Source organism: Microcoleus sp. FACHB-672, from assembly GCF_014695725.1.
Taxonomy (GTDB): domain Bacteria; phylum Cyanobacteriota; class Cyanobacteriia; order Cyanobacteriales; family Oscillatoriaceae; genus FACHB-68.
The window spans coordinates 57,672-156,980 of the sequence record NZ_JACJOU010000025.1 but is presented as its reverse complement, the minus strand read 5'-3'; the positions used below and the strand labels follow the sequence as shown (position 1 = coordinate 156,980).

Below are 99,309 nucleotides of genomic sequence, written 5' to 3'. Positions count from 1 at the left end.
TCTGGAGTTGATGGTTTAATTAAACTAGCACTTCAATTAATGAATCTCGAACATCTCAAAAATTGGTTTACACATTGCTGCTACTGTACCTCATAGACTTCGAATTTGCTGTAATTGAATTGACAATTTATGCTTGATATAATTAATTTAAGCGTTTTAAATACGAAGTTTCATCACCGGCATCTAACGCTTCTGCAAGAATAGGGATTAGTTTTAATTTATCAGCGTCAAACAGTTATTGTAATTACTCCTCAAGATAGCGGACAGGATTTTGCCCATCAAACTTCACTTGGCAATTCACAATCCGTCCCTGCTGATACTTCAAAACAAGTCGGTTATCATCTGTTCTCCAACTTGCACTTCGATCAAAAATTCCCTCTATCATTTGTGTGCCCTCAAAATTGACAATTTGAATGTGGGTAATTCGTTGAATTTTATCTTCAGCAATTTTCCATGCCTGAGATTCCTCTTTAGCAAGCAGTTCGAGCAAGTTATCTCGTGTGCGAACTTGGACAATAAACTTTGACATTACTTTCAACTGATATAAATAATTTGACAAAGACTAAATCCTAATATATCCCACCCATAACGTAACTTAACGGCAGCCTCAATCCATTCCCGTGCAGTAATGTATTAAGCATCCTCCGGTTTCGCACGCTCGTATATTCTTTCGCAACCCCAAACCTTAATCACAAGCTCAGTGAACCCTTCGTAACGTTTAAAGCGATTCAGCGCCTCTGCCACGGCATCTTCTGTCTCACTACTTAGCGATCCTCCACCTAGGGCGCGTTCACCAGCCCAAGCTGAGAAAGTGAGGAACTTACCGTCCAACACTTCAAATACACTCTGTATTGCAGCCTGATATATATCTTGATACTGCTCATTGTAGTCGATGTGCCAATGGCTCTCGCCGTAAACGATGGTTATCTCCTCGCGATCTGACTGTATCTCCAAAGCATCACCCGTTGGCTCCTCTATAATTCCTTTAACCCAACCTTCCATCTCGACTACTTTTACCGACTGCACCCCTACCGAGTAGTAACGCTCGATAAATGCACACAAATCACGCACAAATTGGTTTAGTCGTGTTTGTTTGTCCATTGCTACCAAATAAATGCTTAACGGCAAAAGCCAGCGCCGGCAGTTAACCTCGGCAACCTCACCAGCAGGTTTCCACCAGCCGCTGTGCTAAAGTATTGGGCTGCTGCGGCTACCTCGGTGCTTTATGCCAACCATTTGCGATCGCCTCTGACTCTGTACAAAACCACCTTTCTCCCTTTGTTGGATCGATTCTTGTTGCTTCGTAATCTTCCATACCCGGAAGGTGATAAAGCTTGTCGCCGGTACTAATCGAGATATTACCTTTGATAACACATTCTTTGTTTATGACGGCTCTCATTGGAGAGGCAGAACCAGCAGGTGTTGTGGTAGTTCTAATTGGAGGGGCAGAACGAGTAGGACTAAGGGTCGTAAAAAGCGCAATGACAGCCAGAGCTCCAAGGCTAACAACACTTTTAAGTAAACCCTGTTTCCTTGGTGCAGGCTTGGTTTGCAAAGGTCGATCTGCAACACCTTGTTTCCTTGATGCCGGCTTGGTTTGCAAAGATTGATCTGCAACACCTTGAATTGAGGCTTTAGTAGCGCGTACCTTCCCGTCTGCTTCCGCAACTCGCTCGTAAAAAATCGTATCTCCGACTTTTGGCCGGCGATCTGCTCTCTTCAGCGCACTGATATGTAAGAAAACTTCTTTACCGCCATCTTCTGGCTTGATGAAGCCAAAACCTTTATCGTCTTTCCAGGTTGTCAATTGACCTTTATTGAGAACGGGTTCCATAAAATAGCCTCATATTGATGTTCATTTGTAGTTTTCCCAAATTGAGATGAGATGACAACAAATATACCAAGTGATTGGAAAATTGCTGGCGCAACGCTCTGCTAGCACGGCTACAAAAATCAAGTCTGCCGGCGCAGACTTTGATAACCTGTGACGGTGTTTTGAGTCTGTGTCCCTGTGAATTTTAGTTGCCTTTTTTAGGAACGTGAGATGCTCCCAAATAACTTTTATATTTCACAGCTCACCTTTTGTCGGTCAGATCCAACGCTGTATTAACCGGCACTTTGGGAACAATCCCTGGGTTTTCTTGCATGATTGTAATCAGAATCCGTAAAGCTGCATTTAGATGGAGTTGGGATCAGCCCCCATAAATCCTACTTTGACGCCAGCAGCTTTCATCGCTTTCATCGCTCTCTCATGCGAGAGAAGTAGTATCGCATAAGTTAAAGTTGGTACGAATAAGCCAATGCTAAGCAACACTATCCACACAACCGAAAGCTTGAGGATTCTTGCCAGATTATATAGCGCAAATAGCTGAAAAACAGCTATTGCCAGATACATAAGTAAATTTATGAATTGATAGTCCAAGGAAAACCGGATAAGGTCAGCAACCACAGCTCCTGGGAGAGACCATAAAAGCAACCTATGATATTTTGCGATTTCTTGAAGCTCTGAACGTGTAAAAGTTGGATTCATGAACTTCTGCTGCTCACAGATAATTCAACTCCCGACATCTTAACCTAAATTATGCCACCAATTATCTTATCTCCAAACCACGCTTTCATCAAGGAATCAAGGCTGTACAAAGAGAAATATGCCCGCGCAATGTCTTGATGGTTATGTATAAGAGATTACAAATTGGGAGATAAACACTGAGAAAGTGAAGAATAAAAAGCAAGTTTGTTACCTTTGAAGGCTTAAATTAAATAGTTAAATAACTCCTGTTGGGTTATGAGTGTGTGTCGGATATGATGATATGCTGATTGACGAGAGCTGCAAAGGAAAGCCCCACAGCAGTTTGCTCGCTTCACTCCCGCACGTTTACGAAACCGCCACCCCAATGCGTGAAATGTGTAATTGATGTCACCACAGCCCCACCTGAAAATTTAAACTAAAAGTAAGAGCCAAGGAAGAGCGAATGGGACTGAAAAGGCGGGAATTTTTGCAACGAGCCGGCAGCTTGCTGGCAGGGTTGGGAATGAGTGAAGCATTGCTGGGGCGGATGGGCGACCGCTACTATCAAGCCCTAGCACAGCCAAACGCGCGGAAGTTGGCGCTACTCGTTGGCATTAACCAGTATGGCAGTGGCAACACTCTCAATGGCTGTGTGACGGATGTGGATCTGCAACGAGAACTGCTCATTCACCGCTTTGGCTTTCAACCGGCAGATGTTTTGACAATCACCGACAGCCTCGCAACCCGCAATAATATTGAAAATGCCTTCGTCAGCCATCTGAAGGAACAAGCCGGTGCGGATGATGTGGTGGTTTTCCACTTCAGCGGTTACGGGCGTCGCATTCATGCCGGCGGTGAGTCTGAATCGGCTCAAGATTCAACCGCGAAACTCCAAAATTCTCTCGTGCCGGTGGATGGTATCCTTGGCTCCGATACCACCCTCGTTAATGATTTATTAGAAGAAACACTACTGCTGCTCATACGCTCACTACAGACAGAAAGTGTCTTGGCAGTGCTCGATACCAGCTACACCTATCCCGGCACCGGCTTACAGGGAAATCTGCGAATTCGCTCTCGCCCAACCCCGATGGCAGATGCAACCGACTCTGAGGAACTGAATTTTCAGCAACAGTTGCGGGAAGGAATTACTCAAAAACGCTCCTCTGGGTTGCCTGGAGTGATTCTGACAGCAGCCGCACCTGATCGGCAAGCGGCTGAAATGCAGTGGAATGGGTTTAGCGCCGGCTTATTTACTTACGCCCTTACCCAAAGTTTGTGGTGGGCAACACCGGCAACCACGCTAAACTTCAACCTGCAACGGGCTGCCTGTACCCTCAAGCAACTGGCAGGCAAAGATCAGCAGCCTCAGATTCTCCACGAAACGGGCAAAAAGAATACGTTACCCGTGCCGGTGTCCCCGGTTGGGGCTGATGGGGCGGTGATATCCGTGGGGGATGATGGTAAAACTGTTCAGGTGTGGTTGGCGGGGCTGCCGGCACGGGTGTTAGAGTCTTATGGTGTAAATTCTCTGCTGAGAATCGTTCCCCAGGAACCGGCAGCCGATGAAAATGCCTCGCTTCTTCAAATTCGCTCTCGCAGTGGTTTGACGGCACAAGCCCAACTTTTATCAGCGAATGGGTTGGCTGCAACGCCCCTAAAGGTGGGACAGTTTGTTCAAGAAGCCGTCCGGGTGTTGCCGCGAAATATCACCTTGACGGTGGCTTTAGAAGCCGGTTTAGACAGAATTGAGCGAGTGGATGCAACGAGCGCTTTTTCCACGATTTCTCATGTCTCGCCGGTGGTGGCGGGTGAACAGCCGGCTGATTGTTTATTTGGGCGCGTGCGAGAAACTTTACTCGCCCAAACCCCAACAGCCGCTTTACCCACTCTTGCTCAAGGCAGCTACGGCTTGTTTTCCCTAGCGCAAGATTTAATTCCCAATACAATCGGCGAAGGTGGGGAAGCCGTGAAGGCAGCGGTGCGCCGGTTAACGCCACAACTACAAACGCTTCTGGCAGCTAAGTTATGGCGCTTAACCGCAAATGAAGGATCTTCGCGTTTGGGCATTACAGCCACCCTCGAACAGGTGGAGGGCACTGAACAACGAGTGCAGCTTGAACGCAAAACCTTGCGGGAGCAAAGCAATAAAAGAACAGCTCGGGCAGCTCACCAGGACGCAGATTTAGGCGTTTTAAATTTATCTGCCGGCAGTCGCATCCAGTACCGGCTGCGAAATGACAGTGATCGCCCGGTTTATTACATTCTGCTGGGTTTAGATCACCGGGGACGAGCCTATGCCGGCGGCGTTTGCGAAGCCGTTGCCCTTTGTGCTGTCCAACCTGCTGGTACTACAGAAGTTGCTCAAACCGAAACCAGTGTGCAGCAAAATGCGATCGCCCCAGGAGAAAGCGTGACAATTCCCTCGGCTGCGTCTCAGTCTGTCTGGATTGTGCGCGGTACTCGGGGGGTGACGGAAGCGCAGGTGATTTGCTCGACTTCTCCCTTCACTCGGACAAGTGCGGCGTTGGCAGCAGCCATGCCTTCAAGGGGAGATGCTCAGCCTATTGGTGTGCTGTCAGATCCTTTGCCGGTGGCGCAAGCACTTTTGCAAGATTTACACCAAGCAAGTGCCGGCAGTGCTCAACTGGCTGGAATATCAAGCGATGCGTTTGCTTTTGATGTGAATGCTTGGGCGACGCTGAGCTTTATTTATCAGGTGGTTTGAGGTGGAGAAGGTTGTTATCTCTAAATAAGATGGGAAAGTTGTCGGCATTATGGAATATGAATTTTTGAGGCCGGCATGAAATAATTTAGAATTAGATTTATATCTTTTTTTGTCCAATTTAATCTTCAAAATTAAGAGCTTGAATTATGTCTTCTCAATGGAATAATTTTTTACAAAATCTCGGAGAGTGGCAAGGTTCATTTACTCAGCTTTCCCCTGCCGGTGAATTGCTGAATATGACGCCAAGTGTGCTTTTTTTAGAAGGGTTAGAGGATAACCAAAAAGTTCGCCTCAGATTGCGCCGGTTTGCTTCTAATTCTGGCGGTTTAGAGGAAACCAATGTTCAGGAGATGGTGCGGGAGTACAGTTCTCTAGGGCGAGATATCCTGTTTTTTGAGAATGGAGCATTTTCTCAAGGCAGCATCCAATTAGCACCCTATGCAGAATTTGGAGCAGAATTAGGTTTCATTGCTAATAACAACCGGCTGCGTTTGGTACAGCTATTTAACCAGGATGGCAAGCTGAATAAATTGACGTTGATCCGGGAAATGCGGGCGGATACAGAGGTTGTCGAACGCCCTCCCTTAACTTTAGATCAATTGTTGGGAGAATGGCAGGGGGAGGCGCAGACGCTTTATCCTGACTGGCGTTCGCCCGATACTTATTCCACAACACTGAAATTACAAAAAGACGGTGCTGATCGGGTGGTGCAACAATTGAGTTTTGGCACCGGCACAGATACTCAAACGATTACTTCTACGGGTCGAATTGAGGGGCAAATTATCCTTTTTGAAGAAAATTCTGTGCCGGTGCAAGTGCTTATGTTACCTGATGGCGCGTCTTCTACCTGCCCTCAATCTTTGCAGTTACGTCAATCGTTCTTTTTAGAAGCCGGTTGGTTAATTCAGCCGAATCTGCGTCAGCGTTTGATTCGCCGGTATAGTGATAAGGGTGAATGGGTGAGTTTGACTCTGGTTACTGAGCGCAAAATTAATTAAATTTGCCTAATTAAAAATTAAACCAAAGATAAACACAGGTGATTTATTTGTGTTGAATTATATGCAGTTATTAATGCAGATGGTTGCTAAGTGAGGAACACAAGATGGTTCAATCAATCCCACAACTTCTTGGCAGCGATGAATTCATTAAGCGATACGGTGACGATGAGCGCTATGAATTAATTGATGGCGAATTAATTAATATGGAACCAACAGGATTACATGAGCAAGTCGCTGCGATGATTGGACGAAAACTAAATGTGGAGATCGATCGCCAGAATGCTGCTTATTTTATTCCCTATCGATGTCTCATCAGGCTTTTAGGAACAGAGACAGCTTTTCGGCCTGATGTCATTGTGTTAGCTCAATCTCAGATGGTAAATGAACCTTTATGGAAACAGGAGCCGATCATTACATTAGGCGCTTCAATAAAGCTTGTGGTTGAAGTTGTCAGTACAAACTGGCAGAATGATTACGCCCGAAAGGTTGAGGACTATGCAATTTTAGGGGTTCCTGAATATTGGATTGTGGACTATCTGGGTGTTGGCGGCAGAGAGTACATTGGCAAACCTAAACAGCCAACGATTACAATTTGTACCTTGGTCGAGGATGAATATCAAAAGCAATTATTTCGGGGAGACGATTTTCTCGTGTCTTCAATTTTTCCAGAGTTACGACTAACGGCTAAGGAAATCTTTGCAGCAGTAAATTAGGAAACTTGCTCAGTTATTTTCTGAAAGTTTCTTATTCATTGAGGGTATTCTGCTTTTCTTTGCTTAGGAAACCCCCAGGTTTAAATTACTGCAAAGAACACTGGCGTCGCACAGCTTTTCTGAGCAGGGGTTCATACTCTTGTTCGCTAACAGTATAGGCTCCAAATCGTTCTAAATGGGGGTTCATCATTTGCGCGTCAAATAATAGGAACTGTTGCGTTTGCAGGTGTTCGACTAATTTAACCATTGCGACTTTTGAGCCTTCGGGAATTCTATAAAACATAGATTCACCAATAAAAGCGCCCCCGATAGCAATTCCTAAAATACCACCGGCTAGTTCATCTCCTTGCCAGGTTTCAAAACTATAAGCCCAGCCGGCTTGATACAATTGCCAGTAAATCTCTTGCAGTTCTGAGGAAATCCAGGTTGTTTCTCGGTTGGCACAACCGGCCATAACGCCCTGAAAATCGCGGTTAATGGCTGCTGTAAAGCGTTCTTGATTGAGAAAGCGTTGCAATGAACGGGGATAGCGAAAACGCCCATCTAGGGGAATTAACGCTCGTTGCCGGCTGGAATACCACCCCAAGCTACCCTCTTCCCCATCATTGGCCATTAGGAAGTAGCCTTGAGCGTACCCCTGGATAATCGCAGGAATATCAAATTTCATCAGAGAAGCTGGGCAATGGTTTAGACAGTTGCCCGACAATTTTATGTAGGATCGCCAACTGTGGCAAGTTGTTTACTTAGACAATGTCAACCTAAGATGGTTAGAAACATCTGCAACATTTAGAGCTAATGTCTGAGCCGATTTCACCGATCACGTTACCTCCCGTTCAAAATCCTCAGCAGGAAGGCGAATGGTTGCAAACTGCTTTGCATAAATGGCTAGACGAACAGTTTATCCCAGAGCCGATCAATCAAGAGATCGCCCAGAGAGCTGCCCAGATTTTCGTCCGACAGCGAATGGAAGGCGAGAATGATGTGGGTTCTCTCGTGATCGCTCTCGTTACCGAAATGCAAGCGTTTGATTTTTCTAAAAGCTTTTATGGAGAGTTTGCCGTTGCTAACGCGGTTAGCGACTTGCTACTAGACAGTTTGGGAATCAATCGATGCTGCGGACAGTAAGATTTTAGATTTTAGATTTTAGCGTTCTCATGCAAAATCTAAAATCCAAAATCCGATAACGACTACCAGCTGGACTTAACCACGCCCGGTAGCAATCCTGTGTGAGCCATTTCTCGAATAACGTGGCGAGACAAGCCAAAGTCACGATAGTAACCTCTGGAGCGACCTGTGAGCCAGCAACGATTGCGGAGCCGGGTAGGAGCGCTGTTACGCGGCAGCTGTTGCAGTTGCCGGTGAACTTCTATTTTGGCTGCCGGCGTAGTGGCATTGGCAAACTCTTCTTTTAACTCTTCTCGTCTATCAGCGTACTTATCCACTAGACGCTGGCGTTTCTTTTCCCGCTCAATCATGCTCTTCTTGGCCATGAACGATTCTCTTATCCCCAAATAAAGACACTATTTCCCATTGTATCTGATCAAGCTAGAGCCGGCCAAGAGCTATCGATGTACTTAACAGATTTGTATATTAAGTCAAACGCTTCAGGCACTCCCAACACCGGCATCAACAACACCGGCATCCACATCTGCCGGCATCAAAGGTTGGGGGAGATTGGCACAAGGGCACAGATCCGCAAGGGCGCAGGCTTCGCACAATGGTTTGCGGGCATTACAAATGGCGCGTCCGTGATAAATTAGCCGAATTGACCAATTTTCCCAATCTTCCTGGGGCAATAGACGAATTAAATCTCGCTCAACGCGCACGGCATCGGTGTGTTCAGTCAAGCCTAACCGGCGGCTGAGGCGGCTGACGTGGGTATCCACCGTAACGCCTTGATTGATGCCGTAGGCATGGGCTAAAACGACATTGGCGGTTTTTCTGGCAACTCCCGGCAACTCCAGCAGCAGTTCCATCCGCTTCGGCACTTGACCTTGAAATTTGTCTCCGATCATGCGACAAGCGCCCTTGATATTTTTGGCCTTGTTGCGATAGAAGCCGGTGGAACGTACTAAAGTTTCGAGTTCTTCTAAATCCGCGCCGGCAAGGGCGGGTGCATCAGGAAACCGGCTAAATAGTGCCGGTGTCACCTTATTCACCCGCTCATCTGTGCATTGTGCGGAGAGGATCGTTGCCACCAACAACTGCACCGGCGTCTCATAATTAAGTGTGCATTTAGCATCTGGATAAAGACGCTTTAAGCGAATCAAAATTTCGAGCGCCCGTTGCTGAGTGGCTGACCATTTACGTGTGATGCTCATGGATGGGGAAGTGGATATTACCAACTGATTGTTTATTGGAATAGCCTCTGAATCACCTCTAATTGAGTGGTATCGCGGATAATCAGAAAAATTCCTAAACCTAAGAGCAGCATTAATCCTGTCTGCATAACTCCATCTTGAATGTGGGTAGGCAGTGGTTTACCGCGAAACGCTTCAAGGAGTAGAAACGCTAATTGTCCGCCATCGAGTGCCGGCAAGGGCAAACTATTAATGACTGCCAGGTTAATGCTGATAATTGCCGCAAACAAAAACAAGTTAGCTGAGTCTGATTGGGCAACTTTAGCGCCTTGCTCGACAATTTTCACCGGCCCTGCGATTTGACCAACGGTGTCTCCAAAGTTGGTAATTAACTGGTAAAACCCTTGAACGGTTCCCACGAAAATCGCTTCAAACCGATTTGCGGCTAGGCTAAACACCTCGGCAATGCTTTTAGCAGGCCGGTACTTTGCAGTGCCACTGGGAGCCAACTGGACGCCAATGCGACCTGTTCCATCTGCGCTAGGGGCTGGTGTTACCCTCACAGAGAACGTTTCGGTGTCGCGCTGGATTTTTAATTTGAGGGGTTGATTCGGATGCGATTCTATCGCCTCTTTTAAGGCTGGGATTGCCTGCTCGGAGGCTCCCAATTCCTTGCCGTCTATTGCGAGAATGATATCGCCTGATTTAATGCCGGCAACGGCTGCGGCAGATTCCTGAGAAACAACTTGGGGCACTAAAACCCCTGGTTGATAGTTAATGCCATCCGGCACCCCAAAACCGCCGAACTGAACGAGCAACACCAGATAGGCAAAGATCAAATTGGCAATGACCCCCGCACTAATCACAATCGCTCGATCTAAAACAGGCCGGTTGCGTAACAGATTGGGGTCATTTTCAGGGATGTTGCTGCTTTCTGGGTCATCATCGGGGAAACCCACAAAGCCTCCCAAGGGGAAAGCCCGAAGCGCATACTCGGTTTCTGGCCCTTGGTATTTCCACAAAATCGGGCCAAAGCCGATAGAAAAGCGGTTGACGTGAATGTTTTGAAGCCGAGCTGCCATAAAGTGGCCTAGTTCGTGTACCACTATCAGGAGGGCTAGAACTGCGATTACTGCGAAGACTGGCATGAAGTAATAAAAGTGAAATTCCGGGCTTGACTTTTTTCTATTCTACGTTGTGGGGAAGCTTCAGCGCCGCACCAAGCTCTAGGATATGCCGATTTGAATACCCCTCAAATTGCTCTGCCTGGGTGCGTTGGGGTGCATTCCTTTGACTTGTCATCGCCAGCGTCTTTGCTAGCATTGTGGGGGTTTTGTCCGTCTTGCCGGCTCTTATCTAGTCTCCACACAGTTTTTATGAAAAAAATCCCTAGCTTTAACTTTAAACCTTGTCAATTATTTAAAAGACTGATTCAATTGCTTGTTTATGCTTATTCACTCTTTATTATTTCCTATTTTATTTTCAGATTTCTATTATGGGATGGTTCTTCAGTCATTGCCTTGATTGGCATTATGATTCCTTTGATTCTTTTGCCGACTTTTCTTTTGCCAATTTGGGCTTTGCTTGTAAAAAAACGCAGATTTTTTATTTTTTCTTCTATTGCTTGCATTTGGCTGCTTAGTTGGTTGTATGTCAATTATGCTTCTCCAGAATCAGTTAATGTTGCCGCCTTCCAAACACCTATTAAAGTTTTAACTTTTAACAACTATTGGAATAGAACAAGCTCCCAAGACATCATTACTTTAATTGAACAACAAAAACCTGATTTATTATTTTTGCAAGAAACAACCGAAAAGCATGAACAGAAAACGTTTCCTACCTTAAAACTTGCTTATCCCTATCATGCCAGTGCTCCAAGTATTAGCTTGTTCAGTAAATATCCGATACAATTCGCTGAACGTCTTCACCTAGCTGGACATAAACAATTTCAACAACGAGCAATTATTCGAGTCAATCAGCAAGATATCGTCATTTACAATATTCAACTCACCTCGCCTTGGATTCAAATTCGGAAAACTTTCTCATTATTCTATATGCCGGCTTATGTGCATTACGCTCGAACTGCAGAAACCAAAGATTTAGTGCAACGACTCCAGAAAGAAAGTTTGCCGATGATTGTTGCCGGCGATTTTAATATGACGGATCAATCTCAGGACTATCATTCAATCAAAAAAATTCTTAAGGATTCATTTTTAGCTTCAGGATTGGGGTTTGGCTTTACATGGCCACATGGTTGGGATATCCGTGTTCTTGTGAAAAAGTTTCAGTGGAAATTAAATTTACCCTTATTTAGAATTGATTATATTTGGTATTCCAAAGATTGGATTTCTCAGGATACCGAAGTTTTACACGCTGTCGGTTCTGATCACCTGCCGGTGGAGACTTCTCTATTCCTGAGAGGGAAGTGATTCCCCTACAACATTATTTGGGTGAAAAGGGGAGGGTGAAGCCTCAGCGGATTAATATTTGGGTGAGAATCGAGATTTTGTAAGCTGATACTTTGCCTCTAAAGTTTCAAACTCAACATATTTGGGTTAAATTGGTATTTAAAAATAATTTTTGCATAAAAAAGGAGGCAAAACCTCCTAAACTTTCCAAGCTGAACTTGGTAATGAAATAATATTAAAGGAATCTTACAGCACTTCACGATGTAGGTAAGGTTGCAAGACTTCGGGGATGCGAATTGTGCCGTCTGATTGCTGATAGTTTTCCAGAATTGCAGACATTGTACGCCCAATTGCTAAACCGGAACCGTTAAGCGTGTGGACAAATTGAGTGCCTTTCTTACCGGCTTCCTTAAAACGAATACCGGCACGTCTGGCTTGGAAGTCCCAGCAATTAGAACAACTTGAGATTTCACGGTATTTGCCGGCAGAAGGCAACCACACTTCTAAGTCATAGCATCTTGCTGCCGAGAAACCGATATCGCCACTGCATAACTCTAAAATGCGATAAGGTAACTTTAAGGCTTGCAAAATTGCTTCCGCATCGCGCACAAGATTTTGATGTTCTTCTTCTGAAGTATCAGGATGAACAAATTTCACCAGTTCAACTTTATTAAATTGATGCAATCTGATCAATCCCCGTGTATCCTTGCCATAGCTGCCGGCTTCCCGACGAAAACACGGTGTATAGGCACAGTGATAAATGGGTAACGATTCTGCTGTGAGAACTTCATCTCGATAGAGGTTCGTTATTGGCACTTCAGCAGTCGGTACTAACCATAAATCATCGTTAGCGCATTTAAAACTTTCATCCGCAAATTTCGGCAATTGTCCGGTGCCGGTAAGCGCGTCTGAATTAACCAAAACCGGCGGCATTACTTCAACATAGCCGGCTTGAATTTGCCTATCTAGCATAAAACTAATTAGCGCCCGTTCCAAAGCAGCGCCGGCACCAATCAGCGTCACAAACCGGCTTTGCGCGACTTTTACCGAACGCTCAAAGTTGAGAATTCCTAACTTTTCCCCAATTTCCCAATGAGGCAAAATATTTGTGTTTTGAGGGATATATTCATCACCCCAACGGCGCACTTCTACATTTTCTTCCTCACTCTTGCCTATCGGTGTTGAGTCGCTAGGTAAGTTGGGAAAAGATAGCAGTTGAGCGCTTATTTCTGCGATTAACTGTTTTGCCTGCGGTTCAAATTCTCCCACCTGGGTTTTAAGTTCGTTGCCTTCTTCTTTTAAGGCGACAATTTCAGGATCGTTGGGTTTGGCACCGGCTTTCATTTTTTGCCCAACCAATTTCCCAATTTCATTGCTACGGGCATTCAGCTGCGATAGTTTTGTTTCCAGTTCCCGCTGCTGTGCGTCTAGCTGCAAAATCGGCTGTAAATCGTAATTTCCGCCGCGCCGGTTGAGGCGATCCTGAACAGCTTGTGGATTTTCCCGAATTTGCTTTATATCAAGCACAAATTTTTCCCAACTCGTCTCGTTTCTCTAACATTCTGCCTGCAGGGCAACTGCAAATATCGTCCGGTTTTGGTGCCAGACGTCAGTTGTTGCCAGTACATTAAAATATGTTATCGCGCATTCGTCAGAGAGTCCCTAATTATAGCAGTAGCAATAAACTTGCCTCACCGGCATCCCCTTAATTAAGCCGAGAAACAGTTAAGGAATAATCTAGATGAGTCTCGCAAGCTTCTGTTGAGCCGGTTACAGGTGCCGCCCTTTCAGGATCAGCGGTACAAGCGAGGGGAATATGACCCTCTGCCGCTAATAACCCGGAAGTGGGATCTAAACCCACCCAACCGGCACCCGGCAAGTAAACTTCCGCCCAAGCGTGCAAAGCGGCACTATCGACTTTTGGCCCATCTGGAGGATTTCCCTCTGGCACTAACTGAATGAGATAGCCCGATACAAACCGCGCCGCAAGCCCACAATGACGCAAAACTTGTACTAACAACCAGCCGGTGTCTCGGCAGGAACCCATTTTTTTGCTCAGGGTTTCTTCACATGATTGGATACCGGGTTCTAACCGCAGAGAATAGGTAATTTCTTGTTGTAAATGCTGATTGAGTGAGACGATAAAATCGGTTATCGCTGTTTCTTGCCGGCTAATAGTTGCGATCCATTCTTGCAATAGTGGCCCGGATTCTGCAATTTCTAAAAATGGAATCAGTTCCTTTGCCAGTTGCCGGTCATAAGTAAAGGGATAAGTTTCCGCATCCGGTTCTACCAAAAAATTAAATGGGTTGATAGACTGAATTTCTGCAATTAGATCAACTTCTAGTTTAATTTCAGTGGTAGCTTGGGGAAATATTAGCCGCGCTAAAAAGTTTCCGTAAGGATCTTGCTGCCAATAAAGGCTGTGTTCTGGGGTATGAACTTTAAAAGAATAATTTTTCACCGGCATATAACAGCGAGGAGCCGGTCGCAGCCGCACGATATGCGGACCCAAAAACACAGGTCGCTCAAATCGATAGGTAGTTAAATGATTTAAAGCAACCTTAATAGACATAAAACAAAAAACGTTAGATTTCAGATTTTAGAGTTTAAATGTAGCCAAAATTATTACCTCAGTTATCAACTGATTCCTGAGAATCTGCCTATCTAAAATTAAACCAAGCCGTGTCCGCAGTTAGCGCAGAAGCGATCACTCGAACTGACGCCGGTGCCACATTGCGAACAAAAGCGCTTGCCGGTATCCCCTGCTGCCGATTTTCCCATACTCATTTGCATATCACCCATCCGCATCTCCATCGGTTTCATCGCCATCTCCATGTTTCCCATCTTCATGGGTTCCATTGGCTTCATCGGTTCCATCGGCTTCATCGATTCCACCGGCTGCTGTGTAGAAGCTTCTGCCGGCTGCATTGGCAACGCTTCCGCTTCCGTTAAAGCCGGTGCCGCACTCATCAAGCCCATACTGCTGCCTTGTATCTTGACAAATCGATCACCTTGTGCAGTCGTTAATTGCAAGACAAAGCCGGCGGAGGTGCGGAACAAAACAGGGGGTGAAGTCCAAGTGCCGGTGGTAAAGCTAGTGCGCTGACTTTGCTGCTGTCCAGATCCACTGCTCGTCAGAGAGATCGCCGTCTGCTCTCCCTGATTGTCGATGATAATCTGTTGGCCGGCGTCTAAGTTGCATTGATAAGCCATGATGGTGCCTGATGTCAAGTAAAACCCGCTGATTCCATCATTTTAAGTGAGTTTTCAGGAACTGGACTTGCGAATGGGAGGAGTGTAAGGGAAATTTGACTAGGAAGTTTCCGCGCCGGCAAATGATAGATAATTTGGAACTGGCAATGAGGCAATTAAAAGCAGCCGATTAGAGAACGATTTATATCAACAGGAATTTTGTTACCGATAAAAGAATGGAAACTTCAATGTCGGTTGGAAAAGCAGCTATTTATTTTCTGGCTTAATTGGAATTTCTATCAAAAACTCCGCTCCCTGACCGACTTGTGAAACACACTTCAATTGACCGCCATGCTTCTCAATAATTTGGTAGCTGATCGACATTCCCAAACCTGTACCGGAACCCACAGGTTTCGTGGTAAAAAATGGATCGAATAATCGAGCTTGTACTTCCTGTGTTAGGCCAATTCCACTGTCAGCAATGCGGATTGCAACAAATTGTTTGTCCTTCACGGCTAAGTTTTCAGAGTCAGCATTGAGGGATAAATTCTTAACCACCTCTGTGCAAATTCGGATGGTACTGGGATTGTTTTCGATTTCTTCAATTGATCGCTGTTTATTTAACTCGTCAATCGCATCAATCGCATTCGTGAGGATATTCATAAATACTTGATTCAACTGGCCGGCATAACATTCCACCAGTGGTAAATTGGCGTACTCTTTAATAACTTTGATACCCGGACGATCCGGCTTAGCTTTCAGGCGATTTTGCAAGATCATCAGCGTGTTATCAACACCTTCATGAATATCTACCTTTTTCATGTCTGCTTCATCCAGACGGGAGAAGTTTCTCAAGCTCAGTACAATATTGCGGATGCGCTCAGTTCCTACCTTCATTGAAGAAAGCAATTTAGGAAAGTCTTCAATTAAAAAATCGAGTTCAACCGCTTCAATTTCGGCTTGGATTGCCGGCACCGGCTCTGGATAGTATTGCTGGTAAAGCTCAATCAGATGCAGCAGTTCTTCAGCATACTGATTTGCGTGAGTAATGTTGCCGTGAATAAAGTTAACCGGGTTATTAATTTCATGTGCCACACCGGCAACCATCTGCCCCAAACTCGACATTTTTTCACTCTGAATCAGTTGAGTTTGAGTTGATTTCAGCTCCTTAAACGCTTGCTCTAACTGTTCAGCTCTGGCACAGCTTTGAGCATAAAGCTCGGCTTGATCGATCGCGATCTCCAATTGGGCAGTGACAGCCTGCAGCAGTTCCACTTCCCACTCCCGCCAAGAGCGCACCTCGCTTTCCTGAACACAGCTAAACACGCCAATATCACCGCTAAGCGTTTGAATCGGCAGGATAATCAGCGATCTTGCCCCCCAACCCTGGTAATAGTCACGCTCTAAAGGATCGAGGGAATTTAGAGTATCATCAATCCGAATGGCTTGGAGGTTCATTACCCGCTCGATAATCGGATCTCCTGGGTTGATCGGGTATGTCCCCAGAAAACTGGGCAAGTGGGGTAAATTTGCTTCTTTAGCAATCTCCCACATTTTCTCAGCAACACCGGCATCACCGGCAGCAAGCCGGCACCAAGTGAAACTACAGCGATCAAGCTGTAACAAGTTGCGAATTTCTTGTACCGCAGTTTCCAAAATCGTATCTAAATCCAAGGAATTACGGATTTGATTAGCCAGCCGGTTTAGCAAGTTTTGCCGCTGTGCTTGCTCTAGCAGGCGTTCTTGTACTTGCTTGTCCGCCGTAACATTACGACAAACAATCACACCGCCCATAAGCGAGCCGGTTTCATCCTTGAGCGCTCTGCCGTTGATTTTCACCCAAACGCCCTGCGGCTGACTTGAATGGCGCACAAACATTTCCGCATCGTCAACAGCGACCCCTTGGCTCGCCCTTACCAGGGGTAAATCTGCAGGAGGGTAGGGAGTCCGCATATCCGGTAAAAATAGCCCGTGCTGATCCGACCATTGATCGGGAGCAGCATTTTTGTCCCCTAAACCGAATATTTCTTCGGCAGCCGGGTTGATCAGCAACAACTGCCCAGTGTTATCGGCAACTATCACACCTTCGCCCATGCTATCAAGTACCAGTTGCAAGATGCCGGTTTTTTGTCTCAGTTCTGTCTCAGAACGCGCCAACTCTGCAGCTGTCTCTCGTAAGGCTGCTTCCGCTTGTTTGCCCTCGTGAATGTCAGAACAGGTGCCAACCCATTCGCGGATGCTACCGTCTTCTGCTAAGACGGGAACACCTCTGGCACAAAAGTAGCGATAGCTGCCATCCATCGCTCGGATGCGGTACTCGACTTCATAAAGACTGTTGTTGCGAACTGCATTTTGCCAAACCAGTGCCGATCTTTCCCGATCTTCCGGGTGAAGTGCATCCACCCAACCGAAGCCTTTGACTTCTTCTACAGTTTGACCTGTGTAAGCTCTCCAATTAGGGATATCAATCACTTGTCCTTCTGCATCTGTTGTCCAGACAATCTGCGAAGTTGCGAGGATCAAAGAGCGATAGCGCTCCTCACTCTGGCGTATTGCGGCCTCAGCCTGCTTACGATCAGTGATATCAGCCGAGATGCCACAGATTGCATAAAGGACACCGGCAGTGTCGCAAAGCGGAAACTTAATCGAAATGTATGTATGCAAACCATCGTCATGAAGCGCCTCTTCTTCCGACTGCAAAGCAGCTCCAGCTGCAAGAACCTGCCGATCATTCGCCCGAAATGCTTCCGCCAATTCAGCGGGGAAGATTTCGTAATCATTTTTGCCTTTAATCTGCTCGCGATCAAAGTGAAACAAAGTTTCATGCTGCCGGTTAACCAAAAGATATCTACCCTCTAAATCCTTGACATACATACACAATGGAGAGTTATCCAAAATCGCCTGTAGCCGCGCTTCGCTCTCTTTCAGCGCCTCTTCTGCTTGCTTGCGATCACTAATATCGCTAGAAGTAATTGCGATGCCGTCACCGAGGGGAATAACTTGATGGCGAAGCCATGAGGCAGCGACTCCTGGCGCTGAGATGGCAAACTCTTCTTCTAAAGCAATGCCGGTTTCCACTACACGCTTATACTTATCAAAAAAACCTTCAGTGCGATTGAAGGGAAACAACTCACATAGCTGAGCGCCAATCACTTCTTCCTTAGATCGCGAAATTAACTTCGCACCTTGGGAGTTGAGATCGACGAATTTAAAATCAATAATATTTCCCGCCTCGTCGCGTACACTCTTAAAGACGTAGAAAGCGTCAAAACTTCCCTCAGCAGCAACCCGAAACCGTGCTTCACTCTGCCGTAGAGCTGCTTCAATTTGCTGACGCTCAATCATTTCATTTTGCAATCGTTCAACCGCCTTTTTTAAAGCTGCGGTACGCTCTTCGACGCGGATTTCTAACTCTTCATTGGCTCTTTTGAGAGCGTCCTCTGCTTGTTGGCGTTCGGTGACATCTTGCATTGCCAAAACGGCACCCAATTTTTTGCCATTGCCATCAAAGATTGCTTGTCCGTTCGCAAGTAGGGTGCGGGCTTTTCCTTTTTTTGGGGAAATTACCATTTCTGTATTCCGAACCACCTCTCCTTGCAACGCTCGAAATAGGGGGATCTCTTCTTTTTGCATCGGTGTCTTCCCATCAGAGCGATACAAATCAAAGTGTTGCGCCCATTGTTCTGAAGGAATGGGTTGTTGGGGCAACCCGTGAAACTCTTTTGTGGCTCGATTAAACAGGGTCAAAATTCCATTGGCATCACAAGCAACAATACCGTCTGCCAGGTTATCTAGCAATGCGTTTAAAAACTCTCGTTCTTTAGTTAAAGCTTCTTCTACCTGTTTGCGTTCGCTAATGTCTCGCGAGATTCCTATGAGACCGATGATGTTTCCTTGAGGATCGCGGTATGCGGTTTTTGTTGATAAATAAGTTCTGGCGATATTATCACTTCCGATAACAACTTCTTCAAGGGTTTGAGTTTGACCGGCTCTCATGATGCGCCGATCTGTTTCCCTGATTTGACGCGCTATTTCTGCCGGCAATATCTCTGTGTCATCTTTACCGATAACCTCTTCCACAGAATCTTTGCCAAAAAGCTGCATAAAAGCGCGGTTTAGCATCAGATATCGGCCCTGAATATCCTTGACAAAGATAGGGTCTGATGTTCCATCCATTACGGCATATAAAAGGCTGTAACTTTTTTCTAACTCTTCTTTTGCTTGTTTTAAACCGGCTTCTGCCTGTTTGGCGGCGGTAATGTCGCGGATAATGCTAATAACTTCTGATTCTTTACTAACAACCATTCGCACTTCGTAATTGTGCAATTCGCCATCCAGTGTCATTCGATACTCAAAAACTTGAGGATCGCCGGTACGCAGGGTTTGCTGAATATAGTGCATCGTTTGCTCAGCCATCTCTGCCGGCAGCACTTCCCACGCACTTTTGCCGATAAATTCTTGAGCCGATACTAAAAGTTTAATGTCTTTCGCCGGCTTGTAGTCTAGAAAAATACCTTCTTTATTAATGGAAAACATTAAATCGGGAATAGCATTAAGCAGCACGCGATTTTTACTTTCGCTTTGCAAAAGCGCTGACTCAGCTTGTTTGCGCTCTGTGATATCTTCAAATGTGCCCAGGATGCCGACGACATTGCCTTCAGAATCATGGAGGGGAATTTTATTTGTGTCGAGCCATATTTCTTTGCCATCCGCTTGTCGGAAGCTTTCAATCCTATGATAGTCAGAGGTATCTGTCTCCATGACTCGGCGATCAGACTCGCGGTAAAATTCTGTCTCTTCTTGTTTCCAGGGTAAGTTGTAATCTGTCTTACCAATAATGTCCTCTGGTGTGTTGAAACCGGCAGCTTGGGCAAAGTTACGATTACAACCCAAATAAACTGAATTTTTATCTTTCCAAAATATAGATTGGGGGATAGTGTCCATAACAAGCTGCAACACTTCTTGGGATTTTTGCAACTGTTCATCAATGCGCCGGCGTTCAGTCATTTCTGCTTGTAATTGCCGGTTAGCGGCTTCTAGCTGAGCTGGGCTGGGCGCATCAAGAGCTAAGGGGATAAGCGGTACTAAAAGAAATGCAAAGGCATAGGATGACCATGTGGCGTTGAGAAACTTGATCGTTCCTGAAACCCAGTAAACAGGATGCCACAGGGTGAAGACATCCATTAAGTGAGTTGTCCCGCATCCACTAAACACAAAAAATGTGCCGGTTAGCAAAGCGATAGTTTTAGTGGGTAAATCTTGTCGATTTCTGGTGAAGTAAACAATTGCACCGGCAACGAAGAAGTAAGCAAGCGCTGTTAATAGATCCGAAACTAAATGAAGTGAAACTAGGTCTGGCTTCCAGAGGTAGCAATGTCCGTGTGGAATAAATGGACTTGAACTAAAAAACCTTTGCAAAACTTCCTGCATAGAAACTCTCTATTTTTATCTCTTGTTGCCGACAGCATTTCACCCTGCTTAGAATACCCAGAAACAGACTCCTGTTGATCTGATGCCACTATGAGCTTGAAACCCTGACGACTTTAAGAATCTGTATTTAGATAGATGAAAATTAAGATTAATCATTTTTCAAAAAGTATAGTATGCCTTAAGAAAGAAAATAATTAAGTTGCAATGTGTTACTTAATACAAATAGTTGAAATCTGTAGAAAGCTCCCCCAGAAGCGCTAAAGTCTCACCAAAAACTAAACCAGATCCTTCACTTTTGAGTTTGCTACGTCAAAGGCGATTTGCCCGTTAAGATTTTTGACAAAATATAAGATATTCCCTGATTGCCAACTGTTGATTTATTAATACACAAGCATATTTATCAGTGAAATTACTGCCACACTTACCATATTCTTCTTCTTTACAGTTACAGAGAAAGTACAGAACTTTAGGCTAAAAAAAGATATTTTAATAAATTTTTTTAACAAAAGTTGCCGCCTCTATCGCCCACTAGCCGTGCAATTTTCTTAACAATTCAAAAGTCTCGCACAGAGGCAAATAAGTTTTTATACTTATCCTGGGAAATCGCTGAGGGTTTTATCTCTTCGGCTTGTGTGTAATTGTGAATACCGGCCAACAATCACTCACCTAAACTGAGGAAGAGACGAAGGTGGCAGTATTATCGCTGTAATTCAACTCGCTCTCCAAAGCGCAGCAGGCTATCCAGCGTAGCTAAGTGATTTTTCCAGGTTTTGACTTGATAAGGATTTTCTGAGGAATACAAGCGCATCCAGCTATCAAATTCTGCTTGAAAACGACTGAGTGACTGTTGAGCTGTGGCTAAATGACCGGCAGATGCTTCAGTTGCCAGTTGGTTTAAACTACTTTCCAGCGCTTGCGTTTTGGCGGTGAAGTCACTTAACTGCGGTTCTGCTATTTTTAGCTGATTATTTGCCAGCAGAAAATCCCATTGCCTTTGCAATGTCTTGAACCGTCCAGCAGCGGTGGCAAAAGGCTGCCGATACGGAACGGCTGCTGTACAGTTTGCACCGGCACATCCTTGAGTACGGCTGAAAATGCCCTGCAAACGGTTAGTGATATTCTCTGCCGCAAACAAGGCATAGCCCGGTGCCGGCAAATCTCGCAATGCCTGAATTTGATCCACTGCCACCACCTCGGGCAAATTCAGCAGCCGAATCCCCGGTAAAATCAAAGTTGCCCCCAGTGCCGGTGCGCTGTTATTCACTCCAGCCGCTAAAGTCAGCCAAGGTGCAGCCAACTTTTGCAATCCGCCGGTATCCATTGCGTAAGTCATCGGCACCACCAAATCCACATTTCCCTGCTGCGCCCATTCTTCCCAATTCTGCTGGATTTTGTTGAGGCGTTCGTTGCGAGGTAAGGGAAAAACCGCCGCTGAAACCATCACATTCGGACGCCGGCTGCGAATAAGTTTCGATGCCTCGGCAACAAAAGAGTCTATTTGGCGGATGCGGAACCCCGTCCACTGCCGCCACAATTCCGTATCGCTTGGCGAAATATCCGCTGGATCAACCCCTGCAAGTTGTCGAAATTGTTGACGTGCTGCTTTGCCATAGCCGTAGCTGCTGCCAAGTGCTGGATCTTGAAAGGGATAGCGAATGTAGTCTAGCTGCACCCCATCCACTTCATACCGGCTAACCACTTCATCCAATAGCTTGAGCAAGTAGCGACGTACTTCTGGATTTGCAGGGTCTAAAAATGGCTTGGTTTGCCCTCCCGGAATCATCTTGCCGCGATGATCGTAACCGGCCCAGTCTGGATGGGCGCTAATCAGGGGTCCCGGATAATCCGCCGGCTGGTTGAGCAGTACATTGTGACGCTGGTTGCCGGCAGCGAACACCCATACCCATGCGTGCAGTTCCATGCCTCGCTCGTGGGCTAACTTCACCCCAGCCGCAAGGGGGTCCCACCGGCGCGTTTGTGGATTCTGTTCTGGAGCGACTTCAGAGGGATAAATGGGATAGCCGGCATTAACGGTTTCAAAGAAAATTGTATTGAACCCTGCGGCTGCCAGCCGGTCAAAAACTGCAGCCAGTCCTCGCTCAGAGCCGGCTCTCACGATAGTGCCCCGATCTAACCAGATAGCGCGAATTTCTGGTTGAGCCACAGGCTGATCGGTCGGGTAATTTTCCCACAGCAGCCGTCGCGCCGCGACCCACTGCCGGCGCGCTTCAGTGTAATTCTTTTGTGCTAACAGTTGAGGAAATGCTTGCAATACTTGCCTCGCCTCAACGATTGCTTTTTCCGCAGCCCCTTGATTTGTTGCACGACGAGTGGCAGATTTATTGCCGGCTTCTGTCGGAGTTTCTGTGGCGAGATTTGCTGGATTATTTGCTGCGCTGGCAGATAATAAAGCACTTTCAACCCGCCCTAAAAGTTCGGCGAGTTCCTGGCGCATGGCGTTACCTTGGGCGCTGGTGATGGTTTGGGAGTCCGGGTTGATTTCCGGTTGTGCCGGCGCGACTTGCTCTGCTGGATCGCTAGAGTTTTGTGAGGGATTTGGGGATTTAGGGATTGCCGGTTGAGAATTGTCTCGCTCAGTCGCTCCCCCTCGCCTTTGTGCACCCTCTCCTCCTCTTCTAGATTCAACGGCTCCCCCTTGCCTTTGCTCCCCCTCTCCTTCTCTTCTAGATTCAACTGCACCCCCTCTCCTCGCCACCGGCATATCGGTGAGCTGAATTTCTCCATAACGGCTAAGGGTTGCTTGCAACCAGGCTGTATCAATTTCGGCGGACGCTGCACCTTTGCTTCCCCACTGCCAGCCAAAGAATGTGGCTTGTTCACTGGTGACGACGGCTGGGGATGAGGTGTTGGGGCAGGGTTGTGTGCCGGTGCAACTCCAGGTAGCAGCGGTTTGGCTCGATAAGCCGGCGGGAATTAACACGCCTCCAGGAACAGGTGTAGCGGTTAGTTCTGGAGATACCCAGGTGTCGCAGGGTTTGGCACCAATCGGGGCGTTGCGCCAGTCGCCGGTGCAAATTCGCATCGCTTGAACCGCTGAAGGCTCGGGTAGGGGAAACGCCCAGGATGCACCTAAGAGTGAGCGTAAGGCTTGACGCACGTCTGCGGAGGAGCGACTGCCAACCGGCCCTGATGCGATAACTCGACCGCCTTGGCTCATCCAGTCATCAAGGGCGTTCACTTGTGCCGGTGTTAGCGTTTCGATGTTGGCTAAAAATATAACTGTAGTGCCGGCTAGATCCGAAGCCCGATTAATTTGCGCGATATCGATAGTGCGATAAGCAATTCCCGCCGCATCTAAACGCTGAGTGATGCCGGCCCACTCTTGTGCGTTATCCGGACTCCGCACAACTCCCAAAACAATTTCTGCTGCCCGAGTAGATGCAACCCTGAAAAAAGAAAGAGAAATGATCAGAAACGCTAAAAATATCTTTTTCATTCTTTAATTTTTCAGGTATAATCTCGCACTGCCATAGCTTGCCTTGAGTCGTAGGAGAAAGCTAACTCCCCACAAATCCAAGCCAAAGGCAATTATTACCCATATTTAGGCAAAAACGCTTGCTGAGCATTTAGCGAACATTTCCCCTTAGTGGGAGTTTAAAAAGCAAACGAGAGGAATTCCTGTCGTTGCAGCAGCAACAATCCATGCCACAGCCAAACCCACAACCTCTCCCAAGAATAAGCCGGTGGCTTGGTGCAACAACCCGCCAACCGTCCACCCGATAGCCAGCGCCACCGCCCAACATACAGAACTCGTGATAATCCACCGCCAACCCGCCGTGACTTGTTTACCAATCACTAACCACTGCGCCAACCCGATCAACAATCCCATCTGTTCACCATTGATCGCCCCGTAAACGATTCTCAGAGGAATTTGAGGCGTTCTCGGTGTAAACCAGCCGAGTGCACCCAAACCCGTCACACCCAGCAATCCCCAACTGAGAACACACACCAATACCCACCATCCAGCATTAGAGATGCGCGATCTCAGAAAAAACCATTGGGCTAGCCCGATCACCGCACCGCCAATTGCCCCTTCAAAAGCTCCAATATCCGGTTTCTCACCAATTTCAATAAATAGTAAACTTACCAAAAAACCCGCAAGTGTGAGCAAAACCCACTGCAACCAAACAAAGAACTCTGTTTTGACAAACTTTAAACTCACAAACATTTAACTGACAAATCAGTATATTTCACACCAACCGATAACCCATTTGCACCCATCCGCGTTTATCTGTGTATGCCGATGCTTAACGGCACGCTGCGCTATCATCTAGGCTTAAAACAATCTTATAAACCAGGCACCCACAACCTATTTACTTCTAACATCTGCATCAGAAAAAATTGCTTCAAACCCCTTTCTCCGCTGCCGTGGCGACTCTGGCGTGAGATAACTCCACAAACTCTCCCAGTAAAAGAAAGATACTCCATAAAATCCGCCCTCACGCACTAGCTCTACCTGCTTTTGAATCTGTTCCATAGCCACAGGATTTCTCCAAGTGCCGGTTGTAATTCCCACTCCAACAGGAATTTTACGACGGGCGATCTGAACCGCCGGCACTTTTAATTCTGCCTGAAAGCGAATCAGATCATTGCGATACACCTGCAATATTAAATCTTCCACCAAACCCTGCTCTACCCAAGTTTGCCAATCTTGGAGATAATTTCTATAAGCAAAAGAGTGCGAGTTAGAAGAAAGAGAGACGATCACATCGGGCTTGACAGCTTTGACCGCGTGAAATAACTCTTGCATGAAATGAGTAATTTTGTCGGCTCGCCAGCGCATCCACTCGACGTCTAGAAAGTCACTGGGGGGATTTTGACCCTGATGTTCTAGCCGGTAAAGCTCGACTGTCAAAGGATCATAACCTAGCTCCACCGGCATCCCAAAATGATCATCTAGCTGAATGCCATCAACATCATAATTGCTAACAACTTCCACAATCAGCTCACGGATAAACTGCTGCACTTCTGGATGCAGAGGATTCAGCCAAACTTGCTTAGGTATGAAAAAAGATGATGCGGCGGGAAAAATACCAGGCTTGCCGACATTCTGCTGCGGGGTTCGCTTTGCACCTTCTTGAGCTGCCTGTTCATCCGGAATTTCTTTAATACTTTTGCTACTATCGCGCCTAGTTGTGAGCCAGTCTGGGTGACGCTGGGCGAGTTGTGAGTGTGCCGGTGCCATGAAGCCATATTCAAACCAGGGGATTACTTTTAAGTGCCGGCGATGTCCCTGCTTAAGAATTTCCGCCAGAGTATCTTCAAAGGGGCGCATCACTGCCAACAGGGGTTCTTGCGAACGCCCTGTAACGTCTTGCGCGACAGCACTTGGATAAAACGTGTGTCCCCGGTTCCAGACGACGGGATAGACGGTGTTGAAGTTGAGTTGAGACAGTTGGTGCAGTGCGCGGTTAATTCCCCAAGGGACGAACAAAACGCCACTGGTGACATTCGTTAACCAAACACCGCGTAGTTCTGTTGAAGCCGGCTTAATTTGAGGCGTGGCTAAAGAAGAAGTTGATAGTGCAATTATCAATCCCAGGCATAGCAAGTATTTGAACCAAGTATGAGGTTTTTTGTTCATTCCACATCTTGTGATCGAGCTATGGCTGGACTTGAGTGCGGTAGGTGTTGAGAACGCTTAGCAGTGAACAAGGCTGTCCTTAAAGGAAGCCCAACATATATAGCGCAAATTCAGCATTTTATCAAGCTTTGAACCCTATATCTAATCGTGTATAGTCGTGATCTACTGATGTGTCCTGACCCGAAAAGACTTATGGTTCGAGAATTAGAGCGAACACGCCCAACCGGCGAGTTTCCCGCAACGGCACCGGCAGCCAATCCGGTATTTTTTAGGACGTACAGCCGCCGCACAGAAGCCGGTCGAGAGACTTGGGAAGAGGTGTGTAAGCGCACTGTGGAGGGGTTGGCGAAACTTGGCAAACTCACCCCCGATGAAATTGAACTTTTGATGCAGATGCAGCGCCGGCTCAAAGCGCTTACCTCCGGGCGCTGGCTGTGGGTTGGGGGCAGCGAATGGATCGAGCAATCCCAAAATTTCTCAGGTGCATACAATTGTTCATCAACCAACATCGCTGACTGGCGTGCCTTTGGCCTGCTGATGGATTTGGCGATGATGGGTTGTGGCACCGGAGCAGTCCTCGAACCAAAGTATATCAACCAATTGCCGGCAATTCGCAATCGGCTCAATGTCGAAATTCAAGGCGAAATCGGCTTAACTCCCGCACAAAATCGCCGTGAAAAGTCTGAAGTCAAAATTACTGGAAACGAGGTATTAATTCATGTTGGAGATTCTCGCCAAGGTTGGGTAAAGTCTTATCAAACTTTGCTGGAATTGTCAACAGATGAGCGTTTTTCAGATGAAGTTAAAGTCATCATTAATATTAGTGATGTCAGGCCGGCAGGAGAACCCTTAAAAGGATTTGGTGGAGTCGCAAATCCTGTTAGATTGCTAGAGCTTTATGAGCGGTGTTCAGCAATTTTAAATAAGGCCCTTGGTCGGCAATTAAATTCAGTTGAATGCTGTTTATTAATTGATGAAGCAGCAGTGACAATTGTGGCCGGAAATATCCGCCGGTGTCTACCCGAAGATGCTCTGGTTCACACATCCAAAGGTCTAGTACCCATTCGGGATGTGAAGGTTGGGGACTTGGTACAGACGCCCTTGGGCTTCCGTAAAGTCGTTAACAAATTTGATCAGGGGTTTCAAGACGTATACGAAGTTGAAACGAACGCCACATATCCTAGGGCAACTCTTAATCACAGACAAGCGGTTCTTGCCACTACTCAGGGGGAGATTACTTGGAAGCGAGTGGATGAGCTGGCAGCCAATGACAGACTGATGCACAACACGCAAGTTTTGCCAGGAACTGTGACTCATTTGCCTCAAGACTTTACGGCACCGCGACCCAATCAAAGCCGAACAGTGAAACCCCTAATTATTCCGGATCTAACGCCTGATGTTGCCTGGTTAATTGGGTTCACTCATGGAGATGGATATGTTGCTTTGGGTCGTAATAAACATGATAAGCCCTATGGATATGTTGCATGGGCAATGAATGGGTTAGATGCTCAATTGACACCCAGGATTCAAGCAAAACTTGATTCAGTCTTGGCTGAATTCGGACTAACAGCCGTTCATAATTTAGTCAGGGGGGAAAATACAGCTAAATCAATTTGCTCATCTATTCGATTTGCAGAATACTTCCACAAATACATCAAACGTCCTAACACTTCCCTTGAAGTGCCTAACTTTATCTTGCAAGGAAGTGTGGATGTTAGAGCTGCTTATTTAGCGGGATTGATGGACAGCGACGGCGCTGTTAACAACCGTCCGCCTTACTTACTCACAACCGTTTACAAGCCTTTTATTCGTCAGGTTGGTGTGGTTCTATCTAGCTTAGGAATTGCCGGCAGAATTAGCATTACACAACCTCAGAATGAAGGATGGCGTGCAAAGTACAATCTTACAATTCTCGCTTTCAAGGGACGCTATAATGCTTTAATCGCCCCTCATTCTGTGAAAGGTGAATTACGCCAAGGATTAAAAATGTATGGATTTACGATTCCTGGCGAAATGATGCACGAAGCCTATACTTACAGTGAAATGCGAGCAATGGGCTTTCAGGGAGCACGTCAAGTAGACTCAAACTATGAGCGCTACATTGCTGAAACAGAGGTCATCTTTGATATTCCTGTGACGGTTAAAGGCTTAGGTAGCTATGACCATCTCCAAACTTATGACATTGAAGTTGAAGAAGCCCATTGCTTCTACTGTGATGGCTACTTAACTCATAATAGTGCCGGCATGAGACAAGGCTCAAACGACGATGATTTGTTTGCTGGCGCTAAAACCAATCTCTGGCAGCAAGATGAAAACGGGAACTGGCGAATTGATCCCGAAAGAGACGCGCTGCGGATGGCAAACCACACCAGAGTTTTTCACACGAAGCCCACTCTAGAAGAAACAATAGAGGCGGTGCGGAAACAATATTATTCCGGCGAAGGTGCAATTCAGTGGGCCGGTGAAGCAATCGCCAGAGCTAATAATGATTTATTGCCGAATCAAGAAACTAAAAAGGCATTTTTGAAAGCTTATCAAGAAGGAACAATTAAAGAATGGTTCCACACAAGCTATCCGAATATGCCAGAACAGGAGTTAGAGCATCGGTTAGCCCGTTTGGGCTTAAACCCGTGTGGTAGATAATTTTGCCTCACGTTAAAAACCCCGCAAATACGGGGAAAGCTGAAATGCTAATCCCGTGGTAATCAGAAGAACTAAAACGCTTTTGACACCGTACAGCGTAGAGAGTGAAACTAGATGACAATACAAGAAGCTATCTAGAATATAATCTCTCCAAGAGTGTGGGGGCGCGAAAACAATATGCCAGATGATTACAGGTTAATCATGTAATAGAAAGGCACTCCTTTAGTATTAGAGGAATTGCGCGCAAAAGGTACGCGGAGCTACTGCAAAAATAAAGCAGTAGAACTAAAGGATAAAAAGCCTTTAGGATAACAAAACTGGAAATTATTGGCTCTAATTTTCACTGTAATCTTGCGGAGGTTCACTTAAATCAAATTAATCCGAAAAACGAAAAGGAAATTGAGGACGCTTTTACCGCCGGCGCATTATCGGTCGCGGTATTGCTCAATCACAAATTCCTTGAACCCCGCTATCAATACAGCCGGGAATTAGACCCTATTGTGGGGGTTTCCTTCACCGGCTTGTTTGACTTCTTCGTGAATGCCTTTGGCGTAGACTGGCTGCGCTGGTGGCAAGAAGGACGACCGGCAACACCACAAGGAGTCGAGTTTAAACGGCAAGAACAGGAGTATCTCACGCGCTGGAAAGATATTGTGAATCGCGTGGTTTGGGATTACTGTGACCGGCACGGATTGAAACGCCCCAATCGCTGCACAACTGTACAACCATCTGGCACAAAATCATTACTGACAAGTGCAAGTCCGGGTTGGCATCCCCCCAAAGCACAACGATTTATTCGGCGCATTACCTTCCGGAAAAATGACCCGGTTGCACTGGCCTGTATTGACTATGGTTACAGTGTGATTCCCTCGCAATCTGACAAAGATGAAAACGGCAATCTTTTAAATGATCCGTTTGATCCCCGGTGTTCAGAATGGCTAGTAGAAATTCCTGTTGCAGTCCCTTGGGCTGATTTACAAGGTGCTGATGAAATCGACATCAACAAGTTTTCTGCACTCGCACAAATGGACTTTTATATGCAAGTCCAAAAATTCTATGTGCGGCATAACACATCAGCAACAATCGAGTTGCGCGAGAACGAAATAGAAGCCTTGGGAACGCAGATTTATGAAGCGATCCGAGATGATGCCGGTTATATTTCAGCCGCACTTCTGGCGCGTTTCGATTCTCTGCAAGCCTTCCCGCGTTTGCCGTTTGAGCCGGTGGATAAGTCAACTTATGAGCAGTTAATGCAAGAAGTGCTAATTCGTCGCCAAACCGATAATTTCCTCGCTGCCCTCAAGCGTTATGATTCAGGGGAAATGCCAGATGCCGGCCCTGCAGGGTGTGATTCAGATAAATGTCTGATGCCAGAGCAAAAACCTGAGTAAGTACAATTAGCCACTCCCCTGCCCCTGCCCCCTAGGAACGCGCTAGGATACCAGAAGACGCAAACACACCGGCACGATTAGGAGACTTCCCATGTTCCTTGACGAACTGACCCCAGTTTTTAAAGAACTCGCCCAAAATCCCGTTGCTTTCATGGGGGGATTCTTTTCCGGCATTCTCCGGCTCAACCTTTCTGATGAGCCGGTTAAAAGCTGGCTTGATAAGCAAGCCGGCACCACCACCTACACATCTGCCGGTAGAGACAACAACGGCAACAGCAGTGGCCCTCAGTCAATTACCATTGACTAACATTTCGTTTAACTCAAACTGAGTAATCGCAAGGTCTGCCAATTCTTGGCAGACCTTTTGTTTTATTTTTCTCTGTTGCTTAGTTCAGCTAATTCGCTCTTTGTTTAACGCCCCAAAGCAATTTATATTTACCAGCTAACCGAACCCAAGATAAAATATAAAAGATAATTTTCTAGAATTTAGATTACTTTAAACAGACTTTTATTTTAACAAGCTTGATGAAACCGGCCTCTAACTTCAAAGCTGCCATCACTTTAGGCTGTTGAAGTGCCGACGAAACAGATATAGCATTTCCAATTGTCTTCAATCTAAAGTTTCAAATCCAAATAACTCATTGAGAATCACCCTTTAGGATATTGACACTTAGCAGACAATCCCTTTTGGAGGGGGTTTGGGGGACGCAACCGTCCCCCAATGGGGGGTTTGGGGGGAAGCCCCCCAAGGTCTTTCAGGCTTCCCCCAATCTTTCAGCCAATAGAGAACCGCCTTATCACCTATGCCGGCAGTAACCAAACCGCGCGCACACTCCCACAGAATTAACCGTATAGCAAAGATGCACTGCCCATTCAGCAATCGAGCCAGGATAAGTTAAAATACTCAGACAAGTTGGGAATGATAAAGTTTCTTTAGTTCATCTAAAGTTACCCACCTGTTCTGAAATGCCTCCCTAAGATAGTAAGTGAGGACTGACCGAGCATTGCGGGCCAAGCGGAGCAACCGGCTGCGGCTTTCCTCCAACACGAGTGCGCTTAATCGATAGGGAGGATAAAAACAATGGCAGAACCCAATCAGCCTGTAGCGCAGGAATACGCTTTGGATCGCGATTGTACGACACTATCGCGTCACGTCTTGGAGCAACTCCATAGCTTCTCTTCAGACGCTCAGGATCTCAGCGCCATCATGAATCGCATAGCCCTCGCAGCTAAGCTGATTTCTCGCCGGCTCAGTCGAGCTGGGTTACTTGAAGGTGCCCTAGGATTCACCGGCGAGGTGAATGTGCAGGGAGAAACCGTCAAAAAAATGGATGTCTATGCCAATGAGGTTTTTATCTCAGTATTCAAGCAAAGCGGCCTTGTGTGTCGCTTGGCATCCGAGGAGATGGAAAAACCCTACTACATTCCAGAAAACTGCCCCATTGGACGCTATACCCTCCTCTACGACCCCATAGATGGTTCTTCCAATCTAGATATCAATCTGAATTTGGGTTCCATCTTCGCCATTCGCCAGCAAGAAGGAAACGATGAGAATGGAGAAGCCCTCGACTTGCTGCAAAACGGACGGAAGCAAATCGCCGCCGGCTACATTCTCTATGGCCCAAGCACCATGCTGGTTTATTCGATCGGCACCGGCGTTCATGCCTTCACCCTCGATCCCAGCTTAGGTGAATTCATCCTCTCCCATGAAAACATCCGCGTTCCCAAGCACGGTTCCATTTACAGCGTTAACGAAGGCAACTTCTGGCAGTGGGAGGAATCGATCCGGGACTACATCCGCTATGTCCACCGTCATGAAGGCTATTCTGCCCGCTATGGCGGCGCACTGGTGGGAGACTTCCACCGCATCTTGTTTCAAGGCGGCGTGTTTTTGTATCCCGGTACAGTCAAAAAACCGGAAGGTAAACTGCGCTTGCTCTACGAAACCGCTCCTTTAGCGTTTTTAATCGAGCAAGCCGGCGGGCGGGCAAGCACCGGCACCCAAGATATCTTAGATGTGGTGGCGGAAAAAATTCATGCTCGTACCCCTCTGATCATCGGCAGTCAGGATGATGTGGAACAGGTAGAGTCGTTCATTAAAGAGCGAGCTGAAGAAAAAACACGTAAAAATCAGCATTCAGCCGTCAGTTAATTTGAGATTGGTAATCTACAATCCCAAATTCACTCATCAAAGCTTCCACAATACAACCAGTACAAATCGTCAAAATTTAACCGAGAACAACCATGACAAACAATCCTTTATTGCAGATCGGACAAGAATACGGTCAAAGTATCTGGATGGATAATTTGAGCCGCAGTATTATCGAGTCTGGCGAACTCAAAGAGATGATTGAATCGCGCGGCATCATGGGGATCACCTCCAACCCAGCGATTTTTGAAAAAGCGATCGTCGGTAATGCCGCCTACGACGCGGATATCGAAGCCGGGATCAAAGCCGGTAAATCGATTCAAGAGATTTATGAATCCCTGGTGTTTGAAGATATTCGCAACGCCTGCGATATCTTGCGCGGCGTCTATCACGAGTCCAACGGTTTAGATGGATACGTGAGTATTGAAGTGCCGCCCAACATGGCCCACAATAGCGAACAGACACTGGAAGCAGCCAACAGCTATTACGAAGCCATAGGCCGGGAAAACGTGATGATTAAAATCCCTGGCACACCCGAAGGCTTAAAAGCCGTGGAAAAAGTCATCGCAGCCGGCATCAACGTTAACGTGACCTTGTTGTTCTCGGTTGACAGTTATGTAGAGAGTGCCTGGGCCTATATTCGCGGGTTAGAAGATCGCCTTGCTGCCGGCCAAGACATTTCTAACATCGCATCCGTTGCCAGTTTCTTCATCAGCCGCATTGATATCAACGTCGATGCCCGTCTGGACAAGCTGATCGCAGCCGCAAGCGACGAAGCCGAGAAAGAGCGGTTGCGCCAAATGAAAGGCAAATTTGCCATCGCCAATGCCAAGCTCGCTTACCAAAAATACAAAGAGATCATCAAGACTGATCGCTGGAAAGCCTTGGCAGCCAAAGGCGCAAAAGTGCAGCGCTTGTTGTGGGCTTCCACCGGCACCAAAGACCCCAGTTACAGCGATGTCCTCTACGTCGATGAACTTGTCGGCCCTGACACCGTTAACACCATGCCGCCGGCAACCATTGAAGCCTGTGCGGATCACTGCGACGCAGCCAGCCGCATCGAAACCGATGTGGAAGGGGCTTATAAGCTGGCAGAAGAACTGCCGAAGTTGGGGATCAATCTTGATGAAGTTATGACAGAACTTCTAGTAGAAGGGATCGATAAATTCGTTACGCCCTTCCAGTCCCTGACAAAATCCCTGCAAGACAAAGTTGACAAGTTAGCGCCTGTGTAAGTGAGAAGAACTGTCGGGAATTGGGCAGGAGGCGTTTGGGCAGTGGCGAGTCTGCTACCCTTCATCCATCCTCGATTTCCAATTCCCAACCCCAATTCTCGCCCTTAGTTTGCAAAGTCCTAGGAAGTATCCTGCCGGCTGGCTGGGACGGGCAACAATAACAGAAGAAGTTCGGGCTGAAATCAAGGCTGAGTCTCAGGGAAAAATTAATTCTTTGACTCAGCAACTTGAATGGATGACGGCAAAATATGACACCGTTAACTATCAGTTTGAAGAGATGACGGCAAAATATGAAGCTGTATTAGCAAGACTGGAAGTCATAGAACGAGGAAGGTAGATGGTAGCAGTATTAGAAAATCCCCTGCGCGTAGGACTGACTCAAGAACGAACCCCGGAACCTTTAATTTTGGTGATTTTCGGGGCGTCGGGAGACTTGACTCAACGTAAACTCGTGCCGGCAATTTATCACTTAAGACGCGAGAGACGACTGCCGGCGGAAATGACCATTGTGGGCGTTGCACGGCGCGACTGGAGCCACGACTACTTCCGTGAGCAAATGCGTGAAGGCGTCGAGCAGTTCTCCGATGGCATTGGTTCTGAGGAGCTGTGGCAAGATTTCTCCGAAGGTTTGTACTACTGTTCCGGTGACATCGACAACCCAGAAAGCTACCAAAAACTGAAAGCTTTCTTAAGCGAACTGGACGGCAAACGCGGGACGCGCGGCAACCGAGTGTTCTACCTCTCGGTTTCCCCCAAATTTTTCCCAGAAGCCATTCGCCAGCTGGGTACAGCACAAATGCTGGCAGATGCGATGAAAACCCGCTTGGTGATTGAAAAACCCTTTGGGCGGGACTTGGGTTCAGCCCAGTCTCTCAACCGGGTCGTGCAACAAGTCTGCAAAGAAAATCAGATTTATCGCATTGACCACTACTTGGGTAAAGAAACCGTCCAAAACCTTTTGGTGTTTCGCTTTGCCAATGCCATCTTTGAACCGTTGTGGAACCGGCAATTTGTCGATCACGTTCAGATCACCGTGGCAGAAACCGTAGGGGTAGAAGATCGAGCCGGCTACTACGAAACCTCTGGGGCGTTGCGGGACATGGTGCAAAACCACCTGATGCAGTTGTTCTGCCTGACGGCGATGGAAGCGCCCAACTCCCTAAGCGCCGACAGTATCCGCACAGAAAAAATGAAAGTTCTCCAGGCAACTCACTTGGCGGATCTCCGTAACCTGGAAGCCTCTGCGGTTCGAGGGCAATACTCAGCCGGCTGGATGAAAGGCGAACCCGTACCCGGATATCGGGAAGAACCCGGCGTCAACCCCAACTCCATCACCCCCACTTATGTGGCGATGAAGTTGCAGGTGGATAACTGGCGCTGGCAAGGTGTGCCTTTCTATCTGCGAACCGGCAAACGCTTACCTAAAAAAGTTACGGAAATTGCGATTCAGTTCCGCGAAGTGCCATTTTTAATCTTTCAGTCAGCCGCCCAACAGGCAAGCCCAAATGTGCTGACGATGCGAATTCAGCCGAATGAGGGCATTTCCTTGCGCTTTGAAGTGAAAACGCCAGGAACAGATCTGCGGACGCGATCGGTAGATATGGATTTTAGCTACGGTTCAACGTTTGGCAAGACTTCAGGTGATGCTTATGACCGGCTACTGATCGATTGTATGTTGGGCGATCAAACACTGTTCACCCGTGGCGATGAAGTGGAAGAAGCTTGGCGAGTTGTCAGTCCCGCACTCACCGCCTGGGAATCACCCACTGATCCCGCCTCGATTCCACAGTACGAGGCGGGCACCTGGGAGCCAACAGAGGCCGAACAGATGATGGAACGCGATGGCCGCAGGTGGCGCAGACTGTAGTGTGAATGGCTAATCGCTAATGGCGTTTTCTGCGGGGTTGGCGGTTGGTGATTAATCGTATCGAGAGCTACAAACAATTGTCCAACCGCCACTCAACAATGAAGAACAGGTAATTGGTAATCAGTCAATCGCAAATAACAGACCACTTTTGACAAAGGACAAGTGACAAATGACAACACAAACGGCTCCAATTCTTTCCCTACAGCCGCCTAAAGATGTTTCCATTAGTGAAATTGAGGCGGAACTCAGTCAAATTTGGCAAGCTTTTAATGCCGTTGGCGATGATGGAAATGTGCCGGCGGCGACGCGGGCAACCACATTTAGCTTGCTGGTTTACGAACCTGAAGAAACCCAACAATTACTAGCCGTCTTAGGCTTTTACACCGGCCCTGTTGATGGCATCGGTGGCCCTCGCATGGAAGCAGCGCTCAAGCAAGCTCAGAAAACTTACGGGCTGTCGGTGACGGGCAAGCCAAACGAAGAAACGCTGGCTAAACTGCGCGAAGCTTGGCTCAAACAACGTGGGGCAGACTCAAACGGAGATGGCAGTAGCAGAAGAGCCACCGCCTTGGATGCGAGAAGCGCTGTAGCCGATGAGATCGCCTCTCGCAACCCCTGTCGGATTATTGCTCTGTGCCCGGTATCGGGGGAAGATGAAGGGGTCAGCGCTCAAGTTTCCGCCTATTGCCCTATCCAAAAACACAGTCAAAGCACGCTGGTTTGCTGCGAATACATCACCCTCAAAGGCACCGTAGAAGCTCTAGAACGGGTTGGTGGGATGATTTCAGCGCTTTTAATTGGAGAACTGCCCAAGTTCCTCTGGTGGAAAGCCGCCCCGGATCTCAATAATCACGGTTTGTTTAAGCGGCTGGCAGAACTGTCTAACTGTGTGATTGTTGATTCTTGCCAGTTTAACGTTCCAGAATCCGATTTACTACAGGTGCAACACCTTGTAGAGTCAGGCATTCCAGTTGCTGATTTGAACTGGCGGCGGCTGGCGGCTTGGCAAGAGTTGACGGCTGAGGCGTTCGATCCACCCGAACGTCGTGCTGCTCTTCAGGAAGTTAATCGGGTAACAATTGATTACGAAAAAGGCAACCCCGATCAAGCGCTGATGTTCTTGGGTTGGCTAGGTAGCCGGCTCCATTGGCAACCGATTTCTTATGAAAAAGAAGGCGGAGATTATGATATCAAGCGCATTAAATTCCTAACCCAAGATCAGCGAGAAGTGGAAGCTGAATTGGCGGGAATTCCCACGGCAGACTGGGGAGATATCCCTGGTGATTTAATCGGTTTGCGCTTGACTTCTACCAATGCAGATGCTGACTGCTGCACGGTGCTGTGCTCTGAAACAACGGGTTGTATGCGGATGGAAGCCGGTGGCGGTGCCCAATCTTGCCGCATTCAGCAAGTCGCGCCGATGAGCGATCAAAAGGCTGAGTATTTGCTCAGTCAGCAGTTGCAACGTTGGGGACGCGAGATGCTTTATGAAGAAAGTCTGGCAGTCACGGCGGAGATTATCAGGTTAATTGAGGGCGTTGAGGACTAATTGTTCATCGTTCATTGTTCATTAGCCTCAAACTTTTGAACAGTGAACCGTGAAGCAGAAACAACTATGGCTTTAGTCATTGCCGGCGAACGCAGTGGGGTAGGCAAAACAACCGTGACGCTTGCCCTACTGGCGTCTTTAAGGCGTCGGGGTTTTAATGTTCAATCGTTTAAAGTTGGCCCGGATTATATCGATCCGATGTTTCACCAATATGTCACGGGCCGGCCTTGTCGCAATTTAGATCCGGTGCTGACTTCTGAAGCCTATGTGGGGCAGTGTTTTGCCCAGCACACAGCATCGGTAGAATTCGCCCTAGTAGAAGGGGTAATGGGCTTGTTTGATGGGGTGAAAGCGCTTGGTAAATCCGAACCTATGCCCCATGCCCAATTCCCATTGCCCAAAAATGACTTTGCCAGTACCGCCCACATTGCAAGGCTACTACAACTGCCGGTGTTGCTAGTGATTGATTGCAGCCGGCTATCCGGTTCAGTGGCTGCGATCACTCATGGTTATCGTTCACTCGATCCCCGCCTCCATTTCGCCGGCATCGTCCTCAACCGCGTCGGTAGCGATCGCCACTTGCAACTATTAGAAGAGGCTCTCGAACCGCTACAATTACCGATTCTGGGCGTGTTGCGCCGGCAAGATAATATTACCCTTCCCGACCGGCATCTGGGCTTAGTGCCGGCAAATGAATTAACAGATTTAGATGCGGTACTTGACAAACTTGCACATATTGGTAAGAACTGCTTTAACTGGGATCGCTTGTTGCCTTTATTAAAAATTGAAGAACAAACCACAGATAAACACAGATATACACAGATGCCAGAAAAACATCTGCGTTTATCTGCGTTTATCTGCGGTTCAAAATCAAAAATCCGATTAGGTGTCGCACATGATCGCGCCTTCAATTTCTACTATCAAGATAATTTAGATATTCTCGAATCTTTCGGTGCCGAATTAGTATTTTGGAGTCCGTTAAAAGATCGCTTGCCGGCAGACTTACAGGGATTATATTTTGGGGGCGGATTCCCCGAAGTCTTTGCCGAAAAATTAAGCAAAAATTCCCAAGTATTGCCGGCAGTTAAACAAGCAATTGCAGCAGGAATGCCGGTTTATGCCGAGTGCGGCGGACTGATGTATTTATGCGAAGAAATTGTTGATTTTGAGGGGCATACTTGGCAGATGGTGGGAGCGCTGCCGGCAACGGCGGTGATGGGCAAGCGTTTAACATTAGGATATCGACAAGCAACTGCCTTGCAAAATACAGCGCTACTAGCTGCCGGTGAGACTGTTTATGGGCATGAATTTCACCGCTCAGAACTCACCCTTTTAGAAAGAGAGGGAGAGGCGAGTATTATTAATGTACTAACACCGCTCTATAAGGCTGTTGGCATCTCTCCTCAGCTTTCGGCTAGCGCAGGAGTAATGGAAGGGTGGACATCCCATCAGTTACACGCTTCTTATATTCATCTGCATTGGGGCGCTTGTCCAGAGATGCCGGCTCGATTTTTACAGAATTGCTCAAAGTTCAATCATTTTTCAAATTCGGTCGATAAAAGTTAAGTTTTCCTTGTAACTATAAAATCTGAATTTTTAGAACAATTCATAAAATTCTAAACTTTTTGAGGATAAAGTCGGCTAATTTTCTGCATGAGGTTAGATCGTTGGGAGGCTCTTCAGCCTCTGATGAAGACCGGCCCTTTGTCTCCCTACAGATATTACTCTCCGCGCTCGTTTCATCGGCTTCTATCAGTCAGGTGGGAGGGTTTCCCAATGAATCTAAGAAACCGATGTCGGCAACTATGAGCTAGCTCAAAGTCAGAATCAGAAATTTTTGCCATTGTAGTGAATAGCACCGGCTCCAACAAGGTGAACGCTATGAGCAACGCGACTTTGAATTTCCAAACAGCATCGGGTCATCAAATACTGGCAGCCGCCGGCAAAACTATTTTACGGCCCGGTGGGCGCACTGCCACAGAACAATTATTCCAATGGGCTAATTTTCAGCCTGGGGAAACAGTGCTAGAGTTAGCTTCTAGTTTTGGTTACAGTGCGATCGCCCTAGCTCAGCGTTTTAGCGTGCGGGTTGTTGGTGTTGAGAAAAATCCAGAAAGTGTGGAGCGTGCCCGTGCTAATGTTCAGGCTGCCGGCTTAGAAGGACAAGTCGAAATTATTGAGGGAGATATTTTTCATTTAGATGCCATTTCCGAGCAGTTTGATTGGGTTTTTGCAGAAGCAATTTTATCCATGCAATCTGCACTGGGAAAAGCTAAAATCTTGAAGGAAATTCAGAGTCGGCTTAAACCAGGTGGCAAGTTTCTCTCTCACGAAATGGTTGCCAAAAGTCGTGAAGCAGAAATTCATCAAGATTTAGCACAAATTGTGCGAAACAATACGACACCGCTATCTGAAGCGAACTGGAAAGCAGCTTTTATAGCAGCCGGCTTTCAAGTTCAGCAGCAAAAAATCGGCACGCTGGCATTGTTAGATTTGCGGCAAGTGATTCAAGATGAAGGCTTGTTGAGTACGGCTAAAATTCTGTGGAATGTGTTAACTCACCCGCAGATCCGGCAGCGGGTGCTGGCAATGCGTGGTGTGTTTAAGAAATACCAGCAAGATTTGGGATACATCGTTCACTGTGCAATTGCTGAGTAAGCTTGCCCATTTTAGAACTAAAAATCAGTACCTTTGCATTCGCTACAATTAAAGAGGTTAAATGACCATGACAACTCCAACTGTAACCGGCTCATCTTCAATCATTCGACTGCAAGAGCAAATCGAATACCCTCATGCCGGCGTCCTCAGCAAAGTGCTGGTGAAAGATAAAAATTGTCACTACACCCTATTTTGCCTAGCTGCCGGCACCGATATTTCCGAACATTCTTCAGCTCGGAATGCAACCGTTAATGTCATAGAAGGGCGAGGAATTCTGAATTTAGAGGGAAAAGATATTAAGCTGGAACCAGGCGTTTTTATCTTTATGCCGGCTCATGCGCTTCATGCCTTAAAAGCTGAAGAAAATTTAGCTTTTCTGCTGACGCTTTCTGAAGCTGTATAACCAGCAAATGACTGGGTGATTAGAACCCATCCTCTCAGCCCAGACCAAAGGAAACGGCAGTTTTTGGGACTTTACCTGCCGGCTTCAGCGCGCCGGTAATTTATCAACCCGTCTCGACAAAAAAACTGCTCAGAAATTGTTGTTTTATGAGCTACCTCATAGAAGTAACAGCCGCCTTCAGAGCATACTATTCCTAAAGTTAGTCATTTCATTCAATCTCAACCATGCAATCAACCTTAGAAACATTCGCGCAACACTTAGATTTATCCAAGACTCAGTTAGAAGCGTTACTCTCGAAACCGCTCACAGACTGCCTTAAATCCCCAGAACTACAGCAACAGCTAGACAGCTTAGATGTTCAAACACTCAGAGAAACGTTGCCAACCGCAGCGAGTGTATTAGCTGAAAGACTTCCTCCTTTTTATAGTTGGTTAAAAAATGAGTTAGGAGTTCAGCGGGTTCCTGACAGTCCAGCTCACACAACTAAATGGGTAATTGGGTTTGTTAATAAGCAAGAAAGCTTGACTCGTTTAGTTGAATTGCATCGTCCCGTTCCAAGGCCGGCATTAGAGCGTTCGGTTGCTCCTTTAGTGGCGGCATTTGATGGCGTAGAAGACGAGCAAATCCGACAAAAATGGCAAAAAGCAGTTGCAACGCTTTGCTTACCTCTGGTTGTTGCCGCTCGTGAAGATGAACGAACTCACCAATAACACTGTAAAAACATTAGGGCTTATGCCGACCCATAGCCCTTAAAGCTGCGAAATTATACGACTGATGAGCGGGTACTGTTCAGTCAGTACCCCTTCTTTAGATAGAAGTCACATTTCAATCCGAATAGTATTCTTTTCGTATCAAGGGTTGGGTTATTTTCGAGAATAAGCTTGACAAAAATTTGGTTAAGGAGAATTGAGAAATGATTCGTCTTCTTGTCAATGTTTTAGAATTGATTCTGAACACCTTTTATCGCCATCGCCGCTATCCCCGCTTTTTTGTTTTAGAAACAGTGGCGCGGGTTCCCTACTTTGCCTACACTTCAGTTCTTCACCTCTACGAAACAATGGGGTGGTGGCGTAAGGCAGATTGGCTTAAAATTCACTTTGCCGAGTCTTGGAACGAACTCCACCACTTGCTAATTAGTGAAGAATTGGGTGGGAACAAATACTGGATCGACCGCTTTGTTGCTCATGCCGGCGCTTTGGTTTACTACTGGATTGTTGTTTCTGTGTACATCCTTTCACCTCGTTCTGCTTATCACTTTATGCAGCTGGTGGAAGAACACGCTTACCATACTTATGATGAGCTTCTCAAAGAGCATGGGGACGAACTGAAAACTCAGGCTCCACCCCAAATTGCCATCAGTTACTACAGAAATGGCGACCTCTATATGTTTGATGAATTCCAAACAACTCGTCCGCCAGAGGAACGCCGTCCGAATATTGAAACGCTTTATGACGTGTTTGTTGCCATTCGAGATGATGAAATGGAACACGTTAAAACAATGGTTGCGTGTCAAAACGATAATGCCAGAGCGACTTTCAAGAGTCCTCACAGCCCTGATAAAGTGGCATTACCTGAAGCGAGCAAAGCCGACATTGAAAGGAATGAAGAGAGTTTAGAGGAAGAAGCGGTTGAGAAAGAGCCGGTAGAAATGCAGTAGTGCTTTTTTCCCCAAGCGCTCTAAATTTACGCATCTAAGATTGAAAATTGATTCGTCATAAATCAGCCGGCAACCGCTCCATTAATAATACTTCTATTAATGTACAGCGTTGCTACATTCAATTCTCAAGGTTAGTATTAGCCGACGCTGTCTAATGAACATGGGGTTAATGTGATGTTGCTGGTTTCCTTTTTCTCACTAATGCCGAGTTCGGTATTCCTAAAGTCAGCATTTATTGAGTGCTTTTTTAAACTTTTCTATAACAGTGCTAGGAAAAACTTAAGAAATCATGAACTGTGTGAGAGCGAATTCCAGGCGATATTCTTTTTGCCATCGGTGCAATGACGATGTTTGTGTTTACAGTTCAGGCTGTTTATGCGATTTCTCACTTTCCAGTTCAGACTGCAAATCAGCCGGCAGAATTAAAGTCGGTTGAACGATAAACATTTTTTGATTTTAAACCGCAGATAAACGCAGATGTAAAAATCTGCGTTTATTAGTTTTAATGTAAAGAAGTTTTACAAGTTAGGGCGTTTCTAAAATCACTAAATAGAATTGAGGAGCTTAATTTCACACAAAATCCTCAAGGGTGGCACGCTGCCGGTGAGGGATGAAAGCCTTTAGCATCAGGTTGCAAAGATGCGTAGCAAGGAAGGTGCAACAATGGCAGAGAATTGGAATCAACCCAACAATGGTGAAGCAGTGCTGGGCGGGAACATCCCTGAGCCGGTAAATTCTGACGTTTTGGGAAGAATTGAAGAAGTTAAAAGCCTGTTGATGGGCGGGGATGAAAATCAAAAAATCGCTGTACTTCATCAGGCTTGGAATTATGGTGAAGAGGGCATAAAACTGGTGCTGTCTGCCCTAGAAGATAAGTCTTTGCGGGTGCGGAAGTTCGCCTCTACGCTGCTTGAAGAAAATTTAAAACCAATCGAGCAACATTTAGACCTGCTGGTGCCTATTTTAAATGATGGGGCGTGGACAATGCAGGTGGTGGTTTATTCACTGCTTCAACAAAATGTAGAGCCAGCCTTAAAACGAGTGCTACGAACGTGTGACCCTTATTTACGGCTGGAATACTTACGCACTCTCACTAAGCATTCCGAGTCGGTTGATTATTCCCTTGCAATTAGCCCCGATGGCCACACCCTCGCTTCTGGCAGCCGTGACAACATCAATCTATGGGATTTGCAAACCGATGAACTAAAAACTACCTTTACCAGTCAAGGTACTAATTCTTACGTTGCTTTCATCCCTGATGGTCAGACTCTAGCTTACCAAAATAAGCTTTTGAACCTGCACACTGGGGAAGAGAGAACCTTTCCAGCCTATCGTAGCGGCCTATATGTGCTTGCTAGTGATCGTGCTGACAATACCTTCAAGCTCTGGCAGTTAAATGACGAACCACTGCAAGCGAGCCTAGGCGAGCATTTAAACTGGGTTGAAAACTTCAAGATACAGATTAGCTACAAGACAATCGAACTCGTGGAGCATGGATACCCAAAGACCACCTTCACGGGCCATTCAAGGAAGGTTACTTGCGTTGCCATTAGCCCTGATGGGCAGACTCTCATTAGCGGCAGTGAAGACCAGACCCTCAAAGTGTGGGACTTGCACACAGGTAAACTAATAACAACCCTCACCGGCCATTTAGGGGAGGTTACTTGCGTTGCCATTAGCCCTGATGGGCAGACTCTCGTTAGCGGCAGTGATGACTGCACCCTCATAGTGTGGGACTTGCACACAGGTGAACTGAGAAGCACCCTCGCCGGCCATTTAAAGGAGGTTACTTGCGTTGCCATCAGCCCCGATGGCCAAACAATCGCTAGTGGGAGTGATGACAAAACTATCAAACTCTGGACGGTAGGTGTGCCCAGAGTAGATGCAGTTGAATTGCTCTATACTTACCTGGCTCTAAAACAGACGCTCAGCTTTGATCAAGCCAGCTTAGAGTCGGCCATTCAAGCTCTTGTGGATGAATCCTGGCAGGTACGGGAAATTACTTATGCCTTACTACAGGAAAATGTTGAGCCAATACTCAAGCAGGCGTTACAGCCATACCATTCTGGAGTGGGCAGGAGTCCGAGCCATCTTCTGGCTCCTACTGAATTGTTTCATCGTTACCTTGCCCTAAAAGAAACGCTCAAGTTGAGTCAAAGCAATTTGGAGTCGTTGATTGAGGCGTTCAAACATCTTAAGGAAGAGTGCTGGCAGGTACAGGAACTTGCTTACGCTCTGGCTTTGGAGTCAGGTAAAAATGGTTTAGAACTGGTTATGCATGGCTTAAACTATGAATCCTGGCAGGTTCAGTGTAGTGCTTACGCACAACTACAAAGATATGCTGAACCAAGGTTGAAGCCGGCGCTGCGAATCTGCAATCCTTATTCCCGGCTTAAATGCCTCCGTACCCTCACCGGCCATTCATACTGGGTTACTTGCGTTGCCATCAGTTCCGATGGGCGCACCCTCGTCAGTGGCAGTGCGGACAAAACCATCAAGGTGTGGGACTTAGAAAGTGGCGAACTGAAAACCACCCTTACCGGCCCATCCTGGGTGACTTGCCTTGCCATCAGCCATGATGGACGCACCCTCGTTAGTGGCGATTCTTACAACACTATCAACGTGTGGGACTTAGAAAATGGGCAACTCAAAACAACCCTCACTGATGATTCAAACTCGGATTATAGCGTTGCCATCAGTCCTGATGGGCGCACCCTCGTCAGTGGCAGCCGTGACAAAACCATCAAGGTGCGGGACTTAGAAAGTGGCGAACTGAAAACAACCTTCATCGGCCATTCAGGCAGGGTTGATTGCGTTGCTATCACCCCAGACGGACAAACCGTTGTTAGTCAGAATAGGGATAGTAGCGACAATACTGTCAAATTCTGGAATTTGGACACAGGGCATCTGAAAACTACTATTGCTGCTCGCTGGTGGGATTCAAATTTTGTCATTAGCCCCGATCAACGTATCTTCGCCATTAAAAATAGTAAGCCCTCTGGTCAATTGTGGGACTTAGAAAGTGGCGAAGTGAAAACCACCCTCATCGGCGCTTCATCTGGTATTAAAAACCTCTCTATCAGCCCGGATGGGCGCACTATCGCGGGTGAGGCTTACAAGACTATCAACGTGTGGGACTTGGACAGCGGCGAAGTGAGAACTATTCTTACCGGACATTCAGACTCGATCATGTCAATTGCCATTAGTCCCGATGGGCAAACAATTGCCAGCGGGAGTCAGGACAGAACCATCAAGGTCTGGGGAATTGAGAATTTAAGCAGAACCCGATTCGATCCCGTCGTATTTATCCACCATTACCTTGCCCTAAAAGAGGCTCTTCAGTCCGATCAAGCCGGTTTAGAGCGGGTGATTACAGCTCTCAAGGACAAATCATGGGAGGCTTACGAGGCTGCTTATTCCCTGCTGCAAGGAAGACAAGAACCTATCGTCAAACAGGCGTTACAAGAATACAGCGATGCACTGAGTTCTGCAGTCGGAATTGACTATACGCGACTGCGGCATTTACTGGTAACACAGCAGTGGCAAGAGGCCGAACAGGAAACACAAACTATCATGCTTCAAATTTCGGGCTGTTCGAGAGACGCTGACATTAAAAGCATACTAAACCCAGTCTATGTTCAATCTTGTGGGGTTATAGATAGCATAGAATGCAGCATACCGCCTCAAGACCTACAGACTATTTCCGATCTGTGGGAAAAATACAGTAAAGTTAGCTCCAGCTTTATGACGGCGATGCCAACGCTGAACTTTTGGATAGCTGTAAAAACAAAGCTTGAAGAAATGGCCAAGGAAAACCAAGAGCTTAGCGCAACGTATACGGAGAGGTCTTCAGAAGCCTACGCAGAAGATATGAAGCATCGTTTATGAAGAATCGCTCTCAACGCCAGATTGTTTGGCCTATCTGCAAAGTTTAGCACTTAAGGCCGGCGGTGGTTGGCCATCACTGACTAAAATAGCTTTCAGCAACAAAACGGACTTCTGATCTGTCCGGTTTCGGTGGCAGTCCCAGAGGTGCGTTAAGGACTTTGCTTACCACTGGCGATCGCTTCCAATTCTTTTTCGTCCAAAATTGTAATTTTACCGCCGCGACTGTAAGCAACAATTGATTTAATACTTTTAATCAGTCGTAGGCATTCTTCATAGGTAATTCCGATACTGCGGGCAATTTGATAGTAAGAAAGCTTGGATTTTAAAACAAAGCCGGCAGGCGTTTTCTCTGTGCCATCTTGTGAGGCAGAATATAAAATTAACCGCGATAAGCGCACAATGGCGCGTTCTGAAACTAATCCATGTACGGTGTCGTGAAGCTGCTGGATTCGCTGATTAAATACCATTAACATTCGCAAGGCAATCTCAGGTTTTTGCTGAATGGCTTCTAGTAAGGCATCTCGATCTAGGGTGAGAATTTCGCTATCAGATTCAGCGGTAACGGTTGCCGGCGCAATGCCATTGCCTAACAGTGCCGGTGCGGCAAAAATTTCTCCTGGTAATAAGGTGCGGAGAATTGTTTCTTTACCGGCAGCCGAGGTTTTGGTAACGCGAAGGGAACCCTTGAAGAGTGCATAAAGCTTCGCCGGCAACCGATCCCCTTCTTGCATGACAATTTCCCCCAGCTGATATTGCTTCACTTGGCTATAAGGTTGCAACCGTTCTAATTCTGGGGATTCTAAATCTGAAAAAATTAAAATTTGTGCGAGTTGTTCAATGGTAGCTTTCATATTTTTTTCATAGTTTCTGCTGAATTAAATTCTCCCCATCTCCGTTGAAGCGGGGAGTACATTCCAACAGCTCATCTACCCTTTGATATCTGTTTAAAACTCAAAATCTTCCGCTTAGGGTATTGTATATATCCAAAGATAGAGGTAATATTATTCATATCCGAAGGGGAGTAGCTGCCGGCAGAGAAAAAAGTCGGCCCATCTAAATCAACATACTGGCAAATCGCCTGGTTTAGATGACAAGTTTTTGAAATTAAACGTCAAATACTTGGGAGCGAGACCTTCACTGAGTTCACATCGTTAGTGAGCTTGGTGAAGTCTTAATTGCTTCCATCAAGCTCACTCATTCAATAGAGAAATTGAGAGGAGCTTGAGAGCGTGTTAGCAGCGTTTACTGCCGGCTTATTATTAATTACGGTTTCAGAATTAGGCGATAAAACATTTTTTATTGCCGTCATTTTATCCATGCGCCACTCGCGCCGGCTCGTATTTACCGGCGTCACAGCAGCCTTGGCAGCGATGACGGTGCTATCTGTACTCCTTGGACAAGCGGCATCCTTACTTCCCCAAATTTATATCACTTGGGCAGAAATTTTATTATTTCTCGGGTTTGGAATTAAGCTGCTGTACGAAGCGAGTCAAATGCCGCCAAAAACAGAGTGCGCTGAAGCCGAAGAAGCCGCCGCTGTTGTCGAGCAAGCTGAGTTGAACTTACCGCGCACTCCCTTAAAAAATAGCGCCAATCCCGTCCTTTCTTTGAACTCGCCCCAGATGGCAATTGTCTTTCAGTCGTTTCTCATGACGTTTTTAGCCGAGTGGGGAGATCGCACCCAATTTGCCACGATTACTTTAGCCGCCTCCAATAACGCAGCCGGTGTTACCCTCGGTGCCATTCTCGGACATACTATTTGCGCCGCAATCGCAGTTTTGGGGGGACGCATGATCGCTTGTCGCATCTCTGAGCGGATTATGACAGCGATTGGAGGCGCACTGTTTCTAATTTTTGGTGCACTCGCCTTAGAAAGCGTTTTGTAATCGTGAAAATTGAAGCGGAAAAACGAAAACGCTTGACAGAAGTTGTGGCTAAAATTCCAGATGGGAAAATTTGAACCGCAGCGGAACACCTCTAAACAAATGGTGTTCCGTTGCAGAAGACTACTCTTGAGGCGCGTTACTGGGCAAACTCTCAGTCGGGGTTGCAGCCGGCGTGGGAGTCGGTGCCGGCGCTGCGGCTGCTAGTTGCTGAATTTGATCTTTATACTTTGCCGGCGCTAAAGTCGTCGCCCTCGAGAATAGAGACGTCGCCTCGCCAGATTTGCCTTGTCGTTTGAGTACAATTGCCTTGCCTAGCACAGGGCGAAAATCGTCAGGCTTATTTTTAGTCAGTTCATCGTAAATCGCCAGGGCTTCCGCATAACGTTTTTCCTCGGCGTACACCTGCCCTAAAATCAGCTGCACCGAAAGCACATCAATACTGCCGGGAGCAACCTGATTCGCTTGAGGAGCGCCTTTGAGCGTATCTTGCAGCAACCCAATTGCCGCTTCTGGGCGGTTTTGTTGCAGCAGCAGACTCACCAATCCTTGCAGCGCCTCAACATTTCCGGGTTTACTGGTCAGAATTGAGCGGTAAGATTGGGCAGCGCCTTCGCGATCTCCAATTTGTTGCTTTGCTTGAGCGAGAAGCACGCCATAAAGTGGATCTTCAGGATTTGACTTTGCTAGTTGTTCGAGAGGGACGATCGCCCCTTTAATATCACCCAACTCTAGCCGAGTCCGTAATAGCCCTTCCAGCGCTGCCTTATTTGCCGGCTCGCGCTGCAAAACAAGTTCATAACCCCGTGCTTGCCCTTCCAAGTCTGCCTGCTTAGAAGGCTGCTGCGCCGCCTGCGGGGTGGTTGCCGGCGTCGCTTCAGGAGGCACTTGATTTGCCTTAAGAACATCACTTAAAAGGGGAAGGATGGAAAACCCCACAAAGGCGATGAGTGCCAACACCATCACCACTCGAACAATCAAGCGACTGCGTTTTTGGGACACAAAACTGCTTTGAACTCTACAGACATTATCGAGCAAGAAGGGATAGTCCTGCGCTTTGATCGCTCTCAACGCTCCATTGCCGGTTAAATATCCCCACTTCCCCCCTAGATTAACATGGCGAGGCAAAAACGCCTCGGTGCTTGTCACAAAGAAGCCGGCAACTCCTTTTCAGAAGTGCCGGCTTCTTTATTACCCTTCAACGATGCAAACTAGATGTTGTAAACCTAGGCTTCTCCAGTGATAGACAGCCCATCCACCCATATTCTGGGGCACACGCCCCCAGGTGTCAGTTCTGCATCTGGTTCGACAAAAATAATCGACTGGAGGACTTCGCGAAAGTCACCGGCAACCGTTGCAGATTCAATGCTCGTCAATTTGCCGTTATTCACCATCCAACCGTCAAACGGCAGAGAAAAGGAACCCTGTAACGATTTAACGCCGGCATGAAGTGCCTGAAGATCATCGATAAAAATCACATTGTCTGCATTCGCAAGGCTATATTCCTGCTCAGCTTTCGCACCTTGAAGGACATGATAAAAGTGCGAACTCACCATAACTTTAGAGCCGATATTTGCATGACCCGTAGGCTGAGCATTGAGCCGTTTTGCCGTGCCGGCACTGTGAAGAAAATTGCTTAGAATGCCCTTTTCAATCAGCGAAATCCGACGAGTCGGCGTGCCTTCACCATCAAACGTTTCCGCTCCGATATTCGCTGGATGCAGTGCGTCATCGTAAACCGAAAGCAAAGGAGAAGCAATATTTGTTCCCAAAGATTCAGGCGTCGATAAACTTTGCTTATCCAGAATACTTTGAGCATTGTACAAGTTAGAAAATGCCCCTAACAAGCTCAAGAATGCTTCCGGAGAGAAAACCACGGTATATTTACCAGTCTTGACTTTTTCATAGTTCAAGTGACTGATCGTTTTCTCAGCCGCTTCTTTCAAGCAACCTTCAATATCGAGCTGTTCCAAACTGCGGCTAAGTTTAAACGCGCCGGCACTCCGGGGTTTTTTCCCTTCTTGTTCAGTTTTGCTGTAAAGATAGATAGAGGCAACGGAATGAGATTCATTCCTTGTCGCGCCGGCACTGTTGAGATAAAACCTGTCAATCTCTCGTTGAGCCAAACCATTGTAAGGCACACCTTCAATAGCCGGATGCGCCGCCAACAGTTCCTTTTCCGCCTCTATCAGGCTTTCTATCAACTGAGAAACTGGCGCTTGAGCTGCCTTCTCATCCGAGGACTTTTCGAGGGGGACAGTCGCTTCTGGGCTAAAATCAGGAGCATTATCCTTGACCCCAAAAAAACTTGCCTCATAAGCCGTTTCCAGGGCTAATTTCAGGCCATTTGGATCAACATCTGTGGTGCTGGTGACACCCACTGTATTGTCATCATTCCAGACACGAACCGTCACACCAGAGCGATTAGAAGCCTTAACTTGTTTCGGCGCTCCTCTATCGACTTGAACGCTGGTTTCATCAACACTCGATCCATAGATATCGAACTTTTTGATGCCGAGTTTCTCAGCACTTTCCTTGGCGTGATTAGCAATTTCGGTGATATTCGGCATAGTCAGTTGTTGAATTTAAAACAGTGAAATTTAACCAGAGATAACCGCAGATGATTTTAGAACTCATCCGCATTTATCTCAGCCCAACCAATCACTCAAATCTTCATTTGTGTGCCTCTGTGGTTAAAAAAATCTTCTTCCGTAATATTCGGCACAGTCACTTGTTGAATTTCAGAAAAAGAAGTTTCAACCGCAGATAAAAAGAATCGGATAATTTTTCAACCACAGATAAAGATGTTTTATTGATATTTATCTGCGATATTTGTGGTTGAAAACACTCTTTACCGGCCACCAACAGTAATGGAATCAACCTTAATATGGGGCTGTCCAACAGTGGTGTAAATGCTGCCACTAACAGAACCGCAGAAACCGGCAGCGAGACCGATATCTTGAGAACACATGGAAATTTTGTTCATGATTTCCTTAGCTTCCCCGATTAAAATCGCGCCTTTTAATGGCTTAGTAATTTTGCCATTTTCAATCAGATAAGCTTCTTCAACAGAGAAGTTAAATTCTCCAGTTGCGCCAACACTACCGCCGCCCATCTTTTTGCAATAAATGCCTTTATCGATGGAAGAGAATAAATCTTCGTTGGTGTATTCTCCGGGGGCGATATAAGTATTTCGCATCCGGCTAGCTGCGGCAAACGTATAATTCTGCCGGCGTCCACTGCCGGTTCTGGGATGTCCAGTGAGCAAAGACCCTGAGCGATCCGCTAAGAAGTTTTTCAGCACGCCTTTTTCAATTAACAGGGTGCGTTGCGCCGGCATCCCTTCATCGTCCATATCAATGGTGCCGAAAGCGTTTTTAGAAAGCCCTTCATCCCAAGCTGTTAAACTTTCGTGGGCGATTTTTTCACCTTTTTTCTCAGCAAAAGGAGTGGTTTTGCGTTCAATTTGAGTGGTTTCTAGCAGGTGTCCACAAGCTTCGTGGAAAATCACCCCACCAAATTGATTTGCCATGATAATCGGGTAATTTCCCGATTCCACATAATCTGCATAAAGCATGATGCCGGCAGATTCTGCAACTTCTTCAGCGGCAGCTTCAGGATTCCACTTTCTCAAAAAGTCTGCTTCGCTCGTGCTGCCGTCCCGCTTGGCGATGGATGAACGGTTGGCACCGTCAGCGCACAACAGGTTGTATCCTACAGATTGAGTCAGGCGGATATCACGGGCAAAAGTGCCATCACTGGCAGCCACTAAAACTTCTTGCCAATCTCTGAAATAGCTGGTTCGTCGGGATTGAATATGCTTCGCTTTGTGTTTCAGCAAGGCGCTGGCATCCAGTAGCACTTCTCCCATTTCTCGGATGGGGCTACACTGAGGTAACCAAGCATCTTTCCCTTTTTTTGTAGCGTAGTCTCTGAGGAGTTCTAAATTAATTTCAGGGATGAAAGCATTGGGTGCCGGCAGTTGCAGTCCCAGGATAGAAAGACCTTTTTCTAGAGCAGATTTTAGCCCAGAAAATGAAAGATCGTTCGTGCTAACGTAGCAATCGGCTTTGCCACGAAACACTCTAACGCCAGCGCCGGTGGAAAGACGCGGCGAAATGCTGGTGATAGTATCTTCTTCTGCCAAACAGCTAATATAGTTTGCACGTTCTAAGAAGAATTCGATAAAGTCCGCACCGGCAGCGCGTCCGAGTCCTAAAAGCGTTGATAGAGGCGCTTCCCAGGTTTCATCGAAGCGATCAGGGGTTGAGGTGTATTGAAGGGTAGGTAGTTCTTTGGAAAGCAGTAATGTACTGGGATGCATGGATAGCGTCATCAGAAGAACGTCCTTCAGAGAGTAGGCTGACTTTTCTTTGGTTTGTCCAGTCTAACAAATTCCTGAAACTCCGGCTGGACAATGGTTTTTTTGCGGTGGCTGCTACAGCCTTTATGACCTAGGAATTTTATTTAGCAAGTAATTTCTAGTATTCTCTTTTCTTGGCTGTTGTGTCGATTGTGGATAGGCGCAATGAAAGTGGGGGTTATAGCGATCCCCGAACTTCAGTTTTTGTGCTATGCGCCAAATTCTGCCGGCTACTACAGTTTCCCGCGACTGCTGCGACTGGTTGAACGCTGTCACTTTTAGCGCATCATGGGACTGCCGTGATGGTGAATTAAATACCATTTTCCACCCAAGAATTCAAAAATATTGGTTGCCATTGATTCTGCTTGAATTCGTCTGCCGGCACTCACTTGCAAGACTTTTTCGACTAAAACAATGTAACCAATGTCATTGCGAACATCTGCTGTAATAATCTCGGTTTCGATTTCGATGTAGTTGGTATTTTTAAAGATAAATTCCCAAGAAGTGCGAATTTCTTTCCACCCCCGCAGCGCATTGCGTCCAGGGTGAATGCAAAGAGTGCCGATTCCTTGCGACCAAATCGCACTCATTGCTTCCATGTCTTTTTTTTCAAAGGCTCGATAAAATGCTTCGTTAGCGGCTAATACTTCATTTCGTTCGTCTGTCATTTCGATTTTATCGTTTAAATGAACAATCATCGCCGGTATTCGTCGCCGCAGTCTCCGATAAGTTTATACAAATCCCGCGAGTTACGAATAACTGCATCGATTTGTCCCTCATCTTCTGCATCTAAGCTGAAATTAAAAACTCTGGCATTATCTTCTAAATGTTCTGACACACCCAGCCGCGCACCGACAATGACGCCCCCAACTGCCGGCAGATCTAAAATAGTACGAACGGCGATATTTGCGATGCTGACTTGATGTTTATCTGCGATTTGCTTGAGGGCGTTCAGTAATTCTTGAAATAAATTCCAGCCGCCCCAACTATCTATCATGTTTTTGTATTTTCGCAAGCTAGCGGTGGCGAGTTCTCCGCCCCGGGGTTCAGGCTTCCCGAGATATTTTTCTGATAGCAATCCGCCGCAAAGTGTGCCGTAGGTAAATAACTTGATGTCGTGTTGCCGGCACAATTGAACCATATTCACTAAAGGCCGGAGATCTACTAAAGAAAATTGCACTTGGTTGGATACTATTTTGATGTTATGGTCAAGAATTATTTTTAAATGCTCTGTATCAAAATTTGTCAGTGCCAGATGCTTAATTTTGCCCTCTTGTTGAAGTTCTGTCATATATTTGAGGGCGGCCAGATAATTTTCGTCTTTGTATTCCCACCAGTGAAATTGCATTAAATCGAGGGATTCAACGTTCATTCTCCGCAGGGAAATATCAATATTTTCTTCAACCAGCTTTCGGGTCATTTTCCCCGGTCTGGGCACCCATTTTGTAAAAGCTTGTAAATTAGAAAGGGCATCTTTCCCCCGAGTTGAAATTAATTGCCGGCGAAACTCACCAATAAAATCCTCTGCGGGGCCATAATGGTCTGCTAAATCCCAAGTTGTGAAACCGGCATCCAGATATTTAAACATATTCTCAATAGCAGCCTGCCGGTCAATTTTTCCGTGACCTCCAGATACTTGCCACATTCCATTTAACACACGGCAGATATTTAAATCTGGAGTAAATTGCAGCCGGCTGGATTCGGGTAAATTCATTTTTAATCCTTATTTTTGTTTTATCTAATCAGTTTAACGCCAGTCTTTCTCGGCTTGCTCTAATACATAAGCGGAGACATCCGCTATCTCCTGTTCACTTAAGCGATCTTTGTAGGCAGACATATTATTTTTGCCGGTTGCCACGATAGACGAGATCGCTTCGATTGAATCCATCCCATTTTGCTTTAAAGCTTTTTGTTTCAAATTCTTACCGCGCCTGATAATATTACCGCCATTAATATGACAGCCGGCACACTGGAGGCTAAAAATTTGTTCGCCGTTTGCAATATCTGCCGCTAAAGCCGGTTGGCTCAAAGTAATATTTAGCACGAACACCACCAGCATTATGGCTGTTAATAGCTTTTTCAATGAAATGCCCCTCAAATACATAAGTCATTGCCAATAAATAAACACAATGGTCGAGTTTAGATGTTCTATGCCCTATCCTCTGTCTTCTAAACTATTAGCACAAAATGGGATTCGCTGCTTAAAATTTATTGACAACGCAAGCAAACAAAGCCAAGCTTGACAAAGAGACTGACTAAGTCAGTTTTCAAAGAACGCTACGAAATCTATATTAAGCTAAACAGAGATTTAGAGTGTGATTTTACGCAAGTCTCTTTGTCTATTAGGAATTTTTACTGGCATTCTTTCTCCCGCCTGGGTAACGGTTGCTTCTGGGGTGGTGCAGCAGCCGGTGCAGGAACAAATTAGCTTGCAATTCCCACAAACATCGGATCGGGGTGCGCCGGCAAGAACGACTGGGGGAGGATCGCGGGGTTCTTCTTGTGTCGCCGAAGGACAAACCCCGCTTGTCGCACTGATGCCTACACGGAATAATGTTGGCACAACCGTTGCCGCCCATCCTACTTTATTTTGGTATATTCCTCAAACCCGCGCCCAATTGGCAGAATTTGTTTTAATTAACAGCCAAGGGGATGAAGTTTATCTGGCAACTGTTACACTTGCCGGCACGCCTGGTATTCTTAAACTTACTTTACCGGAAACGGTTGCTTTAGAAATTGGTCAAAATTATTTATGGCAGTTTGCGATAGTGTGTGATTCGCAAGATCGGGAGTCGGATGTGTTTGTTCGGGGATTATTGCAACGTAGAGAATTGAGTGGAAATTTAGAAAATCAGTTAAAGTTGGCTACAGGTTTAGAGCAAGCTCAAATTTACGCAAATGCAGAAATGTGGCATGATTCTCTGGCAATAGTTGCTGAGTTACGCAGTTCTGAGCCGGCAGAGTGGGAAGAACTTTTAAATTCTATTGGATTGTTAGATATCGCAACTTCGCCTTTTTTGGAGGTGCCGGTGGTGGAAAAGTTGCCTAATCCTTAGCGTTATTGCAAATGTTATTTTTTTTAACCGCAGATTCCGCAGGTGAAACTGGAATGTGCTGCGCTCGTCATTCAAGTTCCACCTGCGGACGCAGATAAACGCAGATGGGTTATTTGTGGGAGGTGAGGGTTTGTGGGTTTTAAGATGTTTGGGATATGTGCGGGTTTTAACCGGCTTGGGCGATTAGCCAGGGAGTTGAGTCCCTGGCAGGTTTCAGGCGAATGAAACGTGCTGCCTGGAGGCGCATCGCATGATTAAGGCACTGCTATGTTGTAATGCCGCTCCCGAACGGAAGGGCCACGCACTACGATCCGCACGCGACGACTCGCCGGCATGGGGACGACTGCTTTAAATTTACCGTCTCCGTCGGCCTCAATCGCTCGATCATTGATATAGATTAAATCCATCGGATCGACTTGACCTGTAACTCGGACGGTGCGCGGCCCTAGTTTGAACACATGAAAGCGTCTGAGATCGGAGAGGGGGGGTGTCTTTTGGGGGGTACTTGGCGCTTTTCCTGGTTCAATGACGGTAAAGAAGCCGGCATTTACGAGAACTTGTGTGCCTTGGGCTTCAGCGGCAACGATGCCATCAATTGTATCAACGCCGGTTTTGCCAATGGGGCCAACATCCACCCCAAAGGATGTGCCACTGACTCCCGCAACACCGGCGGGGGTGCGAACTCTCACCGGCGACGCGCTGGCGGATGAACTTTCTTGCGCGATGTCATCGAGTTTACCCAGTCCCGTAACCGTATTTAGGGCGGCAACTTCTGCGCCTTCGGCTTCTCCCCTCACAGAAGTCGGTCTGGCAACTGATCGGGCGATTGATAGTCTCACCCGTCCTGCCGGCACAGCAATTGCGGTCACTTGGTTGGGATCAATCCCCACATCTCCCGCCAGGGTTTGAATTTGGACGGTTGTTCTTTCCGCAACTTCTACAACGCCAATATAGCTGTCGATCCGCAAACGCGCAGTGGAGTTTTTGCCCGTGACTAATTCATCCCCTTCCGCAGTTAGACGATCACCTACTTGTGCCGGTCGCCCGTTAATTGTGACAGTGCCTTTAAGTTCCTCCACGCGCAACCCCCGCCCTGCTGCGGTTCCCTGCGCGATGATTGTATTGCCCGAAGTTGAATCAGCAACGATTGCCGGCTCAACATCGAGAAAATGTGACTTGATCGGCGCGGCAACCGTGTCAGTTGCCTGTGATCGCTGTGTGGAAGATGGAGAATTGGCATTGGCATTGGCTCGTTCTGTCAGTAATGTGCCGGCAAGAACAGCCAGAAAGAAGCCGGTTGAGGCGAATCTCCAAAAGCCTAAACACCGCAAAATTTGATTCATGTTTATATTTTGTGATTTGGAGGACAAAACACTCTTAATCTTCCCATCAAGACGTGCCAGATCGGAAAGTTGACGGATTTCGTCGCCTTTTCCCTTAAAGAGCCGTTACTGTGAACAAACAACGAGGAACGCAGCAAACAGGGAATCAGTCTTTTAGAAAGTCTACTTCTGTTCTGCCTTTTCCTTACTCCCTTCTCTGTTTATCCTTCATCCTTCCGGAAAGAGTACAGTTATGGCTCAAAGACGCAAACAAAACTTAATTGATAGAGAATTTAAAAAGTCTTTGCGCTTATTCTTAAAATCCCCACTGAAGTTGGGGAACCAGCGCCCCAGCCGTGCTATTCAGATCACTTTGTTGCTGGGGATTCTGTTTTTGCCTTCGCCCGTCGTGGCAACTGCCGGCAAAGTGCCGGTGAAAACTGCTCAACTCTCACAAAATACCCCTTCTGATAGCCGTAGCGCCGCAGCGGATCGCGCCTTTGAGGAAGGATTGAAGCTGTTTCAAGAAAAAACGCCGCAATCGCTGTCACAAGCAATTCAAAAGTGGAAAGAGGCATTACAACTTTATCAAGCAATCGGAGATCGAGCCAAACAAGCCGACACGCTTTCCGGGATTGGTTCTGTTTACGGCATTTTAGGAGATAAACAGAATAGTTTAGAGGCTTACAATCAAGCGCTTTCCCTTTATCAAGCAGTAAACGATAAAGTTGCCGTTGCTGACACCCTTAATAGCATCGGTTTAACCAACGCCGATTTAGGAAAATTCAAACCGGCACTGGAATCTTACAATCAAGCACTCACCCTTTATGGTGAAGCAAAGGATGCCGGTGGAGAAGCTTATACTCTCAATAACCTGGGAGTAGTCTACGATGCCTTGAGCGAGTATCAGCAAGCCCTCGACGCTTATAACCGAGCTTTGCCCCTGTGGCGGGAAGCCGGTGAAAAAGGCGTGCAAGCCACCACGCTCAATAATATTGGCGTAATTTATGATGCCTTGGGCCAATCTCAGCCGGCCCTCGACGCTTACACCCAAGCGTTGGCGATTTATCGGGAGGTGAACGACAAATCTGGGATTCCCCTCACCCTCAACAACATCGGTTTAGTTTATGCCAACTCTGGTAAGTATGATCTCGCCCTGGACTACTACAAGCAAGCGCTGCCCCTATGGCAAGAAGTGGGCAACCGACGCAGACAAGCTACCACGCTAAATAATATCGGCTTTGTCTACGCCAACACCGAGCAGTTACCGAAAGCGCTTGAATCTTACAACCAAGCCTTGCCCCTATGGCGGGAAGCCGCTGATCGTCGGGGGGAAGCGAGCACGCTGAATAATATCGGCTTTGTCTATGCCAGTTCCAGCGATCACACGCAAGCACTAAATTACTATAACCAAGCCTTGCCCCTGCGTCGGGCGCTAAGCGATCGCCCGAAGGAAGCTTTAACCCTTTACCGACTTGCCCAGTCTCAACGTCAGTTGGGTAATCTGAATCAAGCAAAAACTGAGATTGAAGCGGCGATTGAAATTATTGAAGACTTGCGAACCAAGGTAGACAGCCAGGATTTACGGACTTCTTTCTTTGCTTCCAAGCAGGATTATTACGAGTTCTACATCGATCTGTTAATGCAGTTGCATAAAACCAACCCAAATCAAGGATATGATGCGGCGGCGCTGCAAGTCAGTGAGCGGGCGCGGGCGCGTTCGCTTTTGGAGATCCTGACGCAAGCCGGTGCAGAAATTCGTCAAGGGGTTGATCCGCAGCTATTAGAGCGCGAAAGCAGCTTGCAGCAACAACTTGCGACACTGGAAGAACGCCGAGTGCAAATGCTTGCCGGTCAACATAAAAAAGAACAGACTGGAGCGATTAACACCCAAATTTCTACCCTTTTGGCGGAATACCGGCAAGTTCAGTCAGAAATCAGAGCCAAAAGTCCCCGCTACGCCGCCCTCACCCAGCCACAACCCCTGACGTTATCAGAAATTCAAACACAGGTGCTTGATGAGAATACGGTGCTGCTGGAATACTCGCTAGGCACGGATCGCAGTTATTTATGGGCGGTGACACCGACTTCGATCAGTAGCTATGAACTGCCTGGGCGGGAGGAAATTGAGGATGCTGCCCGGAATTTCCGAGATGCGGTGACGGTTCCGAGTATGAGAATTCGCCGGCAAAAGACGGTAGAATCGGCGGCTGCACTGAGTCAGATTATTTTAGCGCCGGTTGCCGATCAGTTGGCTGACAAACGCTTGCTGATTGTCAGTGATGGGGCTTTGCAATACATTCCTTTTGCTGCGCTGCCGGTGAATAAGAATGTTGCAAAAGCCGGCACTTCTCAAGCATCAGAATTGGTGCCATTAGTCGTGAAGCACGAACTCGTGAACTTGCCTTCTGCCTCAACGATTGGCATTTTACGGCGAGAAATAGCGGGGCGTAACGCAGCTTCTAAAACTTTGGCAGTGCTAGCTGATCCGGTATTTGCCAAAAATGATGAGCGCGTTAAAAATGTGTCCTTAACTGAGCCGGTTAAAGGTGAAAAGGCGGCTCAAGAATTCGAGTTTAACTTGAAGCGATTACCCTTTACGAAAGAAGAAGCTGAGGAGATTTTAAAGCTAGTGCCGGCTTCCCAAAAAACCAGAGCGTTTGGGTTTGCGGCGAGTCGAGATATCGCCACCAGTCCGGAACTCAGTGAATATCGCATGGTTCATTTTGCGACGCACGGCATCCTCAACAGCATGAAGCCAGAGTTATCAGGATTAGTGCTATCAATGGTAGACAAACAAGGCAAGCCGCAAGATGGTTTTCTGCGCCTGTCAGAAATTTTTAACCTGAATCTGCCGGCTGAGTTGGTCGTTTTGAGTGCCTGTGAAACCGGACTTGGTCAACAAATTCGAGGGGAAGGATTGGTAGGCTTAACAAGGGGATTTATGTATGCCGGTGCAGCTCGTGTGGTGGTGAGTTTGTGGAGTGTGGATGATGCAGCGACATCGGATCTGATGGTCAATTTCTATCAAGGAATGCTGAAAAAAGGCTTAGCGCCGGCTGCTGCTTTACGGGCGGCACAGATAGAAATGTGGCAGAAACAGGAATGGGAAGCGCCCTTTTATTGGGCCGGCTTCACGGTGCAAGGGGAATGGAGGTAGACGGCGAGAGTGGAAGCGTTAAAAAATTAGCAATTTTCCATTCTTCCGCTTGATTAGGAACATGAGCTTGGTTGATAAATTCATTAATAGTAGATAAGCCGATTAGGGATTATCTTTGTTGTCAATTATTCAATAAAGCTGTTAGCCATTTTATTGAAGAGGAGTGATTTTTATGATGAATTTACTAAAGTTTTCTGGTGTGTTGGGAATGGTTGCCGGCATGGTTTCACCGGCACTTGTCACATTTGCGGCTGTGCCGGCACAAGTTGGGGCAAAATCTTCTCAAGAAATGCTGATCAGTCTCAAATTTCCCAAGACATCAGATCGGGGTGCCCCAAGACGCACAGCCGGCGGAGGATCGCGGGGAGATGATTCTTCTTGTACAGATAGCAAAATGCCTTTAACGGCGTTGATGCCGACTCGTAATAATGTGGGAACAACGGCTGCCGGTAATCCTTCTTTCTTTTTCTTTGTTCCTAAAACAACGGCGAAACAAGCAGAATTTGTTTTAGTAAATGAGAAAGGGGAAGATGTTTATGTTAATACTTTTGCGATTGCAGATGCTGCCGGTGTCGTAAAAGTCAGCCTTCCCGAAACCACAGCTTTAGAAGTAGGAAAATACCATACATGGCAGTTTGCTTTAATCTGCAACGAGCAAGATCGTAAAAACGATGAATTTGTCCAAGGATTTATCCGGCGCAGCGAATTGAGTGCGGATATGAAACGCAAGCTAGAGAAGGCAACACCCCTAGAACAAGCAAAAATCTATGCAAACGCGAGAGTTTGGAATGAAACTGTCACAATTCTTGCTCAGTTGCGTGATAGTCAGCCGGCACAATGGGAACAATTATTAAAGTCAGTTGGGCTGCAAAAGTTCGCTTCTGAACCGTTTGCCCCATGCTGCACAGCGAAAAATTAATCACAATGCGGTTGTATGTGGACACCTTTTAAACGTCTTCTGTGGCAATGGCGCGGCGTATGGATTACTGCCCCCAGTATTGCGGCGTTAATCATCGTCCTCCGCGTTGCCGGCTTCTTGCAGCCGTGGGAATGGGGGGTTTTTGACCAATTTCTGCGCCTACGTTCCCCAGAAACGTCTGACAACCGCGTTGTAATTGTTGGTATTGATGAAGCTGATGTGAAAAACATTGGAGAAGCCAACTTTTCTGATGGAATTTATGCCAAGCTGATTAACAAACTAAAAGCGAGACAGCCGAGAGCAATTGGATTAGATATTTACCGCAATATACCTGTTGAACCGGGGCATAAAGAATTAGTTAAAGTTTTTAAATCTACGCCAACTTTAGTTGGTATCCAGAAAGTTATTGGAGATAGCAAAAGTGAGACAGTTGCCCCGCCAGAGGCGCTGCTAGAAAATAAACAGGCACAGGTGGGTGCAAATGATTTGCTGATTGATGCCGATGGGAAAGTGCGACGCAGCTTTTTTTTCGTGCCTGATGAAAAGGGGGAAACCGTCTACAGTTTAGGGCTACTTCTGGCAGGGTACTATTTAGAGAAGCAAGGCATTAGCCCAGAGCCGGTTGAAGGGACAGATAATTGGAAGTTAGGAAAAGCCGTTGTTGTTCCTTTTGAAGCAAATGATGGCGGCTATGTGCGAGCAGATGCCGGCGGGTATCAAATTTTATTAAATTATCGTGGATCGAGCCGGCACTTCAATACGGTTTCGATGAGCGATGTTTTGGAAGACAAGCTGCCACCAGATTGGGGGCGAGATCGGGTTATCTTAATTGGAAAATTCGGGCAGAGTTTTAATGATTCATTTTTAACGCCCTATAGTAGTGGTTTGCTCAGCCTGCCGGTGCCGATGAATGGGGTAGAAATTCACGCAAATTTAACCAGCCAAATACTCAGTGCTGCCCTTGATAATCGTCCATTAATTAAAAGTTGGTCGGAACCTTTAGAGGGGGTGTGGATTTTATTTTGGGCGGCTGCCGGTGCAACGCTGACTTGGCATTTGCGATATATCGGTGGGGTGAAATCTTTTTCTGTACGACGCACCGCAAGCCCCATTATTGGAGCCGGCATTTTAATGGGAATCAGTTATACGGCTTTGTTGTCGGGCTGGTGGATACCTGTGGTGCCACCTTTACTGGCGCTAGGCGGTTCAGTTATTGCAATCACCGCTTACATTGCCCGCACTGCCGGCGATATTCGTAAAACCTTTGGGCGTTACTTAACAGATGAGGTGGTTGCTAATTTATTAGAAAACCCCGAAGGTTTGAAAATGGGCGGAGAAAGGCGAAAAATTACAATCTTCACTTCAGATTTAAGAGGATTTACTGCCCTTTCCGAACGCTTACAGCCTGAAGAAGTGGTGAAAATTCTTAACTTTTATCTGGGCTGTATGGCAGATGAAATTACCCATTACCAAGGAACGATTGATGAGTTTATGGGTGATGGGATTTTAGTATTATTTGGTGCCCCCACCGGCAGAGAAGATGATGCGACAAGGGCAGTTGCCTGTGCGGTGGCGATGCAGTTGGCAATGACGCGGGTTAATGAAAAGATGCAAGAGTGGGGGTTGCCGGCATTGGAAATGGGGATTGGTATTAATACGGGTGAAGTGGTGGTAGGAAATATCGGTTCTGAGAAACGCACGAAATATGGCATTGTTGGCAGTCAAGTTAACCTGACTTACCGTATCGAATCTTATACCATCGGCGGTCAAATTTTGATTTCAGAACCAACCTTAAAAGAAGCCGGTGCAAGTGTTAAAATCGAAGGACAGCGCCAGGTAACGCCGAAAGGGGTGAAAGAGCCGATTACAATTTATGAAGTAGCCGGCATTGGCGAACCCTACAATCTTTTTCTGAAGAAAGATGAAGAGGAATTTTTTCCCCTTATGGAAGAACTCCCGATTCAGTACACGCTTCTGGAAGGAAAGGATGTTAGCGATAAACTGTTTCAGGGAAGTTTGGTAAAGCTTTCTGCAAAAGGCGCTGAGGTACTCTCACAGGAGTTAGTGCCGGCACCTTTAAGTAATATCAAGCTTAATTTATTAAAAGAAGCCGGTGAAGATATTTATGCAAAAGTTATAGAAAAGCCGGCAGATGCGGGAAGATTTTATATCCAGTTTACAGCCAAACCGCCGACTGTGGCCGCAAAACTTGATGCTCTCTACAAATCACTGGAAGCGTTGGGAAAGGGCAAGTAATTGTGAATGAGCTGAGTGTTCCATTGTGAGCGATTGCGAAAGATATTCCTTTATTCGATAGGCAGTGAAAATGAAGTTAATTTTCTTAGGCTCAGGGTCTGCTTTCACGGTTGGAGCCGATAATTTTCAATCAAATATGCTTTTAATTAGCGAAGAAAGGCATAAACTTTTAATTGATTGCGGTTCCGATATTCGGTTTTCTCTGCACGCTGCCGGTTTCTCACATCTGGATATTACTGATATCTATATCAGCCATTTACATACAGATCATGTCGGCGGGTTGGAATATATTGGCTTTGCTACAAAGTTTGACCCCAGATGTGAGCAACCCAATCTTTATCTGAGCAGTGCCTTATCGAATGAACTTTGGGAGAGAACACTGTCGGGTGGCATGAGGCACATTGAAGGTGAAATTGTTGATATCAACAGTTTTTTTAAAGTTAACAAAGTTGAACCGAATAATAGCTTTTATTGGCAAGAAATAGAATTTAAGCCGATTAAAGTCGTTCACATTAATAATGGCTATTATATCATGCCAAGCTTCGGCTTATTTTTTGAAATTGATAAAATTAAAGTCTTTATAACCACAGATACGCAACTTTGTCTAGAGCAGCTTGAAGAATTTTATGAGCAAGCGGAGATTATTTTTCAAGATTGTGAAACCTCAGCGTTTCCCACTAAAGTTCACGCCCACTATAATCAATTATTGAAGTTACCAGAAGCCATTAAACGTAAAATGTGGTTATACGGTTATCAACCGGGTGCGCTTCCGGATGCAAAAAAAGATGGATTTTGCGGGTTTGTGAAGCGAGGAGAGATCTTTGAGTTTTCAGACTTACTAATCACGTCAGCGAGTTTAAAGCCGACAAAATTGTAAATATACTCAAGTTGCGAGGGTGTGCCGGTACTCGTAAAAATAGAGTGAGACAATTTGCTTCGCATCCAGGAAAGGCACAAGCGCAGCCATACAAATAAAGTTCGCACAGACAAAAATCGAGTATAATCGATTTTCAAGTTTGTCTGGGCGGGCTTTGTCTGTATATCCCCTAATTTCAAGTTCTTGGGTTTCCTGCCAAGTCGAAATGTATATTCTGCCGGCACTTCTTGGAAAAGTATTAATTCAATGAATAACCTGTTGCAGCAACTATTTACAGAGCTTTATCAACGAATTACAGAACCCTTTAAAATTGGAGATTATTCGATCTCAATTTCGGCTGTAATTCAGCTATGTGTGTCGTTATTAATCCTTATCTTTATTTGCCGTACGCTTAAAAATTTCCTCAAGCGCCGGCTGCTGGTTAAAATGGGAATTGATGAGGGAAACCGCGAAGCGATCTCCACAATCATCAGTTATGCGGTTGGAACATTAGGCTTTATCATTGTTCTGCAAACAAGTGGTTTTAACCTGGCTTCTTTAGCAGTTGTAGCCGGCGGCTTAGGCGTTGGTATTGGTTTTGGGTTGCAGGATATCACAAAAAACTTTGTGAGTGGTCTGACTTTACTGATAGAACGAACCGTAAAAGTTGGAGATTTTGTTGAATTTGACAGTATTTCTGGCTATATCAAAGAAATTTCAATTCGCTCTACCATTATCCGAACCTTAGATGGTTGCGATGTCGTTGTTCCCAACAGTAAATTAGTTGAAAATCGCTTAACAAATTGGACTTATGAAAGCTTTTCAGGACGCATTCATATTCCCATAGGGGTTGCCTATGAAAGCGATCCGGTTTTAGTCACAGAAATTCTTTTAAAATCGGCTTACATGGAATCAAACATCTTACACGAGCCGGCACCTAAAGTTTTTTTTCAAGGATTCGGTGATAATTCTTTGAACTTTGACTTATGCGTGTGGGTGAACCGCATTGATAATAGACTTGCAGTGCGAAGTTCTTTAAACTTTATCATTGAATATAATCTGCGCCAGCAAGGTATTACAATTCCTTTCCCGCAAAGAGATTTGTGGTTACGAAATCCAGAAGTCTTGACCCCGTTATCACGTTATCAAGCAAATGGGCAAGAACCTCCACAGGTATCGCCTCCGCCAATATTCGGAGAAAATGGTCAAGAACCCTCACAAGTATCACCCCCACAAATCCTCAAGGAAACGGTAAAACCGGCCTCTGTCGTTGCCCCAATCAAACCCTTAGCACTCCGGGACTTATTGCGAGAAGTAACCTATTTTGAAAACTTTACTGACTTAGAACTACGGCAGCTCATTGAAAGTGGGTATCGAAAACGCTTGCGACCCTCAGAATTTTTATTTCATGAAGGTGACCCGGGGGATGCTTTCTATATCGTCCTTTCTGGATCGGTAGAAGTTTTTGTAGAGAAAATAAACAAACGTCTGGCAAATTTGGGGCCAGGTAAATTTTTTGGAGAACTTTCTTTAATGTTAGGAATTCCCCGCACCGCCTCAGTTCGGGGAGTAGAAGATAGCATTTTATTTGTGATTAACAATCAGAGTTTTGAAACGCTATTACGCGCCAATCCAGAATTAGCCGAGGTAATTGTCCAAGAGTTAGGAAAACACAAAGAAGAATTATCTCAACGACAGCAGCAATTGCGAGAAATGGGATTGGTGGATGCAGCGGAAGATGACAAAAATCCTGTGACTTGGGTTCGCAACCGACTGAAAAACCTGTTTAGTCTTTAACACTGGGAATAAGCAATCAGCCACTCGCAGAAGTTAGAAATCATGAACGTATTGAGCAACCCTTTTAAAATCACGCTTCACCTCAGCACAATGTTGGCATTAATCGGCAGTTTTTCTGCGTCCGCTCAAATTGTGCCAGATGCAACCTTACCGAATAATTCCGCTGTCAGTGTCGAAGGGCAAATCAATCGCATCACCGGCGGCACATCTGCCGGCAGCAATTTGTTCCACAGCTTCAGCTCATTTTCCCTCCCCACCGGCACCACTGCCCATTTTGATAGCGCCCTAGACATTCAAAACATCTTTTCGCGGGTAACTGGCAGCTCAATTTCCAATATCGATGGATTAATCCAAGCAAATGGCAGCGCTAACTTATTTTTAATTAACCCCAACGGGATAATTTTTGGCCCGAATGCAAGGCTAAATATTGGCGGCTCATTTCTGGCAAGTACGGCCAATAGTATTGTTTTTAACGATAGCAGTCTTTTCAGCGCCAAAAATCCTCAAGCCCCACCTTTATTAACCGTTAATGTGCCTATTGGCTTGCAATTCGGCTCAAACCCGGGCAGTATTGCCGTGCAAGGGCAGGGACTTAATCAACCGGATACAGGGGACGACATCCAAGCTGAGATCGCCTTTCAACAAAGCGTTTTAGAAAGTCCCATTGGGCTGGGGGTGCAACCGGCAAGAACTCTGGCACTTGTTGGGGGCGATATAACATTTTCTGGCGGCTTATTAAAAGCGCCGGCAGGACGAATTGAACTGGGGAGTGTGAGGGATAACAGTAGTGTCAGCCTGACGCCAACCGGCACAGGTTTTGCATTGGGATATGAAAACGTTGCAACCTTTAAAGATATCCAAGCCAGCGGACAATCTGCTGTTTTTGCCAGTGGAGAAGGCGGCGGTGATATCCAACTAGCCGGTAGACGTATCCAACTGTCCGAGGGATCGCAAATTCAAGCTTCAACCTTGGGGGCGCAACCAGGGGGAAATGTGAGAGTTCGCGCGGCTGAGTCAGTATTTGTGAGTGGCACATCCGCAGATGGGGAAACACCCAGCAGTTTCGTAGCGGGAACGTTTAGCACCGGCAACGCTGGCAATGTGAGAATCGAAACCGGCCAATTAGTTCTCCGTGATGGGGGGGTAATAGGCGTTGCTTCTCTCAGTGAGGGAGATGCCGGCAATGTGACAGTACGCGCCACCGAAAGTGTAGAAATCACCGGCAACCCAACAGATGGGGAGATACCCAGCGCTTTAGTGGCACTAACAAATGGCAGCGGCAATGCCGGCGACGTGACCATTGAAACCAGGCAATTAACAGTTCGTGATGGGGCAGTCATCACGGCTGGTACTGAAAGCAATGGAAACGCCGGCAATGTGACAGTACGCGCCACCGAAAGCGTAGAAATCATCGGCAGCGCAGCAGATGGGGAGATAAACAGCAGTTTAGCGGCAACAACGACTGGCATCGGCGATGCCGGCGACGTAACCATTGAAACCAAGCAATTAACGGTTCGCAATGGGGCGATCATCGGAGCCGCGACTGGAAGCGAGGGAAATGCAGGAAATGTAACGGTACGTGCTACCGACAGTGTAGAAATCATCGGCATTTCACCTGATGGGGAAACAAGCAGCGGCTTAGTGGCATCAACTTCTGGCATCGGCAATGCCGGCAACCTGACCATTGAAACCGGCCAATTAACGATCCTCGCTGGGGGTGCCGCAAACGCTGCAACGTTTAGTTCTGGTGAAGGGGGAAATGTAATCATCCGCGCCACCGAAAGCGTAGAAATCACCGGCATCTCAACAAATGGGTTGGCACCCAGCCGCTTAACCACTCAAACTTTCGCTAGCGGCAATGCCGGCAACATCAGCATCGAAACCGGGCGCTTAACCCTTCAAGATGGGGCACAAATTCAACTAGGCGCTGAGTTCGCCACTACGGGAAATGCGGGAAATTTGACAATCCGCGCCACGGAGAGTATACAAATGACCGGCACCTCACCGGATGGGGAAAAACTCAGCGGTTTAGTCGCAGGAACGTTTGGTGCAGGCAATGCCGGGGACGTAACCCTTGAAACCGGCCAATTAACGGTTCAAAATGGCGCACAAATCGCAATGGGAACTTTCGGCGCGGGAAATGGCGGAAATTTGACACTTCGCGCCCCCGGCAACGTAGACATTAGCAGCGGCGGCAGCATCTTTGCTGGAACATTAGGTGCCGGCAATGCAGGTAGCGCGACAATTGAAACTCGCCAATTAACGGTTAGCGATGGGGGGTTAGTCTTTGTGGGCACACTTCCCACAAGTGAAGGGCAAGGGGGAAATTTAACGGTTCGCGCCACCGACTCGATAGAATTAAATGGCGCTTCAGCCGATAAATTGGGTAACACCGGCTTAGTTGCTTATACATTTGGTTTCGGAGATGCCGGCGATGTCACCATTGAAACGCGACGGTTAGTTGTTCGCAATGGTGCACAGGTAAGCGTTGGCACTTTGAGTTTTGGCCCCTCTAGTAATGCCCAGGGGGGGAATTTAACAGTCCGCGCCACCGACTCTGTAGAATTAATCGGCACCTCACCCGATGGGCAGTCTCCCAGTGGTTTAAGCGCTGCCACTAACACTGCTGGAGATGCCGGTGATGTAATCGTTAACACCCAACGTTTAGTAATTGGGGATGGCGCACAAATAACTGTAAACGGTTTGGGTTCTGGAAATCCTGGCAGCATTGATATTACAAGTGGCGATATGCGTCTTTTTAACCAGGGAAAACTCACCGCTACCTCTGAAACCGGCAAAGGCGGAAATATTACCTTACGCGCCGGCAACATTCAACTACGCCATAACAGCGAAATCTCAGCCACCGGCAGCCAAACCGGCAATCTCACCACAGAAGGCAATATTACTATTGAGCCGGTGACGCTGGTGCTGCTGGAAGGAAGCCGCATCATCACCAATGCCGGCGATCCTGGGGGCGGTAGTAATATTACGATTAATCCTTTCGCCGGCTCAGATCTAGCCGTCTTTAAATCCCCAGATAGCATTATCAACGCCGTTGGAGATTTAAATATTCAGGGCAATGTCAGTGTGCAGCCGGCAGACGTTCCTGAAGTCGAAGTTACCAATATTGAAGGGCTAATTTCTGCCGGCTGTGAAGACGTTGCCGGTAGCGAATTTATTGTAACCGGACGCGGTGGTTTACCGCCCAACCCCAGCGCCCCTCTTAGCAGCAATACTGCCCTTGTGGAGTGGGCAACGCGAGATGCCGGTGCGGATGAGTTGAGCAAACAACCCTCTACAACCCCATCTGCCCCTACCACCCAAACTCCCCTTGTCGAAGCGCAAGGTTGGATCGTTGCAGCCGATGGCACAATCACCTTAACAGCCGAAGCCCCAACCACCACGCCTCACAGTCTCGGATTTACCCATCCGTCCTGTCAGAATTAGTCGTAATTTTTGTAATAGATTCAGCCTATCCAAATTCACAACTACAACCAATTTCCTACCATAACAAAAGCTGCCCAAAAATAAGGGTGAGACAATTTCTCGTTTAACAAAACCGCTTCTTGAGCGCGACGCAAAGCTTCAGCTTTCGTTACTTTGCTATTCGCTAACTCTTGGTAAAATTCAGTCATCAAAACAGCAGTTGCCTCATCACTGACATACCACAAAGACGCCACTGTACTCCGTGCGCCGGCTCTCACAGCCACACCCGCCAACCCTAAAGCCGCTCGATTATCTCCCGCCGCAGTTTTACAAGCACTTAAAACAAGTAATTCAATGGGCTTATTTTGCCCAGTTTCGCTACGAAGAAGGCTATCTAATTCCTTGGCATTAATCTGTCCATCCCAAGTGAGAATAAATGTATCTTTTGCTTGAGAACTGAATTCGCCATGAGTTGCTAAGTGAACTACAGAAAACGGAATAGATTGAACATTTTTTTCAAAATTAAACTTGCTAAAAGATTCATTTAAAAGAATTTTAGTAGACGCTTCTACTTGAATTTGATCTAATTCCGATTCAACATGAGGAAGTGAAGAAAAGCCTTGACGTGCTTCCGTCAAACCGGCAGCTAATATATTCAAGTTTTCCCTCGCCAAAGGATTCGCTTCTAGCAATTGCAAGCCCGGAGTTAACGCCACACTATACTTTTGAACCAAATATTGCTCACCATCATAAAGAGCAGCGATGGGAATATTTCTAAATCCTCCATCTAAAACAAATACCAGGGTATTTACCCCACTGCCGGCTAACTCAGCTTCAATCGGACGAATTAACCAATCATAGACTTTCTGTGAAGGTGTTAAAAACCGTTTTATCGAAAGTTGCATTCGAGGATTTGTAATCGTATCGCGCAATTCCTTAAGAGTTGCTTCAACAGTTTCCTGGGGTAATTGGGTAGTATAATGTTTTAGCGGTTGACCCGGTAAAGCCAGAATAACTTCTAATCGCTCCTTCAGAATAATCGTATAAAAAACTGCCGCATTAGAATCAACTTGGTCGATCTGAATCGGCTTGACATCTAAACAAGCATCCCGGAAGAAATTATCTAACTCAGCGAGTTGTAGCGATTCAATTACCTGTCTGGCTTGAATTAAGGCAGATTGCTCTACATTAGCTGCCGGTTGCAACAGCAGTCCCACTAACTCGCGGTAGACAGGTTCAACACTTTCTCTAAAAGAAAACTGAACATCTGAATTAATCGCAACTAAATCATTGCGTAAAGACTGAAGCGTACTGACAGATTGGCTATAAGCTGCAATTGCGCCTTCTCGATTTCCTTGCTCTTTTAAAATTCTTCCCATCTGCCAATGCCACTGATAAGTAATATCAGAAGCATTAATTGATTGCGCTAAAAGTAACGCTTTTTCTGTTAGACTTTTTCCTTCTTTCCACTGCCTATTCTGTTCGTACACCCTCCCCAAATTCCCCAAGGCGTAAGCCTCTGCTCTTTTGTCTTCCAGGCTTTGAGCTTGCTGCACAGCAGTCGCTAATATTTCAGCCGCGTTTCGTGTTCCTTCGGTTGTGGCGTTTCCCATTTTCATCAAACTTCGCGCCAGATTAATTTGAGCGTAAATTGTTGGCCTGCTAGGAGGCAAATTAATAATTTTTGATTGAATTTCTGAAATTAAATTTTGAGCGTCTGCGCTTCGATCTTCTTCTATTAATAAACTCAGTTGATTCAGTTGCGCCTCAACTTGAATCTCCACTGAGGAAGATGCTGTAACAGCACGTTGATAAAACTCTAAAGACTCGTCAGATTTTTCCTGCACTCTCGCTGTATTTCCTAAGCTGAGAAGTGTGCCGGCAGCCGCTTCCCCCAACTGCAATCTTTCACTAATTCCCAAACTTTTCTGCAAAACTTCTTGAGATTGATTCAAATCTCCCACAACCCGCAACGCATCACCCAAGCTTTGCAATCCTTTTGCTTTAACCGGCGAATCTGGTTGCACTTGAAGAATTTCTCTAACTTCAGTCAAGGTTTTAATCGCCTGCCGGTATAGTCCCAGCGTTTGCAGTGTTTGAGCTTGGTTAATTCGAGTTTTAGTAACTCCGCTTATATCGCCAATTTCTTTATAAGTGTTTGCAGCTTTTTTCCAAGTCTCTAGCGCTTCTTCCAATTTGCCGGCAGAGAGTTGCAACTGTCCTTGAACCTCTAAAATTTGAGCAAAAAGTTTTGTCTTTCCTCGTGTTTCTTGCAATTCTTGGAGGTGTTGAAAGCTTTGTTTAATCGCTTCAGTAGCTTTTGACCGCTCGCCCGTTGCGTGATAAACTAATGCTAAATTTCTTAACGTCCTCGCCTCGCCTAATTTATCCTCAATGACTGCGTAATTACCTTGCAATTGCTGCAATAATACGCTTGCTTCGGCAAACCGGCCTGTTTCATAAAGTTGTTGGGTTTGCTGTTCTAATCTATCTAATTCATTGACCGGCTGCGCGGCCTCAGTTTTGGCTTGAAGCAAGACTTCTTGAGCATTTACCGGCACTTGTACTAATTCAGAACTTGCGGATAACAGCACAAAACTTACCAAGCATAGTAAAAGTTTCATAAAATTTATTGGGTACGGGTAAATGTAAATAATTCTCGCGTCTCGGTTGGGGAAAAGTTTACAATAGCATTCCCTGAGCCATTGAGTTGTTTGAGGCGTGAGGAAACTTAAAAGCAACCACACAAGAATGACCCTTGCAGCCATCCCCCGACAAGGTGATTTTATTTAAAAGCCTAAACAAGCCTGTGCAATCAAGGGCGATGTTTGTGTGAATTTATATAAAGTTGAAATAGGGTTGCAATAGATGGATGATATTAACTCCTATTATTGAAAGAATTTTTAACCTTAATATCCATGCATCCAAAATATAAAAGAAACCGCACAATTTTTGATCGTGGGGATCTTCCTTTAGACTTGTGAGCGGTTTGAGTCTGTGGGTAGATAGACAGATTGGAATAAGTCGCTATTATTTTACTTAAGAAGGGCATTTTGACTGCCCTTTTTATGTATATGCTAAATGTTCAAAGGGATTGTTGAAATCTCTGCAATAATCATTCAATGGAGGACAAGAAATTTTGATGGACTTACTCGCAGTCGTACAATCAACCATTACCGACACAGCAGCACCGGGAACCTCTAAGCTCATCGTTATGGGGATTTGCAATATTTTGGCATTGCTGGTTCTTCCCCGCGTGATTAAGTATCCGAAAGTTGGCCCTAAAATGGTTTTGCCGTTTCCCTCAGCTTTCAATAACCCCAGTGTTGGAGCGTTTTTGGCTTCAACAAGCGCGGGTCATTTGCTGGGAACGGCGGCGATTTTGGCGCTAAGTAGCTCCGGTGCTCTTTAGACATCCTCACGCCATTATTTTAGCAAAACAAATAGTTGATAAAGGGGTAAGTGCCAAGCGCTTACCCCTTAAGTTTTTAGGTCGGCTATATATGAGGGTCAATTCTTAAAACTTGCCAGCAAATTTTAATGACCGGCAGCTTATAGCAAGCCGATTTAACCGTCACTCATCCTCAATTAAATCTCCCCTCAAATCCCCCGAATTATTAAGCATCTGAGGTGCAACAGCAGGATTGTTGATAGTTTCTCTAGGGTCTGGTGTGTAGCCACCGGCATAGATCAGATCTTCTGCTGGATTTACCATATCTTCCGCAGAAACTTTTTTTTCTTCTGGCTCACTTTTGCGCTCAGACGGTTCGTTTGACATTTCACGACTCCTGGCAACAATTTCAAAATAATTAAACAAAACCCCTCACTCAAATCCCCCCATTAAACGGGAGTAGAGAAGGGGTTTTTAACGAAATTTAATCTGCATCGGCTGGTTGCTTTTTATGTACCCAAACGCTTACTCCCGGCGTTCTGAATAATCTTCAGACGACGTTGGATCTAACTCCCATCGGCTGTCATCACGCTCCTCAAGAATTTCTGTGGTTCTCAGAAATGCGCGATCATCCATTTCTAGACCAACAGCCGCACCCAACTCATCCACAACATTTTGATCCGGCGTAGCAACTGTTCCACCCACAGCTTCCTCACCCACCGCATCAGCCTGTTCCCAAGCAGCATCAACATCTCCCCCAGAAAGTTTTGGGGAAGTGGATGTGTAATTGCTCAATTCCTCGCGCATCATGCGCCGCCCTTGTTCGAGTCCGGGCACTTTAGGAATGCCGCTGTCTGCCGGCGTATTTTGATGCGGCACGGCCTCGAAATCAGAATCGCTGGCGGTATCTGTTGCTTCTTGATCAGCTTTATTTGCCATACTTCTCACTCCTTATCCTCTTTCAGCTTAAGTTCAAATCACCAAAGCCGATCTATCCCTTTAGAATGAAACCGATCTATTTCTTTTGAGTGAAGGGAACCAATGGCAAACAGACTTAGGCTAAAAGAAACAAAGATTTGAAAAAGTTTCCGAAATTCAATCGGGTAGAAAACACAGATTTATAAGGAAGTTAGCCTGGAGATTATCAGGTCAGAAAGAGCGGGAGAGTTTCCCATCTGTAACCTAACAGCTACAGGAATTGCTCCAGTGCTAACTGCTGAGATAGCTAATATCAGCTCAGTGTAAAGGCAAAAACAACAGTAAGAGGAAAACTCATGACACCCAACAATAAAGCGAACACAAAACGCGTTGCTATCCTCATTGAAAACGCGGTTGAGGATGCAGAATTTCAGATTCCTTATAAAGCGATGCAGATGGCGGGGTTCGAGACAGTTGTGCTGGGTTCTCGCATGAATGAAGCCTACAAAGGCAAGCAGGGAAAAGTTTCGATGAAACCCGATGGAACCACAACGGAAGCTCGCGCTGAAGATTTCGATGCAGTGATTATTCCCGGCGGGATGGCACCTGATTTTATGCGGAAAAATCCCAATACTGTCCGGTTTGTGCAGCAGCTAATGGCGCAAGGGAAAGTTGTGGCTTCGGTTTGCCACGGTCCCCAAGTTTTAATTGAAGGCGACTTGCTCAAGGGTAGAAACGCCACCGGCTTTATCTCCATTCGCAAGGATATGGAAAATGCCGGCGCGAACTACATTGATGAGCCGTTAGTGGTGGATGGTAACTTGATCACCTCCCGGCTGCCTGGAGATTTAGCCATTTTTACCACCGCAATTCTCAGCCGGCTTGGTTATGGCGGCAAAGAAGCAGCGCTGCCGGCAGAAACTGATGCCACTGCCGAATGGTGGAAACTGGCGGATTCTTGGGGCGGCTCAACCAAGGGCGAAATTGTCAGCGCGATCAACACCGCACTGGCAGGTGAACGTTACTCCCACGAAGCATTCGAGCAATACCTTAGCAAAACTTCCGACACCGGCTTTTCTGCCCTGCTGCGGGAGATGATTCAGAATAAGCGCTATCACATCCAACTGCTAGAAGCGCGACTCGATGCGTTTGGCGAAAAACCCTCCTTGCAGGCAAAAGCAGCTGAACCTTTGGCTAAGTTAAACGCCGCTTTAAAAGGAAGCGACGAAATGGATCTGCTGCGCCGCACCCTCGGCGATGTCCAAACCGGCGTGGTCGATTTGTACAAACTTTATATGATGCTGACTGATCCGATAACCGTGGCGCTGTTCCGAAAAATTGAAGTGGATCTCGCTCAATATGAACAACGAGTTGCAGCATTTTACCACCAGCGCTATGGATCAGAAACCCTCAAGCCGGCCAAACCGACAACGGGTGCAATCCTTGGCTAAGACATTTAAGCCGGCGGCAAGTGTGTAAAAAGCAGCACATTACCGTCCTCAAACTTGTGGCTCCAGATTGGGAGAAGGCTTCTTCTTCCAATCTTTTCTTGTAAAGCCATCTTTAGACAAGCCGCTCACCGCTTTGTTGAAGCGTTGTCGGTACAAATCATTCTCAAGAATGAGGGCAGCCGAACAATTAAATGGCAATATATTACAACGACGCCGATATGATAACTTCTATTGCCCACCCTTCATTGCATGAATTATTTGTCTAGTTCCTCTCAGAATAAAACCGACTGTATTCTCGTTGTAGATGACTCTCCCGATAATGTCTTGCTAGTTCAGACAATTCTGGAAGAAGAGGGATACGACATTGTTACAGCCGAGAATGGCAGTTCTGCCTTAGCCATTATTGAACAGTCTCCCCCAGATTTAGTGCTGCTAGATGTGATGATGCCGGGGATGGATGGCTACGAAGTCACTAGGCGCGTTCGTCAGAATGCGAAGTTACCATTTATACCGATCTTGCTGATCACAGCCTACGACCAATCTAGTCTTGTGCAGGGCTTAGATATGGGGGCGGACGATTTTATTCGCAAGCCGGTGGAACTCGATGAACTGCTAGCGCGAGTCCGATCATTACTGCGGCTCAAGCATAGCGTTGACGAACGCGATCAGATCGCCCGCCAGCGGGAAGATTTTGTCTCTAGGCTCACCCACGACTTGCGAACCCCCCTGGTGGCAGCCAATCAAATGCTCAATTTACTGCAGCAAGGAGCCTTGGGAGAAATCACGCCCCAATGTGCGGAAGTGTTTTCTACAATGGCTCGCAGCAACCAAAACTTGCTGAGTATGGTGAATATATTGTTGGAGGTTTATCGTTATGAAGCCGGTCGTAAAAATCTCAACTTTTTTCCAGTTGATCTAAAACAACTGATCGGGGAAGTCTCCCAAGAATTAACTCCCTTAGCCGATTCTAAAAGTCTGAGTTTGAATTTACACCTAGATGGAGATGGAGAAAAGACCCCTGGCGGAGGGGGTGCTGTCATGGGTGATCGCCTGGAACTACACCGGCTTTTTACGAATTTAATCGCCAATGCGATTCAATACACTGATACTGGGTCAATTGATGTCCGCCTGGTTGCTAAACCTATAGCCAAATCTGAGCCTCGGTTGGTGACGGTTGAGGTACAAGACACCGGCGTTGGGATCGCGATGGATGACCAAGTGAAATTATTTGAACGCTTCCGCCAAGCCACCCACAAACGTGGAGGTAGCGGCTTGGGGCTGCACCTATCTCGCCAGATTGTAGAAGCTCATCAAGGCACCATTGATGTGATTTCTGAGGTGGGTAAAGGTAGTGTGTTTATTGTCCGCTTGCCCGCAGCGTCGGCTACTTGAGTGAAAGATCGTCTCGATTAATCAACTGATTCATGTCAAGTTCATGAATCGGGAGAGCTACTAAACTTAATCGATGGGGCCGACCAATTCGCGAGATCGGGCACCAACCGCATTAACTTTGGCCAAATTTCATCGTTAAGCCACAAGACCAGCGGAAATGGAAAGCTTTTACGAAACTCTGGACGAACTAGATTGGCAGAGGTCAGAACTTCATCCAAAGCGCTCACCGACTCCAAGCCAAATATCATTAATGCTTGTGGCTGTTCATCCCCCAATTCTGTTTTGATACTTGTGAAAAGAGTTTTTACAGATGCCGGCAGCACTAACTCTCGAATGGGCAGATGAGACAGTTCTCGCAGCCGGTGCCTCATTCGCTCTCGCAAACTCGCCTCGTTGCAGCGCACCAAAATCAGCGAAAATTCCCCTTTTGGAGAAAGGTGGATCGCCCGCACCAGTGTTCTCAACGATTGCTCGTTGTAACCGGCTATATCTGTGACACTTTCGGGCCACGCTTCGCTATCAGGTGGGTGCGGGTCAGCCATATTGTTGCGCGTCTTGGGTTCAGTCGGAAAGACAGAACGATAAGTGTGTAAAGGCGAACACAAAATATCACTTAGTTCAAAGTCTTAATTTAGAGACGACTCAGCACTAAGCAATTTTGCGTAATGGTAAAAGAATACACTTCGTGCGACCTGCGAACATACCCATCACAAATGCTTGGCATATATTTTCACAAGATCGCACGCGTGCACGTATTCGCCCAACTGTTAACTCTGGCCGGCACTTAATTAGCAAACCTCTGGCAATCGAACCTCAGCCGTTGACTGAGCTGTGTAGGGCTGCCGGCAGGCTACCGCCAACTTCTGTGCTTAAAAAAAGACTTTACCCAGAAGTCTCCTGCATCTGTCTTTGCCAAGACTTGAACTTTTCCGCCTCTGCCAGCGCCGGATTGATCCAGTACCAGCGCCCCATATCATCGCGGTATTCAAACAAAAACATACTGCGTAACATCATTTGGTAGTGTTCCTCTCCAATGACGCTTTGCTGTTGCACTGCTTGAAAAAGCAACTCCCACTCCTCATCTGTAATCGCTGCAATTAAATCATCACGGTATTCTTTAATCACATTTTCGACACAGGCGCGGGAGAAAGGGGGATCTTCTTGCTGCAAGCAACTAAACAGCAGAGCCAGCAAGTTACGCACATGGCCTCCACTAACCCGGCAGACCCGATCTAAGGTTTCGGGGCTGTCAAACACCTGCGAGATTAACTCAATCCGTTGCTCTGCCGGCACATCGGGAAACGCTCGGCTCAGAACCATCTGTCGCAGCAGAGACATTCCTATGTCAAAATCACTGCTATCGCGGCACCGCATCGGCACGAGAGGCAGTACCTTCGGTTTTACTCCAAATCGACTGGTTAGCCTTCCCAAGTCATTGGAGAAAATTAAAGCCAGGGGAATAGTGTAAACCAAATGGCAATTGAGTTTTCGTAGCGGTTCGCCCCGATCCACAAACAGATGTTCTGGCTGGGTGCGACCTGTAGGTTTGAGAAAACTGTCCACGCGGTCGAGGTTATCGACAATTACCACCAGTCCTTGTTTGCCTTGGCGTTTGAGTTGCTCGGTGGCCGGCCCGAGCAGCTCATTGTTAATGGCGTTGAGGATGCTATTGGTGCGGGGTTCTAAATATTGCCTCAACTCCGAGCGAAGTTTGGGGCTATCTTTGGCTTTGGCTGTAATTTTGCCAATGCCTCCTGGTAGAGAAAATCCCAATTCACCCTCGCCGGCACTGATGCTGCCGACTCCGGGAATTGCCGCTTCACCGCTCAGCTCGATGGGCGTTTGCAAAAAGTCTGCCGCTCCTTTGAGCAGCGCTTTGAAGCCTTGAGGCTGCACATCGACCCTAACCTTTTCCAAGCTTTCACTGACTTGACGGGCAATGGCCAGCAAGATATCGCTGATATCCACGTCCGCCATGTCTAAGTCTTGAGAAGACTCGAAATAAACGACATGGAAGTTTTTCTGTTCTAGCTCGTCTTTGAGCCGCAACAGTTCGGTAGACTTGCCACAACCGATGTGCCCGGTAAACAGCTGGCAGGTCGGGTCATCACCGGCTAGCAGAGTGATGGTTCTGCTGAGTTCCCGAATGATGTTGCCCCCTCGCACCGAGGAAAAATCAATGTAGTATTTACGATCTTCCTGATTTTTCAGATCGAGGGTTTTAGAGGGGTTACAGGCTGCATAAAATCTTCGCAAATCCAGAAAATCCTGGCTCATCAAAACTTACTCTCATCCGTGCGCTGTTTTGGTAAATCAAAGTATAGGCTGCATCTTCCCCCTCGCCCAGGATGTCTCTACCCCCTCTTTCCTCTATTTGATAGCGCCACAATGATGAGTGTGAGGGTACAGAAGCGGGTTTGCGGGTTTTGAGATTGTTAAAAATTTTACACACCAAAGCCGGATGAGCCTGCTGGGTTCGTTACCGCTGCATCGATTGATTGGGGCTGATCCCCGCTTTTAGAGGTGGATCTGCTTTGAAGTTACTCACCTTTTGGGGGCTTCGTTGCCTCCGTACTTGCGAAAATTAGTGTAACCACTCTTGACATTGTCGTGCTACTATGCCAATTGTTATAGCAAATTGCTAGATATCAATATTTAACCGATTTTCAACTGTCTCTAGAACCCGATCAGACAGCGGATATCTGGTGATGAAGTGAACCCTAGAGGCGGGCCGGCATTGACAGCGCAAATATCTTCACAGGTAAAAGCTTGACGAAGATTTTATCTGTCGGTAGTCTTTTTAGTTAGCCGATCAAAATCTTTTAAAAAAAGGTGATGATTTTACAATTTCTTGAAAAGATATGAGAAAAAACCAGAAAATTACCCACGCAGCACATAAAAAGATAGTCAATAAAAAACTAAATCGCTATGAATAGTAAATTACGCGCAAGCAAGCGCTGCGATCTAAACAACTGAGAGGTAGAAGATGGCTAGCTTCGCATCAGTCTCTCAGTCAGAATTAGGCCGGCGTCGCCAAGAGTTGCGGCGCTCAAGACGTGTAAAATTTTTTCAAAGGTGCTGGCAAACTGTGGCGGTTAGCTGTTTAGCCGGCGGCTTAATGTGGGTGTCAACCCGACCAGGTTGGGTCATTTATGAACCGGAACAGGTGGAGATCGAAGGCAATCAATTCCTTTCTGCTCAAACAGTTCGGTCGCTGCTGCCCCTCGATTATCCGCAATCGCTGATGCGGCTGCAACCCGAAGCGATCGCAGAAAAACTAGAGTCTGCCGCACCTATCGCCCAAGCCACGGTTACCCGGCATCTACTGCCGGCCGGCTTGACGGTGCGAGTCAAGGAACGCTATCCTGTAGCGCTTTCTCAACTGGCAGCTCCCGCTGAGGTCGTCGCCAACCCCAAAGCTGTGAAGGAAACGACAGACGCCCCCGCAGTTGCCCCAAAGCCAGCGCCGGCAGTCCCAACAAAGGTAGAAACCGCCTCGAATTTAGGCGTACTAGATAAAAATGGCTGGTGGACGCCTTTAAAAAGCTACACATCTTTTGATCGCACACTGCCTCTGCCCACGTTGAAAGTGATCGGCAACCCCGACGTGTACCGGAGTGATTGGCCACCCCTGTATCAAGAACTCTCGAGATCTCCCGTCAAGGTGTCTGAAATTGATTGGCAAGATCCCACGAATTTAATCTTGAAAACCGAGTTGGGAACCGTTCATTTGGGTCCCTACAGTTCCAAGTTTGCCGCGCAACTAAGCGCCCTCGATAAAATGCGTCAATTACCCAAACACCCGCGTTACACCCAAATTGCCTATATTGACCTGAAAAATCCCCAATCTCCTGCGATTAAACTGCAACAGGCTAACGTGCCGGCGCAAACGAAAGCGCCCTGAGCGAGCAAAGCCGTGGGACATTCTGGCTCGATTAACAAGCACAAGATCCTCTTACCGGCTGGCTTTGTCGCACTGAGTAATTTCCAACACTCAGCAACTCATTGTTATTGTTGGTTGAAAGCGCAACATATTCTATAGTTGACTAGAATTGCCTAAAGTTGAAGAGTTGTTTATTTACCGTTCTAAATTCCAATGACACTTAATAGTAAAATGGGACAAGAGCATGAAAGCCCGCATTCTCAAGGACAAGCAGGTTTTCCGCCGGCAGTGGACAACTCGAATCCTTTCGGCAACGCTGGATCATACGCGAGTCAAACTAGGGATGCAAAAAGCATGGCTGGGGAAGAATCTAGGGGTAGCGATATTGTGCCCAGCAGCATAGCTAGAATTAAAGTGATCGGTGTCGGCGGCGGCGGTGGCAATGCCATTAACCGCATGATTGCCAGTGATGTGTCAGGGGTGGAATTCTGGACGGTTAACACCGATGCCCAAGCTTTGACTCACTCGGACGCAGCCAGACGCTTACAAATCGGACAAAAGCTGACGCGTGGACTCGGTGCCGGTGGTAACCCGGCGATTGGCCAAAAAGCCGCAGAAGAATCTCGTGACGAACTCGCCAACGCGCTAGCGCACTCCGATTTAGTGTTTATTACAGCCGGCATGGGAGGCGGCACCGGCACTGGCGCGGCCCCCATCGTTGCGGAAGTGGCCAAAGAAGTCGGTGCCCTCACCGTTGGCGTCGTGACTCGCCCATTTACCTTCGAGGGACGTCGTCGCACCAGCCAAGCAGAAGAAGGCATTACCGCCCTGCAAAGTCGCGTTGATACCCTGATCATCATTCCTAACAATAAGCTGCTAGAGGTGATTGCACCCGATACGCCGGTGCAACAAGCATTTCGCTCTGCCGATGATATTCTGCGTCAAGGGGTACAGGGCATTTCTGATATCATCACCATTCCCGGCTTAGTCAACGTAGACTTTGCCGATGTTCGCGCCGTCATGGCAGATGCCGGCTCAGCCTTGATGGGCATTGGCATTGGCTCTGGCAAATCGAGAGCCGGTGAAGCCGCAATGGCAGCCATTTCCTCTCCCTTACTGGAATCTTCCATAGAAGGGGCGAAGGGCGTAGTCTTCAACATCACCGGCGGCACCGATCTCACCTTGCACGAAGTTAGCTCCGCAGCCGACATTATCTATGAAGCAGTCGATCCCAATGCCAATATCATTTTTGGTGCGGTGATTGATGAGCGACTGCAAGGCGAGATTAGAATTACCGTCATCGCCACTGGATTTACCGGCGAACCTCAAGCCAGCATTCCCCCGGCAAGGGTGGCTGTGCAGCCAAGAACCCCTGCGAAGCCGGCAACCCCACCGCCGCCTGCTGCTGCTCCTGCTGCACCAGAACCGCAAAAACAAGTGGGCGGGGACTTGGATCTGCCGGAATTTCTGCGAAAGCGGCGGCCCGCGAAATAAAAATTGAGAATTCGCTATTCTCAACACATTATTATTTAACTTTTCATCGCTCACAAACAGCCTGAGTCAGTCGCTATTCTGCGTTAAACCTGCATCTTCTGCCAGGTTTAAAATTCCATTGTATAAAACAGCAAGTGCCGATAGCGACAAACATCTACATATTGCTAGGCAACTTAAATGTTTGCCATCAGCCAACCGCACTCAGGCTGAACCTTCTAGTTGCCAGCGCAGCAATTCCTGCCGTAAATGCTTTCCCCATTCAGCCGCCAGAGAAACTTCTGTAAAAGGGACACGCACCGGCAGCGCTGAGTCTGCCAACAAAAACTCCAGGGCGGCAGATTTTCCTTGAGCCGGTGGTGCGTCCAAATCGCTGGGTTGACCGTCCACCAACAGCTGGAGCGAGCGGACATTCTTAAGAGAAAACGTTTGCAAATTCACCGGCCCTTGGCGCGTGGGTTTACCCCAAGTCAAATCGGTGCCGGTTTGGCCCAGAGCTGCATAAATATCATATTTAGACCGCTGAAACGGCTTCGCCCAAATGCGATAAGCTTCAACTTTTTGATATTCGTTCCAGCCGGCCCAACCCAACCAGAGAAAAACGCCCAACAGGGGCAACCACATTAAACCTCGTTCCATAAGCGGGAAAAAAATTAGGGACTAGGGACTAGGGTGTGTTTTCAAACCGAGAGATCCCCAAAACTGCACAGTCTGCCTAAAAAAGGGAGGCTGGGTGGATCTTCTTGGCAACAGACAGGTCTAATAGAGATTTAGAAAACACACGATCGGAAAGCGTGTTTTTCTAGGTATTAGCCACTCACTGCTATCCCCTAAACACACACTTTACACTTCAAGCTTTACCCTTAGCCACTAATCCCATACCCCACGCCCTATGCCCCATGCCCCATTTCCCATCTTTGATAATTCACAAACTGTAACCATCCCGCAATATCCCCTGCCAAAGAGATAAGCTTGAGTTATCTTAGTCAGCAGACCGGCGCTTAAATTAGAGGGTTTTCTATGAGAAAATTTTTTCTTCTGTGCCTATTTGTAATCGGGATAGGCTGGGCCTTATTTAACTTCAAGGGTTTAGCCACCCAAGGTACATTTGATAGCATTGTGCTGGATTTCCGCGAAGATATCCCAGCCGCTCAGATAGACAGCCAACTGGAGACAATTTCCCAAAAGTATAACGCTGCACCCCGCCTGAATAGCGAATATTCAGCCGCAGACAATGTTTACATTATTAAGGGCGACCGGCGATTACTGAAAACCCTAAGAAAGTCTGAACTGGCTAAGTCTACAGAATTTATTGAGCCGAATTATGTCTACGGGTTGCCAGAACAGACAAACGTTGCCTCATGGGTAGCCGGTGCAAACAACCGTCCTGGCGAGGCATACCCCACCTTAAAAGGCCCGAATGACCCCTTCTATAGCAAGCAGTGGAATCTCCGCAGCATTAACATGGAACGGGCGTGGGAGGAAACTAAAGGCAGCGGCGTTACCGTTGCCGTGATCGACACCGGCATCAGCGCAGTCCCGGATTTGGCCGATACAAAATTCGTTCCCGGCTACGACTTCGTCAACGATAAAGTCGCAGCAGATGATGATAACGGCCACGGAACCCACGTTGCCGGCACCATCGCTCAATCTACCAATAACAGCTATGGCGTCGCCGGCATCGCCTACGAAGCCAGCCTCATGCCGCTGAAAGTTCTTAGTGGCGGCGGTGGCGGCACCATCAGCGATATTGCCGAAGCGATTAAATTTGCCGCAGACAACGGCGCAGACGTGATCAACATGAGCTTGGGTGGCCCTGGTGAGAGCCAACTGCTGCAAGAAGCCATCGACTACGCCCACCAAAAAGGCGTGGTTATTGTTGCAGCCGCCGGCAACTCAGGTGATAATTCAGCCGGCTATCCCGCCCGTTATCCCAACGTGATTGGCGTCGCCGCCCTTGATGCCACCGGCAACAAAGCTTTTTACTCTAATTTTGGAGCCGGCGTAGACATCTCAGCTCCCGGTGGAGATACCAAAGAAGGTGAACTGGGGGGAATTCTACAAAATACCATCGATCCGCAAACCGGCGCACCGATTTTTGCGGCATATCAAGGCACCAGCATGGCATCTCCCCACGTTGCCGGTGTTGCTGCATTAGTCAAAGCCATTGGGGTTCAAGAACCCAGTGAGATTACAAACGTGCTGTTGCAATCAGCGCGGGTTGTCCAAGAAGATCCTCTTAACCATTTTGGTGCCGGTCAATTAGACGCTGCCAGTGCGGTTCAGCTAGCGACTCACGGGCAAATCACCTTCCGCGACTTCTTCCGCTGGCTGCGTGATAATGGTTATCTCAACCCTCGCTTCTGGTTGGATGGCGGTGCTGTAGCGCTGTTGCCCAAGGTAGCGATGGTATTGGGTTCCTACTTGTTAGCTTGGTTTTTACGCAGTTACTTCCCCTTCAGCTGGAGTTGGAGTCTGGGAAGCGGGCTAGTTGCCGGCAGTTCTGGGCTATTCTTCCTGCGCGGTTTGTACGTCTTCGACCTGCCGCAGTGGCCTTTCCGAGTCATGGGCAGTTCTCTTCCTGAACTGGGAAGTGCCGTTCAAGGCAGCAGTATGCTGAATCCCATTTTTGCCAGTGTGCTAATTCCAGGAATTCTCGTGGTGTTGCTGCTGGGTCATCCCCAGTGGAAATGGCTGGCAATTGGTACGACACTTGGCGTGGCGAGTTGTTTAGCCGTGAGTGCGGTGGTTTCACCGGCAGTTTGGGGATTGGGTGCCGGTGTAGGTGCCCGTAGTTTCCTGATTGTTAATGCCTTACTTTGCTACGGACTCGCCCGTTTAGCCGTTAAAACAGAAGGAGCAACCACATGAGTCTAACCGTAGAAGGTACAGTTGAACGCAAGGGCATGGGTCCAGGTGCGTGGGCGCTGGTGACGGAAAAAGGCGATTCCTACGAAATCCACCAAGGCGCACCCAATGATCTCCTAAAAGCTGGGCAAAAAGTTAAAGTCAAGGGTAAGGTGAGAGAAGACGTGATGACCTTGGCGATGATTGGCCCGGTGTTAGAGGTGACCAGCTTTGAAGTGATGAATTAGCGGCTGACTCGATAGACAATAGAGGCGCATTAACCTGCGTCTCTACAATCGCTAATCGTGTTTAAGCTGAAAGCCGGTAAAAAAAATCCCCGGACTCGATTAGCCGGGGACGTTCATCAGGGTGCATCTACCAATTTAATGTTCTTCACTTTGTGTCACTCATCAGGATAAATTGAAGAAAACGGGTTGCTAAATCTACTAAATTCTTTAGAGCCGCTGACTTTTTTTAACAGGGAATCTTCTATTTCGTTGGCGAAGACAAGTCGGGTGTAGCAATGGGAATCAACTTGTCAACGAAGTTTTAAATCTCGGTTTTGCTGCTAGATATACCGAGTTTGCTCAAGGAAAAAACAATTAATAAGATCGTTGTTTTGAGTTTCTAAATCTGGGGAAAGTACATCTGCCGAGCAAATTGATCCGGATGTGTTGATTAATAAAAAAAATCCCAACCTTGGTAAGGCTGGGAAAGTTTATCAGGGTGCATCTACCAATTCATTGTTCTTGGGGTTGATAGAGACATCCGGAAAATCTTTAGCGGCACAAACGCAAAATCTGAAAACAACAGCGCTGCCGGTAACAACTTGAATCTGAGGATTGAAAAAATTTTGATCGCTTGGAGGTAAAATTGTTAAGGCAGAGTTGGGAAATTTCTTTAAACAAAAAAGCCCCAGCTTTGTATGGCCGAGGCTATCAATCAGGGTGCATCTATTGTACTGTTCTGAGGTTAGCCATAGCGATCCGGATAAAACTGAGGGGTATTAGTAATAGCTGAAAAGTTGAGCCTAAGCGGTAACTTTTTTGCTTGGCAGATAGTCTCATCAGTGAGTTCCGGCATGGCCATTGCCTGAAAGAGCGCCTTGACATTTTTGGGATTTGTTAAGCGTTTGGGGCGACTGTGGCTGAAGCTACGAATACTAAGTTACCTTCTATGAAGGAACGAGCATATTGAGCGTAAAGGCCAACAGAACAGTTGAAGGTTAAAGTTAAAACTCGCCAAACTCTCGTAGGAGTGTGAAATAAATGCGATGTTTCAACGTTAACCTTCAGCCCTTGATTGAGGACTGGAGCAGGAGTACACTGACGCTGTGACTCAGGAATTAGAATTTCATATTTCTGTTACCCCAGTAGGGGGAAATGAATATCTGGTGCGGACAGAACGGGTAATCCCTGGCGTGCCCTTAGCTGAAGAGCAGGTGACTTGGCCGGTGGACGAGTGGTTGGCCCAAGCTCGTCACTTGATGAATGACCCATTGCTAGGTTTGTTGCAGGAAAATGCAACCCTGGCAACTGGTGAGGCATTAACAAACATTCAGGGAACCAAAACATCGAAAAAACGCGAACAAACTTACTTTTCTGCACAACAGGAAGATTTAGACGCAGATCCGGGTGAGGCTGCACGAGCGGTTAACTTAGTGGCCCTAGGCCGGCACCTGTACAATTACTTATTTCAAGGCACCTTACGCGACAGCTGGATGACGGCTCAAGGGATTGCTCAGCACCGGCGAGAAGTGCTGCGCTTGCGCTTGGGACTTAAAGGCAGCACCCTCCCTCGTCTCCCTTGGGAAGTGCTTCATGCCGGCAACCGCCCAATTGCCACCGGCACGGATGTGGTTTTTTCCCGCTATCAACCTCCGATTAAAGGGGTAAGCCAGCCTCCCCTAGAGGGACACGACAAAGAGCGCAATGCCACGACTTTAAAAATTTTAATGGTGCTTGCCGCTCCTACAGACCAACAAAGTCTGGAACTCAAGCGTGAAGCGGATCATTTAAAAAAAGAACTGCAAAGTCGCTCGTTCTCAAGTGCTGCCGGCCCTGCAATGCAACTGACAATCTTGGATCAGCCTGATCGCGCTTCTCTGACACAAGCGCTAGAACAAAGCAAATATCAGGTTTTTCACTATGCCGGCCACAGTAATTTAGGTGCGTCAGGGGGCGAACTTTATCTCGTCAGCCGAACCACCGGCTTGACAGAAACATTAAACGGTTATGATTTAGCCGGATTGCTGGCCAACAATGGCATCCAGTTGGCCGTGTTCAACTCCTGCCGAGGTGCCCACGCTGCCACCTCACACCCAACAGACGACACCGGAGAACGCAACCTAGCAGAAGCCCTCGTCAAGCGCGGAATACCGGCTGTGCTGGCAATGGCGGAACGCATTCCCGATGATGTTGCCCTAACGCTGGCGAGGCTGTTTTACCGGAACCTTTCCTCTGGCTTTGCTGTGGATCTGAGCCTGAGTCGGGCGCGGCAGGGACTGATTTCGGCTTACGGGTCTAATCAGCTTTACTGGGCGTTACCGATTCTGTATCTCCATCATGAATTTGATGGGTATTTATCTTCTCAATATCATGTAAACAGCTCTTTGTCAATGCCGGAAGAGGATCTGAGTTTACCGGCAACTCGGCAGGCAAGATCGCCGATCCCCTTCAATTCACAGGATGGAGATGATTTCGACCTGTATGGCGACTATGACGATGCAGAGGTGGAAGATACCTTTGATGACCTGGGATACGAGGATTATGGGGATGAAGAGGTTTCAGCCGACGAGTTAGGCTATGACGATTTGCCTGATGAAGAAGACGCTTCAGCGTTCGTGGCTGAGTTGTTTCGTAAGCTAGATATCTCAGATTCAGCCTCAGCCACAGCAGAACGGCAGATTCCTCCAGATGACGAGGAAGACTTCCGAGAAAGCTACCAGCCGGCACCCGTGTCGAAACAGCGACAATTGCCGGCAACCCCTAGCAGTGACCGGCAGCGTCAGGCGGAACCGCAAAATCAGCGACAGGCGGAGGCAGAAAAGTTGCCTCAAGCTCAAGTCAGCGCTCCCAAATCACCCTTTAGGCTTCAGAATTCACTCTCAAAGCTAGCGATCAGCTTTGTGGGCATTAGCTTGCTGGCGCTTGTGGGTTTATGGTCTTTTCGAGATCAAATCTTTCAGTCGAAACAGCCGGTAGAAAACTTAGCACCGGCAACCCTTTCACCGTCACCCACGGAGAATTTAAATCCCAGCGAACTGAAGAAAGCCAGCACTCCGCAAGTCGTTGCGAATGCGGTTGAACAGTTCAATAGGGGCAACCTAGTAGAAGGACAGCAAGCTGTCGAAGCATTGTTAGATCGGGGCGCACTACCACAGGCAAAGGCTGCTCTCGCCGCACTGCCGAATAAACAACAGGATGAACCGAGGATTAACTTTCTTTACGGCAGGTTGATCTGGCAGTTTGTCCAAGCCGGCAACAAAGATTACAGCGTTGATGATGCGCGCCGGCGCTGGGAAGCATCTGTTAGGCAGCAACCCAACTCGTCACTTTCTCAAACTGCCCTAGGCTTTGCCTACTACGCGGAAGGCAATTTGAATCGAGCCGGCCAAAGTTGGGGACAGGTTTTGAAATTGCAACAAGCAAATTCAGGGACTGCGACTAAACTGGTAGCCGATGGCAACCCACAAGGATCACCCGCTACCCCGGATTCATCCGCGAGTCGCGATAGTCTCACCGCTTATGCCGGTTCAGCCTTGATTCTGATGAAATCGGCCAAAAACCTACCCCCACAGGAACGGGTGGCAGTATTGAGCAAAGCGATCAAAACCCGCAACTATGTCATGTCTCAAGATCCGGTGAACTTTCAACAAGACGCCCTTGCCAAAAATTGGATGTGGTCAGAAGCTGCGATCAAGGACTGGCAGGCGCTTTTGCAATTGAAGGACGAAGAGTGAAGGGAGAGTGCTGAGTCCTCAGTCCTGAGTAGGAGAGGGGGAGAGGGGAAGAAATACATCCCCTCTATACCCGATGCCCCATGCCCCATGCCCAATCCCCCATCCCCCTATCTAGTTTCAAGTGCCAGTTGGATCAGTTGTTCGACTAATTCTGGAAACGGGATGCCGGTGGCTGCCCATAGTTGGGGGTACATACTGGTAGCGGTAAACCCTGGCATCGTATTGATTTCGTTAATTAATACTTCGCCGGTGGATTCAACATAAAAGAAATCTACCCGTGCCAAACCGGCAGCATCGACAGCCAAAAATGCTTGAATGGCCATTTCTTGAATTTTTTGGGTGACTGCCTCTGGCAGAGATGCTGGGATCGCTAAACCGGCAACTCCCTCGGTATATTTGGTTTCGTAATCGTAGAAATCACTTTGATAAGTAATCTCGCCCACAACCGATGCTTTGGGGTGATCATTGCCTAACACCGCGCATTCCACTTCTCTGGCGACAACACCGGCTTCAACAATAATCCGCCGATCATAGCTGGCGGCACTATCTAAAGCCGCTTCTAACTGTTCGCGGGAACGCACTTTAGAAATACCGACAGAGGAGCCTAAATTTGCCGGTTTGACAAAACAAGGATAACCGAGGGTTTGCTCAATTTCGTCGCAAAGTTTGGGAAAAACACAAGGATTAGAGAAGATTTGCGAGCGGTTAATTGCCATGTATTTTACTTGGGGCAAACCGGCATGACCAAACGCCATTTTCATGGCAATTTTATCCATCCCCATCGCTGAACCTAAAACCCTAGATCCCACAAACGGGACTTGCATTAATTTCAGCAATCCTTGCACCGTACCATCTTCACCATTTGGGCCGTGCAAAATTGGGAACCAAACGTCCACATCCGCCACTTGCGGGGGAGATTGCCAACGGTTGAGCTGTTGGGAAGTGCTAGGAATCAAGTCCTGGGAATCGGCTGGGGGAAGTTGGGCGGCAGGAGTTTGGGATTCTAATTGCAGGGGTTTTCCAGCCGTTAAAACTTGTTGTGCCACATCGCCGGCGTGCCAAATACCATCTTTTTGGATATAAATCGGCAGCAATTCATACTTGCCGGTGTTTTGCTCATCGCTCAAGGCGCGTGCAATTGCCCGTGCGGAACTAATCGAAACTTCATGTTCTCCAGATCGTCCACCAAATAACAGTCCGACTCGCAATTTTGTCATTTGTTAATTATCCTTTGTCCTTTGTCTTTTGCTTATGGGTAATGGGTAACAATGATGGATGATTAATTGCTCATCCCAATGACTTATTACTATTGCTAATTACCAATTACAGGGCTAAATTTCGCAGATAAACTTTGATATCTTCAAGCTCGCGGGTTCTGTTCGCTGGCACTCACTCCCACTGCCCCTCAGGGAGATAAGCTGGGGCAAATCCAATCACCCCAGAAGGTGATTCAGGATTGTACAAGAGTTCGTGAATCAATTCAACTGGCTTACGGATAGTCACCATTTTGCCCAGCATGACTCCAGATTGATTAGCAAAATAGGGCTGTAAGCACGCTGGTAACACGCCTACAGCCCTATTTGCAAAAATGGGTTCCCTGCTTTAATTGCCTAAATCAAGTTCACCCGTCAAACTAAACGCGCGAAATTCGGTAATTTTGACTTTCACAAGCTGACCTTTTAATTCAGCAATATTGCCGGGGAAAAATGTGAGCCGGTTGCCGCTTGTACGTCCCATCAATTGGCTGGGATCTTTGGTGTTTTGCTCCTCCACCAACACTTCCTCAATTCGCCCTAAATAGCGCTCTGAGCGTTCACCAGCTTTGATAGAAACCAGGTGATTCAGACGTTGCAGCCGGTCGGCTTTTACCTCTTCACTGAGCTGATTTTCCCACAAGGCAGCCGGTGTACCTGGACGCGGCGAATAGGCAGCCGTATTCACCAAATCAAACCCAATATCTTCCACCAGTTTGAGTGTTTTTTCAAACTGTGCTTCTGTTTCTCCAGGGAAGCCCACAATCGCATCTGCAGTGATAGAAGCATCGGGCATATATTGACGGATTGTGTCGATAATGCGGCGATATTTCTCGTGAGTATAACCCCGCGACATTGCCTTGAGGATGTCATTATCGCCTGACTGGAAAGGAATGTGGAAATGTTCGCACACTTTTGGTAACTCAGAACAGGCGCGGATCAGACGTTCTGTAAAATAGCGGGGATGGCTAGTGGCAAAGCGGAGGCGCTCAATTCCTGGCACATCCTGAACGTAGTGCAGCAAATCTGTGAGGGTGTGCTGATGCCGGCCTTCTGCGGTAGCGCCTGGTAAATCGCGTCCGTAAGCATCAATATTTTGACCCAACAGTGTCACTTCTTTATAACCCTGCCGGCCTAATTCTTCCATTTCCGCACGAATTGCTTCCGGTGTGCGAGATTGCTCAACGCCACGTACATTTGGAACAACACAGTAGGTGCAGCGCTCATTACAGCCGTAAATCACATTCACCCAGGCGGTAACATTACTGTCACGGCGCGGTTTAGTGATGTCTTCCATGATGTGAACCGGCTCAACTGCTGCCACCTGACTGCCGGCGAAGACTTGTTCGAGTAAGTCTCTTAGCCGGTTGGCGTGTTGGGGTCCCATTACCAAGTCAAGTTCTGGCACTCTTCGCAACAGCGCTTCCCCTTCTTGCTGAGCAACGCAGCCGGCAACGACGAGGGTGAGGTTTGGCTGCAGGCGCTTACGGTGAGCTTGTCTGCCTAAATAAGAATAAACTTTTTGCTCGGCGTTATCCCGAATTGTGCAGGTATTGTATAGAATCAAATCTGCATCGTTGGGGTCTTCTGACCACGCAAAGCCCATATCTTCAAGGATGCCAGCCATACGCTCGGAGTCGGCTTTGTTCATTTGGCAGCCGAAGGTTGTGATGTGATACCGGCGGGGAAGGGTAGTCATGGAAAGCGGGGATAATCTGTAAGGAGTTTGGCGCTAAAAGGCTGTAAGCGCGGCTATACGGGGGAAATCTGTTTCCTAGCACACAAACTAAATTATAGATTTTATTACTGCTCGAATGCGCTTTGTATTGGGGAAAGACTCGTATTGTGTCATTTATATCTGTTTTTGTCCGCAAGGGTAATTGTCTTTGGTATTTTCACTGGCCGGTTTCCCATTTACCCGTCTCTTGACATTTCTTAACAAAACTGCTACTCTAGCTTTCTTGAAAATACAAGGCTTTATTTAAGGCAAAGGAATAAAAGGCTAAAAATGCGTAAACAATTGACTTTGGCCTCAGCTTCTATTGTTTTAAGCAGTTTAATAATTTTTTTAAATGGTTGTTCAGACAAATCACAACCGGCAGCCGAAACTTCACCAACAGCTGAATCTACATCAATTGCTAAGTCTGAATCGTTGCCAGCTGCCACATCCTCTGAACCTTTGCCGGCAGTCACATCTTCTCCATCTGCCGGCTCTTCTCCAAGTGCCGAATCTTCTCCATCTGCCGGCTCTTCTCCAAGTGCCGAATCTTCTCCATCTGCTGAAGATCCACTATCTGCGGAATCTTCTCCAAGTGCCGAATCTTCTCCAACTGCTGAATCTTCTCCATCTGCCGAATCCGCTGTCGGCGCAGAATTAGCAGTAGAATCCGCAATTTTAGCCAAGCAAGATGAAAGCACCGGCAAGCTAGAACCGATTGAAAACGGAGTTTTTCAAAAAGGCGATCAAGTCAATCTGGTTTTAGTGAATGTTGGTAAATTTGAAAAAGGTGACGACGGGAAAAACCGCTTCGATTTAGATATTCAAGTCAAAGATTCTCAAGGAGAAGTGATCGGAGCACAAGAAAGCGTATTGGGTGATCAAGGACATATCGCTTTACCCAATGATATCGCTAAGTCTCCAGTGGGTTTTGTTGACGCAACAACAACTGAAAAATTAGACCCCGGTGAATATACGATAGAAATAACAGTGCGTGACAAAATCGGTGGAGACAGCGTCAGCAGAAGTAAAACTTTTACTCTTCAGTAAAAAGCAAAGCCTTGAAATTATAGAAAGTATAAAATCTTATCCCTCATTGTCCCAAACTTTGATGATAAGATTTCAAGGCTAATAAGCTTGCCGATAGTTATCCCAAATTCAGCGTAAGTGTTCATCGCTGAAGTTTCGTTTCTGCCTACAATAACAGCAGAGTAAGAAAAAACTTTTCGTTAGTTCAGTCTGTCGCTAGAAAATATCCGGAACTGGCTAAAGTCAAAACTGCGATGGAAGCAAACCCGTTAAAACCCCCTTACTCTGGAATTAGGGGGATAAATTGATAGGGGCAACCAGTCATCCAAAATAACCAATCGTGTAGAGAATGTCAATGTTAACGCGAGAACAGCAACAATTTTGGGATGAAAACGGCTATCTAGTTTTACCGGCATTTTTTTCCCATGCCGAGATAGATCAAGTCAATCAACTTCACAAACGCTTGTGGAAAGAATCTCCCAATAATGTCGTAGTAGATGATATAGATACTAATCGCCGGTGCTATATGAGCGCTCTTTCTGAAGAAGAAAAGAAGCACCGCTGCAAAGTCAATGATCTTTATTTAAATTATGAGGAAGTCCGCAGCCTCAGCTTAAATGAGCAATTAGTAGAAATTTTAGACGGACTTTTACCCGATGCGCCGGTGTTATGTAACAGCTTAAGCTTGGATTATGGCACTCAGCAATTTCTTCATGTCGATTCGCTTTACATGACACCGCTGAGTGACTGCCATCTCGCAGCAACTTGGATCGCTTTAGAAGATTGCCATCCCGATGCGGGTCCCTTATCTTATGTTCCAGGAAGTCATAAAATCCCGATTTATCGGTTTTCCACCGGCAGCCCCCATGTCGTCAATGAAGAATTCCCTTCCTGGCAAGAATACGTGCAGCAAAAGCTCAGTGAGTGGGGTTTAAAAGAAGAAATATTCCTGCCCAAAAAGGGAGATGTTTTTATTTGGCACTCCCAGCTTTTGCATGGGGGAACTGCAATTAATAATCCCCAATTAACTCGAAAAAGCATCGTCAGCCATTACTTTACCAAATCAGATTGTGCAGTATTGGGTTCTAAATTAGTGCCGGCAGGGATGGGCTATTGGATGGATAAGCCACTGCTACAAGTCCCAGACGAGAATGAGAATAACATCCAGCAGCCGGTTAAAAAAATGTCACGGGTAGAACATGTTTTGAGAACAACCCTGCATTACTACAGGCTTTGGAAGAGAGATATTTTAAATTTTCCGCAATAGAGAAATTCTCAGTAAGGGAAAATAGGAAACGTGAAGAAATTTCCAACCCACTGTTCCCTACCCGGAGTTTCACACCAGCCAAATTGCAGCCGACAGCTAGAATAGTACAGATGCCGCCAATAAATACGCTCTCACCATGACGGATCTGCTTCAACAAATTAATAAAAGCTTATTAGAGCTGTTCGGTCAAACAATAAAGATATTGCCAGGATTAGGACTGGCACTTGTGATCTTTTTCATCACCCGCTACGCCGCCAATATCACTAGGAGCATTGTCTCAGCAGCAGTTCATCGGGCGATTAAAAACCCTTCGCTGCGATTGCTGCTGATCCAAGTCAGTTATGTTGCTACCTGGGTTGTTGGTATCCTCGTCGCCTGCGTCGTTGCATTTCCATCCTTGCGCCTGGGCGACATCATTGGCTTATTGGGTTTGAGTTCCGTTGCCTTTGGTTTCGCCTTTCAAGATATCTTCAAAAACTTTTTAGCCGGCATCCTCCTGCTGTTGCAAGAACCCTTTAGAATAGGCGATCAAATCATTGTCGAAGGCTTTGAAGGCACAGTCGAAGAAATTTCCATTCGTTCCACCCAAATTCGCACCTATCAGGGAGAACGAGTGGTTGTGCCCAATGCATCTGTCTTTACAAATGCGGTACAGGTAATCACCGCCTTCCCTCACCGCAGAACTGACTTAGCCATCGGAGTAGATTATAATACCTCTCTGCCGCAAGCGGTTGAAACCTTCTTGTCAGCCGTCAAAAAAGTTGAAGGCGTCTTATCGAAACCCCCAGCAGAAATCGATATCGTTGGTTTTGGGGATAGCTCAATCAACTTCATGGTGCGCTACTGGACATTTCCAGAAAAAGCTCAAGTACGGCGCACCCAAACCAATGTGATCATTGCCCTAAAAGAAGCCTGCGATCTCGCTGAAATTAATATCCCTTACCCGATTCGCACGGTTTACCACTTCGATCAAGAAAAATACAAGGATCACTATCCGGTTGCCGAGCATGGAAATGGCAATTAGCTGAGTGCTGTCAGCCCTTTAGGGTTCGGTGCAAGTCGTTTTCCGTTGCCGGCACCCTTTTGGCAGACAGGCTGAGAAACCGTTTGCAGGACTCTCAAACTCAACCTTTTAACGCTCGCTACAGCCTGTTAATTAAAGATCCGGGGATCATCCCGCACTCTATCGGTTCAGAGCGATCCTAATTTTGGTAAGATTGTCCAGATTGGCGCTCTGAGAAAGCTTACAGGCTAAAGGCTTTACGGCCATTGCTTTTGAAGCTTGAAAAATTGCTGTCAAGCAATCCATCCTTTTAGATGCTGTATCTGGCCTCCTTAAAAGCAGCAATTCTCTACGCAATTAGCGTCAGATGTAAGGCTCAAAATCACTAGGGAGGCCGACGATCCCACAGCATAGCGCGGGTGTTTTTGACGGCTGATGCTCCCTTCCTCAGGGCGTCAAAGGCAGTCTGTGCTTTCGCTTAAATCACTAGAGCCTGACATAACATTGCTGCGGGAGTGATTTTTTTCATTGGAGATTGAGCTTAGAGATTGAGGTTGATCATGAGGTATTATCGAGCGTTCATCGTGACACTTTTGGCGGTTTGCCTGAGTGTATTAACTGCTTGTAGTGATGGGCCGGCAACGGCAAGTAGCGTTCCACTCACCTACGACCAGATCAGAGGAACTGGACTGGCTAATAACTGTCCCAAATTAGAAGAAACTTCTCGCGGTTCCATTCCTATTGATTCAAGCAAGTCCTATGTTTTGACCGATCTTTGCTTACAGCCAATAACCTTTTTTGTGAAGGAAGAATCTGGCAATAAGCGGCAAGAGGCCAAATTTATTCCGGGCAAAATGCTGACTCGGTACACATCCACCCTTACCCAGATTCAAGGCAAACTGAAGCCGGCACAAGATGGTTCCCTCACCTTTGTAGAAGAAGATGGGATAGACTTTCAAGCTGTGACAGTTCAGATGCCTGGTGGCGAACGAGTCCCTTTCTTGTTCACAGTTAAAAATCTGGTCGCGAAAAGCCAAGCTGGTTTGGAAGGCATTAACACGTCCACAGACTTCCAAGGAAAGTTCAAAGTCCCCTCCTATCGCAGTGCCGGCTTCCTCGATCCCAAAGGTCGCGGCGAAGCTACCGGCTACGACAATGCTGTGGCCCTTCCTGCCAAGGGGGATAACGAAGACTTAACTCAAGTCAACGTCAAACGCGCTGAAGTCGGCAAAGGCAGAATTTCCCTTCAAGTCTCTAAAGTTGACAATTACACAGGTGAGATTGCAGGGATCTTTGAAAGCGAACAGCCCTCAGATACAGATTTAGGAGCTAAAGAAGCTCTAGACGTAAGGATTCGCGGCCTGTTTTACGGTCGGGTTCAACCTGCTTCGTAAACACGCTTAGTTCCTTGGCCGCAGAGGTGAGAAGGGAACCTCTGTGGCATCTTGTTTCTGGGCCAGCTCTGATAGAACCAACAGATAGCAGCAAAATTCAATCTAGTAGATATACGGTTGTAATCGAGGCAATCCGGGTAATATATTAAATTGTAGTGAATAACCCACGCAATCGAATAAGCACAGATTGCAGGCAAAACATCTTATATAAAGCTGGCAACTACAGCCAGATTAATTTATTTAAGCTTAGCGTTACAGAGAAGAGCCGGCCACAAAGCTTCTGTTTTTATTAGATGTGTCTTGCATCACAGCGGTTTCAGCCGTTCTCTATCAAACTAAATTAGATTCATCTCTTAAAGTGCTCTACCAACCCAAAATTCCGCATGGCTAACATAGTAACCAATGAACTCAAAAGCGAGAGCTTGGAACTATTACGTGAGTACCAAACTTCTCCCTCTCCAAAACTCCGCAATCAGCTCGTTAAACTTAATTTTGGACTGGTCAGAAAAGAAGTGCACCACTGGCTCAACCAGTGCACAGAAAGTTATGAAGACTTACTGCAAGTCGGTAGCATCGGATTAATTCGGGCAATAGAACGCTTTGAAATGTCCAAAGGACACGCATTTAGTTCCTTTGCGATCCCTTACATCCGAGGTGAAATTCAACACTATCTGCGCGATAAAAGCCCTTCAGTGCGAATTCCCCGGCAGTGGGTGACCCTGCAAAGTCAAGCATCTGGCGTGATGCAGAATCTACAAGTCAAGCTAAACCGGCACCCCACCGATACGGAGGTTGCCGCAGCCTTAGAAATTTCAGTGACAGAATGGCAGGAAGTGAAGCTAGCTAATCGTAATCGTGCGCCGCTGAGCTTAGATGCACCCATGCAGGATGAGGATGAAGGCTCTACTTCCCTCGGAGATCTTGTCCCGGATAACAACTATCGCAGTTTCCAACTGGCACAAGAAGACGTAATTCGCTTGCAGCAAGCTCTTTCTACCTTAGAGGAACGGACTCGCAAGATTTTAGAATTTGTATTTCTTTATGACTTAACACAAAAAGAAACCGCCGATCGGATGGGAATCAGCGCAGTAACGGTTTCCCGTCGTGTTAAGAAAGGGTTGGACTCCCTAAAAGAGTTGATGGGTGTGCCGGAAGGGGATGAGAACTAAGGTTTTAATTTGAGATGAACAATTGAAGGACGCGATTTGCTAAAGATCGCGCCTTTTTTTTATAAGCTGCTTGCTATTAAGTTTTGTTTAAGAAAAACTCCTCTGACAGTTTTGAGCTGTCAAAGGAGCTGAAGTTATAAAATAAATTGCTTTGGTCTTTGAGCAGAAAGCTAATGATTCTATGCAATCACCTGGAAGTCGCTGCTAATTAGAGCTAAGCCTGTTGATAGGCTGGCAATTTGTACCTGCGCGGCTGCTCCTGTACCATCTGCATCAAAGAAAAGTGCGCCGGTTGATGAGTTGTAGATGACGCGATGATTGGAAGTAGTTGCCCCAGCGCCGGTGCGAAACTGGGAGGAAAGCAGAGATCCAGGTGTGACTCCTGTTGTGGTGGTTAAGCTGCCACCAAAACCACTGTCTGAAAGTGCAATTTTATCTCCCTGTCCCCAGCTAAAGTCGGTAATTGAATCACTACCCTCACTGGTAGAGTAGAAGTTAAAGTAATCTGCACCGGCACCTCCAGTCAAGACATCGCTGCCGACGCTGCCTCTAATTGTGTCGTTGCCGACACCCCCGGTAATTGTGTCATTTCCTGCGCCACCCCAGAGGTAGTTATTGCCGGCATTACCCACGATAGAGTTGTTGAGTGCGTTGCCGTAACCGTAATAAGCGCTGCCTTGGAGGTAAAGGTTTTCCACGTTTGCGCCTAGGGTGTAGCTAGCCGAGGCGTAGACAACGTCTGTGCCGGCACCCACCCCTTCAATAATCACATCACTGGTACTGTCTACATAGTAGATGTCATTACCAGCACTGCCTGCCATCGTATCGTTGCCGGCACCGCCCCAAATCAGGTTATTGCCGCTATTGCCAGCGATATAGTTGTTGAGTGCGTTGCCATAGCCGTAATAAGCGCTGCCTTGGAGGTAAAGGTTTTCCACGTTTGCGCCTAGGGTGTAGCTGGCAGAGGCGTAGACAACGTCTGTGCCGGCATCGACGCCTTCAGTTACCACATCAGAGGTGCTGTCTACAACGTAAACGTCACTACCTATGCCACCTGCCATTGTATCGACGCCGGCACCGCCACTGAGGTAGTTATTGCTGCTATTACCGACGATAGAGTTGTTAAGCGCATTGCCGTAGCCATAATAAGCGGTGCCAGATAGGTAAAGGTTTTCCACGTTTGCGCCTAAACTGTAGCTGGCAGAGGCGTAGACACTATCGGTGCCGGCATTGACGCCTTCAGTCACCACATCACTGGTGCTGTCTACAACGTAAGCGTCACTGCCTAACCCGCCTGCCGCCGTATCGACACCGGCACCGCCTGAGATCAGGTTATTGCCGCTAGTGCCCACGATAGAGTTGTTAAGTGCATTGCCGTAGCCAGAATAAGCACTGCCGTACATATAGAGGTTTTCGACGTTTGCCCTTAAGGTGTAGCTGCCGGCGTATGAATAGACGCTATCTATGCCTGCACCCACTCCTTCAGTAGTCACATCACTGCTGCTGTCTACATAGTAGCCGTCATTACCTAAACCACCTACCATCGAATCAATGCCGGTACCCCCATTGATAATATCGCTGCCGCTACCCGCATTGATGGTGTCATTGCCTTCTAAGCCATAGATGTAGTCGTCGCCGGCTGTGCTTGGATCAGTAAGTCTAGGCAGATTGTCGTTTCCAGATGTCCCGAAGATTGTAGCCATATCAATTACTCCAAATTAGCGTTGTTTAGTTAACTAAGAAGCAGCCAGCGACGCTTGTATTTTTTGCAATCTCTTGACTACAGGCGGTGTTTTACCTGAGTCAACTGCCTCTTTCTGTCCCTTACTCAGGCTTGGGAAGGGGGTTTTATGCAAAATTTCCAAAATTAATTTTTGTAACAAAATCCGTAATGGCATATACGTACGAATGAGTCATAATGAGCAGCAAACGCTTCTATAGCGATTAATGAGTTGCCTACCACTCACACTTTTATGGATCATGAATGAGCAACTGGAACTGCGATTTATCAATGCCGGCAGTTACAATCCTCAAACTCAGCAAGGACAAGAAGCTTTAACCCTACTGGTTGAAGAAATCTTGCGAGGGCGTACTATTTGCCGCCCAATCAGTGGTCATCCCTTCTCTGAGGTGCAGAAAGAAATTTACCAGCGGCTTCAAGCAAGGCTTTTATCTGATGTCTCCCAAGAAATTAGCCGGTATAACCCTCAACGTACTCCGATTAAAGTTTGGGGAAATCATTTACTCCATCAAGCGTTAAGAGAGTGTTTGCAAGACGAGCAACTCAAACAATTAGCTGTAGAAATTCAAAAACAGCCTTCAAATTCGGCTTTGCGCCGGCATCTGCTTGGCGAATTAGTGGAAGCCATTCGCTTATCTGGAAAGCTTTGTCGGCCCCATCGAGAAAAGTTTTCCGCAGAATTTTACGAGCTGCTTTATGAAGAAGCGGTGATTAGAACCTTGGCTTATGTCTGTAAAAATATTGACAATTATGACCCAGAACGTGGCCAAACTCAAAAATTCATAAACTGGGTTAATTTTCGCTTGGATAAATTGGTGATAGAGTGCCGCCGAGAATTTAGCAATCCTATCGTTGAGGAACTTCCCTCACTTGCAGATTTAGAAAATATAGCCCAACCCGATTCAACTTCATTAGTCGAAGAAACTCGCCAGTATATCGAAAGCGATCCGGGAAAGAACTTTGAACAAGAATACATTAGAAATCGACCCGATGCTAGCTTCAAAACTATTGCATTAGCCCGCCTTTCAGGGCAAAGTTGGG

Annotated in this window: 78 protein-coding genes (1 of these 78 cut by a window edge); 43 read left to right on the top strand and 35 right to left on the bottom strand. The window is 46.9% G+C overall.

Annotated features, from left to right (window positions below):
- Nucleotides 1–244: 244 nt before the first annotated feature.
- The 4 genes from H6F56_RS20165 to H6F56_RS20150 all read right to left on the bottom strand — a co-directional run bounded on the left by H6F56_RS20165 (nucleotide 245) and on the right by H6F56_RS20150 (nucleotide 2,530).
- A complete protein-coding gene (locus tag H6F56_RS20165) occupies nucleotides 245–529 on the bottom strand; it encodes a hypothetical protein (RefSeq protein ID WP_190671736.1) in 285 nt (94 codons plus the stop codon).
- 104 nt (nucleotides 530–633) lie between these two features.
- Nucleotides 634–1,101, bottom strand: a complete 468-nt coding sequence (locus H6F56_RS20160; RefSeq protein ID WP_190671733.1) for a hypothetical protein — start codon at nucleotides 1,099–1,101, stop codon at nucleotides 634–636.
- 109 nt (nucleotides 1,102–1,210) lie between these two features.
- Nucleotides 1,211–1,834, bottom strand: a complete 624-nt coding sequence (locus H6F56_RS20155; RefSeq protein WP_190671731.1) for a cold shock domain-containing protein — start codon at nucleotides 1,832–1,834, stop codon at nucleotides 1,211–1,213.
- A gap of 342 nt (nucleotides 1,835–2,176) precedes the next feature.
- Nucleotides 2,177–2,530: a hypothetical protein gene (locus H6F56_RS20150; RefSeq protein ID WP_190671729.1), complete on the bottom strand. Its 354-nt coding sequence runs from the start codon at nucleotides 2,528–2,530 to the stop codon at nucleotides 2,177–2,179.
- A 442-nt stretch (nucleotides 2,531–2,972) separates the two neighbouring features.
- Between H6F56_RS20150 and H6F56_RS20145 the strand changes: the two genes are divergently transcribed.
- The 3 genes from H6F56_RS20145 to H6F56_RS20135 all read left to right on the top strand — a co-directional run bounded on the left by H6F56_RS20145 (nucleotide 2,973) and on the right by H6F56_RS20135 (nucleotide 6,945).
- Nucleotides 2,973–5,234 (top strand): caspase family protein, encoded by a 2,262-nt coding sequence (locus tag H6F56_RS20145; RefSeq protein ID WP_190671727.1) that lies wholly within the window; start codon nucleotides 2,973–2,975, stop codon nucleotides 5,232–5,234.
- A 146-nt stretch (nucleotides 5,235–5,380) separates the two neighbouring features.
- Nucleotides 5,381–6,232, top strand: a complete 852-nt coding sequence (locus H6F56_RS20140; RefSeq protein WP_190671726.1) for a DUF3598 family protein — start codon at nucleotides 5,381–5,383, stop codon at nucleotides 6,230–6,232.
- Nucleotides 6,233–6,336: 104 nt separating this feature from the next.
- Nucleotides 6,337–6,945, top strand: coding sequence for a Uma2 family endonuclease (locus H6F56_RS20135; protein WP_190671724.1), 609 nt, complete (start codon nucleotides 6,337–6,339; stop codon nucleotides 6,943–6,945).
- A gap of 85 nt (nucleotides 6,946–7,030) precedes the next feature.
- Here the strand turns inward: H6F56_RS20135 and aat are convergent, their stop codons facing one another.
- Entirely contained in the window at nucleotides 7,031–7,612 is a 582-nt protein-coding gene (gene aat, locus H6F56_RS20130; RefSeq protein WP_190671722.1) for a leucyl/phenylalanyl-tRNA--protein transferase, read from the bottom strand.
- Nucleotides 7,613–7,740: 128 nt separating this feature from the next.
- On the opposite strand from aat, the gene H6F56_RS20125 reads away from it, so the two are divergent.
- Nucleotides 7,741–8,070 carry a hypothetical protein gene (locus tag H6F56_RS20125; protein WP_190671720.1) on the top strand — a complete coding sequence of 110 codons (330 nt, stop codon included), beginning with the start codon at nucleotides 7,741–7,743 and terminating at the stop codon, nucleotides 8,068–8,070.
- A gap of 62 nt (nucleotides 8,071–8,132) precedes the next feature.
- On the opposite strand, the gene rpsN is transcribed toward H6F56_RS20125, so the two are convergent.
- The 4 genes from rpsN to H6F56_RS20105 all read right to left on the bottom strand — a co-directional run bounded on the left by rpsN (nucleotide 8,133) and on the right by H6F56_RS20105 (nucleotide 10,568).
- Nucleotides 8,133–8,435, bottom strand: a complete 303-nt coding sequence (rpsN, locus tag H6F56_RS20120; RefSeq protein WP_190671718.1) for a 30S ribosomal protein S14 — start codon at nucleotides 8,433–8,435, stop codon at nucleotides 8,133–8,135.
- Nucleotides 8,436–8,549: 114 nt separating this feature from the next.
- Nucleotides 8,550–9,266 carry an endonuclease III gene (gene nth, locus H6F56_RS20115; RefSeq protein WP_190671715.1) on the bottom strand — a complete coding sequence of 239 codons (717 nt, stop codon included), beginning with the start codon at nucleotides 9,264–9,266 and terminating at the stop codon, nucleotides 8,550–8,552.
- A 32-nt stretch (nucleotides 9,267–9,298) separates the two neighbouring features.
- Nucleotides 9,299–10,393 (bottom strand): RIP metalloprotease RseP, encoded by a 1,095-nt coding sequence (gene rseP / locus H6F56_RS20110; RefSeq protein ID WP_190671712.1) that lies wholly within the window; start codon nucleotides 10,391–10,393, stop codon nucleotides 9,299–9,301.
- A 37-nt stretch (nucleotides 10,394–10,430) separates the two neighbouring features.
- Nucleotides 10,431–10,568 carry a hypothetical protein gene (locus tag H6F56_RS20105; RefSeq protein WP_190671708.1) on the bottom strand — a complete coding sequence of 46 codons (138 nt, stop codon included), beginning with the start codon at nucleotides 10,566–10,568 and terminating at the stop codon, nucleotides 10,431–10,433.
- Between the two features lie 53 nt (nucleotides 10,569–10,621).
- Between H6F56_RS20105 and H6F56_RS20100 the strand changes: the two genes are divergently transcribed.
- A complete protein-coding gene (locus tag H6F56_RS20100) occupies nucleotides 10,622–11,674 on the top strand; it encodes an endonuclease/exonuclease/phosphatase family protein (RefSeq protein ID WP_190671704.1) in 1,053 nt (350 codons plus the stop codon).
- A 225-nt stretch (nucleotides 11,675–11,899) separates the two neighbouring features.
- On the opposite strand, the gene serS is transcribed toward H6F56_RS20100, so the two are convergent.
- The 7 genes from serS to H6F56_RS20065 form a co-directional block, all read right to left on the bottom strand.
- On the bottom strand, nucleotides 11,900–13,180 hold the full coding sequence (gene serS / locus H6F56_RS20095; RefSeq protein WP_190671701.1) for a serine--tRNA ligase: 1,281 nt from the start codon (nucleotides 13,178–13,180) through the stop codon (nucleotides 11,900–11,902).
- Nucleotides 13,181–13,358: 178 nt separating this feature from the next.
- Nucleotides 13,359–14,228, bottom strand: coding sequence for a transglutaminase family protein (locus H6F56_RS20090; RefSeq protein ID WP_190671698.1), 870 nt, complete (start codon nucleotides 14,226–14,228; stop codon nucleotides 13,359–13,361).
- A 98-nt stretch (nucleotides 14,229–14,326) separates the two neighbouring features.
- Nucleotides 14,327–14,869, bottom strand: coding sequence for a zinc ribbon domain-containing protein (locus tag H6F56_RS20085; protein ID WP_190671696.1), 543 nt, complete (start codon nucleotides 14,867–14,869; stop codon nucleotides 14,327–14,329).
- Between the two features lie 246 nt (nucleotides 14,870–15,115).
- A complete protein-coding gene (locus H6F56_RS20080; RefSeq protein WP_190671693.1) occupies nucleotides 15,116–20,278 on the bottom strand; it encodes a PAS domain-containing protein in 5,163 nt (1,720 codons plus the stop codon).
- Between the two features lie 697 nt (nucleotides 20,279–20,975).
- Complete coding sequence (locus H6F56_RS20075) at nucleotides 20,976–23,735, bottom strand: family 10 glycosylhydrolase (protein ID WP_190671690.1); 2,760 nt, start codon at nucleotides 23,733–23,735, stop codon at nucleotides 20,976–20,978.
- A gap of 147 nt (nucleotides 23,736–23,882) precedes the next feature.
- Nucleotides 23,883–24,461 carry a hypothetical protein gene (locus H6F56_RS20070; protein ID WP_309236588.1) on the bottom strand — a complete coding sequence of 193 codons (579 nt, stop codon included), beginning with the start codon at nucleotides 24,459–24,461 and terminating at the stop codon, nucleotides 23,883–23,885.
- Between the two features lie 147 nt (nucleotides 24,462–24,608).
- On the bottom strand, nucleotides 24,609–25,883 hold the full coding sequence (locus H6F56_RS20065) for a glycoside hydrolase family 10 protein (protein ID WP_190671685.1): 1,275 nt from the start codon (nucleotides 25,881–25,883) through the stop codon (nucleotides 24,609–24,611).
- A 192-nt stretch (nucleotides 25,884–26,075) separates the two neighbouring features.
- On the opposite strand from H6F56_RS20065, the gene H6F56_RS26510 reads away from it, so the two are divergent.
- From H6F56_RS26510 to H6F56_RS19990, 15 genes are all read left to right on the top strand, one after another.
- Nucleotides 26,076–28,526: an LAGLIDADG family homing endonuclease gene (locus H6F56_RS26510; RefSeq protein WP_242032093.1), complete on the top strand. Its 2,451-nt coding sequence runs from the start codon at nucleotides 26,076–26,078 to the stop codon at nucleotides 28,524–28,526.
- 308 nt (nucleotides 28,527–28,834) lie between these two features.
- On the top strand, nucleotides 28,835–29,917 hold the full coding sequence (nrdJ, locus tag H6F56_RS20055) for a ribonucleoside-triphosphate reductase, adenosylcobalamin-dependent (protein ID WP_309236590.1): 1,083 nt from the start codon (nucleotides 28,835–28,837) through the stop codon (nucleotides 29,915–29,917).
- A 91-nt stretch (nucleotides 29,918–30,008) separates the two neighbouring features.
- Nucleotides 30,009–30,224, top strand: coding sequence for a hypothetical protein (locus tag H6F56_RS20050; RefSeq protein WP_190671684.1), 216 nt, complete (start codon nucleotides 30,009–30,011; stop codon nucleotides 30,222–30,224).
- A 774-nt stretch (nucleotides 30,225–30,998) separates the two neighbouring features.
- Nucleotides 30,999–32,069 carry a class 1 fructose-bisphosphatase gene (gene fbp / locus H6F56_RS20045; RefSeq protein WP_190671683.1) on the top strand — a complete coding sequence of 357 codons (1,071 nt, stop codon included), beginning with the start codon at nucleotides 30,999–31,001 and terminating at the stop codon, nucleotides 32,067–32,069.
- A 92-nt stretch (nucleotides 32,070–32,161) separates the two neighbouring features.
- A complete protein-coding gene (gene tal, locus H6F56_RS20040; protein WP_190671681.1) occupies nucleotides 32,162–33,301 on the top strand; it encodes a transaldolase in 1,140 nt (379 codons plus the stop codon).
- 109 nt (nucleotides 33,302–33,410) lie between these two features.
- Nucleotides 33,411–33,638, top strand: coding sequence for a hypothetical protein (locus H6F56_RS20035; RefSeq protein ID WP_190671680.1), 228 nt, complete (start codon nucleotides 33,411–33,413; stop codon nucleotides 33,636–33,638).
- Nucleotides 33,639–35,168 (top strand): glucose-6-phosphate dehydrogenase, encoded by a 1,530-nt coding sequence (gene zwf, locus H6F56_RS20030; RefSeq protein ID WP_190671679.1) that lies wholly within the window; start codon nucleotides 33,639–33,641, stop codon nucleotides 35,166–35,168.
- Between the two features lie 169 nt (nucleotides 35,169–35,337).
- Nucleotides 35,338–36,717 (top strand): glucose-6-phosphate dehydrogenase assembly protein OpcA, encoded by a 1,380-nt coding sequence (opcA, locus tag H6F56_RS20025; protein ID WP_190671678.1) that lies wholly within the window; start codon nucleotides 35,338–35,340, stop codon nucleotides 36,715–36,717.
- 66 nt (nucleotides 36,718–36,783) lie between these two features.
- Nucleotides 36,784–38,283: a cobyrinate a,c-diamide synthase gene (locus H6F56_RS20020; protein ID WP_190671677.1), complete on the top strand. Its 1,500-nt coding sequence runs from the start codon at nucleotides 36,784–36,786 to the stop codon at nucleotides 38,281–38,283.
- A gap of 101 nt (nucleotides 38,284–38,384) precedes the next feature.
- Nucleotides 38,385–38,531, top strand: a complete 147-nt coding sequence (locus tag H6F56_RS20015) for a hypothetical protein (protein ID WP_190671675.1) — start codon at nucleotides 38,385–38,387, stop codon at nucleotides 38,529–38,531.
- Between the two features lie 67 nt (nucleotides 38,532–38,598).
- On the top strand, nucleotides 38,599–39,375 hold the full coding sequence (locus H6F56_RS20010; RefSeq protein ID WP_190671673.1) for an SAM-dependent methyltransferase: 777 nt from the start codon (nucleotides 38,599–38,601) through the stop codon (nucleotides 39,373–39,375).
- Nucleotides 39,376–39,442: 67 nt separating this feature from the next.
- Nucleotides 39,443–39,778: a cupin domain-containing protein gene (locus tag H6F56_RS20005; RefSeq protein ID WP_190671672.1), complete on the top strand. Its 336-nt coding sequence runs from the start codon at nucleotides 39,443–39,445 to the stop codon at nucleotides 39,776–39,778.
- A 224-nt stretch (nucleotides 39,779–40,002) separates the two neighbouring features.
- Nucleotides 40,003–40,488 carry a hypothetical protein gene (locus H6F56_RS20000; protein WP_190671670.1) on the top strand — a complete coding sequence of 162 codons (486 nt, stop codon included), beginning with the start codon at nucleotides 40,003–40,005 and terminating at the stop codon, nucleotides 40,486–40,488.
- Nucleotides 40,489–40,691: 203 nt separating this feature from the next.
- Nucleotides 40,692–41,435 (top strand): alternative oxidase, encoded by a 744-nt coding sequence (locus H6F56_RS19995; RefSeq protein WP_190671668.1) that lies wholly within the window; start codon nucleotides 40,692–40,694, stop codon nucleotides 41,433–41,435.
- A gap of 639 nt (nucleotides 41,436–42,074) precedes the next feature.
- Complete coding sequence (locus tag H6F56_RS19990; protein ID WP_190671666.1) at nucleotides 42,075–45,323, top strand: GUN4 domain-containing protein; 3,249 nt, start codon at nucleotides 42,075–42,077, stop codon at nucleotides 45,321–45,323.
- 149 nt (nucleotides 45,324–45,472) lie between these two features.
- On the opposite strand, the gene H6F56_RS19985 is transcribed toward H6F56_RS19990, so the two are convergent.
- Nucleotides 45,473–46,174: a Crp/Fnr family transcriptional regulator gene (locus H6F56_RS19985; protein WP_190671663.1), complete on the bottom strand. Its 702-nt coding sequence runs from the start codon at nucleotides 46,172–46,174 to the stop codon at nucleotides 45,473–45,475.
- A gap of 378 nt (nucleotides 46,175–46,552) precedes the next feature.
- Here H6F56_RS19985 and H6F56_RS19980 point away from each other — a divergent pair, with 378 nt between their 5' ends.
- The gene (locus H6F56_RS19980) at nucleotides 46,553–47,209 is read left to right on the top strand and encodes a TMEM165/GDT1 family protein (RefSeq protein ID WP_190671661.1); all 657 of its coding nucleotides are present in this window, start codon (nucleotides 46,553–46,555) and stop codon (nucleotides 47,207–47,209) included.
- Between the two features lie 120 nt (nucleotides 47,210–47,329).
- Here the strand turns inward: H6F56_RS19980 and H6F56_RS19975 are convergent, their stop codons facing one another.
- The 6 genes from H6F56_RS19975 to petJ form a co-directional block, all read right to left on the bottom strand.
- Nucleotides 47,330–48,169: a tetratricopeptide repeat protein gene (locus H6F56_RS19975; RefSeq protein WP_190671754.1), complete on the bottom strand. Its 840-nt coding sequence runs from the start codon at nucleotides 48,167–48,169 to the stop codon at nucleotides 47,330–47,332.
- 263 nt (nucleotides 48,170–48,432) lie between these two features.
- Nucleotides 48,433–49,776 carry a TldD/PmbA family protein gene (locus tag H6F56_RS19970; protein WP_190671659.1) on the bottom strand — a complete coding sequence of 448 codons (1,344 nt, stop codon included), beginning with the start codon at nucleotides 49,774–49,776 and terminating at the stop codon, nucleotides 48,433–48,435.
- 281 nt (nucleotides 49,777–50,057) lie between these two features.
- Nucleotides 50,058–51,542 (bottom strand): TldD/PmbA family protein, encoded by a 1,485-nt coding sequence (locus H6F56_RS19965; RefSeq protein ID WP_323799141.1) that lies wholly within the window; start codon nucleotides 51,540–51,542, stop codon nucleotides 50,058–50,060.
- Between the two features lie 305 nt (nucleotides 51,543–51,847).
- Nucleotides 51,848–52,267: a nuclear transport factor 2 family protein gene (locus H6F56_RS19960; RefSeq protein WP_309236587.1), complete on the bottom strand. Its 420-nt coding sequence runs from the start codon at nucleotides 52,265–52,267 to the stop codon at nucleotides 51,848–51,850.
- Nucleotides 52,264–53,283, bottom strand: coding sequence for an aldo/keto reductase (locus H6F56_RS19955; protein ID WP_190671656.1), 1,020 nt, complete (start codon nucleotides 53,281–53,283; stop codon nucleotides 52,264–52,266). Before H6F56_RS19955 ends, H6F56_RS19960 begins: the two co-directional genes overlap by 4 nt.
- 33 nt (nucleotides 53,284–53,316) lie before the next feature.
- Nucleotides 53,317–53,652 (bottom strand): cytochrome c6 PetJ, encoded by a 336-nt coding sequence (gene petJ / locus H6F56_RS19950; RefSeq protein WP_242032092.1) that lies wholly within the window; start codon nucleotides 53,650–53,652, stop codon nucleotides 53,317–53,319.
- 232 nt (nucleotides 53,653–53,884) lie between these two features.
- Between petJ and H6F56_RS19945 the strand changes: the two genes are divergently transcribed.
- Both H6F56_RS19945 and H6F56_RS26960 read left to right on the top strand, forming a co-directional pair.
- Entirely contained in the window at nucleotides 53,885–54,625 is a 741-nt protein-coding gene (locus H6F56_RS19945; RefSeq protein ID WP_190671650.1) for a DUF928 domain-containing protein, read from the top strand.
- Between the two features lie 55 nt (nucleotides 54,626–54,680).
- Entirely contained in the window at nucleotides 54,681–54,812 is a 132-nt protein-coding gene (locus H6F56_RS26960; RefSeq protein ID WP_255513759.1) for a hypothetical protein, read from the top strand.
- A gap of 67 nt (nucleotides 54,813–54,879) precedes the next feature.
- Here the strand turns inward: H6F56_RS26960 and H6F56_RS19940 are convergent, their stop codons facing one another.
- Complete coding sequence (locus H6F56_RS19940; protein ID WP_190671648.1) at nucleotides 54,880–55,968, bottom strand: hypothetical protein; 1,089 nt, start codon at nucleotides 55,966–55,968, stop codon at nucleotides 54,880–54,882.
- 232 nt (nucleotides 55,969–56,200) lie between these two features.
- On the opposite strand from H6F56_RS19940, the gene H6F56_RS19935 reads away from it, so the two are divergent.
- The 6 genes from H6F56_RS19935 to H6F56_RS19910 all read left to right on the top strand — a co-directional run bounded on the left by H6F56_RS19935 (nucleotide 56,201) and on the right by H6F56_RS19910 (nucleotide 68,382).
- Complete coding sequence (locus tag H6F56_RS19935; protein ID WP_190671646.1) at nucleotides 56,201–59,107, top strand: CHAT domain-containing tetratricopeptide repeat protein; 2,907 nt, start codon at nucleotides 56,201–56,203, stop codon at nucleotides 59,105–59,107.
- A 172-nt stretch (nucleotides 59,108–59,279) separates the two neighbouring features.
- Complete coding sequence (locus H6F56_RS19930) at nucleotides 59,280–60,026, top strand: DUF928 domain-containing protein (RefSeq protein ID WP_190671643.1); 747 nt, start codon at nucleotides 59,280–59,282, stop codon at nucleotides 60,024–60,026.
- A gap of 15 nt (nucleotides 60,027–60,041) precedes the next feature.
- Nucleotides 60,042–62,282 carry a CHASE2 domain-containing protein gene (locus H6F56_RS19925; RefSeq protein WP_190671641.1) on the top strand — a complete coding sequence of 747 codons (2,241 nt, stop codon included), beginning with the start codon at nucleotides 60,042–60,044 and terminating at the stop codon, nucleotides 62,280–62,282.
- Nucleotides 62,283–62,352: 70 nt separating this feature from the next.
- Nucleotides 62,353–63,159, top strand: a complete 807-nt coding sequence (locus H6F56_RS19920; RefSeq protein WP_190671639.1) for an MBL fold metallo-hydrolase — start codon at nucleotides 62,353–62,355, stop codon at nucleotides 63,157–63,159.
- Between the two features lie 246 nt (nucleotides 63,160–63,405).
- Nucleotides 63,406–64,935, top strand: a complete 1,530-nt coding sequence (locus tag H6F56_RS19915) for a mechanosensitive ion channel domain-containing protein (protein WP_190671637.1) — start codon at nucleotides 63,406–63,408, stop codon at nucleotides 64,933–64,935.
- A gap of 42 nt (nucleotides 64,936–64,977) precedes the next feature.
- Complete coding sequence (locus H6F56_RS19910) at nucleotides 64,978–68,382, top strand: filamentous hemagglutinin N-terminal domain-containing protein (RefSeq protein WP_190671635.1); 3,405 nt, start codon at nucleotides 64,978–64,980, stop codon at nucleotides 68,380–68,382.
- A 41-nt stretch (nucleotides 68,383–68,423) separates the two neighbouring features.
- On the opposite strand, the gene H6F56_RS19905 is transcribed toward H6F56_RS19910, so the two are convergent.
- Nucleotides 68,424–70,985: a CHAT domain-containing protein gene (locus H6F56_RS19905; RefSeq protein ID WP_190671633.1), complete on the bottom strand. Its 2,562-nt coding sequence runs from the start codon at nucleotides 70,983–70,985 to the stop codon at nucleotides 68,424–68,426.
- A 518-nt stretch (nucleotides 70,986–71,503) separates the two neighbouring features.
- Between H6F56_RS19905 and H6F56_RS19900 the strand changes: the two genes are divergently transcribed.
- Entirely contained in the window at nucleotides 71,504–71,773 is a 270-nt protein-coding gene (locus H6F56_RS19900) for a photosystem I reaction center subunit PsaK (protein ID WP_190671631.1), read from the top strand.
- A 162-nt stretch (nucleotides 71,774–71,935) separates the two neighbouring features.
- On the opposite strand, the gene H6F56_RS19895 is transcribed toward H6F56_RS19900, so the two are convergent.
- Together H6F56_RS19895 and H6F56_RS19890 are read right to left on the bottom strand one after the other, a co-directional pair.
- The gene (locus tag H6F56_RS19895) at nucleotides 71,936–72,139 is read right to left on the bottom strand and encodes a hypothetical protein (RefSeq protein WP_190671629.1); all 204 of its coding nucleotides are present in this window, start codon (nucleotides 72,137–72,139) and stop codon (nucleotides 71,936–71,938) included.
- Between the two features lie 138 nt (nucleotides 72,140–72,277).
- The gene (locus H6F56_RS19890) at nucleotides 72,278–72,691 is read right to left on the bottom strand and encodes a DUF6335 family protein (protein WP_190671627.1); all 414 of its coding nucleotides are present in this window, start codon (nucleotides 72,689–72,691) and stop codon (nucleotides 72,278–72,280) included.
- A 335-nt stretch (nucleotides 72,692–73,026) separates the two neighbouring features.
- On the opposite strand from H6F56_RS19890, the gene H6F56_RS19885 reads away from it, so the two are divergent.
- Together H6F56_RS19885 and H6F56_RS19880 are read left to right on the top strand one after the other, a co-directional pair.
- Nucleotides 73,027–74,121: a DJ-1/PfpI/YhbO family deglycase/protease gene (locus tag H6F56_RS19885; RefSeq protein WP_190671625.1), complete on the top strand. Its 1,095-nt coding sequence runs from the start codon at nucleotides 73,027–73,029 to the stop codon at nucleotides 74,119–74,121.
- Nucleotides 74,122–74,370: 249 nt separating this feature from the next.
- Nucleotides 74,371–75,513 carry a sensor histidine kinase gene (locus H6F56_RS19880; RefSeq protein ID WP_190671623.1) on the top strand — a complete coding sequence of 381 codons (1,143 nt, stop codon included), beginning with the start codon at nucleotides 74,371–74,373 and terminating at the stop codon, nucleotides 75,511–75,513.
- Between the two features lie 41 nt (nucleotides 75,514–75,554).
- Here the strand turns inward: H6F56_RS19880 and H6F56_RS19875 are convergent, their stop codons facing one another.
- Both H6F56_RS19875 and H6F56_RS19870 read right to left on the bottom strand, forming a co-directional pair.
- On the bottom strand, nucleotides 75,555–76,055 hold the full coding sequence (locus H6F56_RS19875; protein WP_190671621.1) for a hypothetical protein: 501 nt from the start codon (nucleotides 76,053–76,055) through the stop codon (nucleotides 75,555–75,557).
- 340 nt (nucleotides 76,056–76,395) lie between these two features.
- Nucleotides 76,396–77,790, bottom strand: a complete 1,395-nt coding sequence (locus tag H6F56_RS19870; RefSeq protein ID WP_190671619.1) for a P-loop NTPase fold protein — start codon at nucleotides 77,788–77,790, stop codon at nucleotides 76,396–76,398.
- Between the two features lie 709 nt (nucleotides 77,791–78,499).
- Between H6F56_RS19870 and H6F56_RS19865 the strand changes: the two genes are divergently transcribed.
- Together H6F56_RS19865 and ftsZ are read left to right on the top strand one after the other, a co-directional pair.
- A complete protein-coding gene (locus H6F56_RS19865; protein WP_190671617.1) occupies nucleotides 78,500–79,417 on the top strand; it encodes a cell division protein FtsQ/DivIB in 918 nt (305 codons plus the stop codon).
- A 192-nt stretch (nucleotides 79,418–79,609) separates the two neighbouring features.
- Complete coding sequence (ftsZ, locus tag H6F56_RS19860) at nucleotides 79,610–80,890, top strand: cell division protein FtsZ (RefSeq protein WP_190671615.1); 1,281 nt, start codon at nucleotides 79,610–79,612, stop codon at nucleotides 80,888–80,890.
- A 201-nt stretch (nucleotides 80,891–81,091) separates the two neighbouring features.
- Here ftsZ and H6F56_RS19855 read toward each other — a convergent pair whose 3' ends face one another.
- Nucleotides 81,092–81,526: a hypothetical protein gene (locus H6F56_RS19855; RefSeq protein ID WP_190671613.1), complete on the bottom strand. Its 435-nt coding sequence runs from the start codon at nucleotides 81,524–81,526 to the stop codon at nucleotides 81,092–81,094.
- Between the two features lie 381 nt (nucleotides 81,527–81,907).
- Between H6F56_RS19855 and H6F56_RS19850 the strand changes: the two genes are divergently transcribed.
- The 3 genes from H6F56_RS19850 (at nucleotide 81,908) to H6F56_RS19840 (ending at nucleotide 87,695) form a co-directional block, all read left to right on the top strand.
- Nucleotides 81,908–83,758, top strand: coding sequence for a S8 family peptidase (locus tag H6F56_RS19850; RefSeq protein ID WP_190671611.1), 1,851 nt, complete (start codon nucleotides 81,908–81,910; stop codon nucleotides 83,756–83,758).
- Nucleotides 83,755–83,982, top strand: coding sequence for a hypothetical protein (locus tag H6F56_RS19845; protein WP_190671609.1), 228 nt, complete (start codon nucleotides 83,755–83,757; stop codon nucleotides 83,980–83,982). The genes H6F56_RS19850 and H6F56_RS19845 overlap by 4 nt, the downstream gene beginning before the upstream one ends.
- Before the next feature lie 1,085 nt (nucleotides 83,983–85,067).
- Nucleotides 85,068–87,695, top strand: coding sequence for a CHAT domain-containing protein (locus tag H6F56_RS19840; RefSeq protein ID WP_190671607.1), 2,628 nt, complete (start codon nucleotides 85,068–85,070; stop codon nucleotides 87,693–87,695).
- A gap of 107 nt (nucleotides 87,696–87,802) precedes the next feature.
- Here the strand turns inward: H6F56_RS19840 and H6F56_RS19835 are convergent, their stop codons facing one another.
- The 4 genes from H6F56_RS19835 to H6F56_RS19820 all read right to left on the bottom strand — a co-directional run bounded on the left by H6F56_RS19835 (nucleotide 87,803) and on the right by H6F56_RS19820 (nucleotide 91,141).
- On the bottom strand, nucleotides 87,803–88,912 hold the full coding sequence (locus H6F56_RS19835; protein WP_190671605.1) for a D-alanine--D-alanine ligase family protein: 1,110 nt from the start codon (nucleotides 88,910–88,912) through the stop codon (nucleotides 87,803–87,805).
- A 172-nt stretch (nucleotides 88,913–89,084) separates the two neighbouring features.
- Nucleotides 89,085–89,261: a hypothetical protein gene (locus H6F56_RS19830; RefSeq protein ID WP_190671603.1), complete on the bottom strand. Its 177-nt coding sequence runs from the start codon at nucleotides 89,259–89,261 to the stop codon at nucleotides 89,085–89,087.
- Between the two features lie 36 nt (nucleotides 89,262–89,297).
- A complete protein-coding gene (gene miaB / locus H6F56_RS19825) occupies nucleotides 89,298–90,647 on the bottom strand; it encodes a tRNA (N6-isopentenyl adenosine(37)-C2)-methylthiotransferase MiaB (RefSeq protein ID WP_190671601.1) in 1,350 nt (449 codons plus the stop codon).
- 278 nt (nucleotides 90,648–90,925) lie between these two features.
- Nucleotides 90,926–91,141, bottom strand: a complete 216-nt coding sequence (locus H6F56_RS19820) for a hypothetical protein (RefSeq protein WP_190671599.1) — start codon at nucleotides 91,139–91,141, stop codon at nucleotides 90,926–90,928.
- On the opposite strand from H6F56_RS19820, the gene H6F56_RS19815 reads away from it, so the two are divergent.
- The 5 genes from H6F56_RS19815 to H6F56_RS19795 all read left to right on the top strand — a co-directional run bounded on the left by H6F56_RS19815 (nucleotide 91,128) and on the right by H6F56_RS19795 (nucleotide 96,527).
- Entirely contained in the window at nucleotides 91,128–91,715 is a 588-nt protein-coding gene (locus tag H6F56_RS19815; RefSeq protein ID WP_190671598.1) for a hypothetical protein, read from the top strand. The two genes, H6F56_RS19820 and H6F56_RS19815, sit on opposite strands and share 14 nt — an antisense overlap.
- Nucleotides 91,716–92,043: 328 nt before the next feature.
- Nucleotides 92,044–92,961: a phytanoyl-CoA dioxygenase family protein gene (locus H6F56_RS19810; protein WP_190671597.1), complete on the top strand. Its 918-nt coding sequence runs from the start codon at nucleotides 92,044–92,046 to the stop codon at nucleotides 92,959–92,961.
- 136 nt (nucleotides 92,962–93,097) lie between these two features.
- Nucleotides 93,098–93,985, top strand: coding sequence for a mechanosensitive ion channel family protein (locus H6F56_RS19805; protein ID WP_190671596.1), 888 nt, complete (start codon nucleotides 93,098–93,100; stop codon nucleotides 93,983–93,985).
- A gap of 539 nt (nucleotides 93,986–94,524) precedes the next feature.
- A complete protein-coding gene (locus H6F56_RS19800; RefSeq protein ID WP_190671595.1) occupies nucleotides 94,525–95,358 on the top strand; it encodes a photosystem II manganese-stabilizing polypeptide in 834 nt (277 codons plus the stop codon).
- 383 nt (nucleotides 95,359–95,741) lie between these two features.
- Nucleotides 95,742–96,527 carry an RNA polymerase sigma factor SigF gene (locus H6F56_RS19795; protein WP_190671594.1) on the top strand — a complete coding sequence of 262 codons (786 nt, stop codon included), beginning with the start codon at nucleotides 95,742–95,744 and terminating at the stop codon, nucleotides 96,525–96,527.
- Between the two features lie 179 nt (nucleotides 96,528–96,706).
- On the opposite strand, the gene H6F56_RS19790 is transcribed toward H6F56_RS19795, so the two are convergent.
- A complete protein-coding gene (locus H6F56_RS19790) occupies nucleotides 96,707–98,230 on the bottom strand; it encodes a calcium-binding protein (RefSeq protein ID WP_190671593.1) in 1,524 nt (507 codons plus the stop codon).
- 244 nt (nucleotides 98,231–98,474) lie between these two features.
- Between H6F56_RS19790 and H6F56_RS19785 the strand changes: the two genes are divergently transcribed.
- Nucleotides 98,475–99,309: the 5' portion of a hypothetical protein gene (locus tag H6F56_RS19785; RefSeq protein WP_242032091.1), read on the top strand. 110 nt of this gene lie beyond the right edge of the window; 835 of the gene's 945 nt are visible here — the first part of the coding sequence; its start codon is at nucleotides 98,475–98,477; its stop codon lies beyond the right edge, outside the window.

What these genes read in the sequence shown, in the direction of transcription:
- H6F56_RS20165 (WP_190671736.1), bottom strand. Translation starts at nt 529, where the DNA reads ATGTCAAAGTTTATTGTCCAAGTTCGCACACGAGATAACTTGCTCGAA.
- H6F56_RS20160 (WP_190671733.1), bottom strand. Translation starts at nt 1,101, where the DNA reads ATGGACAAACAAACACGACTAAACCAATTTGTGCGTGATTTGTGTGCA.
- H6F56_RS20155 (WP_190671731.1), bottom strand. Translation starts at nt 1,834, where the DNA reads ATGGAACCCGTTCTCAATAAAGGTCAATTGACAACCTGGAAAGACGAT.
- H6F56_RS20150 (WP_190671729.1), bottom strand. Translation starts at nt 2,530, where the DNA reads ATGAATCCAACTTTTACACGTTCAGAGCTTCAAGAAATCGCAAAATAT.
- H6F56_RS20145 (WP_190671727.1), top strand. Translation starts at nt 2,973, where the DNA reads ATGGGACTGAAAAGGCGGGAATTTTTGCAACGAGCCGGCAGCTTGCTG.
- H6F56_RS20140 (WP_190671726.1), top strand. Translation starts at nt 5,381, where the DNA reads ATGTCTTCTCAATGGAATAATTTTTTACAAAATCTCGGAGAGTGGCAA.
- H6F56_RS20135 (WP_190671724.1), top strand. Translation starts at nt 6,337, where the DNA reads ATGGTTCAATCAATCCCACAACTTCTTGGCAGCGATGAATTCATTAAG.
- aat (WP_190671722.1), bottom strand. Translation starts at nt 7,612, where the DNA reads ATGAAATTTGATATTCCTGCGATTATCCAGGGGTACGCTCAAGGCTAC.
- H6F56_RS20125 (WP_190671720.1), top strand. Translation starts at nt 7,741, where the DNA reads ATGTCTGAGCCGATTTCACCGATCACGTTACCTCCCGTTCAAAATCCT.
- rpsN (WP_190671718.1), bottom strand. Translation starts at nt 8,435, where the DNA reads ATGGCCAAGAAGAGCATGATTGAGCGGGAAAAGAAACGCCAGCGTCTA.
- nth (WP_190671715.1), bottom strand. Translation starts at nt 9,266, where the DNA reads ATGAGCATCACACGTAAATGGTCAGCCACTCAGCAACGGGCGCTCGAA.
- rseP (WP_190671712.1), bottom strand. Translation starts at nt 10,393, where the DNA reads ATGCCAGTCTTCGCAGTAATCGCAGTTCTAGCCCTCCTGATAGTGGTA.
- H6F56_RS20105 (WP_190671708.1), bottom strand. Translation starts at nt 10,568, where the DNA reads ATGCTAGCAAAGACGCTGGCGATGACAAGTCAAAGGAATGCACCCCAA.
- H6F56_RS20100 (WP_190671704.1), top strand. Translation starts at nt 10,622, where the DNA reads ATGAAAAAAATCCCTAGCTTTAACTTTAAACCTTGTCAATTATTTAAA.
- H6F56_RS20090 (WP_190671698.1), bottom strand. Translation starts at nt 14,228, where the DNA reads ATGTCTATTAAGGTTGCTTTAAATCATTTAACTACCTATCGATTTGAG.
- H6F56_RS20085 (WP_190671696.1), bottom strand. Translation starts at nt 14,869, where the DNA reads ATGGCTTATCAATGCAACTTAGACGCCGGCCAACAGATTATCATCGAC.
- H6F56_RS20080 (WP_190671693.1), bottom strand. Translation starts at nt 20,278, where the DNA reads ATGCAGGAAGTTTTGCAAAGGTTTTTTAGTTCAAGTCCATTTATTCCA.
- H6F56_RS20075 (WP_190671690.1), bottom strand. Translation starts at nt 23,735, where the DNA reads ATGAAAAAGATATTTTTAGCGTTTCTGATCATTTCTCTTTCTTTTTTC.
- H6F56_RS20065 (WP_190671685.1), bottom strand. Translation starts at nt 25,883, where the DNA reads ATGAACAAAAAACCTCATACTTGGTTCAAATACTTGCTATGCCTGGGA.
- H6F56_RS26510 (WP_242032093.1), top strand. Translation starts at nt 26,076, where the DNA reads ATGGTTCGAGAATTAGAGCGAACACGCCCAACCGGCGAGTTTCCCGCA.
- H6F56_RS20050 (WP_190671684.1), top strand. Translation starts at nt 30,009, where the DNA reads ATGTTCCTTGACGAACTGACCCCAGTTTTTAAAGAACTCGCCCAAAAT.
- fbp (WP_190671683.1), top strand. Translation starts at nt 30,999, where the DNA reads ATGGCAGAACCCAATCAGCCTGTAGCGCAGGAATACGCTTTGGATCGC.
- tal (WP_190671681.1), top strand. Translation starts at nt 32,162, where the DNA reads ATGACAAACAATCCTTTATTGCAGATCGGACAAGAATACGGTCAAAGT.
- zwf (WP_190671679.1), top strand. Translation starts at nt 33,639, where the DNA reads ATGGTAGCAGTATTAGAAAATCCCCTGCGCGTAGGACTGACTCAAGAA.
- opcA (WP_190671678.1), top strand. Translation starts at nt 35,338, where the DNA reads ATGACAACACAAACGGCTCCAATTCTTTCCCTACAGCCGCCTAAAGAT.
- H6F56_RS20020 (WP_190671677.1), top strand. Translation starts at nt 36,784, where the DNA reads ATGGCTTTAGTCATTGCCGGCGAACGCAGTGGGGTAGGCAAAACAACC.
- H6F56_RS20010 (WP_190671673.1), top strand. Translation starts at nt 38,599, where the DNA reads ATGAGCAACGCGACTTTGAATTTCCAAACAGCATCGGGTCATCAAATA.
- H6F56_RS20005 (WP_190671672.1), top strand. Translation starts at nt 39,443, where the DNA reads ATGACAACTCCAACTGTAACCGGCTCATCTTCAATCATTCGACTGCAA.
- H6F56_RS20000 (WP_190671670.1), top strand. Translation starts at nt 40,003, where the DNA reads ATGCAATCAACCTTAGAAACATTCGCGCAACACTTAGATTTATCCAAG.
- H6F56_RS19995 (WP_190671668.1), top strand. Translation starts at nt 40,692, where the DNA reads ATGATTCGTCTTCTTGTCAATGTTTTAGAATTGATTCTGAACACCTTT.
- H6F56_RS19990 (WP_190671666.1), top strand. Translation starts at nt 42,075, where the DNA reads ATGCGTAGCAAGGAAGGTGCAACAATGGCAGAGAATTGGAATCAACCC.
- H6F56_RS19985 (WP_190671663.1), bottom strand. Translation starts at nt 46,174, where the DNA reads ATGAAAGCTACCATTGAACAACTCGCACAAATTTTAATTTTTTCAGAT.
- H6F56_RS19975 (WP_190671754.1), bottom strand. Translation starts at nt 48,169, where the DNA reads ATGGTGTTGGCACTCATCGCCTTTGTGGGGTTTTCCATCCTTCCCCTT.
- H6F56_RS19970 (WP_190671659.1), bottom strand. Translation starts at nt 49,776, where the DNA reads ATGCCGAATATCACCGAAATTGCTAATCACGCCAAGGAAAGTGCTGAG.
- H6F56_RS19965 (WP_323799141.1), bottom strand. Translation starts at nt 51,542, where the DNA reads ATGACGCTATCCATGCATCCCAGTACATTACTGCTTTCCAAAGAACTA.
- H6F56_RS19960 (WP_309236587.1), bottom strand. Translation starts at nt 52,267, where the DNA reads ATGATTGTTCATTTAAACGATAAAATCGAAATGACAGACGAACGAAAT.
- H6F56_RS19955 (WP_190671656.1), bottom strand. Translation starts at nt 53,283, where the DNA reads ATGAATTTACCCGAATCCAGCCGGCTGCAATTTACTCCAGATTTAAAT.
- H6F56_RS19940 (WP_190671648.1), bottom strand. Translation starts at nt 55,968, where the DNA reads ATGAATCAAATTTTGCGGTGTTTAGGCTTTTGGAGATTCGCCTCAACC.
- H6F56_RS19935 (WP_190671646.1), top strand. Translation starts at nt 56,201, where the DNA reads ATGGCTCAAAGACGCAAACAAAACTTAATTGATAGAGAATTTAAAAAG.
- H6F56_RS19930 (WP_190671643.1), top strand. Translation starts at nt 59,280, where the DNA reads ATGATGAATTTACTAAAGTTTTCTGGTGTGTTGGGAATGGTTGCCGGC.
- H6F56_RS19925 (WP_190671641.1), top strand. Translation starts at nt 60,042, where the DNA reads ATGTGGACACCTTTTAAACGTCTTCTGTGGCAATGGCGCGGCGTATGG.
- H6F56_RS19920 (WP_190671639.1), top strand. Translation starts at nt 62,353, where the DNA reads ATGAAGTTAATTTTCTTAGGCTCAGGGTCTGCTTTCACGGTTGGAGCC.
- H6F56_RS19915 (WP_190671637.1), top strand. Translation starts at nt 63,406, where the DNA reads ATGAATAACCTGTTGCAGCAACTATTTACAGAGCTTTATCAACGAATT.
- H6F56_RS19910 (WP_190671635.1), top strand. Translation starts at nt 64,978, where the DNA reads ATGAACGTATTGAGCAACCCTTTTAAAATCACGCTTCACCTCAGCACA.
- H6F56_RS19905 (WP_190671633.1), bottom strand. Translation starts at nt 70,985, where the DNA reads ATGAAACTTTTACTATGCTTGGTAAGTTTTGTGCTGTTATCCGCAAGT.
- H6F56_RS19900 (WP_190671631.1), top strand. Translation starts at nt 71,504, where the DNA reads ATGGACTTACTCGCAGTCGTACAATCAACCATTACCGACACAGCAGCA.
- H6F56_RS19895 (WP_190671629.1), bottom strand. Translation starts at nt 72,139, where the DNA reads ATGTCAAACGAACCGTCTGAGCGCAAAAGTGAGCCAGAAGAAAAAAAA.
- H6F56_RS19890 (WP_190671627.1), bottom strand. Translation starts at nt 72,691, where the DNA reads ATGGCAAATAAAGCTGATCAAGAAGCAACAGATACCGCCAGCGATTCT.
- H6F56_RS19885 (WP_190671625.1), top strand. Translation starts at nt 73,027, where the DNA reads ATGACACCCAACAATAAAGCGAACACAAAACGCGTTGCTATCCTCATT.
- H6F56_RS19880 (WP_190671623.1), top strand. Translation starts at nt 74,371, where the DNA reads ATGAATTATTTGTCTAGTTCCTCTCAGAATAAAACCGACTGTATTCTC.
- H6F56_RS19875 (WP_190671621.1), bottom strand. Translation starts at nt 76,055, where the DNA reads ATGGCTGACCCGCACCCACCTGATAGCGAAGCGTGGCCCGAAAGTGTC.
- H6F56_RS19870 (WP_190671619.1), bottom strand. Translation starts at nt 77,790, where the DNA reads ATGAGCCAGGATTTTCTGGATTTGCGAAGATTTTATGCAGCCTGTAAC.
- H6F56_RS19865 (WP_190671617.1), top strand. Translation starts at nt 78,500, where the DNA reads ATGGCTAGCTTCGCATCAGTCTCTCAGTCAGAATTAGGCCGGCGTCGC.
- ftsZ (WP_190671615.1), top strand. Translation starts at nt 79,610, where the DNA reads ATGACACTTAATAGTAAAATGGGACAAGAGCATGAAAGCCCGCATTCT.
- H6F56_RS19855 (WP_190671613.1), bottom strand. Translation starts at nt 81,526, where the DNA reads ATGGAACGAGGTTTAATGTGGTTGCCCCTGTTGGGCGTTTTTCTCTGG.
- H6F56_RS19850 (WP_190671611.1), top strand. Translation starts at nt 81,908, where the DNA reads ATGAGAAAATTTTTTCTTCTGTGCCTATTTGTAATCGGGATAGGCTGG.
- H6F56_RS19845 (WP_190671609.1), top strand. Translation starts at nt 83,755, where the DNA reads ATGAGTCTAACCGTAGAAGGTACAGTTGAACGCAAGGGCATGGGTCCA.
- H6F56_RS19835 (WP_190671605.1), bottom strand. Translation starts at nt 88,912, where the DNA reads ATGACAAAATTGCGAGTCGGACTGTTATTTGGTGGACGATCTGGAGAA.
- miaB (WP_190671601.1), bottom strand. Translation starts at nt 90,647, where the DNA reads ATGACTACCCTTCCCCGCCGGTATCACATCACAACCTTCGGCTGCCAA.
- H6F56_RS19810 (WP_190671597.1), top strand. Translation starts at nt 92,044, where the DNA reads ATGTCAATGTTAACGCGAGAACAGCAACAATTTTGGGATGAAAACGGC.
- H6F56_RS19805 (WP_190671596.1), top strand. Translation starts at nt 93,098, where the DNA reads ATGACGGATCTGCTTCAACAAATTAATAAAAGCTTATTAGAGCTGTTC.
- H6F56_RS19800 (WP_190671595.1), top strand. Translation starts at nt 94,525, where the DNA reads ATGAGGTATTATCGAGCGTTCATCGTGACACTTTTGGCGGTTTGCCTG.
- H6F56_RS19795 (WP_190671594.1), top strand. Translation starts at nt 95,742, where the DNA reads ATGGCTAACATAGTAACCAATGAACTCAAAAGCGAGAGCTTGGAACTA.
- H6F56_RS19790 (WP_190671593.1), bottom strand. Translation starts at nt 98,230, where the DNA reads ATGGCTACAATCTTCGGGACATCTGGAAACGACAATCTGCCTAGACTT.